A 115,343-nucleotide genomic window follows, 5' to 3' on the forward strand; every position below is an offset into this window, starting at 1 on the left:
AGCCAGCCAAGTCGGCAACAATGCGCCAGCCAAGGATGCTGCCGGCGACCCGGTGGACGTCGTGGAGCGCGATGTGCGCCACCCGGATCCAGCCACTGACAAAGTCGACAAGACGATCACGCCCAAGTCGATCAAGAGCCATGAGCAGGACGCTGAAAAATTGCGCGACAAGGTCGGGCAGGTGGAGAAAAAACTCGGCCGCTGAGTGGCGACTGTCATTCGTCAGAAGCCCGCTTTGCAGCGCTGGAAATTGTCCCATCCGTGTGCCTTACTCCCTGTTCCTTAGGGGGAGGGCAACGGGATGCGACGTAGAAGCGCAGCGTATTGGCTGTGGGTGAACCGTCGGCTGGCGGGGCGCAACCACGAAGAGATCCTGGAGGACGGCACGCAGGTGGAGGTCCAGGCGCGGATCAACCAGCAGAGCGTGACGCAACTTTTCATCTGTGTTTATCGGCCGAACGGATCCGTCTGGGTCGAGGAATTCCATGATCGCGCGTTGCGCGAACCGTTGTGCCAAGCGCTCGAATGGGGCTTGGCCCGGGCCAGGGACATCGTCGCCGGTAGCGGATGTTTCAAGGCGCCCCACAAGATTCAGATGACCCTTGGGCCATTGATCCGGGACGAATGCACCCTGGCCCTGAGGCGCATGGACATGAGCGATGAAGAGCGCCGCAACCTCAAGATCCGGGATGCCTGGACAGAGTACGTCCATGCCAAGGAAGCGATGCTGGCGCTGATGCGTTCGGCCCGGGTCGAGGCCGACGTCTGGGAGACGCAGAAGCGTCGGCTGTGCGAAGCCATCGATCGGCGGGCCTCCCTGGCCCGAGCGTGCCTCGGTAACTGAAACATGGCAGCCTCCGTGGCGAGGGAGCTTGCTCCCGCTGGGGCGCGTAGCGGCCCCCTCCGGTTCCAGCATTTGCCTCGTCGGGGCCGCTGCGCAGCCCAGCGGGAGCAAGCTCCCTCGCCACGGGTCAGTACAGATCCCCAAACTCAACTCGCTCAAAGTCCCGCCCACTCTCGCCATACCCCACCTTCGGCACCCCCGCCAGGCGCCTGTGCAGCACTTGGGTCAGCGAGTTGTCGAGGGCCAGGCTGGCGTCGCCAAAATCCCCGTCCAGTTGCAGCGGATGAACGATCACTTCCAGCGAACCATGCTTCGGTGGCGCCGCGTGATGCAGGTCCGCTGGGGTGCAGACATAATCCGCCGTTGCGCCGCAGAGCCTGCGCAGGCGGCGGTTGAGCAAGGTTTTGAAGATGCGTTTGGCCACGCTCAGGTTCGGTCCCAGGTTACGTGCCAGGCGCATGGGCACGCCTTGCCGGGCGGCGAAGCGAGCCACCAGTTCGCCGACGGGCCAGATATTGTGTACATGCTGATGAGAGTCCAGATGGCTCGGACGCAGGCCACGGTCCAGGCAGTATTGCCACTGCGCCTGGAGTTCCTCTTCCACGGCCGCCAGATCATCCGTCCCCAGCCGCAGGCTGTAGCGCGACAGGTTGAGGTCGAATTCGCCGGTTGCATTGCAGAACGTCTGCCGTGTCCTGATTGCCTGACTCAGCGGCGGTCCGTAACTGAGATTGAAATGCAGGCCGATGCGCCCTTCAAGCAGTGGGTGTCGGGCCAGCTCACACGCCTGGTCAAATCCCGGCATGTTGGCCATGGCCGTAGCGGAGCTGATCACGCCTGCCTCGAAGGCTCGTAGAATCAAGTCGTTTTCATCGAGGCTGAGCCCGAAGTCATCAGCGTTGACGATCACTTGGCGAGGCATGCGTGTCCTCCGATTTTTTGGCAGTGGGCGACGTTGTCGCGGGCGGTTTGGCGCGGCGCTTGCCGAGCCAGGGCTTCAGGCTTTTCCATAGCCGCAGGGCGAACCCCAGGAGCAGGCCATCGGGCCGCCAGGAATAGAAACTCCAGCGCCAGTGCTCAAGTTGGCCGGTCATGCGTTCGTGCAGTTGATGGCTGGAATTCTCCAGACTGACGCGCGATGCATCGATCCACCGCCAGTTCTCGTCCAGCCCCCAGCGGATCCACTCCTCGAGCAAGACCCGGCCGCTGCCCAGGTCGGCGTGCCGCGGCAGGAACGCCAGGTTGTAGTCATACAGCCGTCCCTGGTCGAGCAGGCCGAGGCGATAGCTGATGCACTCGCCGTTCAGCTCCAGCATCACCACCCGCACCAGGCCTTGGGCGGCGAGGGCGGTGAAGGCAAGGTTCATCCATTGCCGGCGCCCGGGGTCGGCGAAGATGCCGACACCTTCCTCGCCTTTCCAACTGGCCGCCTCGACTTCAGCGAGAGCCCGCAGCAGTTGCCCCATGCCGATGGCATCCGGCGTCACCCGACGTATTTCGGCACCGCAAGCGGCGATCCGCTTGCGCGCGCGGCGCAACTTGTAGCGCGGATCGCCGGTGATTTCCTGATGGTCACTGTCGCTGATCAGGTGCACCGGGACCCGGCAACTGAGCCGCCGTTCGCCGGTGGAACTCTGCGCCATCCAGGCACTGAGCACGCTTTGTTCGCCCACCGGCTCGATCACTTCATTCAATTGCAGCAACGCGTGGGGCACCTGCTGGCGGATCTGCATCAGCGCCTGGCCCATGGCTTCGGCATCCAGGCGCACCAACAGGGCGATACGGTCAGCCAGTGGAAACCCCAAGTGATGCAACACCCGAAAGCGCAGCCCGCCGATGCGCTCGCGCCCCGCGACCAGAGGCAGGCACAGGCACAGTGTCTGGTCCTGCCAGCCCAGCAGCACATGGAGTTGCTGGTCGGGCGCGAGGGCGAATTCCGCCGCTTGCAACCAGGCCAGCGTATTGAACGGCGTAGCGTCGACCACCTGGGTCCGCAGCTCTTCATAAGCCGTTGCAGGAAACTCCGCCGCGCTCATGGAGCGACACCACTGGAACCGGATCGCCATGGACGTCAGGCCGCCGCAGCCGATGCAACCGGCCGGGCCGGTTTACGGAAGGCGTCGAGTACCGAGCCGCTGTAGAACGTGTCGCGGAAGAACCGGAAACGCCCGAACAGGCAATACACATGGGTGATCTGGCCGCACTCCTGGAAGTCCATGCGGATGTGCATCTTGATCGCTGGGGTGTTCTGCAAGTCGCAAACATCGACCATTTTTTCGCAGCCCTTGTCCGCCATGACTTTCCACATGTCGGTCTGTACGTCCGCCGACAGCTGGGAGCCCCAGTACGCACGGATCATTTCTCCGCCGAACTGGAAGTATTCGCCAGGCTTGACCGGGAACCAGCAGCCATAGAAATGGCGGTCAAAATAGTCTCGTGTACTGGCCCAGACGAAGCCCACGGTGTCGCCCTTGTCGTCCAGGTACATCAGGCCGGTATAACCTTCGGCGGCCAGCTCGCGCATGGTTTCTACGCGGTCGCCAAAATGCCTGGCAAAAGCGTCGGCGTTTTCGACGGTAATGAACTCGCGACGTACCGGTGGGTAGGGCCTGAGGGTATGCGGCCGCAGCGGGATTCTCACATCGTGTTCCAGCCATACCAGTTGCGAATGGAAAAACACGAAGCGACGTACCAGCAGTTTGAAAACGGAACGCAGGCCTTTTTTCTGAATGCGATCACGCAATTTTTGCAGAGCGTTCATGGAGCCTCCTGACGGATAGCGGGTTGGGGGGGAAGGGTGGCAGTCCAGCGCAGGGCGAATACGGTTTCTCCTGGCAAGAGAAATCCGACCTGGCCGGCCTTGCAGTTGAACGGGGCATTGCGGCCGATGTTGTCCGGGCCGAAATACACCAGGCTGGCGCCGGGCTGCGGGCAGGCCGCGCCCTGCAGGCTGACTTGATGGGCGCGGGTGCTTTTGTTCACGCCCAGCAGGCTGCGCTGCTGCCCGGTGGCCATGGCCAGCGCGTCGACTTCAAACGCGTCGTTGTCCAGGCGCAGCACCTGGTCGAGCCAGTGCTGCTGGATGAATTGCTGGGCCAGGCCCACCGGCTTGAGTTCGAAGCGCTGGTTCTCCAGCACTCGCACCATGCCTTTGGGGTATTGCGGCTCGTCGGCGGACTGGAACCAGTTGAGCATGTCCAGCCAGCCGTCGGCGGAGGCGTTGATCGCCACCGACGCCCACCACAGCGCGGCATAGTGGGTTTCCTGATCGTAGGGGCTGAGGCTCGAGCCGCTGGAGATGTTGGTCTGATCCAGCAGCAAGGCCTTGCGCGGCCGGCCCTGGCTGTCCAGGCCAACCAGGTCGGCGGCCTGGCGGACGCTGTTGCGATAGACCCGGGTCGCCAGCAAGTCGCGGACCATCCATTCATGCCAGGCCAGGGCGTCGATCCGGTCGCCGGAGGTTTCCAGCAGGCGCCGTGCCCAATCGATGCCGCGCCGATCCGCCGCGTTTTCGGCCAGCGGGCCATTGGTGAATCGGGAGCTGGCCGGCATGGCGATGCGCACTCCGGCGCGGGCATTGGCGTCGTTGGCGCGGACCTGGGCGGCCAGGCTTTCGAACATCTGCTGGAAGCTGGCGAAGTCCGGATAGTTGAGGTTTGGCTCGTCGGCGAAACTCAGGTAATGGAGGCCCTTGCCGCCCAGGGTGCGGGTCGTGTCTAGCCAGGCTTGCAAGCCGCTGCTGCTGGTCCGGTCGGCGCGCAGATCGGCCTTGCGTTGGCTGCCGGCCAAGAGGGTAATGTCCCGGGTGATGCCGAAGCGATCATGGTACAGGCGCCGGAACGCATCTTCGTGGTCGGCCTTGGCCGCCGTGACATCGACGAAACTGTAGTAGGTGGCCGCTCGGGGCTTGAGGGTATCGATCACCGCGTAGGCGGACGGTGGCGGCAACACATAGGGCAGGGACATGCCCAGGCTGGGGGTGGGGCCGAGCACATCGTCATGGAGGGTCAGGTGGGTTTGGCCTGGATCCTGGCGCACCGGCTGCAACTGCGCCGGGTCCTGGGCGAACAGGTTGGCGCTACCGTCGAGCCAGAACGCTACCTTGCCGTTGCCTTGCAAGCGCAGGCGCCAGGTTTGCTCGACATCCGCCACCGGCAGGGCGATCTGGTCGAACTGCCAATAGGCGCGATACGGTTTGAGATTCAGCTGGAGCTGTTTGCCGTCGCCGACGCGCTGGGCTTGCAGCGCGTGCACACCGCCATGGAATTTACCCGCCAGCACTGCGCGTTCGCCGGCCGCCACCTTGAAGTACAACTCGTCGCCATCGTGGGCTTCGGCGCTGAAATGCACTTTCGCCGGAGCGAACAGGGCACGGGTGCTCGCGTCGTGCTCTACCGTATAGCGGCGGAAACTGTAGCCGGGAATTTCCAGGCGATAACTGGCGGCACCAGGCCGCAGCGGCCACTGCTGCTCGCCACGGGTCTCTGCCGCCTCGACCAGGTGCTCACCGGCCAGCCGCCCCTGGCCGTCGAGCAGGTAGAGGTGTTCGGTATTGGCATCGGCCTGCCAGGCGGGCACCCAGCGCACGGTCACGGTGCTTGGCTGGTCGGTCTGCAGGTACAGGCTGCCGTCGCGGATGCCGGCCCATTGCATGGACGCGCCATGGGCGGAGGCTGCGAGGGCCAGAAGGCATAGACCGGCGCCGATTTTTCCCATGCCCCCCACTGGCCCCATCGCGAGCAAGCTCGCTCCCACAGGTGATCTGCGGTGAACACAAATACCGAGCCCAACCCCAGCCCCCTGTGGGAGCGAGCCTGCTTGCGAAGAGGCCGTCAGCTTCAACATCCCAGCCAGCTGACCCAACGCTTTCGCGAGCAGGCTCGCTCCCACAGTGGGAATGTGGTGAACACAAATACCCTGCCCAACCGCGCCCCCCTGTGGGAGCGAGCCTGCTCGCGAAGAGGCCGTCGCCTTCAACATCCCAGCCAGCTGACCCAGCGCTTTCGCGAGCGGGCTCGCTCCCACTGGGGAGGTGTAGTGGATATAAATACCGTTGCCAACCCTGGACCCTGTGGGAGCGAGCTTGCTCGCGATGGCGGTCTGGCGGGCGGCGGTGTTCACGCGGATTTCCCCAGCAGCATCTGGCGCATCGGCAGCAAATCGCTGGGCAGGATGATCAGTGTCTGCCACAGCGCCACGCCGCTGAGGCGGCAGTACACCCCCAGCAGCGCCAGCGTTACCCCCAGATAGGCGATCGACGACGCAGCGGCCGCGCCGACGATGCCGTAGCGCGGTATCAGGACCAGGTTGAGCGCCAGGTTCAGCAGCGCGCCGACGCCCATCAGCAGCGACACCGTGCCGGGTCGGTCCTTGCCCAGCAGATCCAGGCGCAGGATGCTCGCGTAGCAGAGCCCGAACAGCCCCGGCAGCAGCGCCAGCAGGGCCGGGTAGGCCGGTTGATAGGCGGCGCCGAACAGCGTGACGATCAACCATTCGCCAATCAGCGCCATGCCCAGGCAGGCACCGAGCATCACCGTGGCGGTCAGGCGCAAGGCCAGCGGGGTCAGGCGCTGCATGTCGCGGTCTTGCTGCAGCAGGCGTTTCATCAGCGGCGTGGTGACCGCTTCCGGCACGATCAGCAGCAGTTCGGCCGCAGCGCTGGCCATGGCGTAATGCCCCAGCGCCGTGCTGCCCAGCAGGGCGCCGATGAACAGGAAATCCGAGCGCAGCACCACTTGCTGGAACAGCAGGTCAGGATGGCTGCGGGCGCCGTAGCGCAACAGCTCGTTCTGGCCGGCACGGTCCCACTGCAGCTCGACCGCATGATCGCGGCGCAACCACATCCAGCCGGCCAGCACCACCAGGCTCAAGCCCGCCAGCCAACTGATCAGCGCCGCCTCCAGCGCCTTGTCTTGCCACATCCAGAACAGCGCCACGAACAACAACAGCGGTGCCAGCGATTCCATCAGCCGCAACGCGTTGAACGCGCCCACGCCGCCCGAGGCATTGTGCAGCGTCAGCAGGCCGCTCTTGAGCACGGTCAGCGGTACGGCCAGCAACAGCAGCCAGGCCAGCAATCCCAATTGCGTGGTGATGTCCAGCTCACCGCCAAATTCCCGCACCAGCGCCACCACCAACAAGGTCAGCAACCCGGCCAACAAACAGCCGAACACCAGCACCTGGCTGAGCAACAAGCCCATCGAGCGCTGCTGCGCCGCCTGGTAACCGACGGCGGAATTCAGGCCACCGCTGGTGGCGGCGCTGATCAGGTCGGGCAGGGTACTGAGCAATGCAAACAGCCCACGCTCGCTGGGCCCGAGGATCCTTGCCAACAACACGTTGCGCAGCAGGCGCAGAGCGATCATCGCCAGGCGCGTGCCCATGCTCAGTGCCAGATGCTTGAGGTAATGGGCTCGGCTCATGAGCGGGCTCCTCGACGGATGCGCCAGGCCAGCAACTCGGGGTGGCAGGCATTGCGCTGGCTGACGCCGAAGCGTGGCAGGTTCAAGGGGTCGCCATCGTGGCGATACAGCCCGGCCTCGGTGCCCAGGGCAAACGGAAAACCGTGGGCCGCCACTTGCTCGCGTACCCGTGCATCATGATCACCGTTGGGGTAGCAATACACCGGCAGGGGTTGCGCGCAGCCATTTTCCAAAGCTATCCAGCTGCGGGTCAGTTCCTCGTGCAAACGCTGGTCGTCCAGCCCGGTCAGGATCGCATGGCTGGCACCGTGGGGGCCGAAGCGGATCAGGCCGGAATCTTCGAGCATGCGCACCTGGGTCCAGTCCAATGCCTGGGGTTGCGAGCCCTGCGGACAGGCCTCGGTGAGATCGCTCAGGGTTCGCGCATCGAGGGTTTTCAGGCTTTGCAGGAAATGCAGCAGCGCCAGGCTGCGGCGCTCGTCGTCGATGTCATCGAGCAGCACCGGCAATGGCCGGCCGACCTGCTGCAAATGCTCGATGAGCGAATGCCGCGCCAGCTGCCCATGGCTGCCCCAGAGGGTTTCGCCGATGCTTTCCCACCAGAAATGCTGGCGGCTGCCAACAAAATCGGTGGACAGGAAAATGCTCGCCGGCACTTGGTACTGGCGCAGCAGGGGAAAGGCATTCATGGCGTTGTCGCGCCAGCCATCATCGAACGTCAGGGCCACCCGCGGACGGTTCGGAACGTTTTCCGGGTCGGCCAGCAGCAAGCTCATCAACGGCACACATTCAAAATGCCGTTGCAGCCAGATCAACAGGTGTTCGAACGCGTCAGGCCCAACGCACAGCTCGTTGCGATGCGGCAGTTCGGCGGCGCGGTCGTTGTTCAACACCCGGTGCAACATCAGGATTACGCCGGCGCCACGCAAGGGATGGCGCCCCATCGACGTGTTCAGGTACAGCCAGCCGCCGGTGCGCTTGAAGACGTGTTTGATCGACATCGGCGTTGCTCCTTAGCGGTTCTGCTCGGGATTCCATTGGCTATAGCGGTGGCCGCGCAGAAACTGCCACAACCCGATGCTCATGCCCGCCAGCGTCACCAGCACGAACGCGGCCAGGCGGAAAGGCCTGGGCAGACGGTGGCCGACGTCCAGCAACCCGATCAAGGCGATGGCGTAACCGAGCAACTGCGCCACCAGGCTCAGGCGATAGAACCCATGCTCGTTCCACAGCCAGGCGTTGCTCAGCAACAGCGGCACCAGCAACACCGGCGCCAGGCGGCGGATCAACTTGTGGCTGATCAAGCCAATGGCGTAGAGCCCATGGCGCAAGGGATTGAGCAGTTCCCGGCGCTGGGCCAGGCTCTGCAACCCACCGACGGTGACCCGCTGGCGCCGGCGGAACTGCTTGTCGGCTTCGTCCACGCCCTGGTCGGTCACTCGGGCGAGCGGTGCGTAGACGATCGCCTTGCCGGCCACCGGCGCACAGGTGCTGAGAAAAAAGTCATCGTTGACTTGCGCCGGTATCGCCTGGAACAACTCCCGGCGCAGGGCCAGCAGAGCACCGTCAGCGGAGACCATGCAGCCGGTGCGGCTCTCGACCCGACGCAGCCAGCCTTCGTAGTGCCGATACAGGCTGTCGCCCAGGCTCAGGCCCTTGCCTGGCACGGGGATTTCCATGTGCCCGGCGCAGGCGCCGACTTCCGGGTCGGCCAGCGGCGCCAACAGGTGGCCGAGGGTATCGTGGGCCCATTGATTGTCGGCGTCGGTGAACACCAGGATTTCGCCGCTGCTATGGGCCACGCCCGTGTTGAGGGCGGCAGCCTTGCCTTGGCGCGGCAGGTCGAGCACGCTGATCCGCGGATCGCTGACCTTGCGTGCGCAGGCCACCGTGTCATCGGTGGAGCCGTCGCTGGCGAGGATGATTTGCAGCGAGCGCGCGCGATAATCCTGAGCCAGCAGCGTGCGCAATTTTTCTTCGATGTGCCGCGCCTCGTTGTGGGCGGCAATCACAATGCTCACGTCCATCGGCACTGCCGTGGTGTAGCGCCGTAGCGGAAACAGCGGCGCCAGCAAGGTCAGCAACAGCGGGTAGCCGAGGTACGCGTACACCGGCAGCAACAGGCAAGACCAATAGAAAAACTCAGCCACGGGCAGGTCTCCTGACGTTCCATTGAAAAAGATTGAGCAGCAGCGCCGCGCCGGTCAGGTGCAGGCGCACCCCATGCAGGGCCCACAATTGCAAGGTCAGGCGCGGGTCGCGCTGGCTCTGGCGCAGGCTCAGAGCCAGGGCCGGCAATGTGCTGATCAACAGCAGCATCAGCCCCAGGCGCGCCTGGCCCTGGAACAGCGCGACCAGCGCCACGAAATCCAGGCCCCAGGCACCGATGGACAAGGCGGGGAAGCGCAACAGCCGCAGGCTCGGCCCGTGGCTGCGCAGCAGCTGCCAGTGACTGCCCTGACGCCACAGTTCCTTGCTCATCCACTCGCGCCAGCTGCCTTCGTAACCCCAGTGCAGGGCAAGGCTTTCGCTCACCAGCAACAACTGCGCTCCGGCCTGGCGCAGGCGCAGGGAAAAATCCTTGTCCTCACCGGTGCGCAGGGTTTCATCGAAGCCACCGACGCGATCGAACCAGGCGCGGCGCATCAGCAGGTTGGCACTGGGCAGCCACTGCACCCGGTGCAGCGGACGCGACCCCGGGCGTTGGCCGCGCCGTTGCCAGGCCCGGGCGAACCACGGCGCCTGCTCGGGCGTATCCAGGTCGAGACCAAGCACATCGCCCTGGCGACCTTCGATTTCGATCAACAACCTGAGCCAGTCGGCGGGCATTTCGATGTCGGCATCGATGAATGCCAGCCAGTCGCCGCTGGCGGCCGCCGCGCCACGATTGCGCAGGGCGCCGATGTGCACGCCGGGCACGATCAGCACCCGTGCGCCCAATTCGTTGGCGATGCGCGGGCCATGGTCGTCCGAGCCGTTGTCGACCACGATCAGCTCGCACTCCAGCTGCGCCTGGCGCGCAGCTTCCTGCGCCGCCAGCAACGTGCGGCCGATGTGCCGGGCCTCGTTGTACATCGGGATCACAATGCTCACGCGTTTCATCAACGGGTCTCCTGCGGCGCGGACCGTTCGGCGTCGTAGCGCAATACGCTGGTCAAGCCCAGCATGATCCACAGCAACTTGTGGTTCGGTGCACTGAGAAACATCAGGAACAACGCCAGCGACAGGAAACTCATGCCCAAGTGCGTCAGCAGGTCCGCCTGCACCCAGTCCCGACGCTGGAGCCAGAGCTGGCGTGCGCGCAGCAGGTTGTAGAGACCCAGGCCGATCATGCCGACAAACATCAACCCGCCGGGAATACCGATCTCGCTGAAGATTTCCAGGTAGGTGTTATGCGCCCGGCGATACAGGTCCCCCAGCTTGCGGTTGGCCGAGAAAGCCTTGGCGTAGCCGGTGGGGGCGTAGTGCAGGGGAAACGTTCCGGGGCCTGAGCCGAGCAGCGGATTTTCGCGAAGCATCTGGCTGCCGACGACGATGTACGAGGCGCGGCGGCCCAGGGATTCGTCCTTGTGCGCGCTGGCACCAGCGCTGAGGATGCTCAGTGACTGGATGCGCGCCACGTAGCCGGCCGGCATCACCGCGATTGCCAGGGGAATCAGCAGCGCCAGCCCGAGCATCGCGAAGCCCAGGTGCCGTGGGCGGATGCGCGGCAGCTGCGCGCGGTAGTGATACAAGCCGATCATCAGGCTGAGCAGCAGCACCACCAGTCCCGAACGCGATTCGGTCTTGGTCATGCCGCCCAGCAGCAGGATGAAGCAGCCACCCCAGAACAACCGGTGCAGCAGGTTCGGACTGCGCACCACCAGCAACAACGCCAGCGGCACGGTGAAGGCGATCAGCAGAGCGAAGGTGTTCGGATCTTCCAACAGGCCGGAAGCGCGGCCCTGATCCTGGTACCGGGCGGAGAACATCGCCAGCACGCAGGTCGTCGTGACGCTCAGGGTGACCAACCGGCAGAACAGGTCCAGGTTCAGCTCGCGGCCGATCAGCAGGGTGATCGCGAACAGCACCAGGCCCACCGCCAGCTCCCGGAAGTGGGTGGTGGAGAGGCCCGGGTTTTCCGATAGCAGCAGGCTCAGGCCATAGAACAGCATGAAGCCGATCAGCGGCTTCCAGATGTTGCTGCGCAGGCGAGTGGCGGGAATCTGGTGCAGGGCCAGTTGCAACGCCAGGATCAGGATCAGCGCCAGCCCGAGGAACTTGCTGCCGGAAAAGGCGTTTTCCTTGAACAGGCCTTCGAACGGCACTAGCGCGGCGATCCCCAGCAAGCCCCAGCCGGGCTTGCGATAGAGCACGGCGACACCGACCAGGCCGAGCACCGCGCCGGGAGCCAGGTACGGATAAGGGCTGGCCAGCAACATCAGGCAAACCAGGCCCAGGAGGCTGACGATCGAGAGCGGGACAATCATGGCCGGGCCTCCCGTGCGGTGCGGATATACAGTTGCGACCAGCGTTCGGCCAGCGTGCGCAGGTCGTAGCGGTCGCGTTGGGTGCGCCGTGCGTTGTCGGCGAGGATCTGCGCCAGCGGTGGTTCGCTGAACAGTGTCTCGATCTGCCGGGCCAACTCGTCGCTGTCGGCGGGCGTGGCGAGCAGGCCGTTATGGCGGTCCTGCACGACATCGGGAATGCCGCCGACGCCGAACGCCACCACCGGCACTCCGGCTTGCATGGCTTCGAGCAGAATCATCGGCGTGCCCTCGGTGCGCGAGCTGATCACCAGTACATCGAGCCGGCTCCACCAGGCATTCATGTCGGTCTGGTAGCCAGGCAATTCGATGCGCGTGGGCAGCCCGGCATCGGTGATGCGCTTGAGCAGGAGCTGGCGTTCCGGGCCGTCGCCGAGCATCACCGCGTGCAGCGAAGCATGGCGCTGGCACAGCGGGATCATGGCGTCGAGAAACAGGTCCGGGCCTTTTTCGCTGCTCAAGCGGCCGACGTAGCCGACCCGCCAGCGCTGCCGGTCATCGCGATGCGGCAGGGGTGTGGCGACCGCCGGCAGACCGTTGGGAATCACGTCGAGTTTGTCCGCCTGCACGCTGGCCTGGCGGTGCAACGCCGCGATGCTTTCGGCCACGCATACCACTCGCTTGACCGAGGCGGTGCGGCACAGCTGCAGGCTCAGCCAGGTATAAAAACGCTGCTTGGTGCTGCGCGGCGTAAAGCCGTGCTGGGTAATCACCAGGGGCAGGCGCAGCAGCGTGGCCGCGGCCCAGCCGAACAACAGGCCTTTGAAGTTGTGCGTGTTGATCAGCGGTCGCTCGGCGCGCCGTTGCCGCAAATGCTGCAGCAGCTCGGCCCAGTTGGCGCAGTGGCGGCAGTCGACCCCGGCCTGGCGAAAGCGCGTGATCAAGGTCGGCGGCGCCGCCAAAAACACCACCTGGTGCTGGCCGGGCGTGGCCAGGCAATGATCGAGCAGCATCCGCTCGGCCCCGTAGAAGCCGCCGCTGTCGAGCAGATGAATGATCGACAGGGGGCTGCTGCGGTGGGACGGGCCGAACGGCGCGTTCAATTTCTCACCCAATGGACAAGGCTGGGCAAGCTCCAGTTGCGATGCGGATTGACCTGCTCGGGTGACTGCTCGTTGATCACCAGCAACACCGGCAGATCCAGTTGCTGGGTGATCTGCGCCGGATGCTTGAAGCGATGGTCGAAGAACTCACGCACATAGACCAGGGCGATGGCCAGCAGCAGGCCGCTGAACAGGCCGAACACAATGATCAACATCGGCTTGGGAAATGCCGCGGCGGTCGGTTCGAAAGGCGGGCTCAGGACCCGGGCGTTGGACAGGTCGTTGTCCAGCGAGCGGGCGGTGCTGGCTTCGGCGAATCGCTGGGCGTAGGTGGAGAACGCCGCATGCAGAGCGTTGATCTCGGTGTCCATCTGCCGCAGCTTGCTCTGGGTTTCCTGCAACTGATGGATGCGCTCCTTGAAGGCCCCGATGCGCGCTTTTTTCTGCTCGATCACCGAGCTGACCACCGCAAGATCGGTGGTGCGTTCCTGGATGCGGTTGTTCACCACTTTCAGGAACTGCTGGCGGGTGCGCACGATCTGCTCCCGGGCCAGCAGCATCGGTTCGCTGCCGGGCTGGAAAATCGCCAGGTCATTCATGTAGCGGCTGACCTGGCCGGTCAGTTGCTCACCCAACTGGCGGATTTCCCGGTCTTCGAAGGCGATGTTGTCCACCGTGGTGGTGAAGGTGAACGGGAAGGTGTAATCGTTGAACCGCGAGCTGGTCGTCGCCGCCAGGCTGCTCTTGAGGTAGTCGAGCCAGCGTTGGCTTTGCAGCAGGCGATCCTGATAGAGGTTCAGCGCCTGCTCTTCGGTATTGATGGCGTTCAGGCGGAAAGTGACTTCTTCCTTCGGATCGGACGAACCGATGCCTTCGAGCAGCCCGAGTCGTTTGTCTTCGAGGCCGTCGAGACGCGTCTGGTATTGGGCTTTTTTCTGCTCGTAGAAGGTCTGCGGCAGTTCGATCGATTGCAGTTCCTGGCGGCCGGTGAGGTAGTTCTTCAGCAGTTGCGCGACGAACCGCGTGCCCTGGGCCGGGTCACCGAAGCTGTAGACGATGGAGATGACATTGGAGCCGGGGAGGGTTTCGATCTTCAGGTTTTCGATGGCCTGGTCGGTCAGCGTATCGAGCATCGTGTCGCGCACCGGATCGACCTCAAGCCCCAGGCCGTCGCGCAACGGGTTGACCACATACTCACGCAGCGGCTGGGTGATGTAGCGCTTGAGCGGCTCGCTGACCCATTTGTTGAGGATACCCGGGCTTGGCGTGTACTCGCCCTGGTCGCGCAGGGTCTGGATGGTCTGGCGAATCAACGCCGGCGAGCGGAGGATATTGCTCTCGGTTTCCATGTCCGCCAGGGACGGCGGGATGAACGTGGCGTTTTCCTGGTTCAGCGACGTGGTGGCGTCGCCCTGGGAGAGTTTTTTCGACTGGACGATCACCTGGGCGGTGATATCGAAGCTCTGCTTGAGCATCAATGGCAGCACCAGGGCGATCACGGCGAAAATCAGGAAGATGCGCTTCACCCACTGCTTGTTGGCAAAGAAGATCCTGAAAAACTCGTGCAGATAATTTTCCTTGGGGTTCATGATCGGTCACCTGAGTTTCAGTTGTCGCTGCCTTTGTTGTCGACGCGGTAGCCGAAGCCGAACCCCACGCCCTGGAACAGCACCACGTCGGCCAATTGGCGGGCCGTTTCGCCGGCTTTGGCCAGCCCGGTCTTGGGCACGAAGAGCATGTCTTCGGGCTGCAGGTAGGCGATTTGCGAGGCGTCGCCGCTCAAGGCTTTTTCGACGTCGTAGTGGCGGGCTTCGACCTGATTGCCGTTGCGGCGCATGATCACCACCGAGTCGAGCCGGGCCTTGACGTTTGCGCCACGGGCCAGGGTCAGGGCTTCCAGTACCGAGATGGGCCGGCGGATCGGATAGGAACCGGGCTGGGCCACTTCACCGAGGACGTAGATTTCATTGCCGGCGGTGGACTTGAGCAGCACATCGACGGTCATGCGTCCGGGCAGATTGGCGTAACGCTCGTTGAGGAAGGTTTCCAGCTGGGTGACGGTCATGCCCTGCAGCGGTACGGCGCCGATTTCCGGAAAGCTGGCGTAACCGTCCCGGCCCACGGTGATTTCCCGGCTCATGCCGGTGCCAGGGTGGGTCAGGGTATTGCGCAGGGTCGTCTCGCCGGCCAGCGGACTGGTCACCAGCACCGTCAACTGGTTGCGATTGGGCTGGAACAGCATCTTCTGGTCATAGGCTCGCTGTACCGCCAGGCGGGCCTCGTCGGTGGTCAGGCCGGCGAGCTTCACCGAGGTGTTGGCGCCCGGCAGTTCGATGCTGCCGTCGGGCATCACCTGTTGCGTGCCGTTGAGCTGGCTGGCGGCGGTAAAGTTCAGCGCTACCTGGTCGCCCGGCTGTACACGATAAGCCTGGGAAGCGGTGGTGCTGATATGAAAAATCACATCCAGCACGTCCTGGGGCCGCAGGGTCTGTTCGACCTTGGGCATGTCGGTGGCCTGGGCGTTGGCCGGCGCGGCCGTGAGGATCTGCACCGGCATCGAGCGGGTATCGGTGGTGCTGGAGCAACCGGCAAGCGGCAGCAACAGCAGGACAAGCATTCTGGCGTTCATCTCGTCATCCTTTTGCAGGCTTACAGGTTGTTGTAGAGCCACTTGGGCATGTAGTACTTGCGGCGATTGAAGACGCTGCCGACCACCTTCGCGCCGGCCTGGGCCAAGCGTTGTCGGGCGGCCTGGGCGACTTCCCAGCGGGTGTCCTCGCCGCGCACCACCAGCACCACGCCGTCCACCTGCGTGCCCATGACCAGGGTGTCGGTGGCCGAATACACCGCGTCGGCGTCGATCACCACGAAGCGGTACTGCGCGGCCAGTTGCCTGAACAGCGGGCGCAGTCGCTCGGGGCTCAGGCGCTCGGCGTTATGGCCCAGGCGACCGTTGGGCAGCACGTCGAAGGGCAGGCTGGAAACCTGCACCACGCAGTCCTGCAACAGCGGCGGAGAAAGGCTGTTGAACAGCAGGTCGCTGAAGCCGCGCTCTTTTTGCAGCGACAGCTGCTGGCTGAGGTTGCGCGGCGACCGGCTGGCGTCCACCAGCAGCACACGGCCGCTGCTCATCTGCGCCAACTGGGCGGCCAGCGCCATGGCGCTGGTGCTCGTGCCGGTGCCGATATTCGCTGCCGTCAGGAGCAGGATCCGCAAGGAAGGGTCGAGCACGGTCGAGGTCAGGTTGGTCTCGCTCGGGCTTGCTATGGTCAGGATATTCGTTGAACCGTCCATTTAACTCGCTCCGTGGCCGCTGAAGACTTTGAAGGGGGTGATGATCAGGATCTTCAAATCCAGCAAAAGGCTCTGCTCGGCGATATAGCTGAGGTCCAGTTCCACGCGCTGGTCGAAGTCGATATTGCTGCGTCCGGAGATCTGCCAGAGGCCGGTGAGGCCGGGGTAGATGCTCAGGCGCACCAAATGGTTGTCCTTGTAGCGGTAGGCGTTGAACGAGGTCGGCCGCGGGCCCACCAGGCGCATGTCGCCGGTCACGACGTTGATCAGGTTCGGCAGTTCATCGAGGCTGCTGCGGCGCAGGAACCGGCCGATGGGGGTGATGCGCGGATCGTTGTCGATCTTGAAGTCGATGGCGTCGGCGCCGTGCTTGTTGAGGTGGCGCAGCGATTCTTTCAAGGCCTCGGCGTCGGCGACCATGGTGCGGAACTTGTACATGCCGAAAACGCGGCCGCGATAGCCGGTGCGTTTCTGCACGAACAGCACCGGGCCAGGGCTGGAGAATCTCACCAGCAGTGCCAGGCCCAGCAGCAGCGGACTGAGCATCAGCAACAGGGCCAAGGCGCCGAGGCAGGCCACCACCCGGTTGGTGCGCGAGACGGTCCAGGGCCGGCCGCCGTCGCGGCCAGTCATCCAGCCACGACCCTGGCGGTGAATAGCCGCGTCCAGGCGCCTGCGGTGCTCGGGGTCGACTCGTTTGTCACGGCCGAGGGTCCGGGTCGGGATGTCTTGCTCATGTCGGGTCATAGACTCCTCCGTTGAGGTTGGGCCGCAAGCGTTCTGTCGCAAGCGGTGCGTGGGCGATGGGCGGTGCGTAGTAATCGAGGAACCAGTCGATGAAACGGCCGAGGCCTTCATCCAGTTCGATGCAAGGCTGGAAACCGGTGGCCCGGGCCAGGTCGCTGGCATCGGCGCAGGTGTTCAGCACATCGCCCGGTTGCAGGGGCAGCAGCTCGACTCGCGCGCTCCGGCCCAAGTGTTTTTCCAGCAGCGCCACGTAGGCCCGCAGCGTCACCGGATGCTGTCCGCCAATGTTGAAGACGCGCCACGGTGCCAGGCTGGTGGCCGGGTCCGGCTGGTGGCGATTCCAGTCCGGGTTTGCATGAGGTGGGCGCTCGATCAGCCGGGCGATGCTCTCGATGATGTCGTCGATGCAGGTGAAGTCGCGCTCGTGCTCGCCATGGTTGAACAGCTTCAGCACCTGGCCTTCGGCAATGGCCCGGGCGAACTGGATCGGCGACATGTCCGGCCGGCCCCAGGGGCCATAGACGGTAAAGAAACGCAGGCCGGTGCAGGGGATGCCGAACAGATGGCTGTAGCTGTGGGCCATCAGTTCATTGGCCTTTTTGGTGGCCGCGTACAACGACAACGGATGGTCGACGCCGTCCTGTACCGAATACGGCGTGCGCTGGTTGGCGCCGTACACCGAACTGGAAGAGGCGTAGATCAGGTGCCTGACCGGATGGTGGCGGCAGCTCTCCAGAATGTTCAGGAACCCGCTGAGATTACTGTCGACATAAGCCCGCGGGTTTTCCAGCGAATAACGCACGCCGGCCTGGGCTGCCAGATGGATCACCACGTCAGGGCGATGGGACTGGAACAGTTGGTCGAGGGCCGATGCGTCGGTCAGGTCGATTCGCGCCAGGTGAAAATCGCCGGCCTGGCCTTTGACCCACGCCACGCGGTCGTGCTTGAGTTGCGGGTCGTAGTAGTCGTTGAAGTTGTCCAGTCCGCACACGTCATGGCCGTCGCGCAGCAGTCGCAGCACGCAATGGGCGCCGATGAAACCGGCCGCGCCGGTCACCAGGATGTTCATGCTCGTGGCCCCTGGACGGGCACGGTGTGGCGCAGCCCGATGCCGCGATACAGCAGTCCGGCGGCGGCCAGGTGTTCCGGGTTGTACAGGTTGCGACCATCGATGATGACCCGCGCGCGCAGCTTGCTGGCAAGCAGGTCGAAATCGACCACGCGAAAATTCTTCCACTCGGTGCAGATCACCAGGGCGTCGGCATCTTCCAGCGTGTCGTCGCGGGTAGCGCAAAGGTTCAGGTCCTTGCGATAGCCATAGAGGCGCCGGCATTCGGACATGGCTTCCGGGTCGTAGGCCTGGACCCGGGCGCCTTCGCGCCAGAGTGCTTCCATCAGGTAGCGGCTGGGCGCTTCGCGCATGTCGTCGGTGTTCGGTTTGAATGCCAGGCCCCAGATGGCAATCGACTTGCCGGCCAGACCGTCGGGGAACTGCAGCGTGAGTTTTTCGAAAAGAATGTGCCGCTGGCTGTCGTTCACATCGGTGACGCTGCGCAGCAGGCGCAGTGGCATGCCGCTTTGTTCGGCGGTGTGCAGCAGGGCGCGCAGGTCCTTGGGAAAGCACGAGCCGCCAAAGCCGCAGCCGGGGTAGATGAAGTGGTAGCCGATGCGCGGGTCCGAGCCGATGCCCTTGCGCACGGCCTCGATGTCGGCGCCCAGGTGTTCGGTGAGATTGGCCAGTTCGTTCATGAAACTGATGCGCGTGGCGAGCATGGCGTTGGCGGCGTACTTGGTCAGTTCCGCGCTGCGGTTGTCCATGAACATCAGCTTTTCGTGGTTACGGCAGAAGGGCGCGTAGAGCTCGCTCATCTGGTCGCGGGCCAGGGCGTCGACGGTGCCGACGATGATCCGGTCCGGGCGCATGCAATCGGCCAGTGCGCTGCCTTCCTTGAGGAACTCCGGGTTGGACACCACGCGCACATTCAGTTGTTGCAGGCCGCGACGGGCCAACGCCTGGCGGGCGCATTCGGCGACCTTGTCAGCCGTGCCGACCGGCACGGTCGACTTGATGATCAGGGTGCGGTCGCTGTCCATGAAGTCGGCGATCTGCCGGGTCACGGCCAGGACATGGCTGAGGTCCGCCGAGCCATCTTCATCGGCGGGCGTGCCCACGGCGATGAAGATCAGCTCGCCATGGTTGACCGCATCACTGGCCTGGCAACTGAACGACAGGCGCCCGGCCTTGATGTTGTCTTCGAGCAACCCGGACAGTCCCGGCTCGCTGATGGGCGGTACCGCCTGTTGCAGTTGCCGGATCTTGTTCGGATCGATATCGACACACAGGACGCGATGTCCGACGTCTGCCAGCGCCGCCGCTTGAATCAGCCCAACGTACCCCGTTCCAAATACGCTCACGTCCATTCTTGGCGCGCCTCGCAGACCCGTTGATGTAACTCGGATGAAACTGTTTAGAGGGGTATAGCGCAGCCTCAGAAAAGCGTGTCAGCAAAATGACAGTTGTCACTGTTGGTAAACTCGAAAGAGTAGGGCTTTTTGATATCAAGTCCTTGACGGAATTGGAAAAGTGCCGTTTTTAAAGGGCTTTAAAGGAGTTTTAGTAGCCGATGAACGGTATTCATCCATAGATTTTTATGTTTTTTGTTGGCTTTAGGTGTCATTTTTGAGCTAACTTTTTTTTGACGCATTGGCCGTTGATCGGCTTTCTTGCGCTTTGCAAACCTGCTGCTAGTGTGCAGAAACCAAGCCGTTTTCAACCTCCTCGTAACGCTGGGAAAAACATGGCGCGATACCTCAAGGAACTGCTACTGCTGCTGTACCTGCTCAGGGCGCATGACTATTACCTCGACCGTCTTGCGGCGTTGGGTTTTGGCTTGGCAACGCTGCTGTTCGGCGCGATGTTCGTTGCGCTGGTGCTGGCTCTGTGGATGACCGCGTACATTCGCCAGGCATTGGTGCGGCATCTGTTTGCCCTGGCGATGTTTGCCTCGGCGGTGTTCTTCGAGGTCTACACGCGCGTAACCGACAGCTACCTGACCTACAGCCAGTTCGTGTCGATGGTCTATTCCGGCGGGTTCATCCAGGAAGCCGCTTATCAGTACCGCGAGGTGATCATCAGTGCGGTTGCCGGGGGCTTGTTGCTGCTGCTGGGGATCGGCCTGAACCCCCGGCGGCGTCTGCCGTTGCCCGGTTACGTCGCGATCACTGCGCCATTGCTCGGCGTGCTGCTGCTCAGTGGCGTGCTGTTCGTACGGGCAGGCGAGGGCGCGCGCGGTTTGCCGATCATGTACACCCCGCTGGCCTATCTGAACCTGTTCATCTATGAAGCCGTGCACAACACCGTGGGCCCACGGGCGCCAGTCAGCCTGGTGCGGCAAACAGCGGCAATCGGGCACGATATCGTGCTGATCATCGACGAAAGCATTGGCGGGAATTATCTTGATATCAACACGCCGTCCGGCGTCTCCACCGGCCTCAAGGCGCCCCCTCCCGGCGTGGAAATCCTCAATTACGGCTACGCCGCCTCGATCGCCAATTGCAGCGTGGATACCAACGTTACCCTGCGCTATGGCGGCACCCGTGGCGACTACATGCGCATCAACAGCACCCAGCCGTCGATCTGGCAGTACGCCCGCAACGCCGGGTTGCGCACCGTCTATATCGACGGGCAGAACACCGGCGGCAAGCGGCAGAACCTGATGACCGAGCTGGAAAAACAGGACATCGACGAATTTGTCCAGTTCGACCAGGTCCGTGTGCGCGACCGTGACATGGCGGCTGCGGCGAAACTGATCGAACTGATGGAAAACGACCGGGCCGAATTGGTGGTGGTCAATAAAGTCGGCGCGCATTTCCCAGTCCACGATAAATACCCCGATGCTTTCATGACTTACCGTCCGGCCTTGCCGCGAGGGCAATTCGAGGAGGTGGCCGAAACCGGCCGGCGCGACGGTTTCAGTGGCGAGGCGGATGATTGGGCGCTGTATCGCAATGCTTACCAGAACACCTTGCTGTGGAGCGTCGGAGAATTTTTCCAACGTCTTTTCCGTCAGGGCAATCTCGATAATGCGGTGCTGATCTACACCTCCGACCATGGCCAGGACCTGCACGAACGTGGCAACCCCGGCCTCAACACCCATTGCGGCGGAGATCCGGTGGAAGAAGAAGGGCTGGTGCCGTTGCTGGTGATCCAGGGAAGCCGGTTGCAGACCCTCGATTGGCGCAGCGCCTGGGCGCAGAACAAGGACCGCTCCAGCCACTACAACATCTTCCCGACGTTGCTGCGGTTGATGGGCTACGAGTCGGCCGGCGTCACGGCGCTGTATGGAAAATCCCTCGACCAGCCGACCGAAGACGACTTCACCTTCAACTACCGGTTTAATGCGCGGCTGGGGGCCAAGCCGGCGTGGAAGCAGATTGACCTGAGCAACATCGTTACGCCGAAACCGGTTCAGGGTGAAATGGCGGTGGGGCATTGATCAGCGGTTGAATGGACAGGCCTCTTCGCGAGCAGGCTCGCTCCCACATTGAATCAGGTTCACTGAAGAACCCTTGTGGGAGCGAGCCTGCTCGCGAAAGCGCAGTATCAATCGCCGAACATTCCGGAAGCGAATAAGCAAACCCGCATCACATGTTTTTGGAACTCTGCGCACAGCGCAACCTCCGCTATCCTGATGCCCTTGTCGATCAGCCGAGTTGCCCATGCTTGAGGTCCGAAACGTCTTCAAAAGCTACACCACGCCCCAAGGCCCCCTGGCGGTGCTGCAAGGTATCGACTTGACGCTGCCTCCCGGCAGCAGCCTGGCGCTGATGGGGGAATCCGGCAGCGGCAAGAGTACCTTGCTGCATCTGGTCGCTGGCCTCGACAAGGTCGATCGGGGCAGCATCCACAGCGCGGGGCACCGGCTCGAAGACATGAGCGAAAGCCAGTTGGCGAACTGGCGGCGCACCGAGATCGGCCTGGTGTTCCAGCAGTTCAATCTCATCAGCAGCCTTGCGGTGGAAGACAATCTCGCGTTCCAGGCGCGCCTTTGCGGTCGGTTCGACGCTACGTGGCAAGCGCATCTGGTGCAGCGGCTCGGGTTGTCGGAGCTGTTGCGGCGTTATCCCGAGCAGCTTTCCGGCGGCCAGCAACAGCGGGTGGCCTTGGGCCGGGCGCTGGCGTCACGTCCGCCGTTGTTGCTGGCGGATGAGCCCACCGGCAGCCTCGACGAAGCCACCAGCGACGAGGTGCTGCAATTGCTCCTGGAATTGCTCGATGGCAGCCCCACCAGCCTGTTGATGGTTACCCACAGCCAGCGGGTGGCGGCGCGCCTGGCACATCGCGTGGTATTGCAAGGCGGGCGCCTGGCGCAAGCGGGCCCGGCGTGATGATCTTTCGCCAGACCCTCAAGGCCCTGCTCAGTCACTGGCGTCGACACCCAGTGCAATTTTTCAGTGTGTTGACCGGGCTTTGGCTGGCCACCAGCCTGCTCACTGGCGTGCAGGCCTTGAACAGCCAGGCCCGGGACAGCTACGCCCGGGCCAGCCAGCTGATTGGCGGCGAACCCCAGGCCAGCCTGAGTGCTCCCGGCGGGGGCTCGTTCCCTCAGCAATGGTTTGTCGACCTGCGGCGCCAGGGCTGGCCCGTATCGCCGGTGTTGCAAGGGCGGCTGACGCTTGCGGGGCACGAAGACCAGCGCCTGCAATTGATGGGCATCGACCCGGTGTCGCTGCCGCCGGGTTCGGCCGTGGCGGGGCAAGCGCGGGAGATTGCCGAGGTGGTGGACTTCTTCACCGGCCCCGGTCGTACCTGGATCGCCCCGCAGACATTGCAAGCCCTCGGGCTGAAGGCTGGCGACCGGCCCCGCAGCGCCGATGGCCAGGCCTTGCCGCCGCTGCACGTACAGCCGGACATGGCGCCAGGCATGCTGCTGATGGACATCGGTTTCGCCCAGCAGCTCCTGGGATTGCCGGAGCAGGTCTCGCGATTGCTGTTGCCCGCCACGTTCACCGCAGCCTTGCCCGAGGCGTTCAACGGCCTGCTGCAATACAAGCACGCGGACGAGGAGAACAACTTGACGCGCCTGACCGAGAGCTTTCATTTGAACCTCGACGCACTCGGGTTCCTGTCATTCGTGGTGGGACTGTTCATCGTTCATGCCGCCATCGGCCTGGCGCTGGAACAACGGCGCAGCCTGCTGCGAACCTTGCGCGCCTGTGGCGTCAGCGCGCGGGTACTGGTCGCCAGCCTGGCGCTGGAGTTGGGCGCGTTGGCCTTGCTTGGCGGGGTTGCCGGGGTGCTCAGCGGTTACTGGCTGGCGAGCCTGCTATTGCCTGATGTCGCGGCGAGCCTGCGCGGTCTGTACGGCGCCGAAGTGCCCGGGCAGTTGCACCTCAGCCTTTGGTGGTGGCTCGGCGGCGTGGGCCTGGGCCTGCTCGGTGCGTTGCTGGCCGGGGGCCAAAGCCTGTTGCGGGCGGCGCGCCTGCCCTTGCTGGCGCTGGCCAATCCTCAGGCCTGGCACCAGGCCCACGCGCGGTGGTTGCGGCGCCAGGGCGGGGTGGCACTGATGGCCGCGCTGATCGCGGTGGCGGCGCTGGTCTGGGGCGACAGCCTGGCGAGCGGTTTTGTCCTGATGACCGCGTTGTTGCTGGGCGCGGCGCTGGCGCTACCGGTGCTGCTCAACGCTGTGTTGAACCGGTTGTTGCGCGGCAACCGTTCCGTGCTCGGCCAATGGTTCCTCGCCGATTGTCGCCAGCAGTTGCCGACGTTGAGCCTGGCGCTGATGGCGTTGTTGCTGGCGCTGGCGGCGAATATCGGCGCTGGCAGCATGACCGCCGGTTTCCGCCAGACCTTCAGCGACTGGCTCGAACAGCGGCTCACCGCCGAGCTGTACATCAACCCACAGACCCCGGCCCAGGCAGGTCAGTTGTACGAATGGCTCAAGCAACAACCGAGTATCAGCGCCGTGCTGCCGAACTGGCAGGTATCGGTCCCTCTGCAAGGCTGGCCGACGGATATCTACGGCATCATCGATCACCCTTCCTATCGCCTGCACTGGCCCTTGCTGGAGTCGGCCGGTGAGCAGGCCTGGGACCAACTGGCCGGCGCCGACACGCTGATGCTCAGCGAACAACTGGCCCGGCGCCTGAAAGTGGATGTCGGCGACCGGTTGACCCTGCCGACCCCACAAGGGCCGTGGACGCCTCGGGTTGTCGGGATTTATGCTGACTACGGCAATCCCAAGGGGCATGTGCTGATCAACGCTGATCATCTGCTGGCGCACTGGCCGCAATTGACGCCGAACCGCTTCAACCTGCGCATCGAGCCGGCCGCCATCGGGCCATTGCTGACGGGGTTGCAAAGCCGCTTCAGCCTGGACGACAGTCGCATCGTCGATCAGGCTCGCCTCAAGGGTTGGTCGACCCAGGTATTCGAACGCACCTTTGCCGCCACCGCCGCGCTGAACAGCCTGACGCTGGCGGTCGCCGGGGTGGCGCTGTTCATCAGCCTGCTGACCCAGAGCCAGAGCCGTCTCGGTCAGTTGGCGCCGTTATGGGCAGTGGGGGTAACGCGTCGGCAACTGATGCTGCTCAACCTCGGCCAGACCTGGCTGCTGGCGCTGCTGACCCTGCTGCTGGCCGTGCCGCTGGGCATCGCCCTGGCCTGGTGCCTGGACGCCGTGATCAACGTGCAGGCTTTTGGCTGGCGCCTGCCGTTGCGGGTATTCCCGCTGCAATTGGCGCAGTTGCTGGGCTTGGCGATGTTCGCCACGTTGCTTGCGTCGGCGTGGCCGCTGTACGCGCTGTACCGCACGCAACCGGCGGATCTGCTCAGGACCTTCGCCCATGAAAATTAGAATCGGCCTGATGCTGCTGGCCTTGCTCGGCGGCTGCGACGACTCGTCGGCGCCGGAAAAAGGTTTCGCCGGCCTCGGCAACCAGGCCGTTGCATTTACGCCTGTGGTGCCGGGGCGCATGTTCAGTTTCCCGGCCGATCATGGTGCCCATGACGGGTTTCGGATCGAGTGGTGGTACGTCACCGCTAATCTCAAGGATGCCGAGGGGCGGGATTTCGGCGTGCAGTGGACGTTGTTCCGCAGCAGCCAGGATGCCGCTCCCCAGGCCAGTGGCTGGCGTAACCAGTCCATCTGGCTCGGTCACGCCGCGGTCACTTCCGCGACCGTCCATCACGCCGCCGAACGTTATGCCCGCGGGGGAGTGGGGCAGGCCGGAGTGCGCACGACCCCGTTCGATGCCTGGATCGACGATTGGCAATTGACCACCCGAAGCGCGGGTACTGATCCCCTGGCGGCGATGCAGCTCAAGGCGCGGGATGCGCGTTTCAGCTATGAGCTGCAGCTCACCTCGACACGCCCCTTGGTCCTGCAAGGCGACCAGGGTTTCAGCCAGAAATCCGCGCAGGGCCAGGCGTCGTATTACTACAGCCAACCCTTCTTCCAGGCCAACGGTCATCTGGAAATCGATGGCCAGCGCTATCAGGTCAGCGGTCCGGCCTGGCTCGACCGTGAATGGAGCAGCCAGCCCCTGACCGAAAACCAGACCGGATGGGACTGGTTTTCCCTGCATCTGGATAATGGCGAACACGTCATGCTCTACCGCATGCGGCACAAGAAAGGCGCGCCGTACCTCACCGGTACCTGGATCGACGCCCAGGGCCAGGCAACGACACTGAGCGCCAGCGAAATCAGCCTCGAGCCGCTGGACACCGCCGAGGTTGCCGGCCGCTCGATGCCGGTGCGCTGGTCGATCAGGATCCCCACCCGGCAGCTCGAAATCACCACTCGGGCGCTGAACCCCGATGCCTGGATGCACCTGCGAATCCCCTATTGGGAAGGGCCGGTACAACTGAGCGGCAATCGTGGCGGCATCGGCTACCTGGAAATGACCGGCTACTGACAATCACCGGAACTCCCGACATTCGTTGCCTCTCATACCTTATGAATGCTTCGCGGGAGCCCCTCATGAGCGATGACCTGAAACCTCCGTCGCTGGCCGACTGGCAGCGGCTGTTCGACGACAAGGCCTACTTCCAGCAGTCGCCCGACGTTCATCTCACCGAGCTGACGCGGCTGGCGGACGACCTGTTCGGCCAGGGAGCCATTGACCTGGAGCGTTGGCAGGAATTGAAGACCAAGGCCGAGGAACTACACCAGCGCTCGCCGGATGCGAATGTGGCGGAGGAAGTGGCCGATCCTGACGCCTGATTCTTCGAGGGCCGCCTTCGCGAGCAGGCTCGCTCCCACAGAAGCGTGAGCAGGCTCTGCCACAGAGAGTGCATCCCAATGTGGGAGCGAGCCTGCTCGCGAAGAAGACAACCCGGTCCTGGAGGCAGCCCTCGCCGCCCTCCAGCCAAACGCCAGCAGATGGCACCACCACCCAAGGAGTCCACCATGAAGCCCGGTCCCGATCAGACCCAACACAACCCCGACGAGCCGGCGTTGCCCGGCGAAGTGGAGCGAGACAACGACGCGCTACGACCGAACGACCCGGCCAAGCGAGAACAGCAAGGCAATGCCGAGGCGCAGGAAACCGATGCGCAAAAAACCGCACGGCGCGATTGAATCCTGGGTGGCGAGAAACAAGGTCCCTCGCCACGCTACGTGAATAATTATTTAAGCGGGCCTCACGGACAGACCCGGCAAGCTCCACTATCATTGTTTTCGTTCGCCCAGTGCCAGGCTCTTTACCAGTGCATGGAATGCCGAGGCCGTCACACTGGGCGAACACCTGCATGACTCAGCCGGCTACCGGGGTGCGCCAGTCATCCGAGCCAGAAGTGCCGCTGACCTCGTGAGTCCAGGTGATTTTTCGGTAGCTGAAATGAACGTCCTGCAGATGGGTAAAGTGGCTGTTGCCCGGGTCTTGGCACGTGAGCATGTAATCTTTCATGTCGACGATGATCGCATCCTCCAGCTTGGTGGTGTAGTAGTGCTCCTGGGTGCCTTGGGCCGACGTGCGGTACCAGTGGATTACAACCTCGGTCATCCGTTCGCCGCTGTTCAGGGCCTGCAGCAGAAGAGGCGAAGCCTTGTCGAAGACCTTGGTGATGACCAAGGGTTTGTGCAGGCGCTGGCCGGTGGGCTGGCCCGATTGAGGGTCGCGGGGGATGGTCATCTCGTGCTGGACGGCCTGCACCATGACCTGGTCTTCATGGCCTTCCTGATAGGTATTGCCAACCGAGTCAGCGCTGAATGCACCGGCAGTGATCAGGCCTTGTTTTTCACCGGTGACGGACATGTAAGCGGGGGTAGCCAATGGATGCTCTCCTTCCTGGATAAACTGAGAAGCCCCGGGACGCGAATCGTCCTGAGGCGGTCTGAGCGTTATCAAGAGCCGTGCCATCGGCAAGAAAATACAGCCAGATCAAGGTGTTAGCTTGTTTTCGGGGCGAGCGTCGGCTCGCGCGCCCGGCAAATCACGCAAACGGCTGCACGCTGCCTCGCATTGATCTGCCCAAGCACGAGGCACCGTGTTGCCGGGAGCAAGGCGCGTAAGTCGAGCGGATGATGCGGTCGGACTTGCGCAACTTGCTGCTTCTCCTTCCTGCGCTGGTTTTCAGAGCCCCAGCGTATGCAGACATTCATCGACGGAGCGCTGCTGCGTCTCGGCATACAGCCCCAGTTCATCGATGGTCGGCCGCTCCAGCGCCGTTTCGAAGGCATGCCGATTGGACTGTCCGGCGTAGTGATTCTGCGCGGCATCGCCCAGGTTCGACTGGAAGATGCCGGCGGCGCTGACCGGAAGGAAATCTTCGTACACCAAGGGTTCGGCGCGCAGGTATTGCTGTTCGAGCAAGTGCTCCAGCGAGCTCGACCGTTCAATCGCGCCCTTGGCGGCCAGCCCCGCTGGCGTCACGAAATAGCGAAAGTACGCGAGTGCTTGTCGGCGCAGTTCGTCGAGGGTGTCAGGGAAGTCGGCGAAGTGTTCAGCCATCAGCGCGTTGTAGCGTTCGGCATTGGCTTCGTTGGGAAACGCGCCCAGGGCGTCCCGCGCCGCGTTCAGCAGTTGATCGTAGAGCGCCCGGCCCTTGGGCGTGAGCGCCGCGCCACGTTGCTCGATTTCGCCAAACCGGGCGCTGTGGCTGCCCTGGGATTGTGGCTGGTCGGTGAACGCGACGGGTTCATCGAGCGCCTTGAAACTGGTCTGGCGCAGCAGGATGGGGCACTGGCGACGGGGCGGGCCTTCGATCACGGCCTTGGGCGTGATGCCATGCACCGGCATTTGGGCCTGGACAATGTCGATGTCCAGGGTGCGCGGCGTCAGATGATTGATATGCGGGCCCTTGAACGCCACCACGTCGGCGATCAGCCGATGCTGGGCGCTCAGTTGACGGTATTGTTCGGCGGTGACGGTGGCGCTGTGGTGCCAGCGAAAGGTTTCCAGCGCTTGCAGCACGAACTCCTCGGCCTGGGGCTCGGTCAGGCCGCCCTGACGTTCGGCCAACTCGATGAGTTCAAGGGCACCGGGGGTAAAGATCTGCCGTTTGCCCAGCACCGATTCGGCAAAGGCCCGAAGCTCGGCGTTTTCAATCAGCTCCAGGCGCAACAGCGAAGTGAACACGCGAAAGGGGCTGACTTGCAGTGCGGCCTCATGCACGGCGCGAAACGCTGTGGAGTGCACCGGCACCCCGGCTGGCGTGAGATCGTAATAGCCCACCGGCTGCATGCCCATGACCGCGAACAGCCGACCCAGCATCGCCAGCTCGGCGGCGGTGCCGACGCGGATCGCGCCATGCCGTTCCAGGTCCAGGCGCTGCAGTTCGCCGGTGTTGCGCAGGTGTTCGGCCAGTTGCGGATCGTTTCCCAACACCCGGGCGTTGGTTTGCTCCACCAGGTTCATCAACGCGCCGTACAGCGGTACTTCGTCGCGGTACATGTCGGACATCGCCTTGGAGAAGCGTTGGCGGATCAGGTCGGGGCTGACGAAGCTCATCGTGGGAATTCCTGGCGAGGGCTGTGGGAAAGATGGACAAAAGATCGCAGCCTTCGCCAGTGCCGGCAAACGAAGAATCTTCACGACTTCATTCTGCCAGGGACTGATCCACCAGCTCGATCCAGTGCCGCACGGGCGTGCGACCGGCACCGTCAAGGTGGCTCTGGCAGCCGACATTGGCGGTGACGATCAGCTCCGGCCGGCCGCTTTCCAGCGCGTTGAGACGGTTGTCCCGCAATTGTCGCGCCAGCGCCGGCTGGGTCAGCGAATAGGCCCCGGCCGAGCCGCAGCACAGGTGGCCGTCGGGCACCTCGGTGAGGTTGAAGCCCAGCCTTGTGAGCAGGGCTTCGACGGCGCCACCGAGTTTCTGCGCGTGCTGCAAGGTGCAGGGGCAATGGACGGCGATGCGTTGATCCCTGGCGGCGCAGATTGCTTCCAGCGGTTCGTTGCCGAGTACCTGCACCAGGTCCAGCGCGCGTTCGCTGACGTGTTTCGCCTTGGCGGCATAGGCGGGATCGTGTTCCAACAGATGCCCGTAATCCTTGATAAACGCGCCGCAGCCGCTGGCGGTCTGGACGATCGCCTCGGCGCCGTCCTGCAGGTGCGGCCACCAGGCATCGATGTTGCGTCGGGCGCGGTCCAACCCGGTGGGTTGAGCGTCGAGATGATAATCCAACGCGCCGCAACAGCCGGCTTCAGGGCTGGCAACGACGCTGATGCCGAGCCGGTCCAGCACCCGGGCGGCGGCCGCGTTGGTGTTGGGCGACAGGCCCGGCTGCACGCAGCCTTCGAGCATCAGCACGCGGCGCGAATGCCGCACGGCCGGGCGCGTGCCGGGGGACGCCGCCGACCGTGGCAACTTGGCCTCCAGGTTCGCCGGCAGCAGCGGGCGGAATAGCGTTCCCAGGCGCAGCAGATTCTTGAATCGTTCGGGACTCGTGGCCAGGCCCCGCAAGCCGAGACGCAGGGCCCGTTGGCCGGCGGGGCGGGGTACGGCCGCGTCGACCACGGCCCGGCCGATGTCCAGCAGGTTGTGATAATCGACGCCGGACGGACAGGTGGTTTCGCAGTTGCGGCACGACAGGCAGCGATCGAGGTGCAGTTGGGTGCTGGCGGTTGGCGGCTGGCCTTCGAGCACCTGCTTGATCAGGTAGATGCGTCCGCGCGGGCCGTCCAGTTCATCGCCGAGCAACTGGTAAGTGGGGCAGGTGGCGTTGCAGAAGCCGCAATGCACGCAACTGCGCAGGATCCGTTCGGCCTCTTCGGCGCGAGGCAGGCGTTGGCTTGTTTCACTGAACCGGGTCTGCATCTAGAACTCCGCGTACATTCGGCCAGGATTGAACAGGCCCTGGGGATCAAGCTTCGCCTTGAGTTGACGGTGGTAGCGCAGCAGCGCCGGGGCCAACGGTTGGAACGGCGTTGCGGTTGCGCCAGGACGATAGCAGACGGCATGGCCGCCCCATTCCCGCGCCAGGGCCTGGACCGTATCGGCGTCGGTTTTCAGCCAGCGCTGCGCGCCCGCCCAATCGATCAGTTGCGCACCGGGCAAGTCGAGCGGGCCGGTAGCGTTGGGCAGCGACAGGCGCCACAGCGGCAGGTCTTCAGCGAAGAATGGCGAGCGGTGTTCGTTCAGCTCGGTCCAGTATTGATCGTCGATGGCTTCGCCGCCCAGGCGCTGATGGGCCGCGCTGACCGAACCCTCGCCGCCTTCCAGGCGCAGGCGCAGACAATCGCCGTCGTGGCTGGCGGCGCTGATGGGCAAGGGTTGGCGGCCCCATTCGGCGAGTTTTTCCAGGGCTTCGCGGCTGTCCATTTCCAGGCGGATGCTCAAGCCGTGGCGGGGCTTGGGCAGCACTTTCAAGGACACTTCGGTGATCACCCCCAGGCAACCGAAACTGCCCGCCAGCAGGCGCGACAGGTCGTAGCCGGCGACGTTTTTCATCACCTCGCCGCCAAAGCGCAACAGGTGGCCGTGGCCGCTGATCATCCGCGTGCCGAGCACATAGTCGCGCACCGAGCCGGCCCACGGACGGCGCGGCCCCGACAATCCGGCGGCGACCATGCCGCCCACCGTGGCGTCCGCGCCGAACGCCGGCGGCTCGCAGGGCAGCCGCTGCCCGGCGGCGTCCAGCGCGGCCAACAGTTCCCGCAGCGGGGTGCCGGCGCGGGCGGTGATGACCAGCTCCGTGGGGTCGTAGTCAACGATCCCGCGATGCGCACGGGTGTCCAGCACCTCGCCGGCCACCTGGCGTCCCAGGAAAGCCTTGCTGTTGGAGCCCTGGATGCGCAGCGGCGTATCGCTCGCGCGGGCGCGGTTGACCTGCTCCAGCAGCAGCTCGCTGGCGTCGCGGTCGACTTGCGCGGTCATCAGAATCGCTCCAGTTCAGCAAATGGCAATTGCCCGCCATGGATATGCATCGCGCCGAATTCAGCGCAGCGGTTCAGGGTCGGTATGTTCTTGCCGGGGTTGAGCAGGCCAAGCGGATCGAACGCGGCTTTCACCGCGTGGAACAGCAGCAGTTCGTCGCTGTTGAATTGGCTGCACATCTGGTTGATTTTTTCGCGGCCGACGCCGTGTTCACCGGTGATGCTGCCGCCCACCTGGACGCACAGTTCGAGGATCTTCCCACCCAGGGTTTCGGCGCGCTCCAGCTCGCCCGGCTGGTTGGCGTCGAACAGGATCAGCGGGTGCATGTTGCCGTCGCCGGCATGGAACACGTTGGCGACCCGCAGGCCGTGTTCGCTGCCCAGGCTGGCGATGCGCTGCAAGACTTCTGGCAATGCCCGCCGGGGGATGGTCCCGTCCATGCAGTAATAGTCCGGCGCCAGGCGGCCTACCGCCGGAAACGCATTCTTGCGTCCGGCCCAGAACCGCAGGCGTTCGGCCTCGTCCCGGGCCAGGCGCACCTCGGTGGCGCCGGCCCGTTGCAGCACTTGGCGGACCCGTTCGCAGTCATCGTGGACATCGGCCTCGACGCCATCGAGCTCGCACAGCAGGATCGCTTCGGCGTCGACCGGATAGCCGGCGTGGATGAAATCCTCGGCGGCGCGGATCGCCAGGTTGTCCATCATTTCCAGGCCGCCGGGGATGATCCCGGCTGCGATGATCTCGGCCACCGCTCGTCCGGCCTTGTCCACCGAATCAAAACTGGCCAGCAACACCCTGGCAACCTGGGGACGGGGCAACAGCTTGACGGTGACTTCGGTGATGATCCCCAGCAGGCCTTCGGAGCCGGTGAACAATGCCAGCAGGTCCAGGCCTGGCGAGTCCAGGGCCTCGCTGCCCAGCACCAGGCGTTCGCCTTCGATGGTGAGGATTTCCAGCTTCAGCAGGTTGTGCACCGTCAGGCCGTATTTCAGGCAATGCACGCCACCGGCGTTCTCTGCGACGTTGCCGCCGATGGAGCAGGCGATCTGCGAGGAAGGGTCCGGCGCGTAGTACAACCCGAACGGCGCGGCCGCCTGGGATATCGCCAGGTTGCGCACCCCTGGTTGCAGGCGCGCGGTGCGGGCGTCGGGGTCGATGTGCAGGATCTGGTTGAAGCGCGCCATGACCAGCAACACGCCGCTTTGCAGGGGCAGGGCGCCACCGGACAGGCCGGTCCCGGCGCCCCTGGCCACCACCGGTACATTCTGTTCATGGCACAGCGTGAGCAAGGCCTGCACCTGCTCGACCCGCCGCGGCAGCACGACCAGCAGGGGCGTGGTCCGGTAGGCAGACAGCCCATCGCATTCGTAGGGCCTGAGGTCTTCGTCGCGGTGCAGGATATCCAGGTCCGGAATGCGTGCCTGCATGGCGTCGAGCAGGGCCTGCTTGGGCACTTTCGGCAGCGGGCCGTCGAGCTGCTCGTCGTAGAGGATGTTCATCGGATGATTGCCTCAACCTGTGGCGAGGGAGCTTGCTCCCGCTGGGCTGCGAAGCGGCCCCAAAATTTTGTGTAAAAACAAAAAACCTGGGCCTGCTGCGCAGTCCAGCGGGAGCGAGCTCCCTCGCCACGGTACTTCAACCCGGCTGACTTCACTGCCCCAACCCCTTCAAAAAATCCCGGTATAACGCCGCAGTCTTGCCCGGTTTTTCAACCATCGGCATATGCCCGACCCCGTCCCAGATTTCCACCCTGAGGTCGGTGATGCCCTTGCTCCATACCGGTACGCTGCTGACGTCGATCAACCGGTCCTTGCGCCCCCAGAGTAGCAACGAAGGGGCGCGGATGTCGGCCAGGCGCGGTTCCATGGGTGGGCTGGCGCGTAAATCGACGAAGATCTCCGCCAATTCCTCCCGGCGCTGTTCATAACGCTCGGCCAGCGCCGCCAGCACTACACTGGGCAGCCAGGGCGGCGAGGCCATGGTCATGGCGTAGAACGGCGCGAAATCGTCTCGAGAATCAACCAGGAACGGGTTGTGACCGGCGGCCAAGTGGCGTTCCATGTCGCTGGGTTCGGGGGCGGTGACACCGGCCGGATCGATCAGCGCCAGGGTCAGCACCCGCTCAGGCGACGTCGCCGCCAGCCAGGCTGCGAGGTAACCACCCATGGAGTTGCCGATCACATGGACCTTGTCCAGGCCACAGGCATCGAGCAACTCGATCACTCGCCGCGCCTGGGTCGGGATGTCATAACCGCCGCCGGCCTTGAAGCCGGTTTCGCCATGGCCTGCCAGGTCGGGAATCACCACCCGGTAATCGCCAACGAAATACCGGGCGAAGCGCAACCAGAGGTTCTTGTCGGCGCTGTAGCCATGCAGCATCAGCACGCTGCCGGACGCTTCATAGGGCCCGCCCTGCCAGGTCGACACCGTCATTTCGCTGATGGGCACGGTAATTTTGTGCAGCCGGTAGAGACGCGCCTCCAGCGCCATGCCCAGGTCATACAGCACATGGCCGATGCCCGGATACGTCAACCAGCTCCAGGCGATGAACACCGCAAGGACCACCCACAACACCAGCATGTTGTTGCCTCCATATCAGGACAAGGCGATCGAGACCCTGTACCAACGAATTTCCCTTTTTCATGTATAGCCAAAATCCGCGGGGAACCACGCTGGTCGGTCGGAATAAATACCCCTGCATCGATAGTGGCTATTTGACCTCGCCCTGATAGACTGCCCAAAACCTATCCCGGCCCCGGGAGACCGGTGGTGCAGAGGCCTCTATGCATAAAACGGGAAAAAAGGGACTGTCGCTGGCCAGGAGGCTCTACACATCCCGAATCCTCGGCCTGGCGCTGGGGTTGCTGGTGGTGAGCGCCGCGCTCTATCCCCTCGACCCGGCGCCCTGGGTCTGGGGCTTCATGCTGTTCAACGGGTTGCTCTGGCCGCACGTGTCCTACCAATGGGCCCGTCGTTCGACGGTGCCGTACCATGCCGAGCACCGCAACCTGGTGATCGACGCCTTCCTCGGTGGCTTCTGGGTCGCCGCGATGCAATTCAACCCGCTGCCCACCGCCGTGACGCTGGCGATGATGGCAATGAACAACGTGGCCATCGGCGGCCTGCGTTTCCTGTTGGTCGGGGCTGTGGCCCAGGTTGCCGGTATCACCGTCGGGATATTCATGTTCCCCTTTGCCAGCGTGCCCATGACCAGCCCGGCGCAGCTATACGCCTGCTTGCCGTTGCTGTGCCTGTACCCGCTGGCGCTGGGCTGGATCTGCTTTCGCCAGGCGCACACCCTGGGCCGACAGAAACGCGAATTGCTGGCCCTGAGCCGTACCGACAGCCTGACCGGCCTGCTCAACCATGGCGCCTGGAAGGACCGGCTCAACGAGGCATTCCAGCATTGCCGACGCCAGTCACCGGGCGGGGCAGGGCATGGCGTGATCGCGCTGATCGATATCGACCACTTCAAAGCCATCAATGACACCTACGGCCATGGCGCCGGAGATGTCGTGCTGCGTCAGCTCGGTAAGCTGCTGGGGCAGAACCTGCGGGCCACGGACATCGTCGGGCGCTATGGCGGCGACGAGTTCGGGGTGATTCTGCCGGACCTGACGCTGCTCAGCGCGGTGCAGGCGATGGAGGGGCTACGCGAACGCTTCACCGCGCAGGACTACGAACGTGACCCGGCGCTGAAAGTGAGCCTGAGTATCGGCCTGGCGGCCTTCACGGCGGATTATGCCGATGCGACCGCCTGGCTCGACGACGCCGACCAGATGCTCTATGAAGCCAAGACCAGCGGACGCAACCGGGTTGTCTGTCAGCGACATCGGCCGGTGCTGGAGGCGTCCGCGGTCTAGAGCCTTGGCGCATTGTCGGGTAGGGTGCTGGTTGACCTTCCCGATGATGCTTTCCAGATGAAACAAGGATGAACTCATGACCGTTATCGTTCGTCGCTCCCGTCTCGCCGTCAGCCTCGGCCTGAGCCTGGCACTCGGCGCCTTCGCCCCAGCGGCCCTGGCGCAGCCCCATCAACAGGTGCTGGCCGATGCCGAGCAGTACAAGGGCGAGGCGCTGAAACTGCTTGAACGCCTGGTGAACATCGACTCCGGTTCCGGCTATGTGCCGGGGCTGACCCAGGTCGGCGACATCGCCATCGACGAGTTGCAGAAGCTCGGCGCCACCATCGAAAAGGTGCCCAATTCGGACGGCACCCACCATGTCCTGGCGACCTTCAAGGGCACCGGCAAGGCGAAAATCCTGCTGATGGCCCATATGGACACGGTGTTCAAGGAAGGCTCGGCGGCCGAACGTCCCTTCCATATCAAGGATGGCCGCGCCTACGGGCCGGGGGTGATGGATGACAAGGGCGGCATCGTCGCGGGCATCTATGCGCTGAAGGTGCTGAAGAACCTGGATTTCAAGAATTACGCGCAGATCACGTTCCTGCTCGATGCCAGCGAAGAGACCGGTTCGGACGTCGCCACCGACCTGATCAAGAAAACCGCCAAGGCCCATGACGTGACCCTCAACCTTGAACCGGGGCGCCCGGCCGACGGCCTGGTGGTGTGGCGCAAGGGCAGCGCAACCGCGCTGGTGGAGGTCAGGGGCAAGGCGGCCCACGCCGGCGTCGCACCGGAACTGGGGCGTAACGCGGCAATGGAAGCGGCGCATCAGATACTGCAACTGGGCAAGCTGGGCGACGCGGAAAAGAAGACCACCATCAACTTCACCGTGCTCAAGGCCGGTGACCGGACCAACGTGATTCCCGACCAGGCCAGCGCCAAGGCCGATGTGCGCGCAGCGGTGCCGGAAGAATTCGACCGCATCGAAAAAGACCTGGCCCGGGTCTCGAAGGACAAGCTGATCGCCGACACCGAAGTCACCACCAGCCTGCAGCGCGGCTTGCCGCCCATGCCACAGACCGCCGAGTCGGACCGGTTGATGGCCATGGCCCAGGGCATCTATGGCGAGCTGGGCCGCAAACTGACCGAGGAAGGCAGCGGCGGCGCGGCGGACGCCAGCCTGTCCGCCGGCGTTGGTACACCGACGCTGGACGGCTTTGGCATCGTCGGCGGCAATATCCATACGCCCGAGGAATATGCCGAGGTCGAGAGCGTGGTACCGAGGATTTATCTGCTGACGCGAATGATCATGGAGTTGGCGGCACGGTAGCAGCCCGCGGAAGAAAGGCTTTTCGTGGCGAGGGAGCTTGCTCCCGCTGGACTGCGCAGCAGGCCCGGGTTTTTTGTTTCTAAACGGGGTGGATCAACACCTAGAAACCCTGTGGGAGCGAGCTTGCTCGCGATAGCGATCTGTCTGTCCAGCAGATGTTGACTGACCTACCGCTATCGCGAGCAAGCTCGCTCCCACAAGGGGATGTGTTGAAGCGGCTAGCGTGGGTCGACGTTGTCCAGCGCGCGGTTTGCCAGGAGTGCGCCCAGTTCGATCAGTTGCTGGATGCCCAGGGCAATGTGGCGTCGTGAATCTTCCAGGTCGAAGGCCAGGTAACCGACCATGGCGTTGGCCGAGGCGAGGGTTTCGCTGAGGTTGGCGAGCAGGGATTCGGTGTCGATGCCGTTGATGACGGTGAAGAGTTGACCGGGATCGGTTTCTCTTGGATCGGCGGTGGCTGGATCGGTGTCCGGTGGGTTGGGTGTTGCTTTGAACATGATGAAACTCCTTGGTAATTGGAGCCGCAACCCTTCTGCTACCAAACATCAGGTGGCGGCTATACGCAGGTTGGTAGACCGGGTACCAAGGCAAACCCGGCGCGCCACGAGGGCGCCCCACGCACAGCCGCCATTACAAATATGCCGGAGCTGTGCGCCTTAGTTTTACCCGGGCTACCAAACCCGATCGCTGATTTTTCAACGACCGGGCCACAGTAAAGCCCAACCCCAAGGCGCACAAGCCGGCGGATTCTGGCGTAGTTGTAGGCAAAGGCGCAAGACGCGGCGGTTCGGTCCTACACGCAGGCCAACCCAATAAACCCCGAGGCTTTTCGTGGCGAGGGAGCTTGCTCCCGCTGGGCCGCGAAGCGGCCCCAAGGATTTTGTGTTGAAACAAAAAACCTGGGCCTGCTTCGCAGTCCAGCGGGAGCAAGCTCCCTCGCCACAACAGGGTTGTGCTTGGCTAGCGTAGGTCGACGTTGTCCAGCGCGCGGTTTGCCAGGAGTGCGCCCAGTTCGATCAGTTGCTGGATGCCCAAGGCAATATGGCGTCGTGAGTCTTCCAGGTCGAAGGCCAGGTAACCGACCATGGCGTTGGCCGAGGCGAGGGTTTCGCTGAGGTTGGCGAGCAGGGATTCGGTGTCGATGCCGTTGATGACGGTGAAGAGTTGACCGGGATCGGTTTCTCTTGGATCGGCGGTGGCTGGATCAGTGTGCGGTGGGTTGGGTGTTGGTTTGAACATGGTGAATCTCCGTGAACGGGTTGAGCCGCCACGACCTATCGCTAAACAAGTAAGGTGGCGGCTGTACGCAGGTTAGCGATCCGGGTCACAGAAACCCCGGGTAGACCAGAAGGTCTCCCGCGCACAGCCACCATGACGCAAATTGCAGACTTGAAAAAAACTGCAATCGAGACTGGGCTTGTAGCTTCTGTGTCTGGAGCCGGATCGCTAAACCCGATCGCTGATCTTTCAACGACCGGGCCACAGTAAAGCCCAACCCCAAGGCGCACAAGCCGGCGGATTCTGGCGTAGTTGTAGGCAAAGGCGCAAGACGCGGGAGTTCGGTCCTACACGCAGGCCAACCCAATAAACCCCGAGGCTTTTCGTGGCGAGGGAGCAAGCTCCCTCGCCACAACAGGGTTGTGCTTGGCTAGCGTGGGTCGACGTTGTCCAGCGCGCGGTTTGCCAGGAGTGCGCCCAGTTCGATCAGTTGCTGGATGCCCAGGGCAATGTGGCGTCGTGAATCTTCCAGGTCGAAGGCCAGGTAACCGACCATGGCGTTGGCCGAGGCGAGGGTTTCGCTGAGGTTGGCGAGCAGGGATTCGGTGTCGATGCCGTTGATGACGGTGAAGAGTTGGCCGGGATCGGTTTCTCTTGGAGCGGCGGTGGCTGGATCGGTGTCCGGTGGGTTGGGTGTTGGTTTGAACATGGTGAATCTCCGATGCGTCTGAAGGAGCCGTAACCCTCTCGCTACCAAACGAAGGGTGGTGGCCATACGAAGGTTGGTAGACCGGGCATCGGAAGCCGGCGTCTCCGGAGAGACCCTGCGCAGGGCCACCATAAAGCGAAGCGCATGATTGCACTCACAAGAGGTGACGCTATGCACCGAAAGCCCGGGCTACCAAACCCGATCGCTGATTTTTCAACGACCAGACAACAGTAAAGCCCAACCCCAAGGCGCACAAGCCGGCGGATTCTGGCGTAGTTGTAGGCAAAGGCGCAAGACGCGGGAGTTCGGTCCTACACAGAGGCCCACGCGGTAAACCCCGAGGCTTTTCGTGGCGAGGGAGCTTGCTCCCGCTCGGCTGCGCAGCAGCCGTCAAAATGATTGGAGAGGTTCGCCTGACTTGCAGGAATTCAATCGCTGTCGACACTGGTGTCGCTGGCTGCATCCTCGCCATATATCTCCTTTCTTCTTGTTCTGCTGGCTTCCTTCCTGATCCGTTCGCGATGGATGCGAAAGTCTCTTAGTTCCCCGTCGGGTAGTTCCTGGCCCTTGGCGATGGCTGCATAGTGTCTGTCTCCAATGACCTGGGCGGGGAGATAGCCTTGCTTCTTGCCAAAGGAAATGTCTGATAATCGTTGTGCCTGATCGACTGTCCCTGGCTCGGTATTTCCCAATATTTTTTTCATGGGGAGGCGACTGTTCTTTACGTCGCTGTACATTTTTGAGGACGTCATGGCCAAGGATTTGACGTCGTTACCATTGAGGTAACCCAGTACGTTTCTTAACGGTACGTCAGGCATTCGCTCCAACTTGAACAGCGCTCGGCTTTTCCATTTCCTCAAGGCGCTTGTAAGTTTCACACTCATATAAAAGGAAAAATGGCCGCCGGGGTCATTTTTATTCACCGGATCTCCGTCGAACGCCGCATAGGCATTTATGCCGCCCCTGCCGAAAGGGCTCCAACTGTCGGGGCTGTTAAATCGCATCAAGACAGGGTTGTAGGCTCTATAGCCATTGCCTAGCAGATAGTGCCCGGTCACGAAATCAGGCCGTTCACCCTTGAAACCGAGCAGGTTCGCCCGGGATCTTTCCGGAGGAAGATAGCCATAGGGTGCAAAGGCGGGCGGTTGAGGCGATCCGGCGCCGAGACTGTTCAATAATGAGCGTTGCTCATCTGTGACCAATAGTCGGGCGTTGATTTTTTGGTCTTCGTGTAGAAGCAACGCCAGTAGACGATCACCGTCCTGTACGACACTGATGTGCCCCGTCCCCTGAGATTCAGTCACCAGTCGGTCTTTTTTATAAAACCGCAGAGCGCCCGGATTCTCATAAGGCGTGACTTGCCCCAAGCGATCCAACGGGTCGTAGTGGTACAGGCACAAAACGGTTGCAGCAGACGGGTCAGGCACTGGCCGTTACTCGAAGTGAAGTTGGCTTCAGGCTCAGCGATTCTTCGACATTTGGCTACTATCAGAACTGTCAGTAGTTCCGGCGTAATCAGGCACGCCGCCAGGCTTTATTGCATTGTGCTGGCCGAGTTTCAGTAAACCCAAACCTCCACCCGCCGATTGCGCACCCGGCCTTCGTCTTCATTGTTGGCCGCCACCGGCATCAGTGCGCCGAACCCGCGGACCTCGCGCAACGTCACGCCGTATTTGACCAATTCCCGCCGCACCGCCATGGCGCGCAGTTTGGACAGCAGGTCGGCTCGCGCCGGGTCGTCCTTGAGGTCGCCAAAACCCACCAGGGTCACGCGCCGATCGAGTTTTCCGTGTTGCCTTATATAGTCGAGTACCCGGCCGAGGTCTTGGTGGGCCTTGTTGTCCAGGCTGGCGCTGCCTTCCTCGAAGCGGAAATTCACGGTCAGGCGCTGGGCATGGCGGCTCAAGGCCTGGTAACCCTCCGGCATCAGCGCGTTGGGCGTGACGGACATGGCCTGGATGGTCTGGGCGATGAATCCGTTGGCCGCGACGATGGCCTGGCCTTGTTCACTTTGGCTGAAGTCGACCAGGGCTTCGGCCCAAGGGTTGGTTTGCGCTGGCGGCAAGTAGAAGAACAAGCGCCGGGACAAGGGATAATCCTCGGTGGCGATCAGGTTGTTCAGCGGCAACATGGGCTGCGAGGCGCCGTCAACGAGCGCCAGGGGTTTTGCCTGACGTACATAGGGCAAGCCGATGAAGCCGATGCCTTGCGGATCCTGGCTGACCGCATCGGACAATTGCTCACTGGATTCGAAGCGCTGGGCCGCAGGATCGAGCTTTTTTCCTTGTCGGTTGAGTACCAGTTCCTTGAAGGTATCGTAGGTGCCGGACTGTTCGTCCCGCGCGTATAAATGAATGGCCCCGCCGACGCTGCCCACCGCTTCCCAGGTCTTTGCCTCACCGCTGAAAATGCGCGCCAGTTGCACGGTGTCGAGCTGACGCAACGGGTTTTGCGGATGCAGAATAATCGCCAGGCCGTCGATGGCGATGACCTGCTCGGCCATCGGGCTTTTCAAGTCGCCGAGGGCCGACAGGTCCTTCAGTTCACCGTCCTTGATCGGTCGGGAAGAGGCTGCCAGATCAGCGCTGGCTTGCTTGAGAGCGGCGAATCCGGTGCTGGAACCGTGGGCCGCGATGTCGATCTGGACGCGTTTGCCTTCGGCGGTCCAGCCAACGATCCGTTGCTCATTGTCCCGGCCGGTTATTTCGCTGCTGACCCTGAGCAGCCCCTGGCCTTGCATCAGGCCCTTGACCAGGGCCGGCCCCAGTGCCGCGCCGATGGTGTTGGAGCCCTGGATGCGCAGGGCCGGGCCGTGTTCGGGAACGGGCAAGGCGCCGGCCCATGCCATGAGCGGCAGCCAGAAGCTCATGAAAAACACAACGCACAGCCGCATGCCGGCACCTTTTTGAACCAGGGAGGTGCCGGAAGATTAAGTCAGTCAGGTTGCTGAAAGATGACAGGGTTGCGACGCGGAGCGTATGACCGACCCGGTCGAATGTGGGAGCGAGCCTGCTCGCGAAAGCGCTGGGTCAGGCGCCATTATTGCGACAGGAATACCGCTTCGCGAGCAGGCTCGCTCCCACAGGGGACGAAATGGAAGGCTGGTATTCAGCTCAGTTCCAGCCAGATCGGCGCGTGGTCCGAGGGTTTTTCCATGCCGCGCAATTCATAATCCACGCCGGCGTCCTTGACCCGTGGCAGTAGGCCTTGGGACGCGAGGATCAAATCGATGCGCAGGCCGCGCTTGGGCTCGTCCTCGAAACCGCGGCTGCGGTAGTCGAACCAGCTGAAGCGGTCACTGACGTCCGGGTTCAGGTGACGGAAGCTGTCCACCAGACCCCAATTCTTCAGGCGCGCCATCCATTCGCGTTCTTCCGGCAGGAAGCTGCATTTGCCGGTCTTCAGCCAGCGCTTCATGTTGTCCGGGCCGATACCGATGTCGCAGTCTTCCGGGGAAATGTTCACATCGCCCATCACCACCACCGGCTGGTCGTTGCTGAAGCGGGTTTCCAGCAGTTGCTGCAAATCGCTGTAGAAGCGCTGCTTGGCCGGGAACTTGGTCGGATGGTCGCGGCTTTCACCTTGGGGGAAATAGCCGTTCATGATGGTCACCGGCACGCCATTGGCATCGGCGAAGGTGCCCCAGATGAAACGCCGCTGGGCGTCTTCGTCGTCAGTCTCGAAACCTTTGTGCAGGGTCAGCGGCGCCTGGCGCGAGAGCAGGGCGACGCCGTAATGGCCTTTCTGTCCGTGGTAATGCACGTGATAACCCAAGGCTTGCACCTCGGCCAGGGGAAATTGTTCGTCGTGAACCTTGGTTTCCTGCAACCCGATGACGTCCGGCTGGTGCTTGTCGATCAGTGCCGCCAACTGATGGGGACGGGCGCGCAGCCCGTTGATGTTGAAGGAGACGATCTTCATGGTCGGCTGTCCTGGCAAAACTGCGATGCTAGCTGACATGTCGGAAGGGAGCCAGCGTGGCGGTAGGACAAATGCACTGCTAATGTCCTCTGGCATGTAGGAACGATCACAGCCCTGACGGGTTCGTAGTCAATAAGAGCAGGGCCTCACCGAGCCTCGCCCAGGAGATCCACCACCATGCCTGACGCCATTACCGCTGATATCCACATGCTCGACAGCGGCTATTCCCGCGAAGCGCGTTCATTGCTGTACCAGGCCTACCGCCATGAGCCGACCTTCAGCTACCTGTTCGAATCCGAGCGTCCCGGTTACGAACAGCGGGTGCGGGCGACGGTGCGTGAACTGGTCAAGCAGCATTTCTTCCAGGACCTGCCAGCGATCGGCCTGTTGGTCAACGACCGCCTGATTGGCATCGCCCTGATTGCCCCGCCGCAGCGGCGCCTGGGCATTACCGAAAGCTGGGCCTGGCGCCTGCGCATGGTCTTGAGCACGGGGTTTCGCTGCACCCGGCGTTATCTGGAATATCACGCCGCGGTGCTGGCCTGCCTGCCATCGGACGCGGTCCATGTGCTGCCACTGCTGGGGGTTCATCCGCAGTTCCAGGGCCAGCATTACGGCGAGCAGTTGCTTGAGGCAGTCCATAACTGGTGCGCGGTGGACGAGCATTCCCAAGGCGTCGTGCTCGATACCGGCAACCCGCGCTACCTGGAATTTTATAAACGCCAGGGTTATGAGGAAATCGGCGAAATCGCGGTAGGACCGGTCCGCGAGCATGTGTTCTTTCACGCCAACCCGCAGGTTTTACACAGCGCGACGGCATAATCGGACGAACTTTTGCGAAGCGTCCGGCTCTATCAGGCTCCCAAGCTCGTGATAGCATCCGCGCCATGAATTTCCCAGGACGAATGACCAGTGGCGCGCTCTTGCTGTCCCTCAGCTGCGCCGCGCTGGCACAAAGTGTATTGGATGTACGGGTCAAACCGTCCAATGACGAGCTCAAGGCCAATGTAGAGGGCTATATCGGTGGCCTCGGTGAGCGTGACGAAGAGGCACTGCTGCGTTTCAGTCGCGGCGCCGAGGAGCAGGCGCGCAAGGCGGCCCAGGCGCTCGGCTATTACCAGCCGCAGATCGACAGCGAGGTCAAGGCTGGCAAGGACCCGCGCCTGATCCTGACCATCGACCCCGGCGAGCCGGTGCACCTGCGCAATGTCACGATCCGCATCGACGGCCCGGCGGCCTCGCTGAAGAGTTTCCGGGTGCCGGACAACGCCGGTCTCAAACCGGGTGCGGTGCTCAATCACGGACGCTATGAAGACGCCAAGCGGACGATCCAGAACCAGGCCTCGCGTTATGGTTTTTTCAGCGGAAAGTTTGTCAGCCAGACGTTGCGCGTTGATCCCAAGGCTGGCGTTGCCGATGTCGAGCTGATCTACGACAGCGGCCCGCGTTACGCCCTGGGACCGGTCAGTTTCGAGGGCGATACGCCGTTCGACGAGGACCTGCTGCAGCGCATGGTGCCGTTCAAGGCTGGCGCGCCCTACGATTCCGAATTGATTGCCGAACTCAACCAGGCCTTGCAGTCGAGCGGTTATTTCGAAGGCGTGCGCGTTGATGCGGCGCCCACCGCGGCCACCGACAATGTGATCCCGGTGGCGGTCAGGCTCGACACCCGCAAGCCGCGCACCATGGGCCTGGGCCTGGGGTTTTCCACTGACGTCGGCCCGCGCGCCAAGGCCAACTGGACGCGTCACTGGGTCAATCCCCAAGGCCACAGCTATGGCTGGGAAGCGGAAATATCGGCGCCCCGGCAAAACGTCGGCCTCTGGTACGACGTGCCGCTCGACCCGCCACTGACTGACAAGCTGCGCTACGCCGGCGGCTATCAATATGAAGAACTGGCCGGCACCGACACTCTCAGCAAACTGCTGACCGTGGGCCCCGAGTGGCACAGCAAGCTGCCCAGCGGCTGGCAGCGAGTGGTGTCGCTCAAGTGGCAGCGCGAGGAATATCGCCTCGGCGACGATTCGGGCCTGAGCACCTTGCTGATGCCCGGCGTCAGCTATTCGTACCTGCGCAGCGACAACCGCATCGACCCGCACAACGGCTATCGCCTGCAATTCGATACCAAGGTCGCCAAGGAAGGGTTGGGTTCGGACAACAACCTCTTGTATGGCACGGCCATGGTCAAGGGCCTGACCACGGTATTCGACAAGCATCGCCTGTTGGCCCGGGCCCAGGTGGGCGGCAGCGCCACCAACGGCTACAAGTCGATCCCGCCGTCCCTGCGCTTTTTCGCCGGTGGCGACCAGAGCGTGCGTGGCTACGACTACCAGAGCCTGTCGCCGGAGAACTCCGAGGGCGATCGTATCGGCGGCCGCTACATGGTGGCCGCCAGCGTCGAGTATCAATATTCGGTCGCGGAGAAATGGCGCGTTGCGACCTTCGTCGACCAGGGCAACTCCTTCAACAGCCTTGAGCTGCCAAGCCTCAAGACCGGCGTCGGCGTCGGCGTGCGCTGGGTCTCGCCGGTCGGCCCGATCCGTCTCGACCTGGCCCATGCGATGGACGACGACGGCGGCATTCGACTGCACTTTTCCATGGGGCCCGAGTTGTGAATCGCGGTTTGAAATTAACGCTCCTGGCGCTCGCCGGGTTACTGCTGACGGTCGTCCTGGCCTTGAGCATGGTGTTGGGCACGGCCTTTGGCAGCCGTTGGGCTCTCGGCCTGGTGCCGGGCCTGAGCGTGGAGAATTTCCAGGGGCGGCTGGGCGGGCGGTGGAGCGCCGATCGGGTGCTGTGGCAGCAAGATACCCGCCGGGTGGCGCTGGAGCGACCGAACTTCGCCTGGTCGCCGGCGTGCCTGCTGCGCATGACCCTGTGCATCGAACAGCTCAAGGCCGACACCATCGCCGTGCAGTTGCCAGCCACCGCCGATGAACCGAGCAGCGGCCCGATCAGCCTGCCGGACCTGGACTTGCCGCTGGCGATCGAACTGGGCGATGTGCAGGTGGGCAGCCTGTCGTTCAACGGCAGTGAGCAGCTCAAGGGGCTGCAACTGGTGGCGCACTGGACCGCCGAGGGTTTGCAGATCGACTCGGTGCAGTTGCAGCGCGACGAACTGAGCCTGAAATTATCCGGCCTGCTGCAACCGCACGGCGACTGGCCGCTGGACGCGACGGGCCAGCTGACCCTGCCAGCGCCGGGCGCGACGCCTTGGGCGCTGGACCTGAAAGTCGCTGGCGACCTGCTCAAGACCCTCAATCTCACGGCCGACAGCAGTGGTTATCTGCAAGGCCGCCTGACGGGCGAACTGCAACCGCTGGCGGATAACCTGCCGGCCAAGGTGCGCATCACCGCCGACGACTTCAAGGCCAGCGCCGATCTGCCGGACACGCTGCTGCTCAACCAACTGGAACTGACCGGCGAAGGCGACCTGAAGAACGGTTATCAACTGCTCGGCAAGGCGACACTGCCCGCCGAGAAGGGGCCGGTGGCGTTGCTGCTGCAAGGCCAGGTGGACGCCAATGGCGCGCAAATCGCCGGGCTGGATCTCGACGCCGGCAACCAGCAGACCCTCAAGCTCACCGGACAGCTGGATTGGCGTGAAGGGCTGAACGCCGAAGCAAAAGTCGCCTGGCTGGATTTCCCCTGGCATCGCCTTTATCCGCTGATCGACGAGCCGCAAGTCACGCTGCGCAGTTTTAACGGCGAAGTCTCGTACACCGACGGCCAGTACCTGGGCAATTTCCAGGCGGCGCTGGACGGCCCCGCCGGGGCGTTCAGCCTGGACAGCCCGTTCAGCGGCAACCTGACGCAAATCCACTTGCCTGAACTCAAGCTTGCCGCCGGACAGGGCAAGGCCGAAGGGCACCTGGACCTGCAATTTGCCGACGGCATCGCCTGGGACACCGCGCTGCAACTGTCATCGGTCAACCCGGCGTACTGGCTCGCCGAACTGCCCGGCACGCTGGCTGGGCCGTTGCGCAGTAAAGGCTCGATGAAAAACCAGCGCATGGAACTCGACGCGGACGTGGACCTCAAGGGCAAGCTGCGCGGCCAGCCGGCGCTGTTCCAGGCCAAGGCCAGCGGCGCCGGCGAGCAATGGAACCTCGGCGCATTGGATATCCGCCTCGGCGACAACCGCATCAACGGTACGGGCAGCCTGCAACAGCAGCTGACCGGCCAGATCGGCATCAAGCTCTCGCGCCTGGCCCAGCTCTGGCCGCAGTTGCGCGGTCAGGTCAGCGGGCGTGTCGACGTGGCCGGCACGCTCAAGGCCCCCCAAGGCAAGCTCGACTTGCAAGGCGCGCAACTGGCGTTTCAGGACAATCATCTGCAAAGCCTGAACCTGGACGCGACGCTCGACGGCGCGCAACGGGGCAAAGTCGATCTCAAGGCCAGCGGTATCCGCAGCGGCGAAACTTCCCTTGGCGTCCTGACGCTGAGCGGGCAGGGCGATATCAAGCAACAGCAACTGCAGGTCGACCTGCAAGGGCCCCAGTTGAAAACCAGCCTGGCCCTTGATGGCACGCTGGATCAGGGCAGCTGGCGTGGACGCCTGGCCAGTGGCGACCTGCGGGTCGGCGGTCAGGACTGGCGCCTGCAAGCGCCGGCGAAGCTGGAACGGCTGGCCAACGGTACGCTGAACTTCGGTGCCCACTGCTGTCGCTCCGGCCAGGCCAGCCTGTGCGGCGAAGACCAACGGCTGATGCCGGAGCCGAAGCTGCGCTATCACCTCAAGCAATTCCCCATCGAAAGCCTGGCCCAGTGGATGCCCAAGGATTTTGCCTGGCGAGGCCGGCTCAACGCCGACCTGCAACTGGACCTGCCGGCCAGCGGCCCGAATGGCCGGGTGCTGGTGGATGCCAGCGGCGGCACGTTGCGGATTCGGGATAAAGAACAGTGGCTGGACTTCCCCTACCAGACCCTGACGCTCGACAGCCGCCTGACACCCACGCGCATCGATACCGATCTGAATTTCGTCGGCGCCAGGCTCGGCGAACTGATGGTCCAGGCGCGGATCAATCCGTTGCCAGCAAGCAAGCCGCTGAGCGGTTCGTTCCGCCTGAGTGGCCTGGACCTGTCCGTCGCCCGTCCGTTCGTGCCGATGGTGGAAACCCTCACGGGTCACTTGAACGGCAGTGGCACGCTTTCCGGCGGGCTGCTCGCGCCCCAGGTCAACGGCAACCTGGTGCTCAGCGATGGCGAAGTGTCCGGCCCGGAACTGCCGGTCAGCCTCGAAGCCTTGCAACTGCGGGCGATGATCGCCGGTGAAACGGTGCGTCTGGATGGCGATTGGAAGAGCGGCAAGGGCGGGCAGGGCCGCCTGACCGGGAACATCGGTTGGGGCGAGGCGCTGACCATGGACCTGGCTCTCAAGGGCTCGCAACTGCCGGTGACCGTCGAGCCCTACGCGGTGCTGGACGTGGCGCCGGACTTGAAAATCACGCTGCAGGGCGAGCGGCTGGCGATTGCCGGCAAGGTCCTGGTGCCGAAGGGCGAGATCACCATTCGCGAACTGCCGCCGTCGACCGTCAAGGTTTCGGACGACACGGTGATCGTCGGCCACCAGACCGAAGAGGGCAAGGCACCGATGGCCATGGCAATGGACATCGACGTGCTCGTCGGCCAGGAGAAGCTTGCCTTTTCGGGATTCGGGCTCACCGCCAACGTCCAGGGGCAGGTGCATATTGGCGATAACATGGACACTCGCGGCGAACTCTGGCTCAACGACGGCCGCTATCGGGCCTATGGGCAGCGGTTGACGGTGCGCCGGGCGCGCTTGTTGTTCGCCGGGCCTATCGATCAGCCGTACCTGGACATCGAAGCGATCCGCCAGACCGACGATGTGATTGCCGGCATCCGCTTGAGCGGCAGCGCCGAGCAACCCACCACGCAAATCTTCTCGGAACCGGCCATGAGCCAGGAGCAGGCATTGTCCTACCTGGTGCTGGGCCGGCCGCTGAGTACCACTGGCGAAGATAACAACATGCTCGCCCAGGCCGCACTGGGCCTGGGCTTGATGGGCAGTTCCGGCGTGACCACCAGCCTGGCCAACAACCTGGGAATCGAGGATTTCCAACTCGACACCCAGGGCAGCGGCAACGAAACCAGCGTGGTCGCCAGCGGCAACCTGTCGGAAAAACTCAGCCTGCGCTACGGCGTCGGAGTATTCGAACCGGCCAATACCATTGCCCTGCGCTACAAGCTGAGCAAGAAGGTCTACCTCGAAGCCGCCAGCGGCGTCGCCAGCTCGCTGGATATCTTCTACAAGCGCGATTTCTGACCTTTCCCCCAGGTCCCTTGTGGGAGCGAGCTCGCTCGCGATAGCGGTATCACATTCAACCTGTTCGCAGGCTGACAGACCGCTATCGCGAGCAAGCTCGCTCCCACATGGTTTTCTCATTTCCGTTGTTTATGCATAGCTAACTAACTATTTGTTTGACATTTGCTGCCTAAGCAGTAACATCTCGACATACATTCACTGCCTAGGCAGCTAACGGTAGCCCAGATGAAGCATTTCACCCCGGACGAATTCCACAATTGCCATCTCGGCATGCTCCTTGGCCGCGCCGCGGCGCTCAAGGACCGGATCATCGACACCCACATGGAGCCTGTCGGCATCACCGCCGCGCAGTTCAAGGTGTTGATCATCATGGCCCAGCACGGCATCGATACGCCGGTCGAGCTGTGCCGGTACCTGTCGCTGGACAGCGGCTCGATGACCCGCATGCTCGACCGCCTGGAGCAGAAGGGCTTTCTGGTTCGCCAGCGCTCGGCACAGGATCGTCGCCAGGTCCGTCTGGTGCTGACCGACGCCGGCCAGGCCCTCGCCGATCGCCTGCCGTTCATCGGCGCCGACGCCATGAATCAACTGGCCGGCGCCATCAGCCGCGAGGAGCTGCAAACCCTCGAAGACATCCTCAAGAAAATACTGCTCGCCGCCGGTGACCCCATCACCGTCCTGCGATTGGGGGCCAAATGAAATATCAAACCTTGCGTACCCGCCTGAGCCTAGTGTTGTTGGCCATGAGCCTCGCCGGTTGTGCCAGCTACAGCGGCCTGAAGACCGAGGGCGTCAGCCTGGAGGCCAAGAGCCTGCAGGCTGGACAATCGCTGACCGGGGTCAAACTGTCGCCCGCGGCGTGGCCGAAAAACGACTGGTGGAAAAGCCTTGGCGACCCGCAACTCGACGGTCTGATCCGTGAAGCGCTGCGCGACAGCCCGGACATGCAGATCGCCAGCGCGCGGGTGCACCAGGCCAGTGCCGCTGCCTATGCCGCGAATGCCGCGCGCCTGCCGACCCTCGACGCCAGCGGCAGCGTCAGCCGTTCGCGCCTGGCCCGTGACCAGGATCCGCAAGGGCAGGGCGGCGCCTATAGCACCCTGCGTTCGCTGAGCGTGGATTTCAATTACAACTTCGACCTCTGGGGCGGCCAACGTGCCGCCTGGGAAGCGGCCCTGGGCCAGGCCCGCGCCGCCGAGATCGATCGCCAGGCCGCGCAACTGACCCTCGCCGCCGACGTGGCCCGGGCCTACAGCGACCTGGGCCAGGCCCACATCATTTATGATCTGGCCAATGAAGACCTCAAGCGCACGCGGCAGATGCTCGACCTGGGCAAACGCCGTCTCGGTGCCGGGATCGACAGCGAATACCAGTTCCAGCAGACCGAAAGCCTCGAAGCCAGCGCCGATGCGACGCTGATCGACGCGGAAAAACGCCTGCAAAGCGCAAAGATCGCCTTGGCGGTGCTGCTGGGCAAAGGTCCCGACCGGGGCAACGACATCGCCCGGCCCAACGTGCTGCAGGCCAGCGCGGTGGCCCTGCCGTCGAATCTGCCGGCCGAGTTGCTCGGTCGCCGTCCCGACCTGGTCGCGGCGCGGTGGCGGGTCGAGGCGGCGAGCAAGAACATCGAGGCCGGCAAGACCAACTTCTACCCCAATCTCAACCTGAGCGCGGCGGCGGGGGTGCAATCGCTGCTGGGTGACGCGATGTTCGGCGCGCCCAGTCGTTTCTTCAACGTGGCGCCGACCGTGTCGTTGCCGATCTTCGATGGCGGCCGCCTGCGGGCGGACCTGGATGCCCGGGACGCCGATTACGACCTGGCGGTGGCGCAATACAACAAGAGCCTGGTCGCGGCTCTTGGCGACGTCAGCGACACCATCAACCAGTTGCGCGACATCGGTCGGCAGCTCGGCGCCCAGCAACACGCGGTGGATATCGCCCGGAACTCCTACGACACCGTGGTCCAGCGCTACGGTTCCGGCATCGGCAATTACCTGGACGTGTTGAGCATCGAGCAACAACTGCTCCAGGCCCAGCGTCAACTGGCGACCCTCAATGCCGAGCAGATCGATCTGTCGATCCAACTGATGCAGGCCCTGGGCGGTGGTTTCGATACCCAAACCATCGCTTCGGCCACTCCGGCCGCCACCGCGCCGACTCACTGATTCGAGGTACTTGTCATGGCAACTGCCGAAACTACCCAGGAAACCCAACAGGACAGCGGCAACCCGCGCAAGCGCAAGGTGTTGCTGCTGGCCCTGGCCCTGATCGTCATTCTCGCCGGCGTCGGTGTCTGGGCCTGGCATGAACTGTATGGACGCTGGAGCGAAAGCACCGACGACGCCTACGTGAACGGCAACGTGGTGGAAATCACCCCGCAAGTCACCGGCACCGTGGTGAGCATTGGTGCCGATGACGGTGACCTGGTGCGCGAAGGCCAGGTACTGGTGCAGTTCGACCCGAACGACGCCGAAGTTGCCTTGCAAAGTGCCCAGGCCAACCTGGCCCATACCGTGCGCCAGGTGCGTGGTTTGTACAGCAATGTCGACGGCATGAAAGCGCAGGTGCATGCGCAGGAAGCGGAAGTGCAGAAGGCTCGGGAAAACTACAACCGACGCAAGAACCTGGCGGCCGGCGGGGCGATTTCCCAGGAAGAACTGTCCCACGCCCGGGACGATCTGACCTCGGCGCAGAACGCCCTGGCCAACGCCCGGCAACAACTCATGACGACCAGCGCGCTGGTGGATGACACCGTGGTGTCGAACCATCCCGACGTACAGGCGGCGGCCGCGCAATTGCGCCAGGCTTACCTGAGCAATGCTCGCAGCACCTTGATTGCGCCGGTGACCGGTTACGTCGCCAAGCGCACCGTTCAGCTCGGGCAACGCGTGCAGCCGGGCACGGCGCTGATGGCGGTGATCCCGCTGGACCAGTTGTGGATCGACGCCAACTTCAAGGAAACCCAGCTACGCGACATGCGCATCGGCCAGCCGGTGGACATCGAGACCGACCTTTATGGCAGCGACGTGAAGTACAGCGGCACGGTGGACAGCCTGGGCGCCGGTACCGGCAGCGCGTTTGCCTTGCTGCCAGCGCAGAACGCCACCGGTAACTGGATCAAGATCGTCCAGCGGGTGCCGGTGCGCATTCATATCAATGCCGAGGAGCTGGCCAGGCATCCGCTGCGGGTCGGCCTGTCGACCCAGGTCAACGTCAATCTCCGCGACCAGAGCGGCCCGGTACTGGCCCAGCAGCCACCGCAAAAAGCCTCGTTCAGCACTCAGGTCTACGCCCGCCAGCTGGCCGATGCCGACGCGATGATCACTCGGCTGATTCATGAGAACAGCGCGGCGGCGAGCAAGACCGCGCAGCGCTGAAGCAGCCCCGTCGAACCCTGTGGCGAGGGAGCTTGCTCCCGCTCGGCTGCGAAGCAGTCGTAAACCGGCGGGTGCGGTGTGTCTGGTGCTTCCCGTTCAGCAGGTTTTGGGGCCGCTTCGCGACCCAGCGGGAGCAAGCTCCCTCGCCACGTGTCTGGCGCAGACTCAAGTGACAGCATTCAGGTCCTGGCGGTCTTGCTCCAATTTTGTCACCTCCGCTTCATAGGATTCTCGCAATGAGCAATAACGCGTCCTTCACGCCGCCCAGCCTGTTGCTCAGCACCATCGGGTTGTCGCTGGCGACGTTCATGCAGGTGCTCGACACGACCATCGCCAACGTCGCCTTGCCGACCATTTCCGGCAACCTGGGCGTCAGTTCGGAGCAGGGCACCTGGGTCATTACCTCGTTTGCGGTGAGCAATGCGATCGCGCTGCCGCTGACCGGTTGGCTGAGCCGCCGGTTTGGCGAGGTGAAACTGTTTTTGTGGGCAACGATGCTGTTCGTCCTGGCCTCGTTCCTCTGCGGGATTTCCACGTCGATGCCCGAGCTGATCGGTTTTCGTGTGGTTCAGGGCCTGGTGGCCGGGCCTCTGTATCCGATGACCCAGACCTTGCTGATTGCCGTGTACCCGCCGGCCAGGCGCGGGATGGCCTTGGCCTTGCTGGCGATGGTCACCGTGGTGGCGCCGATCGCCGGGCCGATCCTGGGCGGCTGGATCACCGACAGTTACAGCTGGCCATGGATTTTCTTCATCAACGTGCCGATCGGGATATTCGCGGTGCTGGTGGTGCGTCAGCAGCTCAAGGCGCGGCCGGTGGTCACCAGTCGCCAGCCGATGGATTACGTCGGGTTGATCACCCTGATCATCGGTGTCGGGGCGTTGCAGGTGATCCTCGACAAGGGCAACGACCTGGATTGGTTCGAGTCGAACTTCATCATCGTCGGCGCGCTGATTTCGATCGTTGCGCTGGCGGTGTTCGTGATCTGGGAAATGACCGACCGCCATCCGGTGGTCAACCTGCGGCTGTTTGCCTATCGCAACTTTCGCATCGGGACGATTGTGCTGGTGGGCGGTTATGCCGGATTTTTCGGCATCAACCTGATCCTGCCGCAGTGGTTGCAGACCCAGATGGGTTATACCGCCACCTGGGCCGGCCTGGCGGTGGCGCCCATCGGGATCCTGCCGGTGCTGATGTCACCTTTCGTTGGCAAATACGCCCACAAATTCGACCTGCGCCTGCTGGCCGGGCTGGCGTTCCTGGCGATCGGTTTGAGTTGCTTCATGCGCGCCGGGTTTACCAACGAGGTGGATTTCCAGCACATCGCCCTGGTGCAACTGTTCATGGGCATTGGCGTGGCGCTGTTCTTCATGCCGACCCTGAGCATCCTGATGTCGGACCTGCCGCCCCAGCAGATCGCCGACGGCGCGGGGCTGGCGACGTTCCTGCGGACCCTGGGCGGCAGTTTTGCCGCGTCGCTGACCACCTGGATCTGGATCCGCCGCGCCGACCAGCACCATGCCTACCTGAGCGAAAGCATCAGCACTTTCGAACCGGCCACGCGCGAGACGATCAACCAGCTCGGCGGGGCGAGTACGCCGGTGTACGCCCAGCTCGACCAGATCCTCACCAGCCAGGCGTACATGCTCTCCACCGTGGATTATTTCACGCTGCTGGGCTGGGCGTTCATGGGGTTGATCCTGCTGGTGTGGCTGGCGAAACCGCCGTTTGCGGCGAAGGCGGGGCCTGCCGCCAGCGGTCATTGATGGCGGGCGCAGTCCAACCTGTGGGAGCGAGCCTGCTCGCGAATGCGGATTATCAGTCACTAATGTTTGACTGACACAGCGCTTTCGCGAGCAGGCTCGCTCCCACAGAGGATCTATATGTAGTCGGGGATTGTGTCGGGTGCCGGCAGTTGTGGCGGCGGCGCAAACTCGAACGGCGCCAGCGAAAAGCCCTGCTCATCCACCTGCAACGCCCAGCCCTGCTTGTCCCAATCTCCCAGCACGATGCGCCGGGCGGCATGTTCGCCCAGTTGCAGCTTGTGGATGGCGGGGCGGTGGGTGTGGCCGTGGACCAAGGTTTTCACGCCATAGTGCTGCATGACGCGCGGGACCTCTTCTGGCGTGACGTCAACGATGTCGTTGGCTTTCATCCTCACCTGCGTGCGGCTTTCGCTGCGCAGCTTGCGCGCCAATTTCTGACGGCTGCCCAAGGGCAGGTGGCGCAGGATGAACAACGTGACCGGGTTGCGTAGCCAGCGCCGCAGTTTCATGTAGCCGACGTCCCGCGTGCACAGGCTGTCGCCGTGCATCAGCAGCACCGGCTCGTCGTTGAATTGCACGACGGTCGGGTCCTTGAGCAGGGTGCAGCCGGCCGCTCTGCAGAAGGCCTGCCCGAGCATGAAGTCGCGGTTGCCGTGCATCAGGAAAATCGCCGTGCCGCTGTCGCTCAATTCGCGCAGGGCCTGGCAGATGGAACGCTGGAACGGCGTCATGGCATCGTCGCCGATCCAGGCTTCGAAGAAGTCGCCCAGAATGTATAACGCTTGCGCCGAGCGGGCGCGTGTGGCGAGTAAATCCAGAAACGCCCGGGTGATGTCCGGGCGCTCCTCTTCCAGATGCAGATCTGAAATCAGCAATATCACTCAATGATCTCGGCTTTCTCGATGATCACGTCTTCTGCCGGGACGTCCTGGTGGCCAGCCTTGGAAGTGGTGGAGACGCCTTTGATCTTGTCGACCACGTCAGTGCCTTCGACCACTTTGCCGAATACAGCATAGCCCCAGCCCTGGGTGGTCTTGCTGCTGTGGTTCAGGAAGCTGTTGTCCGCCACGTTGATGAAAAACTGCGCGGAAGCCGAATGCGGCTCCATGGTACGGGCCATGGCGACGCTGTATTTTTCGTTCGGCAGGCCATTGTCGGCTTCGTTCTGGATGCTTGGACGCTTGTCTTTCTTTTCCTTCATGCCTGGCTCGAAACCGCCGCCCTGGATCATGAAGTTACCGATGACACGGTGGAAAACGGTGTTTTCGTAATGGCCGGCCTTGACGTACTCGACGAAGTTGGCAACGGTCAGCGGTGCCTTTTCGGCGTTCAGCTCCAGGACGATCTCGCCATGGTTGGTGGTCAGTTTGACTTGGGTCATGATCACTACTCTTTCAAGGAATTCGTGGGTTTCGGGGGCGCAGACGCCCGCAACCGGTCTGGCTGTAATCGGCCAGGCTGGGCAGTTTAGCGCGCCATGCGCGAATTTCGAGGCTGTTTTTCATCTGGCTGTCGAATAAATTCAATCGTTTGCCGGCCTGGCCTGTCAGGTGCTTGACAGCATCGGCTATGATACGGGCTTTGATTTATCAGGCCGCACCTGGCCGCGCACTTGTATGTTCAAGGATCCTATGAGCAAGCCCACTGTCGACCCTACCTCGAATTCCAAGACCGGCCCGGCCGTGCCGGTCAATTTCCTGCGCCCGATCATCCAGGCGGACCTGGATTCGGGTAAGCACACGCAGATCGTCACCCGTTTTCCGCCGGAGCCCAACGGCTACCTGCACATCGGTCACGCCAAGTCCATTTGCGTGAACTTCGGCCTGGCCGAGGAGTTCGGTGGCGTCACGCACCTGCGTTTCGATGACACCAACCCGGCCAAGGAAGACCAGGAATACATCGACGCGATCAAGAGCGACGTCAAGTGGCTGGGCTTCGAATGGGCCGGCGAAGTGCGCTACGCCTCGCAGTATTTCGACCAGCTGCACGACTGGGCGGTGGAGCTGATCAAGTCCGGCAACGCCTACGTGTGTGACCTGACGCCGGAGCAGGCCAAGGAATATCGCGGCAGCCTGACCGAGCCGGGCAGGAACAGCCCGTTCCGTGACCGCAGCGTGGAGGAGAACCTCGACCTGTTCGCCCGCATGCGCGCCGGCGAGTTCCCGGACGGCGCCCGTGTGCTGCGCGCGAAGATCGACATGGCCTCGCCGAACATGAACCTGCGCGACCCGATCATGTACCGCATCCGTCACGCTCATCACCACCAGACCGGCGACAAATGGTGCATCTACCCGAACTATGACTTCACCCATGGCCAGTCGGACGCCATCGAAGGCATCACGCATTCGATCTGCACCCTGGAATTCGAAAGCCATCGTCCGCTGTACGAGTGGTTCCTCGAGCATCTGCCGGTGCCGGCCAACCCGCGCCAGTATGAATTCAGCCGCCTGAACCTGAACTACACGATCACCAGCAAGCGCAAGCTCAAGCAACTGGTGGACGAGAAGCACGTCAACGGCTGGGATGACCCACGCATGTCGACGCTGTCGGGTTTCCGCCGTCGTGGCTACACGCCGAAGTCGATCCGCAATTTCTGCGAGATGGTCGGCACCAACCGTTCCGACGGCGTGGTCGATTTCGGCATGCTGGAATTCAGCATTCGCGAGGACCTCGACCACAGCGCGCCGCGCGCCATGTGCGTGTTGCGGCCGCTGAAAGTCGTCATCACCAATTACCCGGAAGGCCAGGTCGAGAACCTCGAACTGCCGTGCCACCCGAAAGAAGACATGGGCGTGCGCGTCCTGCCGTTCGCCCGGGAAATCTACATCGACCGTGACGACTTCATGGAAGAGCCACCAAAAGGCTACAAGCGCCTGGAGCCTGCCGGCGAAGTGCGCTTGCGCGGCAGCTACGTGATCCGCGCCGACGAGGCGATCAAGGACGCCGACGGCAACATCGTCGAGCTGCGTTGCTCGTACGATCCCGACACCCTGGGCAAGAACCCGGAAGGCCGCAAGGTCAAGGGCGTGATCCACTGGGTGCCGGCCGCCGCCAGCGTCGAGTGCGAAGTGCGCCTGTACGATCGCCTGTTCCGTTCGCCGAACCCGGAGAAGGCCGAGGACAGCGCCAGTTTCCTGGACAACATCAACCCTGACTCCCTGCAAGTACTCACGGGTTGTCGTGCCGAGCCTTCGCTGGGCAACGCACAGCCGGAAGACCGTTTCCAGTTCGAGCGCGAAGGCTACTTCTGCGCGGATATCAAGGACTCGAAACCCGGTGCTCCGGTGTTCAACCGTACCGTGACCTTGCGCGACTCCTGGGGTCAGTGATCAAGTCTTAAGGGAAACCCCGTGCTTACGATCTACAACACGCTCACCAAGAGCAAAGAAGTCTTCAAGCCGCTGGATGGCAACAAGGTCCGCATGTACGTCTGCGGCATGACCGTGTACGACTATTGCCACCTCGGCCATGGCCGCAGCATGGTTGCCTTCGACCTGGTGACCCGTTGGTTGCGCTTCAGCGGTTATGACCTGACCTATGTACGCAACATCACCGACATCGACGACAAGATCATCAATCGGGCCAATGAGAACGGTGAAGCGTTCGATGCGCTGACCGAGCGCATGATCAAGGCCATGCACGAGGACGAGGCGCGCCTCAACATCCAGAAGCCGGACCTGGAGCCGCGGGCCACGGACCACATCCCGGGCATGCTGGCGATGATCCAGACCCTGATCGACAAGGGCTACGCCTACGCCCCGGGCAATGGCGACGTGTACTACCGCGTCGCCAAGTTCATGGGCTACGGCAAGCTGTCGCGCAAGAAAATCGAAGACTTGCGCATCGGCGCACGCATCGAGGTCGACGAGTCGAAAGAAGACCCGCTGGACTTCGTGCTGTGGAAAGGCGCCAAGCCGGGCGAGCCGAGCTGGGATTCACCGTGGGGCGCCGGGCGTCCGGGCTGGCACATCGAATGCTCGGTGATGTCGACCTGCTGCCTGGGCGAGACCTTCGACATTCATGGCGGCGGCAGCGACCTGGAGTTCCCGCACCACGAAAACGAGATCGCCCAGAGCGAAGCGGCCACCGGCAAGACCTACGCCAATGCCTGGATGCATTGCGGCATGATCCGCATCAATGGCGAGAAGATGTCCAAGTCCTTGAACAACTTCTTCACCATCCGCGACGTGCTCGACAAGTATCACCCGGAAGTTGTGCGTTACCTGCTGGTGTCCAGCCACTACCGCAGCGCCATCAACTATTCGGAAGACAACCTCAAGGACGCCAAGGGTGCCCTGGAGCGTTTCTACCATGCGTTGAAAGGCCTGCCAAACGTGGCGCCTGCCGGTGGCGAAGCGTTCGTGGCGCGGTTCACCGAAGTGATGAACGACGACTTCGGCACGCCGGAAGCCTGCGCGGTGCTGTTCGAGATGGTGCGTGAGATCAACCGCCTGCGCGAGAGCGATTTCGATGCGTCGGCAGGCCTGGCAGCGCGGCTGAAGGAACTGGCCAGCGTGTTGGGCGTGTTGCAGCTTGAAGCCGACGACTTCCTGCAAGCCGGCGCCGAAGGCCGGGTGGACGCCGCCGAGGTCGAGGCCTTGATCCAGGCGCGCCTGACCGCGCGGGCCAACAAGGACTGGGCCGAATCCGACCGCATCCGCGATCAGCTCACCGCCATGAGCGTGGTGCTCGAAGACGGCAAGGGCGGGACGACCTGGCGATTGGCGGACTGAGACCTTCCGGTCCTCGCAATACCCCTGTGGGAGCGAGCCTGCTCGCGAAAGCGCAATATCAGCCAACAATGGTTTGACTGGTATACCGCATTCGCGAGCAGGCTCGCTCCCACAGTTCTTTTTGCATTGCCAAGCTGAACAGGTCGCTTCGACCTTCGCGCTGACAGCAGTCCCCATGCCGGAACCGGTCACGAACGCCTGCTTCGTCGCCATTAAAACGAAACGTCTGACAGCCATGCTGTGAGACATGCCAGTAGTATCGGTTTTAACGGAACGTCAGAGGCGGGATAGAGCAGGGTGAGGCTCGGTCGGCCTGATCTTTAGCCAGCCACTGCGCTGCTGCAAACGGGCTGGCTGCGGATTGCGGCAGGGGCTCAGGGCGTTTGTGGCTTGTCAGGAGCAGTCAGGCCGGCCTGGATACGCTGATAGATTTCTTCTCGATGCACCGCAACGTTTTTCGGGGCGTTGATGCCGATCCGGACTTGTTGGCCGCTTACGCCCAGAATGGTGATCGTGATGTCGTCACCAATGTTTATGCTTTCACCGACTTTGCGGGTGAGTATCAGCATGGTGTTCTCCTTGATTGCTTTATAGGGCACCTGATTCAGACAGTGCAGATGTCGGTACTGCTTATAGATTAGTGCTAAGTGTCACAATATGGGTGCCTCTTTCTGACGTGCAGATGCTGCATTAATTCCCAGGGTGCGACTATACAGAGACGCCGGAGAGGTTTCTCGTGTTTTGAGCTCCGTTTGCGGCGTTTTTGGCGACAGTGAGTGCTAAAATTCCCGCCTCATGTCTTTCGGGGGAATCGTTGTGCGTAAATTGGCTTGGGTATTGGTGGTAGTGGCGCTGGCGGGATGCGGTGAAGGGCGTGACGTCGCGGCACCCAAGCCCAAGCCCAAGCCCGTGGCGAGCGCCACGCCGGCCGCCGCTGCCGCACCGCAGTGGGCCGTCGAGGTTCGAGGCCAGACGCCCCAGGCCGTCAGCGATCTGACCGGATGGCTGATCGAGCACAGCTTCATGTCCACTGTCGTCAGGGAAAACGGCAAGGACCGCGTCCTGGTAGGGCCGTTAAGCTCCAAGGCTGAAGCCGAAGCGAAGCAGGAGCAGATCACCGCTGCCCTGGTCCGTGCGAAGAAACGCAACATCGAGGCCTTGGTGGTGGACTTCCCGCCAGCTCAATAATCAGTCAATACAGAACCTGTGGGAGCGAGCTTGCTCGCGATAGCGGTATATCAGTCGACAAACCTGTTGTTTGTCACTCCGCTATCGCGAGCAAGCTCGCTCCCACATTGTTTTGTGCTGTTAACGAATGCCAGGTCAGCCGCAGGCCTTCAGGTCCACCGGGCCGACGAATTCGTTCCCGCGACCCATGACACACGCCACGCTCTGGTTGCGCTGGCGTTCCCAGGCCTGCACCGGGTAGGTCTTGTCCCAGGCCTCATACAGGCGCCGGTCCTGTTTGGAGAGGCGCAAACCGTATTGTTTGCTCATGTAGAAATAGGTCCTGGCGATCATCCCCCGAATGGACGGGCGCGGCATGACCTTCTTGGCCTTGAAATCCACCTGGGTCAGGCATGAGCCGTACTGGCCTTTCTGCACCGGCAACCAGCCGAAGCTGAAGTTGCTGCGATCACCGTTCACCTCGCCAATGCTCGGCACCAGGTTATGCAGATCCGCCTCGGCCCTTTGATAGACCGGGTCGTAGCGGGTGCACTGCTTGCGCCCGCCCTGTTGCCAGCATTGGCGCTGATGGCCGATCTGCCAGGCCGGGACAATATGCTCCCACTCGATCCGGGCGGCGCGATTGGCGTTCTTGCGCGGTACATAACCGCAGGCCGCGAGGTTCACCCGGTTGCCGGTGTATTTGCACCCGCAGTAGAACTCGGTGGATTGCGGCGCATAGAGTTTCCAGGCGACTTTCTTGGCTTCGTTGAAGGTGCGCGGCGCACCAGCCTGTGCACCCGTGGCAACGAAGACGAACAATAAAGCTAAACAGCGAACAATCATCGGGCTCAATCTTCCTTCGGCACAACCCAGAAAACCTGCACACCGCCATCGTCGCGATAAGCGAGGGTGACGTTGTCGTTCTCGTCGATTTCTTCGAGCAGGCGTTCCCACTCGTCGATCGGCTCGTCGGGCAGGCGGAAGATCAGCGCGGCCTTGGCCTTTTGCGCGGTGGGCGAATTGATGATTTTCGAGACGCGCAGGGCGAGTCGTGTGTAGGAATCTAAGGGGGTAGTTGCAGCGAGAGGCGTTGCCACAGGATTATCCTTATTAAGCTGTACGGGCATACAGTATTTAACCGTAGGCAATTACGCAACTGCTTAAAATTCAAGAAAATCGTCTGACAACACTTTTCCGACTTTGGTGTAGGAGAAATACGTTTTTTTAGCGGGCGTGTAGGCGAAGCGTCACCTGCTCGTAGGAAGCAGGTGGCGAAGCAGCCCGACCGGAAACGGCCGGGCGTGAGTATCAGTATTCCCAGAATATCCGCTGCAATTCCTTGCTGTCCTGAGTCTTGGTCAGGGCGACCATGGCCAGGATGCGCGCCTTCTGCGGATTCAGGTCGTGGGCCACGACCCAGTCGTATTTGTCGTCAGGCTGTTCGGCGTTGCGCAGCACGAAACCGCCGGCGTTGGCGTGGGACGAACGAATGATCTGCACGCCTTCCTTGCGCAAGGCCTGCAACGAAGGCACAACCCGCGACGACACCGAACCGTTGCCGGTACCGGCATGAATGATCGCCTTGGCGCCGGACTGGGCGAGGGCCTTGTAAGCCGTGTCGCTGACGTTGCCGTAGGAGTAGGCGATTTCCACGTCCGGCAGGCTCTTGATGGTCTTGATATCGAATTCCGAGTCCAGGGTGTGACGCTTGGCCGGCAGGCGGAACCAGTAGGATTTGCCTTCTACTACCATGCCCAGCGGACCCCATGGGCTCTTGAAGGCTTCGGTCTTGATGTTGATCATCTTGCTGACATCGCGACCGGACTGGATTTCATCGTTCATGGTCACCAGCACGCCCTTGCCCCGTGCTTCCTTGCTGCTGGCCACGGCCACGGCATTGTAGAGATTGAGCATGCCATCGGCTGACATCGCAGTGCCGGGACGCATCGAGCCGACGACGATGATCGGTTTTTCGGTCTTTTCCACCAAGTTGAGGAAGTACGCGGTTTCTTCCAGCGTGTCGGTGCCATGGGTGATGACAATGCCATCGACGTCATTGCTGTCGGCGAGCTCGGAGACGCGCCGGCCCAGTTGCAGCAGATTGTCGTTGGTGATGCTTTCCGAGGCGATTTGCATGACCTGTTCGCCACGCACATTGGCCAGTCGGCTGAGCTCGGGCACGCCGGCGATCAGTTGTTCGATGCCCACCTTCGCCGCCTGGTAAGTGGCGCTGTTGGCCGAGCTGGCGCCGGCGCCGGCGATGGTGCCGCCGGTGGCGAGGATGACGACGTTGGCGAGCTTTTGCTCAGTTTGGGTTTCTTTTGCCTGGAGCGCGCCGGGCAGCAGGAGCAGAAGGGCCAAGGCGCCCGGAACAAGAGTCTTGAAAGCAGATGTCATTATTTTTCTCTCTAGTCATGAGGAATCTAGTCATGAGGATTCATCTAGATGTTCCGGCAGACCTGAATGCCGGGAACACAGCTGGAGGAGCATGATCCGTACCAGCCCGGTCGGCGCCGCTGATCAGCGTCTAAGACGTTGATATCCATAACGATATGTATTAAGTGAGGGGCCCGAGCAAGCAGTCTGGGGACGGGTTTCCGAATGTCGCCAGTGTTTACTGTTCGGTTACCCGAAAGGGAAAGGGCTGAAAGAAAGGTCTGAAGCGCTAAAGAAAATGCTCCGGCGGACGATGCCTTTGTAGGAATTCATCACGGAGCGAGACATGTCCTTTTCCATCGGCTTTCCCAATGCCGCGACCATCACCATCGGTGGTAGATCCATCTCCACGCTGAATGCCCTGAGGGAGGCGAGCGCCGACGCGGCTGACGAGGCGCTGGGCGAAACGCAGGAAACCGGCACGGTCCGTGCGAACCTGGCGACCGAAGCCGAGGGCAAGACCGAGAAAAGTGGCAGCACGCAAAGTATCGCTATGCAAGTGCTGCTCAAGCGAATGCAGGAACTCCAGCAGCAATTGCGGGAGCAGCAGCAACAACTTGCCGCTGCACAGACGCGTGCCTATTCAACGCCCGAAGCCAAGACGACCGCTATCATGGCAATCCAAGGGCAAATCGCCGATACCACCGGCGCGCTGCAACAGGTCACCGGCAACCTGATCAAGGAACTGGCCAAGGATTCGGGTTCGGGGGCGCTGGTAAATACCACCGCTTGACGTTTCAACGTTGCGGATGAAACCGCAACGTTGACAAAAGCCTGATGCTTTACCATAGTTCATTCCACGCAAACGTTTGCGCGGCTGTCGTGCGACGATTTTGCTCACAATAATCATAAAATCGGAGTGAACCCATGAAGCTGCCATTCGCTGGACGCCTTCTCGCCGTCGCCATGCTCGCGGCCGCATCCGCAGCGCTGCCATTCTCCTCGGCGCTCGCCCAGACCACCGAAAAACCCAAGGTCGCCCTGGTCATGAAATCCCTGGCCAACGAATTCTTCCTGACCATGGAAGATGGCGCCAAGGCTTATCAGAAGGAACACTCCGCCGAGTTCGACCTGATCTCCAACGGCATCAAGGATGAAACCGACACCGCCAACCAGATTCGCATCGTCGAGCAGATGATCGTGTCCAAGGTCGATGCGCTGATCATCGCGCCGGCCGACTCCAAGGCCATGGTGCCGGTTATCAAGAAAGCCGTGGATGCCGGCATCACTGTGATCAACATCGATAACCAGCTCGATCCGGCCGTGGTCAAGAGCAAGAACATCAACGTGCCGTTCGTAGGCCCGGACAACCGCAAGGGCGCCCGCCTGGTGGGTGAATACCTGGCCAAGCAGCTCAAGGCCGGTGACGAGGTCGGCATCATCGAAGGCGTGTCGACCACCACCAACGCCCAGGCGCGCACCGCAGGCTTCAAGGATGCGATGGAAGCGGCGCAGATCAAGGTCGTCTCCCTGCAATCCGGTGACTGGGAAATCAACAAGGGCAACCAGGTTGCCGCGTCGATGCTCAGCGAATATCCGAACATCAAGGCATTGCTGGCCGGCAACGACAGCATGGCGGTCGGTGCGGTCTCGGCCGTGCGCGCCGCTGGCAAGGCGGGCAAGGTGCAAGTGGTCGGCTACGACAACATCAACGCCATCAAGCCGATGCTCAAGGACGGTCGCGTCCTGGCGACAGCCGACCAGTTCGCTGCCAGGCAGGCAGTGTTCGGCATCGAAACCGCGCTGAAGATGCTCAAGGGCGAAAAAGTCGACAGCGGCACCAACGGCGTCATCGAAACTCCGGTCGAGCTGGTGACCAAGCCGTAACCCTGGCGACACAACGGCGCTCGCCCGTCCGGGCGGGCGCATTGGAGAGTTTGTTATGTCCGTTCGTGATCCGAACGCTGTCCTTTGCGTCAGCGGTATCGGCAAGACCTATGCGCAGCCGGTACTGAGCGATATCACCCTGACGTTGATGCGCGGTGAAGTGCTGGCGCTGACCGGCGAAAATGGCGCCGGCAAAAGTACCTTGTCCAAGATCATCGGCGGGCTGGTCACGCCGACAACCGGGCAGATGCAATTCCAGGGGCAGGATTACCGTCCCGGCAGCCGGACCCAGGCTGAATCGTTGGGCGTGCGCATGGTGATGCAGGAGCTCAACCTGCTGCCGACCCTTTCCGTGGCTGAAAACCTGTTCCTCGACAACCTGCCCAGCCACGCTGGCTGGATCAGCCGCAAGCAATTGCGCAAGGCGGCAGTCGAGGCCATGGCCCAGGTGGGGCTGGATGCCATCGATCCTGACACGCTGGTCGGTGAGCTGGGGATCGGTCACCAACAGATGGTCGAGATCGCCCGCAACCTGATCGGCGATTGCCATGTGCTGATCCTCGACGAACCGACCGCCATGCTGACGGCCCGTGAAGTCGAGATGCTTTTCGAACAGATCACCCGTCTGCAAGCCCGCGGCGTGTCGATCATCTACATTTCCCATCGCCTCGAAGAACTGGCGCGGGTGGCCCAGCGCATTGCGGTCCTGCGCGACGGCAACCTGGTCTGTGTCGAGCCGATGGCCAACTACAACAGCGAGCAACTGGTGACGCTGATGGTCGGTCGCGAGCTGGGCGAGCACATCGACCTGGGCCCGCGCCAGATCGGCGCACCGGCACTGACGGTCGAGGGCCTGAGCCGTTCCGACAAGGTTCGCGATGTGTCCTTTGAAGTTCGCAGTGGCGAAATCTTCGGTATTTCCGGCCTGATCGGGGCAGGGCGCACCGAGCTGCTTCGGCTGATATTCGGCGCCGATGCGGCCGACAGCGGCACGGTGGCGCTGGGTTCACCGGCGCAGGTGGTGAGCATTCGCTCGCCGTCCGACGCGGTAGCTCATGGCATCGCCTTGATTACCGAGGATCGCAAGGGCGAAGGCTTGCTGCTGACCCAATCCATCGCGGCCAATATTGCCTTGGGCAACATGCCGGAGATTTCCAGTGGCGGTTTCGTCAACGGCAGCGAGGAACTCTCGCTGGCGCAGCGGCAGATCGATGCCATGCGCATCCGCAGCTCCAGCCCGACGCAGTTGGTGTCGGAGCTGTCCGGCGGTAACCAGCAGAAGGTCGTGATCGGCCGCTGGCTCGAACGCGATTGCTCGGTATTGCTGTTCGACGAGCCGACCCGGGGCATCGACGTCGGCGCCAAATTCGACATTTATGCGCTGCTCGGTGAGTTGACTCGCCAGGGCAAGGCGCTGGTCGTGGTGTCCAGTGACCTGCGGGAACTGATGCTGATCTGCGACCGGATCGGCGTGCTGTCCGCCGGGCGCCTGATCGACACCTTCGAGCGCGACAGCTGGACCCAGGATGACTTGCTTGCCGCCGCGTTCGCCGGCTACCAGAAACGTGATGCGTTGCTCAACGAAGCAGCGCCTAGGGAACTCTCATGAAAACCGCTCCTGCCGTCGGCAAATCGAATGGCAACTTTTATGGCCTTGGCACCTACCTGGGCCTGGCCGGCGCCTTGCTGGCCATGGTCGCGCTGTTCTCGGTCCTGAGCAGCCATTTCCTTTCCTACGACACCTTCAGCACCCTTGCCAACCAGATTCCGGACCTGATGGTACTGGCGGTCGGCATGACGTTCATCCTGATCATCGGCGGCATCGACCTGTCGGTGGGCTCGGTGCTGGCGCTGGCGGCCTCGACCGTCAGCGTCGCGGTGCTCGGCTGGGGCTGGAGCGTCTGGCCGTCGGCCTTGCTCGGCATGGCCGTGGCGGCGCTGGCCGGGACGGTGACCGGTTCGATTACCGTGGCGTGGCGCATCCCGTCGTTCATCGTCTCGCTGGGCGTGCTGGAAATGGCCCGTGGCCTGGCGTACCAGATGACCGGCTCGCGGACCGCCTATATCGGCGACTCCTTCGCCTGGCTGTCCAACCCGATCGCCTTCGGTATTTCCCCTTCGTTCATCATTGCCTTGCTGGTGATTTTCATTGCCCAGGCCGTGCTGACCCGTACCGTGTTCGGTCGCTACCTGATCGGCATCGGCACCAACGAAGAGGCTGTGCGCCTGGCCGGCATCAATCCCAAACCCTACAAGATCCTGGTGTTCAGCCTGATGGGGCTGCTCGCCGGTGTCGCCGCGCTGTTCCAGATTTCGCGCCTGGAGGCGGCCGATCCCAACGCCGGTTCAGGGCTTGAGCTGCAAGTCATCGCCGCGGTGGTCATCGGCGGTACGAGCCTGATGGGCGGGCGCGGCTCGGTCATCAGTACCTTCTTCGGCGTGCTGATCATTTCGGTGCTGGCGGCGGGCCTGGCCCAGATCGGCGCGACCGAGCCGACCAAAAGGATCATTACCGGTGCGGTGATCGTGGTGGCGGTGGTGCTCGATACGTACCGCAGCCAGCGCGCCAGTCGGCGGGCTTGAAGCATGGCAACGATCAAGGATGTGGCGGCGCTCGCGGGGATCTCCTACACGACGGTGTCCCACGTGGTGAACAAGACGCGGCCGGTCAGTGACGAGGTGCGACGCAAAGTCGAGGCGGCCATCGAGCGATTGGACTACGTGCCCAGCGCGGTGGCGCGTTCACTCAAGGCCAAGACCACAGCGACCATCGGCCTGCTGGTGCCCAACAGCCTCAACCCGTACTTCGCCGAACTGGCTCGCGGGATCGAGGATTACTGCGAGCGCAATGGCTATTGCGTGATCCTGTGCAATTCCGACGACAACCCGGACAAGCAGCGCAGTTACCTGCGGGTGCTGCTGGAAAAACGCATCGACGGCTTGATCGTGGCGTCGGCCGGCGGCGATGTCGGCCTGGCCGAGGGCTTGGCCAACGTGCGCACGCCCATGGTGATCGTCGACCGCGGGCTCGATGGGGTGGACGCCGACCTGGTGCGTATCGACCACGAATATGGCGCGTACCTGGCGACCCGGCACCTGCTGGAGCTGGGGCACCGCGACATTGCCTTTATCGGTGGGCCGGCGGACACCAGTGTGGCGCAGATGCGCCTGGCGGGTTACTGCCGTGCGCTGAAAGAGGCGGGGATCGAATTGCCCGTAGAGCGCATGCTCGAAAGCGATTTCACCAGTACCGGTGGCTATCGCGCGGCGGCGCAACTGCTTGAGCAGCAGCCGCCCAGCGCGATCTTCGCCGCCAACGATATGATCGGCATCGGTGCGCTGCGCGCCGCCGCCGAACGCAACGTGCGGGTGCCCGGCGAGCTGTCGATCATCGGCTTCGACGACATCCAGATGAGCCGTTACGTCTACCCGGCGCTGACCACGGTGGGGCAGTCGATCCTGCAGCTCGGCGAGATGGCGGCCGAAGTGCTGCTACGCCGGATCGCCACGCCGACGCTTGCCACCGACCAGCGGATCGTGACGCCCAGCATTGTCTTGCGAGAATCGACTGCACCGCTGTCCGGTACATTCGCCCAATACCGCTGAACCGAATTGACGAGTAATGATGTATGCCAGCAAAAGTAGTGGTAATAGGCAGCCTGAACATGGACCTGGTGACGCGTGCGCCCCGTCTGCCCCGTGGCGGTGAAACGCTGATCGGGGAATCGTTTTCGACCATCCCCGGCGGCAAGGGCGCCAACCAGGCGGTGGCTGCCGCGCGCCTCGGGGCGCAAGTGTCCATGGTCGGTTGCGTGGGCAGTGACGCCTACGGTCAGCAATTGCGCGGTGCGCTGGTGGCCGAAGGCATTGATTGCCAGGCCGTCAGCGTCGTCGAGGGTTCCAGCGGCGTGGCGCTGATCGTGGTCGATGACAACAGCCAGAATGCGATCGTGATCGTCGCCGGCGCCAACGGTGAGCTGACGCCGGCTGTGCTCGACAGTTTCGACGCGGTGCTGCAAAGCGCCGAGGTCATCATCTGCCAGCTCGAAGTGCCGGATGCGACAGTGGGCCATGCGCTCAAGCGTGGTCGTGAACTTGGCAAGACCGTCATCCTCAATCCGGCGCCCGCTTCTCGGGCATTGCCCGCCGACTGGTATGCCTGCGTCGATTACCTGATTCCCAACGAAAGTGAAGCGGCGATCCTCAGCGGCCTGGCGGTGGAGTCCCTGGAAAACGCCGAAGCCGCCGCGATCCAGTTGATCGGCGCCGGTGCCGGCAAGGTGATCGTGACCCTGGGGGCCCAAGGGCTGATGTTCGCCAACGGTTCGAGCTTCGAACATTTCCCGGCGCCGCGGGTCAAGGCGGTGGACACCACGGCAGCGGGCGACACGTTTGTCGGCGGGTTTGCCGCGGCCCTGGCCAGCGGCAAGAATGAGGTCGAGGCTATTCGTTTCGGCCAGGTCGCCGCTGCACTGTCGGTCACCCGCGCGGGTGCTCAGCCTTCTATTCCAACCCTGCAGGAAGTACAGGCGTTCGAAGCATGAAAAAAACTCCTCTGTTGAACATCGCCCTGTCGCGATTGATCGCCTCCCTCGGTCATGGCGACAAGGTGGTCATCGGTGACGCCGGCCTGCCGGTGCCGCCCCACGTCGAGTTGATCGACCTGGCGCTGACCCATGGGGTTCCGGATTTCGTCAGTACCTTGAAAGTGGTGCTCAGCGAAATGCAGGTCGAGCGCCATGTGCTGGCTCAGGAAATCCTCGATAAACAACCGTCGGCCCTGGCCACGTTGCAGGCGCTGCATGCCGAAGGCGCGCTGGGTACGCGGGAGCTGGTCAGCCACGAGCAATTCAAGACGCTCAGCCGCGAGGCGAGGGCAATCATTCGCACAGGAGAATGTTCTCCATACTGCAACGTGGTGCTGATCGCCGGCGTCACGTTCTAGGTTTTCCCACCAGCACAAGGAGTGCGCCATGCACCGCTATGCTCAGAAAATGCATCAACTGTTGCGGAGTCTGCTGCTTTTGTCATTGCTCACGGCTACAAGCGCCCAGGCGGCGGAAAAAATCGACCTGATCATCGACACCGATCCGGGCGCCGATGATGTGGTTGCGCTGTTGTTTGCCCTGGCATCCCCCGAAGAGCTGCATATCCGGGCGTTGACCACCGTCGCTGGTAACGTGCGTCTGGACAAGACATCCCGCAACGCGCGCCTGGCTCGCGAGTGGGCCGGGCGTGAAGAGGTTCCGGTGTACGCCGGTGCCCCGAAGCCGTTGATGCGCACGCCGATCTACGCCGAAAACATCCACGGCAAGGAGGGTTTGTCCGGTGTCGAGGTGCATGAGCCGAAGAAAGGACTGGCCGAGGGCAATGCTGTCAACTACCTGATCGACACGCTCAAGGCCGCCAAGCCACACAGCATCACCATTGCGATGCTGGGCCCGCAGACCAACCTGGCCCTGGCGCTCGTCCAGGAGCCCGACATCGTCCAGGGCATCAAGGAAGTGGTGATCATGGGCGGCGCGCATTTCAACGGCGGCAATATCACGCCGGTGGCGGAGTTCAACCTGTACGCCGATCCCCAGGCGGCAGAGATAGTCGCCAAAAGCGGGCTGAAGCTGACGTATCTGCCACTGGACGTGACCCACAAGATCCTCACCAGCGAGGCACGCCTCAAGCAGATCGCCGCGCTGAACAACAACGCCAGCAAGCTGGTCGGCAATATTCTCAATGAGTACGTCAAGGGCGATATGGAGCACTACGGCATGACCGGCGGGCCGGTGCATGATGCGACCGTGATCGCCTATCTGCTCAAGCCGCAGTTGTTTACCGGGCGTTCGGTCAATCTGGTAGTGGACAGTCGTGAAGGCCCGACGTTCGGGCAGACGGTCGTCGATTGGTACGACGGCCTCAAGGCGCCCAAGAATGCCTTCTGGGTGAAGGACGGCGATGCCCAGGGGTTCTTCGATCTGTTGACCGAGCGGCTGGCCCGCCTCAAGTAGACCTTCTCGCAGCGACCCCGCAGGCGCCGGCCCGCGGTGGTCTAGTCAACCGTCTCGATAATGCTCGGGTAGCGTTCGAACGCCTGCTGAATGAAGTTCTGAGCGCCTTGCGTCCCGAGTTCTTTCACCAACAACTCGATGCCGATGATTGCCAATTCCTCAGGGCTGCCCGGGCTGTATGAGCTGTGGCCCTGGGCCCATTTGGCATTGATGGTGGCTTCGATGCTGACGGTGCTCATGGTCGGGCTCGCAGGTTGGGAGATCAGTAGGCTGAGTTAAGCATTTTTGCTTCGGGTTTGGCAGTGCGACTTAGGCATCAGAAGTGCGGTATGCGACACTTGGCGTTTGATTTTTTCGAGGAGCCCTGGCATGCAGATCGACCTGAACAAACCAGATGGACTTACCCTCGACTCGGTTCGCCAATTGCTGGCTTCCGCCAGTGATGACGAGCATACCCAACTGCGAGTGACCAAGGACGGCATCGCCTATCTGTCCTCGGGCATTGTGGGTGGTGCTGAAATCGATGGCCTGCGGTTCCGGCTCGAGACATGGGCGAAAGGGTCAGGCTACGTTGGCCGGGTCGCGGCAAGCGACGAGGTCTGGGTCATGCAGATCTATAACGCGCTGAAGGACAACTGGCCGAACCCACCCTTCGATTACATCGATATTTATTGAGCACTGTTCATATTCAGTCACGATTCAGCTCTGGACTGGCGGTCGTGCTCGGGCAAACTGCCGGTTTTTTCCAGTGAGGGCGCAATGATAGCGCCGGTGTTGAAACCAAGCGTCATCCCGGCTGTCGCACGCTCACTACTATCCACCGAAAAAAGGAGGCTTCATGCCTTGGAAGCTCGTGTCATTGAATATTCTGTTGGTCGCCACGTTCTTGAGCGGATGCAGTAGCACGTCGGAGTCGACGCCTGATCCTGTGGCAGCCGAGGCCGGTCATACCCGCTGCGATGCCAAGGCCGCCGAGTTTGCCGTCGGCAAGCAGGCTTCGCCGCAATTGCTGGAGCAAGCGCGCGCTCGATCCGGCGCGCAGAATGCCCGGATTCTCAAACCCAACGACATGATCACGCTTGAGTACCGCTCCGATCGCCTCAACCTCAACACCGATGCCAAGCTGGTGGTCAATCGGGTGAACTGCGGCTGACGGGCGGTTACAGCAGGGCATAAAAAACCCCGTCACATGGACGGGGTTTTTTTAGTACGCGGAGAAATTACTCTGCGCGAACCTGTGCAGCTTGCATACCCTTTTGGCCTTTCTCAGCCACGAAGGAAACGGTCTGGCCTTCTTTCAGGCTTTTGAAACCGTCGCTTTCGATAGCTTTGAAGTGTACGAACAGGTCGTCACCGCCACCTGTAGGAGTGATGAAGCCGAAGCCTTTTTCATCGTTGAACCATTTAACGGTGCCGGTTTGGCGATTAGACATGGTGTATCTCCAAGAAACATATATTTTCAGTGTACTGTGCTGCTCAGGCCAACTGGGCACACCGGGGTATCATAGTCGAAATGTTCGATTTGGGAGCCCCCCGGACGAGCTGTTTGCCAATCAGTCGTGTTTCCTTTACCCCCTGAACCGGCTGGAAGGCCCGGTTTCAAAGGCTTTCAGCCGAACGTAAAGACGATAAAAAAAGCTGTAAAACCTGACTAAATCCTGAAAAAAGCCGCTTATCCAAGCCTTTTCAGCTGTTTCGAGCCGTCTCTGGAGGCTCGATCACTCATTTTTTTGCGGGTGGATTGGCCTTGCATTTGGCGATCTGACCGAGCGCTTTCTGCTGCAGTTCAGGGGTGGCCTTATTGTCCATCAGCGCCTGGATATCGCTCGCCGGGTAGGATTTGATCGCGTCCGCGCCACAAGCGCAGTGGGCCTTGGCCGCCGCTGCGCCAATCTGCGGGGTCGCCGCTTGAGTGCACTGCGCCATGTATTTCTCACGCTCGCCCTTGGGCCATTCGGCGTGGGCACTCAGCGGAAGCAGCAGGGCGAGGGGGGCGACTACTGCCAATAGGGTGTTCAGACGCATGCGGGGATGCTCCTTTGTGGGTCGATGTCTTGTTATCTGAGGCGTAGCAGACGCTTCGGTTCAGCACTCTGGCATAAAAATCGTCAGTTTACGCCGGCTTCGATCCAGGCGCGGCGATGACCGTTCATCTGTGCTAGGATGCCGGGCTCGGGTATTTCTCAGGCTCCGGAGGCAACAGGCCCCGGCGGCGGTAAATGTTCGATCAACCCTGATTTGAATCCCAGTCACTCTGGTTCGGTTTCCCGGTTGGCCGCAAGGCTCCTGCCGCTGTAAGGCAGGCGTTCTTCATTGAACGGCCTGGACTGGATCTTGTACTGGCTCATCCCAACCCACGTGACCTTTGGTAGGGGTCACCACTAGGAGAGGAGGCGCCATGCCAACTATTACTCTTCCCGACGGCAGTCAACGTTCATTCGACCACCCGGTTTCCGTAGCCGAGGTCGCCGCATCCATCGGCGCGGGCCTGGCCAAGGCCACCCTGGCCGGCAAGGTCAACGGCAAGCTGGTCGACGCCAGCGATGTCATCGACAGCGATGCCACGCTGCAAATCATCACGCCCAAGGACGAAGAGGGGCTGGAGATCATTCGCCACTCTTGCGCGCACCTGGTTGGCCATGCGGTCAAGCAGCTGTATCCGAGCGCGAAAATGGTCATCGGTCCGGTCATCGACGAAGGCTTTTATTACGACATCGCCTTCGAGCGTCCTTTTACCCCGGACGACATGGCTGCCATCGAACAGCGCATGCAGCAGCTGATCGAGAAAGACTACGACGTCATCAAGAAAGTCACCCCGCGCGCGGAAGTCATCGAAGTCTTCAAGGCCCGTGGCGAGGACTACAAGCTGCGTCTGGTGGAAGACATGCCGGGCGAGCAGGCCATGGGCCTGTACTACCACGAAGAATACGTCGACATGTGCCGCGGTCCGCACGTGCCGAACACCCGCTTCCTGAAATCCTTCAAGCTGACCAAGCTGTCCGGCGCCTACTGGCGTGGCGATGCGAAGAACGAACAGCTGCAGCGCGTCTACGGCACCGCTTGGGCCGACAAGAAGCAGCTGGCGGCCTACATCCAGCGCATCGAGGAAGCGGAAAAACGCGACCACCGCAAGATCGGCAAGCGCCTCGGCCTGTTCCACACCCAGGAAGAATCCCCGGGCATGGTGTTCTGGCACCCGAATGGCTGGACGCTGTATCAGGTGCTTGAGCAATACATGCGCCAGGTCCAGCGCGAAAATGGCTACCTGGAGATCAAGACGCCACAAGTGGTTGACCGTAGCCTGTGGGAGAAATCCGGGCACTGGGCCAACTACGCCGACAACATGTTCACCACCCAGTCGGAAAACCGCGACTACGCCATCAAGCCGATGAACTGCCCGTGCCACGTGCAGGTGTTCAACCAGGGTCTGAAAAGCTACCGTGAGTTGCCGATGCGCCTGGCCGAGTTCGGTGCCTGCCACCGCAACGAGCCATCGGGTGCGCTGCACGGCATCATGCGCGTGCGGGCCTTTACCCAGGACGACGCCCACATCTTCTGCACCGAAGAGCAGATGCAGGCCGAATCCGCCGCGTTCATCAAGCTGACCATGGACGTCTACCGGGACTTCGGCTTCACCGAAGTCGAGATGAAGCTGTCCACTCGTCCGGAAAAACGCGTCGGCTCCGACGAACTGTGGGATCGCGCCGAAGCAGCCCTGGCCGCTGCGCTCGACAGCGCGGGCCTTGCGTACGATCTGCAGCCGGGCGAGGGCGCTTTCTACGGTCCGAAGATCGAATTCTCGCTGAAAGATTGCCTTGGTCGCGTCTGGCAGTGTGGTACCCTGCAGCTCGATTTTAACCTGCCGATCCGTCTGGGCGCTGAATATGTGTCCGAAGACAACAGCCGCAAGCACCCGGTCATGCTTCACCGCGCGATCCTCGGCTCCTTCGAGCGTTTCGTCGGTATCCTGATCGAACACTACGAGGGTGCGTTCCCCGCGTGGCTGGCTCCGACCCAGGCAGTGATCATGAATATCACTGATAAACAGGCAGATTTTGCCGCTGAAGTCGAAAAAACTCTCAACCAAAGCGGATTTCGTGCCAAGTCCGACTTGAGAAATGAAAAGATCGGCTTTAAAATCCGCGAGCATACTTTGCTCAAGGTTCCCTTTCTCTTGGTTATTGGAGATCGGGAGGTCGAGATGCAGACTGTCGCTGTGCGTACTCGTGAAGGTGCTGACCTGGGCTCGATGCCCGTCGCCGAATTCGCTGAGTTTCTCGCGCAAGCGGTTTCCCGGCGTGGTCGCCCAGATTCGGAGTAATTATTATTAAGCGTGAAATGAGACAAGATAAACGAGCTGCACCGAAAGCCCCGATCAACGAGAATATCTCGGCACGCGAGGTTCGGTTAATTGGCGCTGATGGCGAGCAGATTGGCATCGTCTCGATTGATGAAGCGCTTCGTATTGCTGAAGAAGCCAAGCTTGATCTGGTGGAAATTTCCGCGGACGCAGTCCCACCCGTTTGCCGGGTGATGGACTACGGCAAGTCGATCTTCGAAAAGAAGAAGCAGATTGCCGCGGCGAAGAAAAACCAGAAGCAGATTCAGGTAAAAGAAATCAAGTTTCGTCCAGGGACGGAGGAAGGGGATTACCAGGTAAAACTGCGCAACCTGGTACGTTTCCTGAGTGATGGGGACAGGGCCAAGGTATCCTTGCGATTCCGCGGCCGTGAGATGGCCCACCAGGAGCTGGGGATGGAACTCCTCAAGCGGGTTGAACAAGACCTGCTCGAGTACGGTTCGGTCGAACAGCATCCTAAGATGGAAGGACGCCAGCTGATCATGGTCATCGCCCCGAAAAAGAAGAAGTAATCAACAGGGCACGGCAGGCCTTGCGATTATGTTTATCAACTGAATGCGGAGTATCCGAACATGCCAAAGATGAAGACTAAAAGTGGTGCTGCTAAGCGGTTTCTGAAAACTGCTAACGGTATCAAGCACAAGCACGCTTTCAAGAGCCACATCCTGACCAAAATGTCGACCAAGCGTAAGCGTCAACTGCGCGGTAGCAGCTTGCTGCATCCGTCTGACGTGGCAAAAGTCGAGCGCATGCTGCGCCTTCGTTAATTTTTGGATCAAGAATAGAGGAAGTAACTCATGGCTCGTGTAAAGCGTGGCGTCATTGCCCGTAAGCGTCACAAAAAAATTCTGAAACTTGCTAAAGGCTACTACGGCGCGCGTTCCCGCGTATTCCGTGTTGCCAAGCAAGCGGTAATCAAGGCAGGCCAATACGCCTACCGTGACCGTCGTCAGAAAAAACGTCAGTTCCGCGCTCTGTGGATCGCTCGTATCAATGCTGGTGCTCGTGTTAACGGTCTGTCCTACAGCCGTTTCATCGCTGGCCTGAAAAAAGCGTCCATCGAGATCGACCGCAAGGTTCTGGCTGATCTGGCAGTGAACGAAAAAGCGGCGTTTGCTGCGATTGTCGAGAAAGCTAAAGCCACCTTGGCTTAAGTACCCCCGGCAGTCACCGGGGCTCACCTTTGTGGGCCCAGGTGTCAAACGTCTTAAATAGGGGAAGAGCCTTAAAGCTCTTCCCCTATTTTGTATCTGGAGTCTGTACATGGAAAACCTGGACGCGCTGGTCGCTCAAGCACTAGAGGCTGTGCAAAGCGCTGAAGATATCAATGCCCTGGAGCAAATCCGGGTTCACTACCTCGGCAAGAAAGGCGAGTTGACTCAGGTGATGAAGACCCTGGGGAACCTGCCGGCTGAAGAGCGTCCGCAGGTCGGTGCGCTGATCAACGTCGCCAAGGAACGTGTCACAGAGGTCCTCAATGCGCGCAAGGCGTTGTTCGAGGAGGCGGATCTGGCTGCCAAACTCGCCGCCGAGTCCATCGACGTGACCCTGCCTGGCCGTGGCCAGACTTCCGGTGGCTTGCATCCGGTGACCCGTACCCTGGAGCGCATCGAGCAGTTCTTCACCCATATCGGCTATGGCATCGCCGAAGGCCCCGAGGTCGAAGACGACTACCACAACTTCGAAGCGCTCAACATCCCAGGCCATCACCCGGCCCGGTCGATGCATGACACCTTCTATTTCAATGCGAACATGCTGTTGCGCACCCATACCTCGCCGGTACAGGTCCGCACCATGGAATCGCAACAACCGCCGATCCGCATCGTCTGCCCGGGCCGTGTGTACCGCAGCGACTCCGATATCACCCACTCGCCGATGTTCCATCAGGTTGAAGGCCTGCTGGTGGATCGCGACATCAATTTCGCCGACCTGAAAGGCACTATCGAAGAGTTCCTGCGGGTGTTCTTCGAAAAAGAACTGGCCGTGCGTTTCCGCCCTTCGTACTTCCCGTTCACCGAGCCATCGGCGGAAGTCGACATGGAATGCGTGATGTGCAGCGGCAAAGGCTGCCGTGTCTGCAAACAGACCGGCTGGCTGGAAGTCATGGGCTGCGGCATGGTTCATCCGAACGTGCTGCGCATGTCCGGGATCGATCCGGAAGAATTCTCCGGCTTTGCCTTCGGCATGGGCGTCGAACGCCTGGCCATGCTGCGTTACGGTGTGAATGACTTGCGCCTGTTCTTCGACAACGACTTGCGATTCCTTGCGCAATTTCGCTAGGTCGCAGTCGGTAACGAATTTATTAAGGGGAGCAGGATGAAATTCAGTGAACAATGGCTGCGCGGCTGGGTAAGCCCGCAGGTAAGCCAGGACGAGCTGGTCGCTCGCCTGTCGATGGCCGGCCTTGAGGTCGATAGCGTGACGCCGGCCGCCGGTGAGTTCAGCGGTGTGGTCGTGGGCGAGGTGCTGAGCACCGAGCAGCACCCGGACGCCGACAAGCTGCGGGTTTGCCAGGTCAACAATGGCACGGAGACCTTCCAGGTCGTCTGCGGCGCGCCCAACGTGCGCCCGGGCCTGAAGATCCCGTTCGCCATGATCGGCGCCGAACTGCCGGGCGACTTCAAGATCAAGAAAGCCAAGCTGCGCGGCGTCGAATCCAACGGCATGTTGTGCTCCCAGGCCGAACTGCAGATCGGCGAAGGCAATGACGGCCTGATGGAACTGCCAGCCGACGCCCCGGTTGGCCAGGACATTCGTGAATACCTGGGCCTGGACGATGCCAGCATCGAAGTCGACCTGACGCCGAACCGTGGCGACTGCCTGTCCCTCGCCGGTCTGGCGCGCGAAGTGGGCGCCTTGTATGACGCTCCGGTCACCCGCCCCGCGGTCGCGGTCGTTCCGGCGGTGCATGATGAAGTCCGCTCGGTTGAAGTTCTCGCGCCGGCCGCATGCCCGCGTTACCTGGGTCGTGTGATCCGTAACGTCGACCTGTCGAAGCCGACCCCGCTGTGGATGGTCGAGCGCCTGCGGCGCGCCGACGTGCGCAGCATCGACGCGGCCGTCGACATCACCAACTATGTGATGCTCGAACTGGGCCAGCCGCTGCACGCGTTCGACCTGGCTGAAATCAACGGCGGCATCCGCGTGCGCATGGCCGACGAAGGCGAGAAGCTGGTGCTGCTCGACGGCCAGGAAGTGACCCTGCGCAGCGACACACTGGTGGTTGCCGACCACACCCGCGCCCTGGCGATTGCCGGCGTGATGGGCGGCGAGCACAGTGGCGTCTCGAAGACGACCCGTGATGTGTTCCTCGAGAGCGCGTTCTTCGACCAGATCGCCGTCGCTGGCAAGGCGCGTTCCTACGGCCTGCACACCGACGCCTCGCACCGCTACGAGCGTGGCGTGGACTGGCAGCTGGCCCGTGAAGCCATGGAGCGCGCCACTGGCCTGCTGCTGGAAATCACCGGTGGCGAAGCTGGCCCGATCATCGAGACGGTCAGCGAGCAGCATTTGCCGAAGATTGCGCCGGTGACCCTGCGTGCCCAACGCATCACCCAGATGCTGGGCATGGAAATGGACTCGGCCGAAGTCGAGCGCCTGCTTAGCGCCCTGGGCCTGGGCATCCGCGCCGATGGGCAAGGGCAGTGGCAGGTTGAAGTGCCAAGCCATCGCTTCGATATCAGTCTGGAAGTCGACCTGATCGAAGAACTGGCCCGCCTGTACGGCTACAACCGTCTGCCGGTTCGCTACCCGCAAGCCCGTCTGGCTCCACAGGCCAAGGCTGAGGCGCGTAGCGAGCTGCCGGAACTGCGCCGCCTGCTGGTGGCGCGTGGTTATCAGGAAGCGATCACCTACAGCTTCATCGATCCGCGCCAGTTCGAGCTGTTCAGCCCGGGTGTCGAGCCGCTGCTGCTGGCCAACCCGATCTCCAACGACATGGCGGCCATGCGTTCGTCCTTGTGGCCGGGCCTGGTCAAGTCGTTGCAGCACAACCTGAACCGCCAGCAGGACCGCGTGCGTCTGTTCGAAAGTGGTCTGCGCTTCGTTGGGCAACTGGACGGCTTGAAACAAGAGCCGATGCTGGCCGGTGTCGTCTGTGGCAGCCGCCTGCCGGAAGGCTGGGCGCAAGGTCGCGATGTCGTCGACTTCTTCGACGTCAAGGCTGACGTGGAAGCGGTGCTGGGCTTCGCCGGCGCGCTTGACGCGTTCACCTTTGTACCGGGCAAGCATCCGGCGCTGCACCCGGGCCAAACCGCGCGCATCGAGCGAGACGGGCGCGAAGTCGGTTATGTCGGGGCGATTCACCCTGAATTGTCGAAGACCCTGGGCCTCGATCGTCCGGTCTTCGTTTTCGAGCTGGTGCTGGCCGAAGTCGCTCAAGGAAAAATGCCGAAATTCCAGGAGTTGTCGCGCTTTCCTGAAGTGCGTCGTGACCTTGCCCTGGTGGCCGATGTCAGCGTCGCATCCAGCGACGTACTGGCAGTAATCCGTGAAAATGCAGGCGAATGGCTGACGGACCTCAGGCTATTTGACGTGTATCAGGGTAAAGGCATTGATCCGCATAGAAAAAGCCTTGCAGTCGGCTTGACCTGGCAGCATCCATCGCGCACTCTTAACGACGATGAGGTGAATACCGCAACGCAGAATATCCTCACCTCGCTCGAACACAGGTTGAACGCCACGTTAAGGAAGTGACGTATGGGGGCTCTGACGAAAGCTGAGATGGCGGAACGTCTGTATGAGGAGTTGGGCCTGAATAAACGGGAGGCCAAAGAATTGGTCGAACTGTTTTTCGAAGAAATCAGGCACGCTCTCGAAGACAACGAACAGGTCAAATTGTCCGGTTTCGGCAATTTCGACCTTCGGGACAAACGCCAGCGGCCTGGCCGCAATCCGAAAACGGGAGAAGAAATCCCGATCACGGCTCGCCGTGTGGTCACCTTTCGTCCAGGGCAGAAGTTGAAGGCCCGAGTTGAGGCTTATGCTGGAACCAAGTCATAACGACGAGCTACCCGTCATCCCGGGCAAACGCTACTTCACCATCGGTGAAGTCAGCGAGCTGTGTGCGGTAAAACCACATGTGCTGCGCTATTGGGAGCAGGAGTTTCCTCAACTCAACCCGGTCAAGCGCCGCGGAAACCGCCGGTATTATCAGCGCCAGGACGTGTTGATGATCCGCCAGATCCGCGCGCTGCTGTATGATCAGGGGTTCACCATCGGCGGCGCGCGCCTGCGCCTCTCCGGTGATGAGGCCAAAGACGACACAACCCAGTACAAACAAATGATCCGCCAGATGATCGCCGAGCTTGAAGATGTGCTGGTGGTGCTCAAGAAATAAATTTCTGCTTTTAAATACTTCCAGTTTTCAAAAGCTTGCGATATATTCCTGAGCGTTCCGTTGAGAAGCGGAACAAGATTCACGCCTAGTCGGGGCGTAGCGCAGTCCGGTAGCGCACTAGCATGGGGTGCTAGGGGTCGAGTGTTCGAATCACTCCGTCCCGACCATATTTCCTGAGTAAAATCAGACAGTTGAGCCGATCAGTTAGATCGGCTTTTTTGTGCCTGCGCAAAACTAGTACTTTTCGTACAGAGCCTGACCTCTGTATAGGCGGCCACCTGTCAACTCTGACAGTATCGCGTAAAAAAAAACCTGTGCCTAATTCGCTCAAGGCCTCAGTGGCCGCGCAGAGCGATGGGAAGTGTTGCGTAGTGCCCGGTGTTATCGACCTGCCAGACAAACTTGATGGCCATTGACATTTCAATGGCTAAAACGGTGCTGATGGGAGAGCGACAACATGACAAGTACAGATGCCAAACTCAAACGGCGGGAGGCACACAGTGCGTATCAGAAAATGCGAACCGAATATCGGGCGCGGCTTGCCGAAAAACCGATAGAAATCAAACCGGAGGATTTCGCCGACGCCACGGACAATCTTCTGAAAGGCCCTAACCTCAATAACGGGCTGAACGTGTATATCCCGAAGTGGGATAACTTGGCGCCGCCGGGCGATCCGGAAAAAATAGAGGTACTTTTCGACCGCGGGAACGACAGTTTTGTCGTAGTGGCGAGTCATGAGTTTGTAGTACCGATTGGCGGGACCGATTTGCCAGAGGCCTTCCCGTTCGAGATGGTCATCAAGGCCAACGAACTTCCACAGAACGCTACGTGTCAGCTGAAGTATCGCCACTACACCTACCAGGAAGAAGAATTTGACTCTCCGGTAATGCAGGTCATTTGCGACCGCCTGCCGCCCTATTCAGGCGCCGCCCCAGCATTGAAGTTTGCCACGGACTACGTCGATGATACGACGCTGCCCCAGCCCAACAGCACAGTTGCCGCTACGATTCCCGGTTATGCCGACTGGCAAGCTACTGACAAAATCGCCATCTATTGGGTTGACTCTGCCAACGCGCCTGAGGACCCGACGGCAAATCCCCCGGTTTTCTACGACTTGGTGCCCGCGCCTGGCATCACTGATACAACGGTGCAAATTCCAGGATCGAAAATTCGGGCCATTGGTGATGCCGAATGTTTTATCGCCTATGCCTTGATCGACAGGGCGTTGAACCCGGCGGTGTCGCTCTACCAGAAAATGAGCGTTACCTTCGGGCCGCTGCCGACCAATCTGCAACCGCCAGAAGTTCCTCAGGCTGATCCAGGGCCGTTGGTGGTTGAGCATGCCCTGGCAGGCGTGGACGTCTGGATTTCCAAATATGACAATCCCAAGCCCAATGACCACATTCGGTTGAAATGGGGTAGCACCACTCTGCCGGACGACTATCCAGTTGGCCCCAATCCGCCTGCAAGGATTGTGGTTCCCGTAGTGCCTATTGCGACATTGGTCAATGAGTACGGAAAGGACACGACCGGAAACAAGCCAACAAACGTCAGCTATCAAGTCATTCGCAGTGGCCGAGTATTCGGGCCTGAAGCTACTGATATCGAGGTCAACCTGGAGGTCGCCATTCCCTGGGACCCCTGGCCGCCTGTCGATTGGCCGAAGCCGATTCATCCAAGTTTACTGGAGGGCGAAGTCAAGAGTTCCGATGGAATCAGAACCAATCAGCTGACGCGGGCTGATAAGGGGCAGGACGCGAAGTTTACTTTCACCTGGTACGACGAGGCGGTTAATGGCCACATCGTCGACTTCTTCTGGAATGGCGCCCGTGTCGTCGAGGCTCAGATTACCTTTGACGATACGAACACCGGACATGTACCTGGCGGATCGCAAACCGTTGACATTCCTTGGCAGTACATCAAGGGCGGAGGTAACGGGACTGAAGTGCCTGTGCACTACCAGGTTGGCCGAGCCGATCTTCCGAATGATCTGAATTCAGCGCCTGCTCTGGTTGATGTCAATGCGATCGCTATTGAACTGCCGTCTGCGAGTTTTCCCACCATTGATACCCCTTACCCGGGATGTAAGGACTTGGAGGCTGATGGCTCGCTCCAAGTCGCCATACCTGATCTTTCAACACTGCTGAAGAACGGAAACACGATAAGGGTCGTGTTCACGCCGATGAGGGGGGAGGATTTAAACGATGCGGAAGATCCGATTCCAGGCGCGGAATTCGAGCAGACGTTTGAGCTAGGTCCTGATTGGGACATCACCGGCTTCATCTTCCTGGTGCAGCCCTATGACAAACATATCCTGCCTCTTTATAACGAAAACCCGAGCCGAAGAGGGCGCGCGAAAATCCAGTACTTCTTTAATGACGGCACGGAAGAGATTGAATCGACGCATTTTACCACCCGCACCGCGTTTCACCTACCGAATGGTCCGTGCGAGATCCCAAGGCCTTAGCCCATTCTCCAGGGCCAGCACACGGGCGTTTGTCGTCCGTGTGTCCGCACTGATGCTGACATACCACGGCAGACTTGCATCAATGTTCGTGCGACAGCGTAGAACAAAATCGCTGCCACAAAAGGATAAGTCCTACATATTTTGAGGAGGAGGTTGCTTAGGATTGCCGCCCTTGCACGTTCAGGCCAGGCTATAAGGCGTCGGGCAGAACGGATTGCGAAACAACCTGTTTACCAAGGAGCCATCCATGCCCGTCCGCCCGTCATTTTCTGTCACTCCGCTCGTACGTCTTCTCAAACTTGCCATGCTCACACCGTTGTTGGTCAGCCCGGACGGACTGGCACAGACCTTGATAGATGGCACCTCCAGGACCATCAATGAATCCACTGCGCTTGACGATTACCTGATAGAAAACACTGGCAGCCTGACGGCCAACGGCGCCACTACCTCCCAGATCCGTGCGACCACAGGCTCGAGTGTCGTGCTTGACGGCACCGAGGTCACTGCCTTGGGTACCAGTAATGGAGTCGATCTCTCCGCCAGTGAAACGACCATTTCCAATAAAAGCACTATCGTCAGCAATCGCACCGGGTTGCGTCTGGCGCAAACGGTCAATGGTGGTTCCACTGCACTGGTTCGCGACAGTGAGATTACCGGCGGCGAGGTTGGCGCGAGCCTCAGCGCCAAAAGCCAACTTACACTCGAAGCCGGCTCCAAAGTAACCGGCAGCAACGCCGACGGCATCGGTATCCGCAGCTTCGGCGGGAAAATTTCCGCCACTGACAGCACCATTGTGGGCGGGCTCAATGGCGTGAGCTTGCGGGCCGACCTCAATCTGTCTGCCGACAACGCGCTGATCCTGAATAACACCCGCGTCGAAGGATTGGCCGGCTCGGCGATCAGCGTCAATGGGCTGACCCAGACCAACGCCGAACGCGTGAATATTGAGGTCAACAACGGCTCAACCCTGGTGGCCGGCAACGGCACATTGCTGGAAGTCATCAATGACGCTTCGGCGAACTTCAAGGCCGATAACAGCCAACTGTTCGGCGATATCGTCGTGGCGGCTGGCAGCAGCGCCGATGTCGTACTCGACAATTCCGCCACGCTGACCGGCCGCCTGGAGAATGTTCAGAGTCTGGCGGTCAACAACGATGCCCGGTGGGTGATGGTCGGTAACGGCGAGGTCGCGAACCTTGCCATGAACGGCGGTGGCGTTCAGTTCGGCAGCCTTGGCGAGTTCTACAAATTGTCAGTCGGCAATCTGTCGGGCAATGGCACATTCATTATGGGCGCGGACTTTTCCACCGGCCAGGTCGACACCCTTGACGTAACCGGCACTGCCACCGGTAATCACACGGTTTTGATCAGCAGCAGCGGCGCCGACCCAACCGGTGCAGGCGCGATACCGCTCATTCACATCGCTGCCGGCGATGCCCGGTTTTCGCTGTTGGACGGCCCGGTGGATCTGGGGACTTACTCCTATGACCTGATCAAACAGGGCACCAACGACTGGTATCTCAATATTGCCTCCCGCGTCATCAGCCCTGGCACACAATCGGTACTGGCCTTGTTCAATACTGCCCCGACCGTCTGGTATGGCGAGCTCAGCACCTTGCGTAGCCGCATGGGCGAAGTGCGCATGGACGAAGGCAAGGCGGGTGGCTGGATGCGTGCCTATGGCAACAAGTTCGATGTCAGCGCCAGTTCCGGCGTGGCTTACCAACAAACCCAGCAGGGCCTGTCGTTCGGTGCCGACGCACCGTTGCCGATCGGTGACGGGCAATGGCTAGTCGGCTTGTTGGGTGGTTACAGCAAGTCCGATCTGGACCTGAGTCACGGCACAAGCGGCACGGTCAACAGCTATTACGTCGGTGCGTACACCACTTGGCTGGATGACGAAAGCGGCTACTACTTCGACGGTGTGCTCAAGTTCAACCGTTTCCGGAACGAATCCAAAGTACAGCTAAGCGACGGCAAGCAGGCCAAGGGCAGCTACAACAACAACGGTGTGGGAGCGTCCCTGGAATTCGGTCGTCACATCACGCTGGACGACGGTTATTTCGTCGAGCCGTTCACCCAACTGTCGGGTGTCATCATTCAGGGCAAGGATTACGCTCTGGATAATGGCCTGTCCGCCGAAGGCGACCGCACTCGCTCGTTGCTGGGCAAGGTCGGTGCGACTGCCGGGCGCAACTTCAACCTGGGCGAAGGACAAGTGGTGCAGCCGTATCTTCGTGCCGCTTACGTACACGAGTTCGCCAAAAACAACGAAGTGCAGGTCAACAACAGTGTGTTCAACAACGACCTCTCGGGCTCCCGTGGCGAGCTGGGTGCGGGTGTGGCCATGACGCTGACCGACAAGGTTTCGGTCCACGCTGATTTCGATTACAGCAACGGCGACAAGATCACGCAGCCGTGGGGAGCCAACATCGGTGTGCGTTATAGCTGGTAATTCAGTGATTTGAGGCGGCTGCGCGGGGGAAAGGCGCTGTACTGCGGGTTCAATGTACTTTATTGACGCGAGGGACAAGGCTGCGGCCATTGTTGCTCGCTTTACCAAGGAGTCTTGTTCATGAGCGAGCCAAAAAACTCCCAGTCTTCCAGCAGCCCCGGACTTTTACCTGAGCCTCGTGTGGATGGAGTTCTTGACAATGTTCCAGGCGGTGAGCCCAATCTGCTCCCGGAAGCCAAAACACACGACGACCTGAAAGTCTGGTTTGAACTATGGGAGCATTCCGATCCGAGGTTGGGTGAAGAGTCGGTTGAACTGTTCTTTGACGACGTATCGGTAGATATTCGTTCTTGGCGTGGTGCGCCTATCGAGGCGCCAGACCAGTTTGTTACATTGCCCAAGCAGCGGCTACGAGGCAATGACGGACAACATGGGTTGTCTTACAAAGTGACTGCTTATAATGACGAGACGGATGTTTCCTCGGAGCTGGTGATCACTCTCGATACAATCGCTCCACTTCTTGCGCCTTCCAGCCAATTGCAATTCCCTTCCGAAGTCCTCCCTCCCAACCAACTCACTGCAGGGTACCTGGAACGGGACGATCAGGTGCAGGCCAAACTCCCGGCGTACACCGATCCCAAGCCGGGAGACCATATCGTTTGGTATTGGGGAGGAAGACCGGGTGATTTGAATCAAGGAGATGTTATAGATCTGGACCACCTGAATTATCTCGACCCGGTGATCATCACTGTTTCTGGTGAACTGATTCGTGACCGTGGCGATGGCTGGCGATATGTGAGCTATAAGGTTTGGGACCGCGCGGGCAATCCAAGCGTGCAATCCGAGTTCGTTGAGCTGGACGTCGCTGCCACCCCTATCCCACGCGAATTGCCTTGGCCTTCCGTCGAGAACGCCTCGGGGACCGGAGGACAGCAGACGCTGTGCCCACTGCAGTTTACGTCCGGGGCGGTTGTAGAGATACCGGACACCGCAGTCATTCATCCGGGCGAGAAGGTCTGGGTGCAGTGGGGTGATCCCGACAGCGTGGGGGAATACCGCACTACCCCAGCGATCCCCCTGGTGTCGCGCCGTTATCCGATTCCGATGAAATCGATTGCCGCGTATATCGGCAAGACCCTGCCGGTGTCTTATGGTGTCATCGACGCGCAGGATCAGGAATGGCCGTCCGCGATTCTCAGCCTGACGGTTCAACCCATACCAAGTGGGAAATTCCCGACAGTCCAGTGCGATGGGCTTTCCGGCGGGCGACTGAGTGTACGTTCCGTTGCGGCTGAAGGGGCTAAATTAACGATGGGTACATGGTCCTTAATGACGACTGATCATTGGATCATGATCCGAATGACCGGAATCGGCTCCCCCGATACATTCGTGGCGATCCGTGAGCGTGCGGTCACTGAGCAGGAAGTCATCCGGGGTATTGGTGTGGGAGGAACGGTGCGGGTAAGTAAAGCGTTCTTGAATTCACTGCGGCGTAACGAGTCTTTAACGGGAAAAGTCTACGTGAGTTTTGACGGCGGGCAGACATGGCCGCCACTTGTTGCCCCCAATTTTCCGCAACTGCAGTTGACACTAGTCGACTGACCGGGCATGTGTGGCGGACAGCCCTGACCATTTTTAGCGAGGGCCGGGCTTTTCTAGTTATACGTGAGGGTGAAACTCAAAGCGCCTTTGGCAGTGCCAGGAACGAGATCCCTGCTCGCCCCGGTCTGGTAAAAGCGCGCCGTGAAATCCAGAACGGTATCGCCAACGGTAATCGGTTGTAGCGCAACTTCAGTATTGAGTTCGACGGGGGTCGACCCATCGGCCCGCAATATCTGGATCCCCACGCCTTCGGCTTCGGAGTCGGGCGTCAGGCTGAAGACCCCGGGGATCGGCGGAGCGACCGGTACTGAGCCGTTGGCGCCCTCGAAGCGAATATTGACGGTGGCAATGTTGATGTCCCTGTCATCGGCTACACAGGAGCTGAGGATAATATTGAACGGGACCGCGGTCGTGGCATGGCCCGGACCTGTAAAGTCCGAGATGTCCCAATTACCTAGCGGCACGGGATCGGCGCTCACCCTGTTACTGCCGCAATGGGCTTGAATTACCGTGCCGGTCAACCCAAGCCCGAAGGCCGTGCCGGCGATGCCTGAGAAAGAGCCGTTGAACAATTCTTGTCCATTTAGAGTCTGTGGCCCGGGCGCGATGTCACCTGTCTTTACCAGCGTGATAGAGCCTTCCAATCGTGAAAAATTTAACAGCGCCGATCCCATTGGTCTTTCGTGGTGAGCTGTGAAAGGTACCGTGGAGTCGCCTGCATCCGGGATGAATGCATTGGTCGCCGAATTATCAAATGGGAAACCCAGCACGATCTTGGCACCGACACCGGGGATGTTGGTTTGCAGGACCGTATCAGGTGCAATTTGGGCGCCCATGGCGGGCAATGAACCTTGAACGAATGGCACACTCGCCTGCGCATTGAACGTCAGCCGCACACGGCCATCGTTGTCGCAGAGTATGGATGCTCCTTCGTTATTTCTCGGGTTAAGCCGCAGGCTGGAACCAATGATGCTCCCGGCAGGCGCATCCCGAGGGACGAAAACTGTCCCGATGTCCTGGCTGAATGTTATGGGGCCGGACGTTATCCGCCACGTGCAGGTATTGGGGGCTGCCATGACCAGATGACTCTGGCAACTGGCAGCCAGACCCAGTAGGCCCGTGATCCAGCGTCTAGATGTTTTCATGTTGTCGTTCCTGAGTGGGCAGGGTGAGTAAAAAATGTCCTTATCCCTGTCGAGCGGTTGCAAGGCGACGGTTAGTAGCACGACAATTCTTGCAATCGATAGCCTTGTGCCTGCTCCATATTCTGCGGATCGATGCTCAGCCGACACTGCGGATCGGTTTGATCGCCCCAGCGTACGTCGAGTCGCTGCGGTTCGGCGCTGGTCGACAGCATGACCTGACCGGCCTGGCCGACGACGCCGATCACCTCTCCCAGGGCGTTGGCCACCTGAGCCCCGAACGGCAGCGGCCGACCGTTGCTGGTTCGGGCAGTGATAACCAGGCGAGTGACCGAGCGGGCAGCAAAGGTGGCTTTGACCACCGCACCGCGTCTGGGTACGACTTGGGCGGTGCCGTTATCGATTTCTACCTCCGGACCCAGCTGGTCGGTTTGCAGCACCACATGATTAACCCGATACGGGCGCAGGTAAGGCACCAGGGCATAGCCCCTCTCATTGGTCTTCACCCCGGTGGCATTCAACACGCCGACTCCAGCGACGTCCGGAACCTCCACCAGCGCTGAGGTTTCGCCCAGATAAGGCCCCAGTTCGACGCCGTCCGCGTGAAGCAGCACCGCACCACTGGCATTAAGTGAAACGTTGCGATAGTCGCTGCCTTGGGTGAGGCCCGCGCCGACGCTACCAAAAGGTGCCTGATAGCCGAGCGAGAGCGCTGCGGACTGTTGGTGGTTTTCATTGTTGCCGAGGGATGCCCGGTAGTTGAGCCGGTTCTGGTCGGCACTGCCTCCCAGGCTGGCACGCTGGCTATAACGGTCGCCGTTATTCTGCACATCGAAAGTCGCGCTGGTCGAATGACCAAAATTTAATGGCAACGTCACACTCAGACCAATCTGGCGGTCGTTGTCGCGGGTGTCGCTTAGTGATTGTGACGCATATAAATTGTAGCCAACCCCCCTGTAATGGGTGTTGACGTTGAACTGGAACTGGCGTTGTACATAGGCCCTTTGCCAATAATCCTGCTGTGACAATGTCAGGCTCAGCGAGCTGCGTGCGCCGATGTTCTGATAGACCGAAGCCTCCAGCCGACTGCGACGGCTGCCGCGCCAGGTTGAACTGCGGCTACGTTGGCGCACGGCTTCGTCGAAATCCCGATAGCCTTCGGTCGAATAGCGGTAGCCGGCGAAGCGCAGATTGGTTTTGGTCGCAAAGGATTTGCCGTATTTCACGGCATAACTCAAACCCTGGACATTCTGCGAATCCAGGGTGTGAATATCGGCGCTCGAATGAGTGAGGTCAAAGGCCAGCGCGCCGAACGAACCCAGATCCCTGGATACTCCGAGGGTGCCGGCCCGGTAGAAATCACTGACCATCAGGCCGCCATACAGCGTTGAGTTCCACACCGTGCCCATGGCCAGAGTGCCTTGCCAGAGTAATGGCTCATCGAGGTCGCTTGTACCGTGGTAGCGGCCCAGCGCACTGCCATAGCGCCATACACCTTCACGCAACAGGTTACTGAGCGTCGCGTAGGGCTGAGTAAAACGGCGGACCTGACCATCGGCCTCAGTCAGGACGATTTCCAGTTCCCCGCTACCGCCACTGGTGCTGAGGTCGTCGATTTCATACGGGCCGGGGCTGACATAAGTGGAGTAGATCGGATAACCGTTCTGCAGAATCTCGAGCTTGGCGCGAGTTTGCGCTACGCCGCGGATGATCGGTGCATAACCTTGCAGGACATCAGGCAGCATCCCCAGGTCCGACCCGATGAGTATTCCTTTGATCGGCAGGCTTTTGAACACATCGCCGCTGGTAAAGGTTTCACCCAGGGTCAGATTCGCATGGGTGCCAGGCAAGTCGCGCTGTGCATAGGTGTAGGCTCTGGTCCATTCACGCTTGCCATCTTCGTTCTGGCGCAGCGACTGGTTGCTGCGCAAGCGCCAGGGGCCAAGGTTAAGGCCGCTGTTGAGGTACAGATCATCACTGTTTTGGTGGCCGCGATAGCGACTCGTGCCCTGCTGCGCCGATACCTGGTAGCTGACAAAGGCGGCATTGATGCCATGGTCCCAACGCTTGGGGTCGACCTGGCCCAGCACGTCGCGGCGCATAGCGATTTGCGGGATGGAAATGGCCAGCAGCAGCTTGCTGCCATCGAAGTCGATCTCGGCACCTGGGATCAGCGCTGACAGATCGACGCAAGGGGCTTGCAGCAAAGCGGGGTCGGCCAGGCTGTCGAGCCGCACGCCCAGTTGACCCAGCAGTTCGGGCGACAGGCAAGGCAGCAGGCGATCACCCTCGGGGCTGAAGAGGAACTCGATTTCTCGCTGGCCGAAATAACCCAGGTTGACCTGAATGTCGACCCAGTAGCGCCCCGGGCCCAGATCGTGACTGTTGGCCAGAGCGCTGAGAGCCAACGCTCCGGCGTCGCTGGCATGCTCCGGGCTTTGGCGCATGAAGCTGGATTGGAATTCAATGGCGGGTGTCGCCAGCGCGGGCCTTGCCTCGAACAGGATGGCGCCGCCGCTGCCGATAACGAACAGATGAACAAGGCGCAGGCGGTAACGCGCGCGTCGGCATCCGGGTGATAGTGTCATGATCGTATTCCAGGCAGTGAGCGCGATATGCACTGCCTCAAGGGGTCAACTGAATCGGTAAGGTCAACGGTTTGCTGTAGCCGCCGTAGTCATTGATTGCCGAGAACACCACCTGCAAACCGGGCCCGGGTCTGACGCTGTCCAGGGCATAGGCCTGGCTGGAGAGTGGCCCGACCATCGCGACGTTTTGAAAGGTCTGGTGCTGGCCGTTTCCGTTCACTTCAAGGCGAATAAAGGACACGTGGAAAGGCGTCGGGTTATTCACCACCAACTGCGGTTTACCGCCCGGATGCTTGATCGACCATTGCAAGTCCTTCAGGCGGCTGATTGGGTTTTCCTTGAGCTGGCTGGGGCGATAAAACAGTTTTATGCGGGTGCGCAGGGCGATATTCAGAACATTGATTTCGTCGGGGGTGGCCTGGGGGATTTCCTGAACATTAAAATAGAACAGCGACTCTCGATCGGTTGGCAGCGTATTGGGCAAACCATTGATCTGGACTTGCTGTTCCTTGCCCGGGTTGAGTCGGAACAACGGAGGAGAAGGGATGAACGGCACCGCTGTGGTGGCGTCATCGTCGGCCGTATTGACCCAGGTTTGTACCGCAAAGGTCCTGTTGCTGGGGTTGGCGACGATCAACGAAGCACTGCGCTGGTCACTGCCGAATACCACGCGGGTACCGTTGAGCGTCAAGGCCGCCTGGCCGACGGGAATATGTGACGCCAGCATGAAAGCAGTCATGCAAACGCCAAGAGCCGGCCGGCTAGTGGCCACCTGCTTGATTAAGCCGAACATAGGTCAGTACCTTTTATCCAGGCGAGTACGGGTGCCCGGACAGCGTTGAGAGGCCCCTTGGCCATGACGCGCAACCAAGGGGCAAGAGCGGGTATCAGTTGATGGCGACGACAAACTGGACATCGGCCGAGGCCGCGCCAGGTTCCACTGGCATGGCGATCGACCGGTAATAGGCGTTGAACACCATGTCGGTTGGGCCGCTATCGTTCAGGTCGTAATCAGCAGAGGCTGCACCGGGAGCGATCGCCGTGCCGCTTTTATCCTTGAGCACGATGGCCACACCCTTGGCGCCATCAGCGGTGGGGGTGACCGCGAAATACGAACCGGATGGATCGGCGGTGCCGTTGAACGTGACGTTGGCGGTGCTACCAGCTGTTACGTTGCAACCAGGGCCGCCGGTCACGCGTAAGGCAAAGCTCTTGCCGCTGTATTCCTGGCCCGAACCGGTAAAGCGGCTGGCGTCAATGCTGCCCATTTTTACCTGGTTGCCGATGGAGCCATCTTCCGGATTGACGACTTCAATCGGACACGTACTGCTGGTGATCCTGCCTTCGAAGTTGATAGTGCCGGTATTGGCGAAAACCGGAGTGCCCGCCAGGCCGGCAGCCAGGCCGAGGGAAAGTACGAGTAGAGACTTTTTCAAACGGTAAATCCTTTTATCGAAACAGTGCGCGGCGGTAATTAAGGTCGAGACAGTGCCGTTGTTGCACTGCAAGGTGGGAGGGAAGTCAGGGATGTTGCGTTGTCTCGATGGGAGGCGATTCTATGAAGGGGGAGCGGTTGGGGATATGAGAGAACTCTCAGTTTTGCGGGGCTGTTGTAACAGCAGGTACTTGGCGACGTGAACCGGGGACGCATTCAACGCTGCAAACGCCCTTGACTACGGGTGGCGAGGATACCTCCAGTAGTCAAGGGCTTGGGCGCGCCGATTATTAGCTTGTCAAGAAGCGGTCAGTAGAGGCAGATGTATTGTTTCTGATGTGTACCCTGTCCAGTTCCAATTACCGTCGCTCCCTCTTTTGTATCCGCCAAGAGAGAGATGTGTTCCTGTATTAGGGGGGTTAACCGCTCTGATTCCATTAGAATCTGGAGATGTTGGGGAAGGGGCTGATTTCGCTGTTCCCTTTGAACCAGGGGCTCCCTGAGGCCCAGGGGCTCCCTGAGGTCCAGCAGGGCCCTGAGGTCCAGCGGGGCCCCGGGGTCCAGCGACTCCCTGGGGTCCAGCGACTCCCTGAGGCCCAGCGACGCCCCGAGGCCCAGCTCCAGCTCCGGCAGGTCCAACAGTTCTAGGCGCTCTGGCAGATGCGGCCAGTCCACGCATATTCATCCCTCCCTTCGCCAGAGACGCAACCGCCCCCCCATTCTTGGCTATGCTGGCGGCCGCAGCTTTCGCGGAAGCCCTGACTGCCAGTTTCGCTGCTACTTTCGTCACGACTCCGGATGCGACGGATCCGACAGCCCCGGCAATCGACAGCCACGTGGCGGCGGTCATTGCATCCTCGTCCTCTGCAACAGTGGCATAGATACCGACTCCGACCGCTACGCCGCTGAGCGCAACTCCGGCTGCGCCGATAACGAGGCCCAGAGACAGGCCGCCTGTGAAGGGGGTGAACGCGATTGCGACGACAAAACCGATAATCAGACCTGCAACTGGAAGCCATTTCTGCCAAAAACTCTGTTTCGGTTCTTCGACGGGGTCTATATACCAAGGGCTTTCGGGACGATTGGGTCGATGGCCGCTTGGATCACGAAAGGCGATTGGATTGCCCAGACAATACACGTAAGGGTTGACCCCACCGGCACCGAACGGGCTGAGTGAGTCCGGGCTGTGAAAACGCATCAGTCTTGGATTGTAGGCCCGATAGCCACGGCCCAGCAGGTACCAGCCATGGGTCTCTTCGCGCACTTCACCATTGAAGGCCAGCAGGCTCTGTAGTTCATCATTAGCACTGCGTTCGCCGTAGGCATTGTAAACGGCCGTGCGCAGTCCGTTCTGCAGACTTTCGCCTATGACACTCGGGCTGGCGTCGGTCAAGTGCAGCAAGGTGCGATTATGGTCATTGAGCTGTTGCTCCCCCAGTGGCAGATCCCCATGGCGGAAGTACTGAATGTGCTTATCGTCCTGAATGGTGTGGCTCAGGTTATAGCCATGATAGAACCGCAAGGTTTCGCTCTGATCACCCTGACGTATTGCGATCAGATGGTTGTGCCCGTCATAGCGATAGGTGCCGAGCGTCTGTTGCTCGTCAGCGGTTTTGACCGTGAGCAGGCGCCCTTGGCTGTCATAGCTCAGACGCTGGCCCTGCTCATCATTGAGCATGCGCCCATCAGCGTCGTACTCGAATGTCTGGCTGGCTGTGTAGCCGCCTTCAGTGTAGGTATGGGTAAGTTTCAGCAACTGGCATGGATCGTCCTCCGAGTAAGTGAAGCGCGCGACATCGGGCTTTTCCACGCCCGCGAATGACGTTATACAGCGTTGAATGTTGTCCAGTGCATCGAATGAGAAGACCTGTTTCTCGATTGCATTGCCGTAGGCATCTTTGGGCAGGGTCGCGCCCGAACAAATGTGCTGTATCAGTCGATTGCGCAGATCGTAGGAAAATTCTTCCTTGAGCAGGCTGCGTCCATCCATTTCCAGATGCCGACCCTGTAACTGATCATCGGCCAGCCAGGTCTGGGTGATAGTGCGTGGCGGTTGGTCGGTCAGGCTCAGGGTACGCTTGGTTTCCCGGCCCAGGGTATCGTATTCAATGTCAGTCACCAGCTTATTGTCGGTGTCCAGGTTCCGTGTGGTGGTGCGGCTCGGGCGGCCCAGAGCGTTGTACTCGAATTCGGCTTGCAGTGTGCCTTGAGTGACGTTCTTCACCCGCCCGTAGTCGTCATACGCATAGAAGGTTTCCGCTCCACCGGTATGGCCGCGACTTAGTTGCCGCCCTTGCAAGGATGTGACGTAGTGGGTTTCCTTGGCACCCTCAGTATCGGTCCAGCTTTCCTTAAGCAGGTGACCGGCGGCGTTGTATTGGTACTGACGACTCCCCTGGTCATTTTCCGCTTTGGTGATACTGGCGCTTTTATGATCGTAGATGTAGGACGCGTTGTCCTCGGATGTGTTGATGACTACGGGCTGCTCTGTCAGGCTCAACGTGTATTCGTAATCGAACGTTCTGTTGGCCGGTGTGACTCGCTGACAGATTTGCATCTGGCCGCCAGCGTAGCTGTAGCGTTCCACTCGTGGGCCGACAGTGAGTTGGGTCAGCCGCAACAGACCGTCGAACGTTTGCTGGCCAACGATGACGGACGGTTGGTCCGGGTTTGCAGACGTTACCTCCAAGGCGACGGGTAACTCGCCCGAGCAATGCTCGGCAAAGGTACGGCTGACGCACGTTTTGTCGGGAAGCGTTGTGCACAGCATCCGCCCCCAGGCATCGTATTCGTAGCCTGTCGTACGTTCCAGGTCATCCAGCAGTTCGATTTGCTGGATGCAACTGCCATGACCATCATAGGCATAGCGAATCGACCCGACTGTTGGCAATTCTGCGTTCAGCAGCAAGGCATCGAGGGATTGAACCACGCTGGGCCTGTCACCCTGACTTTGAACCGTTCGGAGCTGATTATTCAGCTGTTGAGCGTCGAGTCGCTGGACTGAATCCAGTTTGGCGAAGCGGTTGTACTCGCTCACGCTCAGGTTACTCACCGTGGGCGGTTGCTCGTTACTTTCCTGCCAGTGGCGCTCTATCGGGCCGCTTTCTCCGAAAGGCGATACATCGCTGATGGTTGTGACGCCGTCCGGGCCGATAACACTGCGCTGCATGCCCCAGTTGTCGTAGTCGAATCGGCTGGTCAGCCCTAACGATTCGTCGCCAAGCCAGTCGAAGCTGGATTCCCGAGCCAGGTTGCCCAATGTATCGTAGGCAGCTGCGTAAGTCTGGCGGTATGCCTCGGCGCCAATGCTGCTGTCGACGTCCCGGCGTTCTTCGTAGATCGTCCGGTTGAGCCCGTCGAACCGTGTGCGGGTACTCACGCCTTTGACATCGGTGAGCACTTGTTCGGCTTGTTGTCCGTCCAGGGAAGTCAGGGTGTACTCATAATATCGAGTGGCTTCGAAATCCGCTTCTCCGGGCGCTACGGTTTCGCTCGTCACCCGACCCAAAGCATCGTAGCGAAAAAGCGTCTGCACATCGTTGACGTCAGGCATCAGTACCGGCTGACCGACGAGCAGCGAATGCTGGAAGGTCATCACCTTCTGAACTTCATGGGTGCCCGCCACATGGTCAAAACCGGTCAGGGTCTCGACAGTCTGTAGCACCGTTTCTCCAGCCAGCAAGCTGTCGGGTTTGCTGTATTGGTAGTCGGTGATGGTGCTGTTGTCTGGGGTGATTTTACTGGGCAGAGTTACCCGCTGACTTTGGGGACGCCCGTGCAGGAAGGCATTGTCGGGTTCGACAAAGCAACTGCGCAGGATTTGCTGTAATTGCGCTTCTGTCTCACCTTCGTCGCCGTTCTCTATTTGCAGCAAGGTCTCGCTATCCACCACCAACCAGTCCTTTAACTGGCTGCCCGCCAACGGTGCCAGCGCACTGTAGCGATAACGGGTGCGCAGGGTCGGCGCCTCACCGTTGCCCATTGGCGATGGCACGACGGTGGTGTCCTTCAGGTTGCGCACGAAACCTTCCGGGTCGGGCGGGCAGCCGTCGGCGCCCTCCCTGGGATAATAGGTATAAACGGTTTTGATGCCGTCGGGTTCGACCTGTTCGGTCAGGTTGCCAGACGTGTCGTAAGCGGTCTGCGCGACCTCGTAGCGGTATTTGGTCGCATCGTTGTCCATCTCCCAACTGGTCTTGACTGCCTTGGGCAACTGGAACTGGGCAACCTGCTCCTCGAACGGCTTGTCCTCGGCGTAATAGGTCGTCGAGACCCTCTTTACGCAATGGTCCTGGGTGGTTTTTTCTTCAGTCAGCAAATGAAAGCGGTTGAAGGTGCGATCAACCCGGCGCACCGCCTTGCCGTCGGCCATGAGCGTGGCACTGGTGCCGTACTCATAGGTGTGGGTGACGGTGTAGAGATTGTCCAGACCTTCGACCCAGCTGAGAACGGCGCCGTTGCCGAGGAAGTTATGGCCATTGTTGAGAGGGTCATAACTGTAGAGCACTTCCATCATCGGCTGGCCGAAACCCGGATCAGTGCGATGGCGGGTCACCCGTGGCAGGTTAGGGCGCTGGGCGCTGCCAGGATAGGGATGGCCCTGGTCCTGGTAGTCGATGGTTTCGTGGCCGCCGACGGGCGTCTTGACGTCCTTGATGCAAAGGACGCCGCGGATCGGCTCATAGAGGAAGCGCCAGGAGGCCTTCTCGTCAGTCGGTAACACAATCTCATCGACCCAGCCGTTGGTCAGTTTGAGCTCATAGCGCGCCAGTGGACCGCCATCAGGGCCGTCATAGGGGCGCAGGAGTATTTCGACCGATGTATCGCTGGGGCGGTTGATCCGCAACAGTTCGCCCTGGGCATCGCTGATGGTTTCCAGGCGCTGACCACCCCGAAAAGCGGCGTAGGACAAGCTGACCATGTGGCCGGCGGGCGAATAGAGCCTGGCCGGCAGGGCCACCTTGTCGGCGCCGCTGCCGCCGGTTTCAAGCACCTCGATCAGCCCGGATTTGTGCAGCACGCGATAGGTGCCGTCGCCGTTGTTTTCGAAGTGGAAACTGTCGAGTTTTTTTTCCTTGATATCCGGTTTATCGCCGCTGCCGGTGACCTTGTAGGTTTCCCCGGTACTCAAGGCCAGGATGCTGTCGTTTGGGGTGAACTGAGAAAGGTTGAGGTTCCAGCCGAGGCCGAAACCGGAGTCCAGAACGTTGATCGGGTTGAAGGCCAGGCCCAGTGGGACGACCGGGCCGCAAAGTTCGTTGCACTTGATCTCGGGAAAGTTGATGGACACGGTGTATTGGCCGGTACGCGGGTCGACACCGTTTTGCAGGAAACTCATGAAGTTGAAGGCTTGGGAGTGCGCCGCAGTTGAACTGGTCATTTGATAAGTCTCGTGAATAAAAAAAACGAGCGGAGGCCGGCGTGACAGAAGTGAGGTTCAAGGCTGGGCGGGTGGGGCGGCTGATGTCGTGATTTTTACACACCCTAATCGATCGCGGATCGGCTCTCCTGGATCATGAAATTTTCCGAGGAGTTGCAATCCCGACTCGATAATCTGGCCGGGTGAAAAAATATCGAGCTCTTCAATCGGGATGATTTCGCTGAACGTGTTCTTTTTTATCGTTTTGATTTCCTGCCAGAAAGATTGGTCCGGAGTGTCCTTACTGCAGCTGTTCCCGTCGGTCATCAAAATAACAGTGGCGGAAGGGAAATCCGCGAACTGCACTGTTCGAGCCCAGTCACTTTTACAAGGTTTATCCCCGGTAAAATCATACACCACTGTTTTGCCCGGTTCGGGGGCTGTTAGCGAACACGAAGCGTTTTCTATGTCCCTCAATATAATTGTTCCTCGCGCGCTGGGAGTTACTGCATCTGCCAGGGTAGATTCGGGATATACAATGTGGCTGGCAAGTAATAGCCCGAAAACAGCCGCTTTGACGTGATTCATGGGTGTGTGCCTCATTTCAAGTTGAGCTTGGGGTAGCGAACGCTGAGCTGTTTCTGCGCGTCTAATACTGTCGCGCCATAACTTGTGACACGCGCCCGCTAAAACCATGGGTCCGCTGACACATCAACAATATCAACGATTCAGGGTTTGGCCACCTAGTAGTTCTGTTAGTGGTCAGGCGAGCGGCAGAGGCGTAAAAAGAGCCACATCCAAAAGTTAAATATGATCGAGACCCGGCAGATTAAGGAATTAAACTAATGGCGGAATTATTGCAGCCCCCGACAATACCCGATTTACGGAGCGGCGACTGGATTGATCTCGAGCAACTGGGGGACGATCCACTGCTGACCTATATCAAATATGACGCCATTGCGATTAACGACGTGCTTTGGCCCAATTGGGCAACTGGAACTGGGCAACCTGCTCCTCGAACGGCTTGTCCTCGGCGTAATAGGTCGTCGAGACCCTCTTTACGCAATGGTCTTGGGTGGTTTTTTCTTCAGCCAGCAAATGAAAGCGGTTGAAGGTGCGATCAACCCGGCGCACCGCTTGCCGTCGGCCATGAGCGTGGCACGGGTGCCGTATTCATAGGTGTGGGTGACAACGGCGCCGTTGCCGAGGAAGTTGTGGCCATTGTTGAGAAGGTCATAACTGGGCTGCCGGTGACCTTGTAGGTTTCCCCGGTACTCAAGGCCAGGATGCTGTCGTTTGGGGTGAACTGCGACAGGTTGAGGTTCCAGCCGAGGCCGAAACCGGAGTCCAGGACGTTGATCGGGTTGAAGGCCAGGCCCAGTGGGACGACCGGGCCGCAAAGTTCGTTGCACTTGATCTCGGGAAAGTTGATGGACACGGTGTATTGGCCGGTACGCGGGTCGACACCGTTTTGCAGGAAACTCATGAAATTGAAGGCTTGGGAGTGCGCCGCAGTTGAACTGGTCATTTGATAAGTCTCGTGAATAAAAAAACGAGCGGAGGCCGGCGTGACAGAAGTGAGGTTCAAGGCTGGGCGGGTGGGGCGGCTGATGTCGTGATTTTTACACACCCTAACCGATCGCGGATCGGCTCTCCTGGATCATGAAATTTTCCGAGGAGTTGCAATCCCGACTCGATAATCTGGCCGGGTGAAAAAATATCGAGCTCTTCAATCGGGATGACTTCGCTGAACGTGTTCTTTTTTATCGTTTTGATTTCCAGCCAGAAAGATTGGTCCGGAGTGTCCTTACTGCAGCTGTTCCCGTCGGTCATCAAAATAACAGTGGCGGAAGGGAAATCCGCGAACTGCACTGTTCGAGTCCAGTCACTTTTACAAGGTTTATCCCCGGTAAAATCATACACCACTGTTTTGCCCGGTTCGGGGGCTGTTAGCGAACAGGAAGCGTTTTCTTTGTCCCTCAATATAATTGTTCCTCGCGCGCTGGGAGTTACTGCATCTGCCAGGGTAGATTCGGGATAGACAATGTGGCTGGCAAGTAATAGCCCGAAAACAGCCGCTTTGACGTGATTCATGGGTGTGTGCCTCATTTCAAGTTGAGCTTGGGGTAGCGAACGCTGAGCTGTTTCTGCGCGTCGAATACTGTCGCGCCAATAACTTGTGACACGCGCCCGCTAAAATCATGGGTCCGCTGACACATCAACAATATCAACGATTCAGGGTTTGGCCACCTAGTAGTTCTGTTAGTGGTCAGGCGAGCGGCAGAGGCGTAAAAAGAGCCACATCCAAAAGTTGAATATGATCGAGACCCGGCAGATTAAGGAATTAAACTAATGGCGGAATTATTGCAGCCCCCGACAATACCCGATTTACGGAGCGGCGACTGGATCGATCTCGAGCAACTGGGGGACGATCCACTGCTGACCTATATCAAATATGACGCCATTGCGATTAACGACGTGCTTTGGCCCAATTGGCGAGGGTGCAGTGCGCAAGGCGAAGTGGCTGATTTTGCCAACTCACGAGTGGACGTGACGACTGAGGACGGCTACACACCTGAACTCGGGATGCCCGTGCTTGTTCCCAATGATGTGCTTAAGCATCTGGATCAAGGTTGGGCGTTTTATTCCTACTCCGTGGGCCTTGCGAGCGACCGGCCGGAATCGCGGCGAATTTTCTGTTATGTCGGCGAGCGGCCAGTGAAAGGAGCGCAACTCGCCGTCCCGCAAATCAAAGAGTCCCATGGGCTTGCGCTTGATCCAGATCTCATAGGTTCTGCCGGGGCCACAGCCGTCGTGCCGCCTTATCAGGCCATGACGGTTGGGGATAAAGTGACGTTTACCTGGCAAGGATATTATGAAGGGGTGCCTGAGAATCCCTATAAGGAAAGCAAGGAACTGGCAGCCGAGCACCTTGGCCGGCCTTTGATATTCAATGTACCCCTCTCTGAAGTGATCGGCATTCCCGACCAGTATGCCGAGATCAGCTACAGCATCGAATATGCCAATGGGCTGGGCCGGCCAAGCGATTCCCCCATGCAAACCATTCAGATCGTCCCGCCCGGCTCAGCGCTGCTGCCTGTGATTACCATAAAAGACTACGCGGGAGGCCCGATTACCCCCGGGGACGAAGGGCTCACACTGCAAATCATACCTGTCTATGGGGCTATTCAGGACGGTGACGTGGTGTTGATGTATTGGAAAGGTAATCGGGACGCCAACAGTGTGATCAAGTCGTTGCGAGTCGATTTATCGACTCTCGACAGTGGCATCCTTGAGTTCTATCTCGAGCCCCAATGGGTGTCGGCCAACAGCGGATCGCAGGTGACGGTGAGCTATCAATATGCACGCGTCGATGCCGCGGAGTCTGGCGAGCCACTGCTATTGGATATAAGCGTGCCTCTGGATTTGCCGCCGCCGATTGTGGAAAACGCCACTGCGGAGGGCGAACACAGGGGCTGGCTGGCGGCCGACCCCAACGGTGCCTATGTCAACGTACCTGAAGGGGCGACGATTGGCCCGGGCGCGCAGGTCGAGATGCACTGGGACGGCCACCCCAACGGTGGCCGGTACGTAGCGACAGACCCCGTTGGAGGCTCAGGCAAGCGGTTTTTTATTCCTGGCACCGCGATTGCGGCCAATATGTCGACGGAAGAAAACAAGCGCTTTGAGGTCTTCTATCGAGTGACCCCGCCAGGCCAGCCTTCCGGATCATTCAACCTGCGTATCGAGCCCCTGGCCTCGACAAGATATCCGGACATTCAGTGCACCCAGGCGCAAGGCACGCTGACCCTGTCCTTGACCAGCGTGCCACTTGAGGGCGCGGATCTTGTTATCGGCAAACCGCCATCCATGGCTTGGCCGTTCATGGCCATAGATCAGAAACTCACAATTGAAGCCAGCGGTGTAAAGGCAGGCGGCGGTTCGACGCGAATCATTGTGCGTAATGCGGTGCCGGTCACAGCGGAGGAGTTTGGCAAGAAAGTAATAAAAGAAAAATTGAATCGTGCATTTTTGCAATCATTAAAGCTGAATGAAAAGTTTACGCTCAAGGCAAAAGTCAGTTTCGATGGGGGCGAAACCCAGGTGCCGTTCAACGATACAAACCTTAACTTAACCCGTTGAGTTGGCTTTGACTAACTGTTGATTCAGTCGGTCAACTCGAAAGTCGATGAGGATTTAATCATGAAAAACAATTCAGTCGAAACGCTGTTGGAGTGGCTAAAGGAAGAACCGCGAACGCTCGGTTGGGACGCCATTGTCGCCTACGACCGGACCAAGACCAATACTGTACTGTTGCAGGAATACATAGGTCGGTTCAGTACGTCAGATTATATGAAGCCGATTACCGAAGAGATCGCCGACAACGCGACGCCTACCCAAAAAGAATTTATTTCCAACTATCTGATGGACAGTCCGCGCCTATCGTTTATCAATTCGAATTTGCTCGACTCAAAAGCACAGTTGAGCATGACAGTCATAGGTGGCGCTCACCTGACATTTGAAAAACCGCTGGGTGCACAGCAATGGAACGTCACCAAAATTGCTCAGGAAGATGCCCTGGATGGGCCGAAACTGCTGGCGGAAATCGAGCTGAAGGCAACCGAAGGCACAGTGGATGGAGCCGGGACTGTGAAACTGGATTTGGCCGAGGGCACTGAATATCGATTGACGTACGCCGAAACCGAGCACCTGCGCAAGGTTGCCGGTGCACGCTTCAAGCAGCGATTTATCGGCATGCCTGAGGCGCAACGGACCTTTGTGTTGAACGAGGTGAAGTTTAAGCCTGATCAGTTTTTAAAGCCTTCGAAATTTTTTATTCGCACCCATGCCAAGCCAGGAGCGAACCCCGAGGACGATCAAGGAGAGGGTGCCGTACTGCTTTTTGTCACGATGGAGGGCGGGAAGAACGGGACATACCCTGCGGAGTCTACCGACCTGGAATATTTGCTGCCGGAGGGGTATTCGGCGTCGGTACTACTTGGCCATGAGATGGTAGTGAGCAAAATATGTGCTGAAGCAGTCAAGCGAATACACACTCATGAGGATCCATTTCGGGCAGTTCTGGAGCAGAAAGGCAATTATACTGAGATGTCTTGTGGAGGGGGGCGCGGGAGCTATGCTCATGTTTTTAGTTATGAGGGTTTCAAGTTCGAGGTGGTTTCATTAATTGTAAATTTTAGTGACGATACTGGTGGTACTGATAACCCTACACCTGGTAATGCGAGCTTTAGGCTCCGTCTCTTACCAGATGGCGGACGGGGGCCAGGGACTCAGGGGGGGATTGATATTGAGTGGAGGGGGGATAAAGAACAGCCGTGTAAAACTGATGGTCTCGGCTTTTTGTATAACATAACATCTGGTTGGATGGGCGTTTGGGTGTTTAATTTTATTATGGAGGGGCCTGGGGTTGTTGGCGTAAAAAAAGGAGATACATTAGTCAATGCGGGTGTTGGAATTGGATATTATGAAGGTGACGATCGGGTGGAGGCACACTTCAATGACATAAGATCTAAAACCAACGAAAGACTTCTGGGCCATCTAGATTCAATTGTGGAGGAATTCAGCGCTGCAGCAGCCGATATCAACGTCTTCTCGCTAAACAGCTTGTTGTTCCGTGGCGACAACGCTGTACGGTTCGAGCGCGTCGATTGCACCGGCGACTTGGCGCTGTTCGGTCAGGTTGGCCCTACGCAAACCGCTTTCAGCATCGTTCCATTGGAGCCGGTGATCAGTCACACCACTGACTATCCGTTCACAACCGAGCCTCCCCGCGAGGGCCTGACCTGGACAGTGGAAAACATTCTCGGCAGCACTGCCTATCCAGGGGCCTTCAAAGACCCGGCGTCGGGGTTTTACACCCCACCAACCGTTGCTGAGATCGAGGGTAACCAGACCCGCGTGAAGGTCACGGCTACGGACGGTATCCATACCAGTTCGGCACTGGTCAGCGTGCTGCCGCGTCCCCTTTCCGTCAACCCGTTGATTCAGATCTGCGGTGCCGCAGATTCATTGGGGCGTGAAATGTCGGCCGGTGCGTTGAATGGGGACGGACTGGAATGGTCCGTAGAAGATCCGAGTTCGGGCGCGACGGTGCGCCCAAGCGATAAAGAGGAGGGGGATCACACCTACTATCCCGGTCCTCAAAACAAAGAGCGGTTATTCAGTGTAGATAATATTGTCGTTAAAAACACACGGACTGGAATAACCGAGAAAGCCAAGGTACTGGTCCTGCATGGAGTGCCCTCCATCACCGTGAGGTTTGATGAATCGGCCGCTTTACAGTCGGATCAGGTTCAATTGAAAGCGTATTGGGGCAACGACGAGCCTGTAGATCCTACAGAAGAGCTCAAATGGGCACTGTTGGAAGGCTCAGGTCAGGTCAATCCAGCAACAGGCGTTTATACCATCGATCCTGAGGGGCAACACAGGTTTGCCGTTGTCACCGCCTACGTCCCGCCGCTCCGTGGGCGGCCCGCGGATGAGGGCTTCATCCTTTTGCCTGTGCCGTTGTTCAGCGTGCCGGAAACTATTCGAATGCTAAGCACCGATAGTCAATGAGTACCCTTGTCAATTTGATCGGAGAATGATCATGTCGGTTAATTCGCTGGAAAGTTTATTAAGCCATATGAACGGGGTCTCGGTGTGTCACGGCTGGGGAGCGATCGCGGTATTCGGTCGTGCCCAACTCAATCGTTTATTGGAAACACAGTACCTCGCCTGGTTGAATGAGTCCCGACAACTACCGCCGCTCAGCGGTGAATTCGATGTGACGGATGACGGGACCGAGTCCGTGACATTGGACTCTCTCGTTCTGGGCAAACCGGTTTTATCGTTCGAATCGGCATCGCTCAATTCTCACCGCGTCACGTTGACCATGAATATCATCGCCGGTACCTACTCGGCCATGAGCCGGCCGGTACTGGGAGTCCCCGGATTGATGTCCAGCTTCAGTATTTCTGAAGACCTGGGCTTCAAGGTCGAGATGAAAATTGACCTGGATCAGCTCGAGGGCGAAGTCGATAAAAAGGGCCGGATCACACTGGATCTGGCCTCAGACCCTGAGATGACCTGCAATCTGGGGAGTCTGCCGGGCGTCCAGAAGAAAATCGGCGCATTCATTCAGGGGCTCCTGGCTGTGCAGCCAGTGGATAAACGGACTTTTGAACTGGGCCTGTTCAATTTCAGTGGTTATAACCCCTTGAGCCCGACGGGTTACTACCTTAGTACGCAAAAGGCCCCCGGTGCCGAAAATCCTTTGGCGCCCAACCATGGCGACGGCGCCGTGGTGGTTTTCATCCGGCTGAAAGTCAGCGATGAAAATGGAAGCATTCCGGGGGAAGGCAGTGGTTTCCCGTACTTGATACCGGATGATCAGGTGGACGGCGAAGACCTGTATTCGGCTTCGCTGGTGCTGAACCATGACTGGATTGATCTGCTCAATGAGACGCAACTGGACGTGCTCAAAAACCTGTTGTTCCCCGGCGAGAACGTCTTTATCGAGAGCACCGACGGCAAGCATGAACCGCACGACTTTCTGGTGCTGGGCAATATCAAGCCAACACCCGAGAGCATGACGATTGAGCCGCCGTTTATCAGCCTCAGGGGCGAAAAAACTCAACAGTTCACCGCCCGTGCGGGTGACGGCAGCGTCATCAATGATGTTCAGTGGAGTGTGAGCAACCCGATCAGTCCACTGTCGGTGGGCACTATTACCCAAGAAGGCGGTGTGTATACGTCGCTCAGTCAATCAAAGATGGGCAAGGAGCAGCTGCCCACAGTGGTAACTGCCGGCTATTCCATGGAAGATCGGAAGCGCATCAGTTCGGCGTTGGTACTGTCGGTTTTCGAAAGCATGAGTATCTCCCCGAGAGTATGCACCAGCGGCATCGGTACCGGCGCCACGCCGATTCAGCTGTCGGCGACCACGCTGAGCGGCGGGGATTTGGTCTGGCCCACACTCACGCCTGCGGAAGGTCTCTTGACGGTCATGGATAACAATCATGCTGTTTATAAGCCTCCCATCTCGCTGGCGGAACCACTGGTGGTTCAGAAAATCAGGGTGCTGGACAAAAGTACCCGTGAGACTATCGAGGCAACGATAGTATTACTCAAGTCACAGCAAACGTTGGCAATTGACCCGCCGTTTGTGCCCTCGATCAGCCTTTCGGAGACGGTTCAATTGCGGGCCGATTGGGAGTGGCCGGAAGATTGTGTCTGGAGCGTCATTGGTGAGGGGGAAGTGAGCCAGGAGGGTGTTTTTACTCCCCCCGCGCAAATGACGTCGCTCTTCACTGTAGTGAAGTGCACTGCCCCTCGAGGGCGTAGCGGCTACAGCATCATCCAACTGTCCGAAAGACAAGAAGCGGAACCACGATGGTCGGAACTCGACGAGTTTTCAATTATCGCTAACGGTGGACAGGACCAATGCTATTCTAATGGTTTGCAGCAAATTCCCGTCATCATCACAATAAAGACCAAGTCGATCAACATGGGTGGCGAGGAGATCTATATTCCCGTCAGCGACGTGGAGCTGTCAACATTAAGGCTGGTTGACAAGTTGACGGGTGCCGAAGTTCCCTTTACCCGCCTCGCCCAGGAAGGGATTGAGTACGACAGTGGCATTCAATGGGCGGTTAATAAAAAAAGAAACCGCTTCAAATATTATTCCCCTGCCGGCATTGGGCAAACGCCCGCATTAGCGCCACCTGTAGCAAAAAACAATGGTGTACGCTTCAGGGAGTTTTATATTCACCTTGCCACTGCGGAGAGCCGTACTTTTTTTGCTCGGTTCCAAGCCGCTGATGGTTCAACTCATAATTCGACTGACAATTCAAACGAAAACTATGAAATTACCGTAAAGGGGATCAGACCTACCCCGCCGACGATTCGTGATTATGAGTTTGTGCGCGATCGTGCGTTCCAGGACAGTGCCGGTCATGATGAGCCCGGCAACCCGGAACCGGACTATTTCAGCTACTATCTAAAGTCCACTGATTACTGGCGGCTGAGCTATCGTCGCCAAGGCATTTACCCTGTTGGTTTTGCGACGCTGCTCATCGAGAAAAACATTTCGACGATCCAGTGGGAAAGCGAACTGCTCGATGAAATGTTTTTTAGTTATACCGGTTATGCGTTTCGTCCTGCGAACTATGATAACAGCGACAGTCTCGCGCCGGATGGGCTGTCGTTCGATCTTTATTTCTGGAGATTGACAAGGGGATATGCAAAAACGCTCAAAACTTCATTCGAAGGCGATAAACAACCTGCGCCGGGTGAGCTGATTGTCAGTTTGCACCGTACGGACGATATGAAGTATTGGCATGACGGTATGGCGAATGGTGATGAGCACAAATTTTATCGGAAATTATTGGATTTGGGCGTTATATTTGTCTTGTTGGATGAAGACGGTAATCGGCATAAGGTGAAGATTTCCTTTGAAGCGTCCTCGCGCACTGACAGCCGAAATATACTCATTCTTTCGTTAGTGTAAGACGTCCGATAAAAAGTTTCCCGGCGTCGCGCCAGGCGCCGTGTGACTTGCGGTCGTCTGGTTGATTTACTCTATAGACAGAATAGGTACATGAAAGATGACCAGTTCCAGCGCTGTCCACTCCCAAGCCTTCAACTTCATGAGTTTCCTGCAAAACGGTGTCGACCCGCGTACCGGCCAATACACCGTGTCCATCAACTTTCCCGAGATCAAGTGCAACGAACTTTGCGGCCCGGTCGTCCCACTGGGCCTGGCCTTCAACCCGATCAACGTCCTGGACTCCGGTTTCGGCCTCGGCTGGAACCTCAACCTGTCGCAGTTCACCCCAAACGACAGCATCCTGGCCTTGAGTACCGGGGAAACCTACAAGGTCACCGGCAGCGGCGATAAACCGGATATCAAGGAAAAAAAGCTCGACAGTTTCCACTTCGAAAACAACGGCGACGGCACCTATCGCGTGCTGCACAAATCCGGGCTGATCGAGGTGCTTGAAACCGGCGGCAGCGGCGCCGACAAGGTGGCCCTGCCGGCCAGGCTTTATTCGCCCGCCGGCCACATGGTCAGCTTGTCCTACGCCGCTTTTCGGGGTGGTCAGCGCCTGGAAACCATCAGCGATGCCCAGGGCGAACTGTTGCGGATCAACCGCCCCAGCGATACATCGGTCGAAATACTCCTGCGCCCCTATGACGGCCCTGACGGCGGTCCACTGGCGCGCTATGAGCTCAAACTGACCAACGGCTGGGTCGATGAGATTGTGTTACCGACCGACGAGAAGGCCTCCTGGCGCTTCCTCTATGAGCCGATCCGCGGCATCCTTTGCATCAGGGACGTCAAGACGCCCGTCGGCGGCCATGAAACCATCGACTACCAGGACCAGGGCCATCCCTATCCTGGCAGCGCCCAGCGCCCTAACCTGCCACGGGTGACCCGCCATCGCACTGATCCGGGTTTCGGCCAGCCGATGATGGAAGTGCTCTACAGTTATGACCCTCTCAACAATGGCCATAACTTCCTCGGCAACGGCGCCGTTCTCAGCTGGGTCGAAGGTCTGGACAATCTCTACACCGTCACCCACACCTATGAATACGGCACCAGTGCCACGCTCATGGCCGACGGCAAGGCGGTGCGCCGGGTTGATCGCACCTTCAACCGCTTTCATTTGCTGACTGAAGAAAAAACCACCCAGGACCATTGCGTAAAGAGGGGCTCGACGACCTATTACGCCGAGGACAAGCCGTTCGAGGAGCAGGTTGCCCAGTTCCAGTTGCCCAAGGCAGTCAAGACCAGTTGGGAGATGGACAACGATGCGACCAAATACCGCTACGAGGTCGCGCAGACCGCTTACGACACGTCTGGCAACCTGACCGAACAGGTCGAACCCGACGGCATCAAAACCGTTTATACCTATTACCCCAGGGAGGGCGCCGACGGCTGCCCGCCCGACCCGGAAGGTTTCGTGCGCAACCTGAAGGACAGCACCGTCGTGCCATCGCCAATGGGCAACGGTGAGGCGCCGACCCTGCGCACCCGTTATCGCTACAGTGCGCTGGCGCCGTTGGCGGGCAGCCAGTTAAAGGACTGGTTGGTGGTGGATAGCGAGACCCTGCTGCAAATAGAGAACGGCGACGAAGGTGAGACAGAAGCGCAATTACAGCAAATCCTGCGCAGTTGTTTTGTCGAACCCGACAATGCCTTCCTGCACGGGCGCCCCCAAAGTCAGCGGGTAACTCTGCCCAGTAAAATCACCCCAGACAACAGCACCATCACCGACTACCAATACAGCAAACCCGACAGCTTGCTGGCTGGAGAAACGGTGCTACAGACTGTCGAAACCCTGACCGGTTTTGACCACGTGGCGGGCACCCATGAAGTCCAGAAGGTGCTGACCTTGCAGGATTCATTGCTGCATGGTGAGCCGCTGCTTAACCGTGACGACAACGATGTAAAAATCCGCTACACCTACGACGCTCTCACCCGGGTGACGAGCGAAACCGTAGCGCCCGGAGAAGCGGAGTTCGAAGCCACTCGGTATTATAAGTACACCCTGACTTCCGTGGACGGGCAACAAGCCGAACAAGTGGCCATCGATGTCAAAGGCGTGAGTACCCGCACACGGTTCGACGGGCTCAACCGGGCGATCTACGAGGAACGTCAGAATGCCGACAGTAATCTGCGCGCCGAGGATTTTCGTCAGACCTACGCTAGCATCTACGACGCGCTAGGCAACCTGATCAAGGAAATCGACTACGACTGGGAGGGCGAGCAGCCGGTACCGCTGACCAGCCTTTTTGAATACGACGCCTGGGGGGCGCAGCGTTGCGTGACGGGTCCGGACGGGGTCAAAGAGTATGAGGAACACGACCCGATCGGCACGGCTGAGTCGAAAGGGCCGATTCAGCGCAGTTGGCGGCAAGGTAGTGGCGCAGAGCCGATGATCAGCGGTGTGACCGTGGCCTGGCTCAACCTGTTCGAAAAGCCAGCCCGGAGCATGCGCTTCGAGAACTTCGATCCCAAGGCAACGCCCATCAGTCTGCATCAGTACAGCTATGACGGACTTGGGCGTACCAGCGAAGAAATCGATGCCCGCGACGCCGTTACGCAGTACAGCTACGATGCTTTCGGCCGGATGCTCACCAACACTCTGCCGGGAGGCGCCGTGGTTCAGCGCTGCTATGCCGCACACAGCACCGGGGATTTACCGACCAGAATCAGTGTTGACAATATCGTGCTTGGCGAGCAGGAGTTCGACGGCCTGGACCGCATGACCCGCTCCATCACCGGCGGGCGCGAGCAAACCTTCACCTACAAGCCCGGCCAGACCCAGCCAACGACGGTTACCACCGCCAGCAAACAGCTGATCCACTATGCCTATCAGCCGCAGTTGGGCGAGGAGCCTCGCCAGCGAAAGCTGCCTGATGATGTCACCGCCGATTATGTGTACGACGGTAAAAATGCTCGCCTCGTCAGTTGCAAGGAGCAAGCCTTGGAACTGACTCGTGAGTATTTCACCACGGGTGAGCTGAAAAACGAACAGCGCCTGCAGGGCGATGAATCCTACAGCATGCAATACAGCTATAGCCGACACGGTCGATTGTTGAGCTACACCGATGTGCTCGGGCAGACTCAGCAGTGCCACTACGATTTGGCAGGGCGGCTGGAGCGTACTGAGCTGGGCACAACCACCTCGAGCTTCACCTACGATAACCTGGGCCAGACGGCGACTATTCATACCCAGGACAGCGCCAGTGATCAAAGCCTGAAAATCACTCTGGAGTACGATGCATTCGGTCGCGAAACCAAACGCACCTTCGACCTCGACGGAACCGAGCAGCAACTTACTCAGGTCTATAACGAAGTTGATGCACTGATCCAGCGGACGTTGTGCGAAGGCGCAACACTGTTACGCGACGAAACGTATGAATACGATCCACGCGGTCGTCTAGTGCTCTATGAATGCAAGGGAAGCCAGCCACCGGTGGACCCTTACGGCAAAGCCATTACGAGGCAGGTATTCGCATTTGATGCGCTGGACAACCTGACCCGAGTAATCACCACTTCTACCACCGGCAGCAACCGAGCCACCTATACCTACGGTGCAACCGACCCGGTGCAGTTGTGCAAAGTGACCAATACCGGCGATTCGGCGTATCCAGCCGAGATCCTGCTGGACTACGATGCGGACGGTAACCTTATCCATGACGAAGAAAACCGCAGCCTCGAATACGACGCCCTTGGGCGCTTGACCAAGGTGAGCGGCCTGCCGGAGTCTCAGCGCGGGTAGTGGTGAAGAGTAACGCTTCTACCAAGGCGGCGAATTGGCCACCCGATTCCAGGGTGGCCAACGCAATATTTATGCGCGCTGATGGGAACCTGCTCACTGAACTCACTTCCCCCCAGTCACATCAAGAAACGTCCCCGTCACAAACGAGGCCTCTCCACCCGCCAGCCACAGAATCGCCCGTGCCACTTCCTCCGGTTGGCCGCCCCGACCCATGGGAATCGAATCCTTCACCCGATCAACCCGCCCCGGCTCGCCGCCGCTGGCGTGCATTTCGGTGTAGATGTGTCCGGGGCGAATGCAGTTGACGCGTATGCCTTCCCGGGCCACTTCTTTGGCGAGGCCGATGGTGAAGGTCTCCAAGGCGCCTTTTGACGCCGCGTAGTCGACGTATTCATTGGGGCTGCCCAGGCGCGCCGATGCCGAAGAGACGTTGATGATCACGCCGCCCGGGCCGTTATGCCGGTATGACATGCGCTTGACTGCGTGCTGGGCGCAGAGAATCGGGCCGATGGAGTTGACCGCGAAGATGCGCTGCATGCGCTCGAAGCCAAGGTCTTCCAGGCGTGACTGAGCCGACAGTATCCCCGCGTTATTGACCAGGACGTCGATGCGCCCGAACGAGCGGTCGATGGCCGCGAACAGATCGGCGACCTGTTCGGGGTCGGCACTGTCGGCGCGCATGGCCAGCGCGCGGCGTCCGAGTGCCTCTACATCCGCCGCCACTGCCAGCGCTGCGGGCTCGTTGGCAACGTAGCTGATCGCGACGTCGTAGCCTTGTGCGGCGGCCAGCCGCGCGGTGGCGGCGCCCACTCCGCGACCTCCGCCGGTTATCAGGATCAGCGGTGCCTGCGAGTCGTTGACCATGGTGAATAGCCCTCCTGAGCAGTTGGTGTGTCAGCCGATGATGATGGTGCCGCTGACGATCACTACGCACGCCAGGATCCGGCGGGCGGTGAGTGTCTCGCCGAGGAAGATGGCGCCGATCAGCGCCGCAAACAGCACGCTGGTTTCGCGCAATGCCGATACCGCCCCCAGGGGCGCTTCGTTCATGGCGTAGATGACGATTCCATAGGCCAGCAAGGAGACCAGCCCGCCGGCCGCGGCGCTTAATGTTCCGGGGCGGACAGAGAACAGGCTGCGTGCGTCGCGCAGGCCGATGTAGACCATCGGCATCATCACGCCCCACAAGGCGCACATCCAGACGGTATAGGCGAGCGGCGCGCCGGAGAGCCTGGCACCGATGCCGTCGACGACGCTATAGGCGGCGATGAAACAGCCGGTGCCCAGCGCGTAGGGCAGGCTGGGCACCGACAGTTTGCGGCCCCTGAAGGCCAGGGAAATGATCCCGCCGGACACCAGCGCAATCCCCAGCAGGACGCCGGGGGCGATGCTTTCTCCGGCGAAGACGGCGGCGCCGAGGGCGATCAGTGCCGGTGATGAGCCACGGGAAATTGGATAGACCTGTCCCAGGTCGCCGACCCGGTAGCTGCGCACCAGGAACAGGTTGTAGCCGACGTGCAGTACGGCTGAAAGCACCGCATAACCCCAACTGGCGGCAGCCGGTGGGACCATGAATGCTGCGGCGACGACGCAGGTCACGGCGATGGCGATGCACATGATCGTCATTGACCACAGCCGATCGGCACCGCCGCGCAGCAAGGCGTTCCAGCTGGCATGCAGGAGCGCGGCGAAAAGAACCAGTGAGATGATATGGATAGGCATGCGCCATTCTAGGCGGCGCAGATGCCTGTACTACAGCGAAGTCTCCTCATCGTTTCATGAGTAAAAGCTCATGCATTTTCATAAGCGCGTTGGACGGTCGATGCCTCGCCGATCAACCATTGGCGGAAGCTGACGATATGCGGCTGCGATTCGATGCCCTTGGGACAGACAAAATAGTAGGCCAGCGGTGACGGGAATGGCACGTCGAACAGCCGCACCAGGCGGCCATCGCTGATTTCGCTTTCGACATGCCCGCTGCGCACCAAGGCAACGCCCTGGCCGAGCAGGGCTGCCTCGACTGTCATGTTGGTGTCGCCGAACCTGACGCTTTCCTTGAGTGGCAAGAATTCCAGGCCGACCTTCTCAAACCACATCTCCCATTTCGGCACCAGCTCGGCGCCATCCCGGGTCAGCAACGGGTAGTGCAACAGTTCGGCAGGGCTGCGTGGCGTCCCGAAGCGCTGCAGCAGATCGGGACTCGCCACCGGAAAAACCTGCTCGCCGAAGAGAAATTCCGAATACAGGCCGGGGTAGTTGCCCTTGCCGAGCCGGATTGCCACGTCGGCCTGGGCACTGGAGAAGTGGATGATCTTGTCGGTGGTGTCCAGCGAGACCAATAATTCCGGGTGCAGGCGGGAGAGATTCGGCAAACGGGGCAGCAGCCATTTCAGTGCGAAGGAATAGGTGGTGCTGACTTCGAGTCGAACCCTGCCTTTCTGCTCGCGCAGATCGCCCAGGGTCGCTTCAAGGCTCATGAAAAACTCGCGCACGATGGGCGCCAGGGTAGCTCCCGCGGCGGTGAGGCGCAGTGACTTGCCACGTTCGAACAGTTGCAATCCCCAAAGGGACTCCAGGTGCTTGAGCTGGTGACTGACCGCGCTTTGGGTGACGTGCAGCTCTTGCGCGGCAGCGGTAAAGGTCGCATGGCGGGTGGCGACTTCAAAGGCTCGTAATGTAGCGGTCGGCGGCAGGTCTCTCATGTGAAGGGTATCCGGCGATTTGAGGATGCGCGTCATGAGCGCTGGCTCATGATAGAACATCGCCGGCGGCTATGAATGGGGCGGCTCACGAAGGGATTGCTGATAATGCGCTTCATCGACCTCGGTCAGGCTCGCATAACCGTCGTAGTGGTAGATTCGGTGCTTGTCTCGGGCATGACGCTCCGTCAGGAACTCCAAGGTGCTCAGGTCGATACGCTTGGCACTCAGTGGCCGCCGATGGCAGAACAGTTTGCGTGTACCCAATTGCAGGAAATCGGGATGCGGCACGCGAACTTCGTCAGGCTCGAAAGCCACATCCAGCCACTTGCCTTCCGAGAAGATCAGCGTGGGGCTAACGGCATAGGTACCGAGAATGCGAGTGTCGCAAGGATGCAGCTTTTTTTTCGCCTCGCCGTAGTAATAAACCGCGTCCCGATCCTTGGCCCAACCGTGCCCGCGAGACTCGAAGGTGGCCACTTGGGCCTTACGGATCGGTTCGGGAGGATGATAGAAAACCCGGTGGCAGAACACGGTTTTGCCGTCGGTGAGATAGGGGCCGCCGAGTGAGCGGAAGTGCTCAACCGGCTCCTGGGAAAACCGTTCGGGCACTTGCGTCTCGGCGTTATGAAACGGAATCAGATAAAGCCCCCGGGCATCGCCGCACAGGTGCGTGTCGAGCAATTTGAAACTTGCTGCGTCCAGCCCGTTGATAACGCGGCCATGAAAATACACCTGGCGACCGACTTCGAAACCGAGGCCGATGGCTTCTAACGGCGGCGTTTCTGCTTGCGCTTCTGCAGCTTCAGGCGGCGCTTGCAAACGATGCCACCAGTAACCCTGCAATTGCGGATGAGCCTCGAAGTAGGGCGCCCATGCCTGTTGCATGGCCGCATCGATGATTCCGCCAGAACCCAGCGGCCCCTTCCTGTCGCCTGCGAGCACAGGCGAGTAGTCCAGATCATCGCCACAGAGCTGAGTCACGACGAAGCTTTCCACGTCGACATCCAGGCGTTTCTGGCGTTTGTAGACGTGCCGATGATCGCGATAATAATCGAACCCCAAGTGGCGGAAACTTGGGCCATGGGCATCACGCAGACGCGTCCCGGCGGCATAGACGTACAGGTCGTCCACGGCGAAATACTCATCCTCGCTTTCGCTGCTGCCGACCACGCGGCCGCACTCGTCGAACGCCGGGTGGCAGTTCTTCAGTAGCCGAAAATCACCAACGTAGCGCAGGGTCTTGCCGGTCAGGTAATAGGCGCGTTGCTGTTCCTTGGCGTAACGTTCGTTAAGCACGGTGAAGGTCGCCAGGTCGGCATTGTCGATGCGATAGAAGTACTCATAGGCAATGCTCGAACCTTGCTGCGCCTGCACGATGATCGACTGCCCATCGGTTCCCCAGCGTTCGGCGAGCATCCGGAAGTCGTCCGGATTGCTGATTGGCAATGGGGTGCTGTCCTTCTGATGCAGGGGTTTGAAACCCTTGTAGACCTGGCCGTCAATCACTCGATAGGAAGGGTGGTTGCAATAACGCACCCGCGCCGTCGCGCTGGCGATGAATTTGCCTTGAAGAAAGATACTCACCCCGTCGCTGAACAGGGCAGAGGCTGCAGTCACCGAGGCTGGCGACGATGGCACCGGGGCCAGGCTGTCGGGCTTTGCCTGAAGGATTTCGGTGATTGCGTATTCGCCGAACCAATAGGCGCCGGACGCATCGCGCCAATATTGGTGCCCAAGGTTTTCCAGGGCTTTGTCGAACCGAAACGCCAGGCTCTGGAGCGCGTGATAACCGTAGCGCTGTGGGTAGGCGGGAAGCAGGTAATAGTCGCGCAAGGCGTCACGCAAAACCCGGGGGTTGCGTCGATGCCGCCAGACCGGCTGGCCGGCAACCAGAGGCGAGGGCGGATAACGCCCGTCACTGGCGGCTTTCGCTATCGCGTCGGGGTGTGCGCCTTCAGGACTGAGCAGGATGTACACGTCCGGCACTTGCCCGTCGCCCAGCAGCACACCTTCCAGGAAGGCGAAACCCTGATGCCATTCGAGATCAAGCGGCTCCCACTCAGCAATAGCCGTCTCTACGTCTGTCATGTTGTTGCGACCTGAGCGTTCGATGGTTGGCCAATGATCACGGTTTTACATGCCAGAAGCACACCGTTCAGTTATGAATCGGCAGGCTCACCCGGAAAAGTACGAAAAAACCGCCGCAGACTTTATTGAATCGACGCCCGGTTCGGGCCAGCCAGGGCCTGACCCGGTGCGCTGCGCTGGCTACACCGAACTCGACGATAAACTCGACAACCGCGTAAGTCAGCGCGATGGCCAACGTCAGCGCGATAATGTAGAAACCCGGGCGGCTTTTCATGGTGAAGAGTTGACCGGACGGATCCGTCTGGGTGTCGCCGAGGACGAACCCCCCAGCACCGGAGCACTTTCGCGGTGAAACGTCAGGCTTTGTAGCGCTCGGCAACCGTCGATTGCTTGATCTGCGACAGCAGTCCCTGCCGCGCCGCCTGCAACGCATCCCAGCGCGCGCCGTCCTGCAAGGGTGGAATGGTCACGCCTTCGCGGCGATCGAAGCCGACCAGCGCGGCGTCAACCAGGTCGCTCACTTCCATGATTTCGCTCAGCGAATTGATGTCGATGCCGGCGCGCTCCCAGATTTCGGTACGGGTGGCTGCCGGCAGCACGGCTTGGACATAGACGCCTTTGGGCGAAAGCTCGAGGCTCAGCCCTTGGGAGAGGAACAGCACGAAGGCCTTGGTTGCGCCGTAGACCGACATGCCA

Annotated in this window: 94 protein-coding genes, 1 tRNA gene and 2 pseudogenes (2 of these 97 cut by a window edge); 46 read left to right on the plus strand and 51 right to left on the minus strand. The window is 60.6% G+C overall.

What is annotated here, in order from left to right; genetic code table 11:
- Together M1E16_RS08965 and M1E16_RS08970 are read left to right on the plus strand one after the other, a co-directional pair.
- Positions 1-205, plus strand: partial view of a hypothetical protein gene (locus M1E16_RS08965; RefSeq protein ID WP_434603518.1) — the 3' portion only. The gene continues 23 nt to the left of window position 1, outside the view; 205 of the gene's 228 nt are visible here — the last part of the coding sequence; its start codon lies off the left edge, out of view; it ends in the stop codon at positions 203-205.
- 96 nt (positions 206-301) lie between these two features.
- A complete protein-coding gene (locus M1E16_RS08970) occupies positions 302-844 on the plus strand; it encodes a hypothetical protein (protein ID WP_458129675.1) in 543 nt (180 codons plus the stop codon).
- Between the two features lie 127 nt (positions 845-971).
- Here the strand turns inward: M1E16_RS08970 and M1E16_RS08975 are convergent, their stop codons facing one another.
- From M1E16_RS08975 to M1E16_RS09050, 16 genes are all read right to left on the minus strand, one after another.
- On the minus strand, positions 972-1,766 hold the full coding sequence (locus tag M1E16_RS08975; protein WP_458129676.1) for a ChbG/HpnK family deacetylase: 795 nt from the start codon (positions 1,764-1,766) through the stop codon (positions 972-974).
- Positions 1,738-2,910 carry a GNAT family N-acetyltransferase gene (locus M1E16_RS08980; RefSeq protein ID WP_458129677.1) on the minus strand — a complete coding sequence of 391 codons (1,173 nt, stop codon included), beginning with the start codon at positions 2,908-2,910 and terminating at the stop codon, positions 1,738-1,740. Before M1E16_RS08980 ends, M1E16_RS08975 begins: the two co-directional genes overlap by 29 nt.
- A 5-nt stretch (positions 2,911-2,915) precedes the next feature.
- Complete coding sequence (locus M1E16_RS08985) at positions 2,916-3,605, minus strand: GNAT family N-acetyltransferase (RefSeq protein ID WP_434624865.1); 690 nt, start codon at positions 3,603-3,605, stop codon at positions 2,916-2,918.
- Positions 3,602-5,578 carry a hypothetical protein gene (locus tag M1E16_RS08990; protein WP_458130299.1) on the minus strand — a complete coding sequence of 659 codons (1,977 nt, stop codon included), beginning with the start codon at positions 5,576-5,578 and terminating at the stop codon, positions 3,602-3,604. Before M1E16_RS08990 ends, M1E16_RS08985 begins: the two co-directional genes overlap by 4 nt.
- 383 nt (positions 5,579-5,961) lie before the next feature.
- A complete protein-coding gene (locus M1E16_RS08995; protein WP_434569126.1) occupies positions 5,962-7,266 on the minus strand; it encodes a lipopolysaccharide biosynthesis protein in 1,305 nt (434 codons plus the stop codon).
- Positions 7,263-8,267: a polysaccharide deacetylase family protein gene (locus M1E16_RS09000; RefSeq protein WP_458129678.1), complete on the minus strand. Its 1,005-nt coding sequence runs from the start codon at positions 8,265-8,267 to the stop codon at positions 7,263-7,265. The genes M1E16_RS08995 and M1E16_RS09000 overlap by 4 nt, the downstream gene beginning before the upstream one ends.
- A 12-nt stretch (positions 8,268-8,279) precedes the next feature.
- Positions 8,280-9,416, minus strand: a complete 1,137-nt coding sequence (locus M1E16_RS09005; protein WP_434624860.1) for a glycosyltransferase — start codon at positions 9,414-9,416, stop codon at positions 8,280-8,282.
- Complete coding sequence (locus M1E16_RS09010; protein WP_458129679.1) at positions 9,409-10,368, minus strand: glycosyltransferase; 960 nt, start codon at positions 10,366-10,368, stop codon at positions 9,409-9,411. The genes M1E16_RS09005 and M1E16_RS09010 overlap by 8 nt, the downstream gene beginning before the upstream one ends.
- Positions 10,368-11,735 (minus strand): O-antigen ligase family protein, encoded by a 1,368-nt coding sequence (locus tag M1E16_RS09015; protein WP_458129680.1) that lies wholly within the window; start codon positions 11,733-11,735, stop codon positions 10,368-10,370. Before M1E16_RS09015 ends, M1E16_RS09010 begins: the two co-directional genes overlap by 1 nt.
- Entirely contained in the window at positions 11,732-12,835 is a 1,104-nt protein-coding gene (locus tag M1E16_RS09020) for a glycosyltransferase family 4 protein (protein WP_434624854.1), read from the minus strand. The genes M1E16_RS09015 and M1E16_RS09020 overlap by 4 nt, the downstream gene beginning before the upstream one ends.
- Positions 12,832-14,424 (minus strand): GumC family protein, encoded by a 1,593-nt coding sequence (locus tag M1E16_RS09025; protein ID WP_434569120.1) that lies wholly within the window; start codon positions 14,422-14,424, stop codon positions 12,832-12,834. Before M1E16_RS09025 ends, M1E16_RS09020 begins: the two co-directional genes overlap by 4 nt.
- Before the next feature lie 17 nt (positions 14,425-14,441).
- Positions 14,442-15,464 (minus strand): polysaccharide biosynthesis/export family protein, encoded by a 1,023-nt coding sequence (locus tag M1E16_RS09030; RefSeq protein ID WP_434603537.1) that lies wholly within the window; start codon positions 15,462-15,464, stop codon positions 14,442-14,444.
- A 20-nt stretch (positions 15,465-15,484) separates the two neighbouring features.
- Complete coding sequence (locus tag M1E16_RS09035; protein WP_434569118.1) at positions 15,485-16,129, minus strand: CpsD/CapB family tyrosine-protein kinase; 645 nt, start codon at positions 16,127-16,129, stop codon at positions 15,485-15,487.
- On the minus strand, positions 16,130-16,876 hold the full coding sequence (locus tag M1E16_RS09040; RefSeq protein ID WP_434624851.1) for a sugar transferase: 747 nt from the start codon (positions 16,874-16,876) through the stop codon (positions 16,130-16,132).
- Positions 16,863-17,945, minus strand: a complete 1,083-nt coding sequence (locus tag M1E16_RS09045; RefSeq protein WP_458129681.1) for an NAD-dependent epimerase — start codon at positions 17,943-17,945, stop codon at positions 16,863-16,865. Before M1E16_RS09045 ends, M1E16_RS09040 begins: the two co-directional genes overlap by 14 nt.
- A complete protein-coding gene (locus M1E16_RS09050; protein ID WP_434695259.1) occupies positions 17,942-19,297 on the minus strand; it encodes a UDP-glucose dehydrogenase family protein in 1,356 nt (451 codons plus the stop codon). Before M1E16_RS09050 ends, M1E16_RS09045 begins: the two co-directional genes overlap by 4 nt.
- A 377-nt stretch (positions 19,298-19,674) precedes the next feature.
- Between M1E16_RS09050 and M1E16_RS09055 the strand changes: the two genes are divergently transcribed.
- The 6 genes from M1E16_RS09055 (at position 19,675) to M1E16_RS09080 (ending at position 26,457) form a co-directional block, all read left to right on the plus strand.
- Positions 19,675-21,372, plus strand: coding sequence for a sulfatase-like hydrolase/transferase (locus M1E16_RS09055; RefSeq protein ID WP_458129682.1), 1,698 nt, complete (start codon positions 19,675-19,677; stop codon positions 21,370-21,372).
- A gap of 223 nt (positions 21,373-21,595) precedes the next feature.
- Positions 21,596-22,264 carry an ABC transporter ATP-binding protein gene (locus M1E16_RS09060; RefSeq protein WP_305495727.1) on the plus strand — a complete coding sequence of 223 codons (669 nt, stop codon included), beginning with the start codon at positions 21,596-21,598 and terminating at the stop codon, positions 22,262-22,264.
- On the plus strand, positions 22,261-24,732 hold the full coding sequence (locus M1E16_RS09065) for an FtsX-like permease family protein (RefSeq protein ID WP_458129683.1): 2,472 nt from the start codon (positions 22,261-22,263) through the stop codon (positions 24,730-24,732). Before M1E16_RS09060 ends, M1E16_RS09065 begins: the two co-directional genes overlap by 4 nt.
- Entirely contained in the window at positions 24,722-25,792 is a 1,071-nt protein-coding gene (locus M1E16_RS09070) for a lipocalin-like domain-containing protein (protein ID WP_458129684.1), read from the plus strand. The genes M1E16_RS09065 and M1E16_RS09070 overlap by 11 nt, the downstream gene beginning before the upstream one ends.
- A gap of 65 nt (positions 25,793-25,857) precedes the next feature.
- Positions 25,858-26,100, plus strand: coding sequence for a hypothetical protein (locus M1E16_RS09075; RefSeq protein ID WP_458129685.1), 243 nt, complete (start codon positions 25,858-25,860; stop codon positions 26,098-26,100).
- 186 nt (positions 26,101-26,286) lie between these two features.
- Positions 26,287-26,457 carry a hypothetical protein gene (locus tag M1E16_RS09080; protein WP_434569109.1) on the plus strand — a complete coding sequence of 57 codons (171 nt, stop codon included), beginning with the start codon at positions 26,287-26,289 and terminating at the stop codon, positions 26,455-26,457.
- Between the two features lie 175 nt (positions 26,458-26,632).
- On the opposite strand, the gene M1E16_RS09085 is transcribed toward M1E16_RS09080, so the two are convergent.
- The 6 genes from M1E16_RS09085 to M1E16_RS09110 form a co-directional block, all read right to left on the minus strand.
- The gene (locus M1E16_RS09085; RefSeq protein ID WP_458129686.1) at positions 26,633-27,151 is read right to left on the minus strand and encodes an Hcp family type VI secretion system effector; all 519 of its coding nucleotides are present in this window, start codon (positions 27,149-27,151) and stop codon (positions 26,633-26,635) included.
- 300 nt (positions 27,152-27,451) lie between these two features.
- Entirely contained in the window at positions 27,452-28,828 is a 1,377-nt protein-coding gene (hglS, locus tag M1E16_RS09090; protein ID WP_458129687.1) for a 2-oxoadipate dioxygenase/decarboxylase HglS, read from the minus strand.
- An 88-nt stretch (positions 28,829-28,916) separates the two neighbouring features.
- A complete protein-coding gene (gene glcF / locus M1E16_RS09095) occupies positions 28,917-30,137 on the minus strand; it encodes a glycolate oxidase subunit GlcF (RefSeq protein ID WP_458129688.1) in 1,221 nt (406 codons plus the stop codon).
- The gene (gene glcE / locus M1E16_RS09100) at positions 30,138-31,196 is read right to left on the minus strand and encodes a glycolate oxidase subunit GlcE (RefSeq protein WP_458129689.1); all 1,059 of its coding nucleotides are present in this window, start codon (positions 31,194-31,196) and stop codon (positions 30,138-30,140) included. It lies immediately after the preceding gene.
- Positions 31,196-32,695 (minus strand): glycolate oxidase subunit GlcD, encoded by a 1,500-nt coding sequence (gene glcD / locus M1E16_RS09105; protein WP_458129690.1) that lies wholly within the window; start codon positions 32,693-32,695, stop codon positions 31,196-31,198. Before glcD ends, glcE begins: the two co-directional genes overlap by 1 nt.
- A gap of 151 nt (positions 32,696-32,846) precedes the next feature.
- Positions 32,847-33,776 (minus strand): alpha/beta fold hydrolase, encoded by a 930-nt coding sequence (locus M1E16_RS09110; RefSeq protein ID WP_434695249.1) that lies wholly within the window; start codon positions 33,774-33,776, stop codon positions 32,847-32,849.
- Positions 33,777-33,979: 203 nt separating this feature from the next.
- Here M1E16_RS09110 and M1E16_RS09115 point away from each other — a divergent pair, with 203 nt between their 5' ends.
- Together M1E16_RS09115 and M1E16_RS09120 are read left to right on the plus strand one after the other, a co-directional pair.
- On the plus strand, positions 33,980-35,059 hold the full coding sequence (locus M1E16_RS09115; RefSeq protein ID WP_458129691.1) for a diguanylate cyclase: 1,080 nt from the start codon (positions 33,980-33,982) through the stop codon (positions 35,057-35,059).
- Between the two features lie 76 nt (positions 35,060-35,135).
- Positions 35,136-36,374, plus strand: a complete 1,239-nt coding sequence (locus M1E16_RS09120) for a M20/M25/M40 family metallo-hydrolase (protein ID WP_434695247.1) — start codon at positions 35,136-35,138, stop codon at positions 36,372-36,374.
- Between the two features lie 218 nt (positions 36,375-36,592).
- Here the strand turns inward: M1E16_RS09120 and M1E16_RS09125 are convergent, their stop codons facing one another.
- The 6 genes from M1E16_RS09125 to xthA form a co-directional block, all read right to left on the minus strand.
- Positions 36,593-36,871, minus strand: coding sequence for a DUF6124 family protein (locus tag M1E16_RS09125; RefSeq protein WP_458129692.1), 279 nt, complete (start codon positions 36,869-36,871; stop codon positions 36,593-36,595).
- Positions 36,872-37,334: 463 nt separating this feature from the next.
- A complete protein-coding gene (locus M1E16_RS09130; RefSeq protein ID WP_458129693.1) occupies positions 37,335-37,613 on the minus strand; it encodes a DUF6124 family protein in 279 nt (92 codons plus the stop codon).
- Positions 37,614-38,022: 409 nt separating this feature from the next.
- Positions 38,023-38,301: a DUF6124 family protein gene (locus M1E16_RS09135; RefSeq protein ID WP_305495705.1), complete on the minus strand. Its 279-nt coding sequence runs from the start codon at positions 38,299-38,301 to the stop codon at positions 38,023-38,025.
- A 428-nt stretch (positions 38,302-38,729) separates the two neighbouring features.
- Entirely contained in the window at positions 38,730-39,605 is an 876-nt protein-coding gene (locus M1E16_RS09140) for an RHS repeat-associated core domain-containing protein (RefSeq protein WP_458129694.1), read from the minus strand.
- A gap of 254 nt (positions 39,606-39,859) precedes the next feature.
- Positions 39,860-41,194, minus strand: a complete 1,335-nt coding sequence (locus M1E16_RS09145) for a substrate-binding domain-containing protein (RefSeq protein ID WP_434624818.1) — start codon at positions 41,192-41,194, stop codon at positions 39,860-39,862.
- A gap of 215 nt (positions 41,195-41,409) precedes the next feature.
- On the minus strand, positions 41,410-42,222 hold the full coding sequence (gene xthA, locus M1E16_RS09150) for an exodeoxyribonuclease III (protein WP_434603567.1): 813 nt from the start codon (positions 42,220-42,222) through the stop codon (positions 41,410-41,412).
- Between the two features lie 177 nt (positions 42,223-42,399).
- Between xthA and M1E16_RS09155 the strand changes: the two genes are divergently transcribed.
- The 7 genes from M1E16_RS09155 to M1E16_RS09185 all read left to right on the plus strand — a co-directional run bounded on the left by M1E16_RS09155 (position 42,400) and on the right by M1E16_RS09185 (position 53,651).
- Positions 42,400-43,044, plus strand: a complete 645-nt coding sequence (locus tag M1E16_RS09155; protein ID WP_434569098.1) for a GNAT family N-acetyltransferase — start codon at positions 42,400-42,402, stop codon at positions 43,042-43,044.
- A gap of 65 nt (positions 43,045-43,109) precedes the next feature.
- Positions 43,110-44,837, plus strand: a complete 1,728-nt coding sequence (locus M1E16_RS09160; RefSeq protein ID WP_458129695.1) for an autotransporter assembly complex protein TamA — start codon at positions 43,110-43,112, stop codon at positions 44,835-44,837.
- Positions 44,834-48,508 (plus strand): translocation/assembly module TamB domain-containing protein, encoded by a 3,675-nt coding sequence (locus M1E16_RS09165; protein WP_458129696.1) that lies wholly within the window; start codon positions 44,834-44,836, stop codon positions 48,506-48,508. Before M1E16_RS09160 ends, M1E16_RS09165 begins: the two co-directional genes overlap by 4 nt.
- A gap of 225 nt (positions 48,509-48,733) precedes the next feature.
- Positions 48,734-49,207 carry a MarR family winged helix-turn-helix transcriptional regulator gene (locus M1E16_RS09170; protein WP_305495695.1) on the plus strand — a complete coding sequence of 158 codons (474 nt, stop codon included), beginning with the start codon at positions 48,734-48,736 and terminating at the stop codon, positions 49,205-49,207.
- Complete coding sequence (locus M1E16_RS09175) at positions 49,204-50,673, plus strand: efflux transporter outer membrane subunit (RefSeq protein WP_458129697.1); 1,470 nt, start codon at positions 49,204-49,206, stop codon at positions 50,671-50,673. Before M1E16_RS09170 ends, M1E16_RS09175 begins: the two co-directional genes overlap by 4 nt.
- A 15-nt stretch (positions 50,674-50,688) precedes the next feature.
- Positions 50,689-51,885, plus strand: coding sequence for an efflux RND transporter periplasmic adaptor subunit (locus M1E16_RS09180; protein ID WP_458129698.1), 1,197 nt, complete (start codon positions 50,689-50,691; stop codon positions 51,883-51,885).
- A gap of 236 nt (positions 51,886-52,121) precedes the next feature.
- Positions 52,122-53,651, plus strand: coding sequence for a DHA2 family efflux MFS transporter permease subunit (locus M1E16_RS09185; RefSeq protein WP_458129699.1), 1,530 nt, complete (start codon positions 52,122-52,124; stop codon positions 53,649-53,651).
- A gap of 113 nt (positions 53,652-53,764) precedes the next feature.
- On the opposite strand, the gene M1E16_RS09190 is transcribed toward M1E16_RS09185, so the two are convergent.
- On the minus strand, positions 53,765-54,532 hold the full coding sequence (locus tag M1E16_RS09190; RefSeq protein WP_458129700.1) for a UDP-2,3-diacylglucosamine diphosphatase: 768 nt from the start codon (positions 54,530-54,532) through the stop codon (positions 53,765-53,767).
- A complete protein-coding gene (locus tag M1E16_RS09195) occupies positions 54,529-55,032 on the minus strand; it encodes a peptidylprolyl isomerase (protein ID WP_434624802.1) in 504 nt (167 codons plus the stop codon). The genes M1E16_RS09190 and M1E16_RS09195 overlap by 4 nt, the downstream gene beginning before the upstream one ends.
- A 250-nt stretch (positions 55,033-55,282) precedes the next feature.
- Between M1E16_RS09195 and M1E16_RS09200 the strand changes: the two genes are divergently transcribed.
- Complete coding sequence (locus M1E16_RS09200) at positions 55,283-56,980, plus strand: glutamine--tRNA ligase/YqeY domain fusion protein (protein WP_434673983.1); 1,698 nt, start codon at positions 55,283-55,285, stop codon at positions 56,978-56,980.
- A 21-nt stretch (positions 56,981-57,001) separates the two neighbouring features.
- A complete protein-coding gene (gene cysS, locus M1E16_RS09205) occupies positions 57,002-58,384 on the plus strand; it encodes a cysteine--tRNA ligase (RefSeq protein ID WP_458129701.1) in 1,383 nt (460 codons plus the stop codon).
- Between the two features lie 374 nt (positions 58,385-58,758).
- Here the strand turns inward: cysS and csrA are convergent, their stop codons facing one another.
- Positions 58,759-58,953, minus strand: coding sequence for a carbon storage regulator CsrA (csrA, locus tag M1E16_RS09210; protein WP_003179932.1), 195 nt, complete (start codon positions 58,951-58,953; stop codon positions 58,759-58,761).
- Positions 58,954-59,200: 247 nt separating this feature from the next.
- On the opposite strand from csrA, the gene M1E16_RS09215 reads away from it, so the two are divergent.
- Positions 59,201-59,572 (plus strand): SPOR domain-containing protein, encoded by a 372-nt coding sequence (locus tag M1E16_RS09215; RefSeq protein WP_458129702.1) that lies wholly within the window; start codon positions 59,201-59,203, stop codon positions 59,570-59,572.
- A 135-nt stretch (positions 59,573-59,707) separates the two neighbouring features.
- On the opposite strand, the gene M1E16_RS09220 is transcribed toward M1E16_RS09215, so the two are convergent.
- The 3 genes from M1E16_RS09220 to M1E16_RS09230 all read right to left on the minus strand — a co-directional run bounded on the left by M1E16_RS09220 (position 59,708) and on the right by M1E16_RS09230 (position 61,951).
- Complete coding sequence (locus tag M1E16_RS09220; protein WP_458129703.1) at positions 59,708-60,397, minus strand: endonuclease; 690 nt, start codon at positions 60,395-60,397, stop codon at positions 59,708-59,710.
- A gap of 5 nt (positions 60,398-60,402) precedes the next feature.
- On the minus strand, positions 60,403-60,702 hold the full coding sequence (locus M1E16_RS09225) for a DUF1654 domain-containing protein (RefSeq protein ID WP_458129704.1): 300 nt from the start codon (positions 60,700-60,702) through the stop codon (positions 60,403-60,405).
- Between the two features lie 160 nt (positions 60,703-60,862).
- Entirely contained in the window at positions 60,863-61,951 is a 1,089-nt protein-coding gene (locus tag M1E16_RS09230; RefSeq protein WP_458129705.1) for an asparaginase, read from the minus strand.
- A gap of 325 nt (positions 61,952-62,276) precedes the next feature.
- Here M1E16_RS09230 and M1E16_RS09235 point away from each other — a divergent pair, with 325 nt between their 5' ends.
- The 8 genes from M1E16_RS09235 (at position 62,277) to M1E16_RS09270 (ending at position 69,819) form a co-directional block, all read left to right on the plus strand.
- Positions 62,277-62,723, plus strand: a complete 447-nt coding sequence (locus M1E16_RS09235; protein WP_434624792.1) for a hypothetical protein — start codon at positions 62,277-62,279, stop codon at positions 62,721-62,723.
- A gap of 134 nt (positions 62,724-62,857) precedes the next feature.
- Positions 62,858-63,817 (plus strand): sugar ABC transporter substrate-binding protein, encoded by a 960-nt coding sequence (locus M1E16_RS09240; protein WP_434569083.1) that lies wholly within the window; start codon positions 62,858-62,860, stop codon positions 63,815-63,817.
- 55 nt (positions 63,818-63,872) lie between these two features.
- Positions 63,873-65,426, plus strand: coding sequence for a sugar ABC transporter ATP-binding protein (locus M1E16_RS09245; RefSeq protein ID WP_434695230.1), 1,554 nt, complete (start codon positions 63,873-63,875; stop codon positions 65,424-65,426).
- Entirely contained in the window at positions 65,423-66,400 is a 978-nt protein-coding gene (locus M1E16_RS09250; RefSeq protein ID WP_305495674.1) for an ABC transporter permease, read from the plus strand. Before M1E16_RS09245 ends, M1E16_RS09250 begins: the two co-directional genes overlap by 4 nt.
- Before the next feature lie 3 nt (positions 66,401-66,403).
- Entirely contained in the window at positions 66,404-67,423 is a 1,020-nt protein-coding gene (locus tag M1E16_RS09255) for a LacI family DNA-binding transcriptional regulator (protein WP_305495672.1), read from the plus strand.
- A 23-nt stretch (positions 67,424-67,446) separates the two neighbouring features.
- Entirely contained in the window at positions 67,447-68,361 is a 915-nt protein-coding gene (gene rbsK / locus M1E16_RS09260; protein ID WP_458129706.1) for a ribokinase, read from the plus strand.
- A complete protein-coding gene (gene rbsD, locus M1E16_RS09265; RefSeq protein WP_434569080.1) occupies positions 68,358-68,762 on the plus strand; it encodes a D-ribose pyranase in 405 nt (134 codons plus the stop codon). Before rbsK ends, rbsD begins: the two co-directional genes overlap by 4 nt.
- Before the next feature lie 28 nt (positions 68,763-68,790).
- Positions 68,791-69,819, plus strand: coding sequence for a nucleoside hydrolase (locus M1E16_RS09270; protein WP_434603602.1), 1,029 nt, complete (start codon positions 68,791-68,793; stop codon positions 69,817-69,819).
- A gap of 41 nt (positions 69,820-69,860) precedes the next feature.
- Here the strand turns inward: M1E16_RS09270 and M1E16_RS09275 are convergent, their stop codons facing one another.
- On the minus strand, positions 69,861-70,058 hold the full coding sequence (locus M1E16_RS09275; RefSeq protein WP_305495666.1) for a hypothetical protein: 198 nt from the start codon (positions 70,056-70,058) through the stop codon (positions 69,861-69,863).
- A gap of 130 nt (positions 70,059-70,188) precedes the next feature.
- Between M1E16_RS09275 and M1E16_RS09280 the strand changes: the two genes are divergently transcribed.
- Positions 70,189-70,494, plus strand: a complete 306-nt coding sequence (locus M1E16_RS09280) for a hypothetical protein (RefSeq protein ID WP_434569077.1) — start codon at positions 70,189-70,191, stop codon at positions 70,492-70,494.
- 163 nt (positions 70,495-70,657) lie between these two features.
- On the plus strand, positions 70,658-70,972 hold the full coding sequence (locus M1E16_RS09285; RefSeq protein WP_458129707.1) for an I78 family peptidase inhibitor: 315 nt from the start codon (positions 70,658-70,660) through the stop codon (positions 70,970-70,972).
- Positions 70,973-71,039: 67 nt separating this feature from the next.
- On the opposite strand, the gene M1E16_RS09290 is transcribed toward M1E16_RS09285, so the two are convergent.
- Positions 71,040-71,252, minus strand: coding sequence for a cold-shock protein (locus M1E16_RS09290; RefSeq protein ID WP_458129708.1), 213 nt, complete (start codon positions 71,250-71,252; stop codon positions 71,040-71,042).
- A 289-nt stretch (positions 71,253-71,541) separates the two neighbouring features.
- Positions 71,542-71,844, minus strand: coding sequence for a hypothetical protein (locus tag M1E16_RS09295; protein WP_305495662.1), 303 nt, complete (start codon positions 71,842-71,844; stop codon positions 71,542-71,544).
- A 373-nt stretch (positions 71,845-72,217) separates the two neighbouring features.
- Here M1E16_RS09295 and thrS point away from each other — a divergent pair, with 373 nt between their 5' ends.
- The 12 genes from thrS (at position 72,218) to M1E16_RS09355 (ending at position 86,041) form a co-directional block, all read left to right on the plus strand.
- Complete coding sequence (gene thrS, locus M1E16_RS09300; RefSeq protein ID WP_458129709.1) at positions 72,218-74,140, plus strand: threonine--tRNA ligase; 1,923 nt, start codon at positions 72,218-72,220, stop codon at positions 74,138-74,140.
- Positions 74,140-74,691: a translation initiation factor IF-3 gene (gene infC / locus M1E16_RS09305; protein WP_169432615.1), complete on the plus strand. Its 552-nt coding sequence runs from the start codon at positions 74,140-74,142 to the stop codon at positions 74,689-74,691. The genes thrS and infC overlap by 1 nt, the downstream gene beginning before the upstream one ends.
- A 60-nt stretch (positions 74,692-74,751) precedes the next feature.
- Entirely contained in the window at positions 74,752-74,946 is a 195-nt protein-coding gene (gene rpmI / locus M1E16_RS09310; RefSeq protein ID WP_002553160.1) for a 50S ribosomal protein L35, read from the plus strand.
- 30 nt (positions 74,947-74,976) lie between these two features.
- On the plus strand, positions 74,977-75,333 hold the full coding sequence (gene rplT, locus M1E16_RS09315) for a 50S ribosomal protein L20 (protein WP_002553161.1): 357 nt from the start codon (positions 74,977-74,979) through the stop codon (positions 75,331-75,333).
- A gap of 109 nt (positions 75,334-75,442) precedes the next feature.
- Entirely contained in the window at positions 75,443-76,459 is a 1,017-nt protein-coding gene (gene pheS / locus M1E16_RS09320) for a phenylalanine--tRNA ligase subunit alpha (RefSeq protein ID WP_003203624.1), read from the plus strand.
- 36 nt (positions 76,460-76,495) lie between these two features.
- Positions 76,496-78,874, plus strand: a complete 2,379-nt coding sequence (pheT, locus tag M1E16_RS09325) for a phenylalanine--tRNA ligase subunit beta (protein ID WP_458129710.1) — start codon at positions 76,496-76,498, stop codon at positions 78,872-78,874.
- Positions 78,875-78,877: 3 nt separating this feature from the next.
- Entirely contained in the window at positions 78,878-79,180 is a 303-nt protein-coding gene (gene ihfA, locus M1E16_RS09330) for an integration host factor subunit alpha (RefSeq protein WP_002553164.1), read from the plus strand.
- The gene (locus M1E16_RS09335; protein WP_003179985.1) at positions 79,161-79,517 is read left to right on the plus strand and encodes a MerR family transcriptional regulator; all 357 of its coding nucleotides are present in this window, start codon (positions 79,161-79,163) and stop codon (positions 79,515-79,517) included. The genes ihfA and M1E16_RS09335 overlap by 20 nt, the downstream gene beginning before the upstream one ends.
- A gap of 90 nt (positions 79,518-79,607) precedes the next feature.
- Positions 79,608-79,684: transfer RNA gene (locus tag M1E16_RS09340), tRNA-Pro, on the plus strand.
- Positions 79,685-79,974: 290 nt separating this feature from the next.
- Positions 79,975-81,984, plus strand: a complete 2,010-nt coding sequence (locus M1E16_RS09345) for a hypothetical protein (RefSeq protein ID WP_458129711.1) — start codon at positions 79,975-79,977, stop codon at positions 81,982-81,984.
- A 247-nt stretch (positions 81,985-82,231) separates the two neighbouring features.
- Positions 82,232-84,439 carry an autotransporter outer membrane beta-barrel domain-containing protein gene (locus M1E16_RS09350; RefSeq protein ID WP_458129712.1) on the plus strand — a complete coding sequence of 736 codons (2,208 nt, stop codon included), beginning with the start codon at positions 82,232-82,234 and terminating at the stop codon, positions 84,437-84,439.
- Between the two features lie 120 nt (positions 84,440-84,559).
- Positions 84,560-86,041 carry a hypothetical protein gene (locus M1E16_RS09355; RefSeq protein WP_458129713.1) on the plus strand — a complete coding sequence of 494 codons (1,482 nt, stop codon included), beginning with the start codon at positions 84,560-84,562 and terminating at the stop codon, positions 86,039-86,041.
- Between the two features lie 53 nt (positions 86,042-86,094).
- Here M1E16_RS09355 and M1E16_RS09360 read toward each other — a convergent pair whose 3' ends face one another.
- The 8 genes and pseudogenes from M1E16_RS09360 to M1E16_RS09395 form a co-directional block, all read right to left on the minus strand.
- The gene (locus tag M1E16_RS09360) at positions 86,095-87,186 is read right to left on the minus strand and encodes a fimbrial protein (protein WP_458129714.1); all 1,092 of its coding nucleotides are present in this window, start codon (positions 87,184-87,186) and stop codon (positions 86,095-86,097) included.
- 71 nt (positions 87,187-87,257) lie between these two features.
- Positions 87,258-89,771 carry a fimbria/pilus outer membrane usher protein gene (locus M1E16_RS09365; RefSeq protein WP_458129715.1) on the minus strand — a complete coding sequence of 838 codons (2,514 nt, stop codon included), beginning with the start codon at positions 89,769-89,771 and terminating at the stop codon, positions 87,258-87,260.
- Between the two features lie 37 nt (positions 89,772-89,808).
- Positions 89,809-90,564, minus strand: coding sequence for a fimbrial biogenesis chaperone (locus tag M1E16_RS09370; protein ID WP_458129716.1), 756 nt, complete (start codon positions 90,562-90,564; stop codon positions 89,809-89,811).
- A 94-nt stretch (positions 90,565-90,658) separates the two neighbouring features.
- Positions 90,659-91,207 (minus strand): fimbrial protein, encoded by a 549-nt coding sequence (locus tag M1E16_RS09375; protein ID WP_458129717.1) that lies wholly within the window; start codon positions 91,205-91,207, stop codon positions 90,659-90,661.
- Positions 91,208-91,504: 297 nt separating this feature from the next.
- Entirely contained in the window at positions 91,505-96,586 is a 5,082-nt protein-coding gene (locus tag M1E16_RS09380; RefSeq protein ID WP_458129718.1) for an RHS repeat-associated core domain-containing protein, read from the minus strand.
- 57 nt (positions 96,587-96,643) lie between these two features.
- A complete protein-coding gene (locus M1E16_RS09385) occupies positions 96,644-97,153 on the minus strand; it encodes a hypothetical protein (protein WP_458129719.1) in 510 nt (169 codons plus the stop codon).
- Positions 97,154-97,811: 658 nt separating this feature from the next.
- A pseudogene (locus M1E16_RS09390) lies at positions 97,812-98,093 on the minus strand (hypothetical protein); the annotation flags it as partial.
- A gap of 56 nt (positions 98,094-98,149) precedes the next feature.
- Positions 98,150-98,659 (minus strand): hypothetical protein, encoded by a 510-nt coding sequence (locus tag M1E16_RS09395; RefSeq protein ID WP_458129720.1) that lies wholly within the window; start codon positions 98,657-98,659, stop codon positions 98,150-98,152.
- Between the two features lie 258 nt (positions 98,660-98,917).
- On the opposite strand from M1E16_RS09395, the gene M1E16_RS09400 reads away from it, so the two are divergent.
- The 4 genes from M1E16_RS09400 (at position 98,918) to M1E16_RS09415 (ending at position 109,857) form a co-directional block, all read left to right on the plus strand.
- Positions 98,918-100,708, plus strand: coding sequence for a hypothetical protein (locus M1E16_RS09400; protein ID WP_458129721.1), 1,791 nt, complete (start codon positions 98,918-98,920; stop codon positions 100,706-100,708).
- 60 nt (positions 100,709-100,768) lie between these two features.
- Positions 100,769-103,144: a hypothetical protein gene (locus M1E16_RS09405; RefSeq protein ID WP_458129722.1), complete on the plus strand. Its 2,376-nt coding sequence runs from the start codon at positions 100,769-100,771 to the stop codon at positions 103,142-103,144.
- A gap of 31 nt (positions 103,145-103,175) precedes the next feature.
- Positions 103,176-106,076 carry a hypothetical protein gene (locus M1E16_RS09410; protein ID WP_458129723.1) on the plus strand — a complete coding sequence of 967 codons (2,901 nt, stop codon included), beginning with the start codon at positions 103,176-103,178 and terminating at the stop codon, positions 106,074-106,076.
- A 97-nt stretch (positions 106,077-106,173) separates the two neighbouring features.
- Positions 106,174-109,857 carry an RHS repeat domain-containing protein gene (locus M1E16_RS09415; protein WP_458129724.1) on the plus strand — a complete coding sequence of 1,228 codons (3,684 nt, stop codon included), beginning with the start codon at positions 106,174-106,176 and terminating at the stop codon, positions 109,855-109,857.
- Between the two features lie 102 nt (positions 109,858-109,959).
- On the opposite strand, the gene M1E16_RS09420 is transcribed toward M1E16_RS09415, so the two are convergent.
- The 6 genes and pseudogenes from M1E16_RS09420 to M1E16_RS09445 all read right to left on the minus strand — a co-directional run.
- Positions 109,960-110,721, minus strand: coding sequence for an SDR family oxidoreductase (locus M1E16_RS09420; RefSeq protein WP_458129725.1), 762 nt, complete (start codon positions 110,719-110,721; stop codon positions 109,960-109,962).
- A 30-nt stretch (positions 110,722-110,751) separates the two neighbouring features.
- Entirely contained in the window at positions 110,752-111,579 is an 828-nt protein-coding gene (locus tag M1E16_RS09425) for an EamA family transporter (protein ID WP_458129726.1), read from the minus strand.
- A gap of 68 nt (positions 111,580-111,647) precedes the next feature.
- Complete coding sequence (gcvA, locus tag M1E16_RS09430) at positions 111,648-112,559, minus strand: transcriptional regulator GcvA (protein WP_305495621.1); 912 nt, start codon at positions 112,557-112,559, stop codon at positions 111,648-111,650.
- A gap of 69 nt (positions 112,560-112,628) precedes the next feature.
- Positions 112,629-114,647 carry a DKNYY domain-containing protein gene (locus M1E16_RS09435; protein ID WP_458129727.1) on the minus strand — a complete coding sequence of 673 codons (2,019 nt, stop codon included), beginning with the start codon at positions 114,645-114,647 and terminating at the stop codon, positions 112,629-112,631.
- A gap of 67 nt (positions 114,648-114,714) precedes the next feature.
- Positions 114,715-114,897: pseudogene (locus M1E16_RS09440) on the minus strand (LysE family translocator); the annotation flags it as partial.
- 106 nt (positions 114,898-115,003) lie between these two features.
- Positions 115,004-115,343, minus strand: partial view of an SDR family NAD(P)-dependent oxidoreductase gene (locus tag M1E16_RS09445; RefSeq protein ID WP_434652866.1) — the 3' end only. Its footprint extends 443 nt past the window's final position; only the last 340 of its 783 coding nucleotides appear in the window; the start codon falls outside the window, past its right edge; it ends in the stop codon at positions 115,004-115,006.

The organism is Pseudomonas sp. Z2-11 (assembly GCF_054161305.1).

Excerpts from the sequence above, each read along its gene's own strand:
- M1E16_RS09280 (WP_434569077.1), top strand. The coding sequence starts at position 70,189 with ATGCAGATCGACCTGAACAAACCAGATGGACTTACCCTCGACTCGGTT.
- M1E16_RS09420 (WP_458129725.1), bottom strand. The coding sequence starts at position 110,721 with ATGGTCAACGACTCGCAGGCACCGCTGATCCTGATAACCGGCGGAGGT.
- M1E16_RS08980 (WP_458129677.1), bottom strand. The coding sequence starts at position 2,910 with ATGGCGATCCGGTTCCAGTGGTGTCGCTCCATGAGCGCGGCGGAGTTT.
- gcvA (WP_305495621.1), bottom strand. The coding sequence starts at position 112,559 with ATGAGAGACCTGCCGCCGACCGCTACATTACGAGCCTTTGAAGTCGCC.
- M1E16_RS09040 (WP_434624851.1), bottom strand. The coding sequence starts at position 16,876 with ATGACCCGACATGAGCAAGACATCCCGACCCGGACCCTCGGCCGTGAC.
- M1E16_RS09070 (WP_458129684.1), top strand. The coding sequence starts at position 24,722 with ATGAAAATTAGAATCGGCCTGATGCTGCTGGCCTTGCTCGGCGGCTGC.
- M1E16_RS09410 (WP_458129723.1), top strand. The coding sequence starts at position 103,176 with ATGTCGGTTAATTCGCTGGAAAGTTTATTAAGCCATATGAACGGGGTC.
- M1E16_RS09055 (WP_458129682.1), top strand. The coding sequence starts at position 19,675 with ATGGCGCGATACCTCAAGGAACTGCTACTGCTGCTGTACCTGCTCAGG.
- M1E16_RS09035 (WP_434569118.1), bottom strand. The coding sequence starts at position 16,129 with ATGGACGGTTCAACGAATATCCTGACCATAGCAAGCCCGAGCGAGACC.
- M1E16_RS09380 (WP_458129718.1), bottom strand. The coding sequence starts at position 96,586 with ATGACCAGTTCAACTGCGGCGCACTCCCAAGCCTTCAACTTCATGAGT.
- M1E16_RS09220 (WP_458129703.1), bottom strand. The coding sequence starts at position 60,397 with ATGATTGTTCGCTGTTTAGCTTTATTGTTCGTCTTCGTTGCCACGGGT.
- M1E16_RS09350 (WP_458129712.1), top strand. The coding sequence starts at position 82,232 with ATGCCCGTCCGCCCGTCATTTTCTGTCACTCCGCTCGTACGTCTTCTC.
- M1E16_RS09230 (WP_458129705.1), bottom strand. The coding sequence starts at position 61,951 with ATGACATCTGCTTTCAAGACTCTTGTTCCGGGCGCCTTGGCCCTTCTG.
- M1E16_RS09185 (WP_458129699.1), top strand. The coding sequence starts at position 52,122 with ATGAGCAATAACGCGTCCTTCACGCCGCCCAGCCTGTTGCTCAGCACC.
- M1E16_RS09195 (WP_434624802.1), bottom strand. The coding sequence starts at position 55,032 with ATGACCCAAGTCAAACTGACCACCAACCATGGCGAGATCGTCCTGGAG.
- M1E16_RS09295 (WP_305495662.1), bottom strand. The coding sequence starts at position 71,844 with ATGCGTCTGAACACCCTATTGGCAGTAGTCGCCCCCCTCGCCCTGCTG.
- rbsK (WP_458129706.1), top strand. The coding sequence starts at position 67,447 with ATGCCAGCAAAAGTAGTGGTAATAGGCAGCCTGAACATGGACCTGGTG.
- M1E16_RS09400 (WP_458129721.1), top strand. The coding sequence starts at position 98,918 with ATGGCGGAATTATTGCAGCCCCCGACAATACCCGATTTACGGAGCGGC.
- M1E16_RS08975 (WP_458129676.1), bottom strand. The coding sequence starts at position 1,766 with ATGCCTCGCCAAGTGATCGTCAACGCTGATGACTTCGGGCTCAGCCTC.
- M1E16_RS09000 (WP_458129678.1), bottom strand. The coding sequence starts at position 8,267 with ATGTCGATCAAACACGTCTTCAAGCGCACCGGCGGCTGGCTGTACCTG.
- M1E16_RS09110 (WP_434695249.1), bottom strand. The coding sequence starts at position 33,776 with ATGCTGGTGTTGTGGGTGGTCCTTGCGGTGTTCATCGCCTGGAGCTGG.
- xthA (WP_434603567.1), bottom strand. The coding sequence starts at position 42,222 with ATGAAGATCGTCTCCTTCAACATCAACGGGCTGCGCGCCCGTCCCCAT.
- M1E16_RS09395 (WP_458129720.1), bottom strand. The coding sequence starts at position 98,659 with ATGAATCACGTCAAAGCGGCTGTTTTCGGGCTATTACTTGCCAGCCAC.
- M1E16_RS09435 (WP_458129727.1), bottom strand. The coding sequence starts at position 114,647 with ATGACAGACGTAGAGACGGCTATTGCTGAGTGGGAGCCGCTTGATCTC.
- M1E16_RS09015 (WP_458129680.1), bottom strand. The coding sequence starts at position 11,735 with ATGATTGTCCCGCTCTCGATCGTCAGCCTCCTGGGCCTGGTTTGCCTG.
- M1E16_RS08970 (WP_458129675.1), top strand. The coding sequence starts at position 302 with ATGCGACGTAGAAGCGCAGCGTATTGGCTGTGGGTGAACCGTCGGCTG.
- M1E16_RS09385 (WP_458129719.1), bottom strand. The coding sequence starts at position 97,153 with ATGAATCACGTCAAAGCGGCTGTTTTCGGGCTATTACTTGCCAGCCAC.
- M1E16_RS09250 (WP_305495674.1), top strand. The coding sequence starts at position 65,423 with ATGAAAACCGCTCCTGCCGTCGGCAAATCGAATGGCAACTTTTATGGC.
- M1E16_RS09120 (WP_434695247.1), top strand. The coding sequence starts at position 35,136 with ATGACCGTTATCGTTCGTCGCTCCCGTCTCGCCGTCAGCCTCGGCCTG.
- M1E16_RS09160 (WP_458129695.1), top strand. The coding sequence starts at position 43,110 with ATGAATTTCCCAGGACGAATGACCAGTGGCGCGCTCTTGCTGTCCCTC.
- M1E16_RS09235 (WP_434624792.1), top strand. The coding sequence starts at position 62,277 with ATGTCCTTTTCCATCGGCTTTCCCAATGCCGCGACCATCACCATCGGT.
- ihfA (WP_002553164.1), top strand. The coding sequence starts at position 78,878 with ATGGGGGCTCTGACGAAAGCTGAGATGGCGGAACGTCTGTATGAGGAG.
- M1E16_RS09010 (WP_458129679.1), bottom strand. The coding sequence starts at position 10,368 with ATGAAACGCGTGAGCATTGTGATCCCGATGTACAACGAGGCCCGGCAC.
- M1E16_RS09080 (WP_434569109.1), top strand. The coding sequence starts at position 26,287 with ATGAAGCCCGGTCCCGATCAGACCCAACACAACCCCGACGAGCCGGCG.
- M1E16_RS09360 (WP_458129714.1), bottom strand. The coding sequence starts at position 87,186 with ATGAAAACATCTAGACGCTGGATCACGGGCCTACTGGGTCTGGCTGCC.
- M1E16_RS09255 (WP_305495672.1), top strand. The coding sequence starts at position 66,404 with ATGGCAACGATCAAGGATGTGGCGGCGCTCGCGGGGATCTCCTACACG.
- M1E16_RS09425 (WP_458129726.1), bottom strand. The coding sequence starts at position 111,579 with ATGCCTATCCATATCATCTCACTGGTTCTTTTCGCCGCGCTCCTGCAT.
- M1E16_RS09345 (WP_458129711.1), top strand. The coding sequence starts at position 79,975 with ATGACAAGTACAGATGCCAAACTCAAACGGCGGGAGGCACACAGTGCG.
- M1E16_RS09115 (WP_458129691.1), top strand. The coding sequence starts at position 33,980 with ATGCATAAAACGGGAAAAAAGGGACTGTCGCTGGCCAGGAGGCTCTAC.
- hglS (WP_458129687.1), bottom strand. The coding sequence starts at position 28,828 with ATGAGCTTCGTCAGCCCCGACCTGATCCGCCAACGCTTCTCCAAGGCG.
- glcF (WP_458129688.1), bottom strand. The coding sequence starts at position 30,137 with ATGCAGACCCGGTTCAGTGAAACAAGCCAACGCCTGCCTCGCGCCGAA.
- M1E16_RS09405 (WP_458129722.1), top strand. The coding sequence starts at position 100,769 with ATGAAAAACAATTCAGTCGAAACGCTGTTGGAGTGGCTAAAGGAAGAA.
- M1E16_RS09285 (WP_458129707.1), top strand. The coding sequence starts at position 70,658 with ATGCCTTGGAAGCTCGTGTCATTGAATATTCTGTTGGTCGCCACGTTC.
- M1E16_RS09415 (WP_458129724.1), top strand. The coding sequence starts at position 106,174 with ATGACCAGTTCCAGCGCTGTCCACTCCCAAGCCTTCAACTTCATGAGT.
- glcD (WP_458129690.1), bottom strand. The coding sequence starts at position 32,695 with ATGAACATCCTCTACGACGAGCAGCTCGACGGCCCGCTGCCGAAAGTG.
- rplT (WP_002553161.1), top strand. The coding sequence starts at position 74,977 with ATGGCTCGTGTAAAGCGTGGCGTCATTGCCCGTAAGCGTCACAAAAAA.
- M1E16_RS09155 (WP_434569098.1), top strand. The coding sequence starts at position 42,400 with ATGCCTGACGCCATTACCGCTGATATCCACATGCTCGACAGCGGCTAT.
- M1E16_RS09365 (WP_458129715.1), bottom strand. The coding sequence starts at position 89,771 with ATGACACTATCACCCGGATGCCGACGCGCGCGTTACCGCCTGCGCCTT.
- M1E16_RS09175 (WP_458129697.1), top strand. The coding sequence starts at position 49,204 with ATGAAATATCAAACCTTGCGTACCCGCCTGAGCCTAGTGTTGTTGGCC.
- M1E16_RS09200 (WP_434673983.1), top strand. The coding sequence starts at position 55,283 with ATGAGCAAGCCCACTGTCGACCCTACCTCGAATTCCAAGACCGGCCCG.
- M1E16_RS09180 (WP_458129698.1), top strand. The coding sequence starts at position 50,689 with ATGGCAACTGCCGAAACTACCCAGGAAACCCAACAGGACAGCGGCAAC.
- M1E16_RS09290 (WP_458129708.1), bottom strand. The coding sequence starts at position 71,252 with ATGTCTAATCGCCAAACCGGCACCGTTAAATGGTTCAACGATGAAAAA.
- M1E16_RS09030 (WP_434603537.1), bottom strand. The coding sequence starts at position 15,464 with ATGAACGCCAGAATGCTTGTCCTGCTGTTGCTGCCGCTTGCCGGTTGC.
- M1E16_RS09145 (WP_434624818.1), bottom strand. The coding sequence starts at position 41,194 with ATGCGGCTGTGCGTTGTGTTTTTCATGAGCTTCTGGCTGCCGCTCATG.
- M1E16_RS09270 (WP_434603602.1), top strand. The coding sequence starts at position 68,791 with ATGCACCGCTATGCTCAGAAAATGCATCAACTGTTGCGGAGTCTGCTG.
- M1E16_RS09130 (WP_458129693.1), bottom strand. The coding sequence starts at position 37,613 with ATGTTCAAACCAACACCCAACCCACCGCACACTGATCCAGCCACCGCC.
- pheS (WP_003203624.1), top strand. The coding sequence starts at position 75,443 with ATGGAAAACCTGGACGCGCTGGTCGCTCAAGCACTAGAGGCTGTGCAA.
- M1E16_RS09355 (WP_458129713.1), top strand. The coding sequence starts at position 84,560 with ATGAGCGAGCCAAAAAACTCCCAGTCTTCCAGCAGCCCCGGACTTTTA.
- thrS (WP_458129709.1), top strand. The coding sequence starts at position 72,218 with ATGCCAACTATTACTCTTCCCGACGGCAGTCAACGTTCATTCGACCAC.
- M1E16_RS09245 (WP_434695230.1), top strand. The coding sequence starts at position 63,873 with ATGTCCGTTCGTGATCCGAACGCTGTCCTTTGCGTCAGCGGTATCGGC.
- M1E16_RS08990 (WP_458130299.1), bottom strand. The coding sequence starts at position 5,578 with ATGGGGCCAGTGGGGGGCATGGGAAAAATCGGCGCCGGTCTATGCCTT.
- M1E16_RS09050 (WP_434695259.1), bottom strand. The coding sequence starts at position 19,297 with ATGGACGTGAGCGTATTTGGAACGGGGTACGTTGGGCTGATTCAAGCG.
- csrA (WP_003179932.1), bottom strand. The coding sequence starts at position 58,953 with ATGCTGATACTCACCCGCAAAGTCGGTGAAAGCATAAACATTGGTGAC.
- M1E16_RS09370 (WP_458129716.1), bottom strand. The coding sequence starts at position 90,564 with ATGTTCGGCTTAATCAAGCAGGTGGCCACTAGCCGGCCGGCTCTTGGC.
- M1E16_RS08985 (WP_434624865.1), bottom strand. The coding sequence starts at position 3,605 with ATGAACGCTCTGCAAAAATTGCGTGATCGCATTCAGAAAAAAGGCCTG.
- M1E16_RS09060 (WP_305495727.1), top strand. The coding sequence starts at position 21,596 with ATGCTTGAGGTCCGAAACGTCTTCAAAAGCTACACCACGCCCCAAGGC.
- rpmI (WP_002553160.1), top strand. The coding sequence starts at position 74,752 with ATGCCAAAGATGAAGACTAAAAGTGGTGCTGCTAAGCGGTTTCTGAAA.
- rbsD (WP_434569080.1), top strand. The coding sequence starts at position 68,358 with ATGAAAAAAACTCCTCTGTTGAACATCGCCCTGTCGCGATTGATCGCC.
- M1E16_RS08995 (WP_434569126.1), bottom strand. The coding sequence starts at position 7,266 with ATGAGCCGAGCCCATTACCTCAAGCATCTGGCACTGAGCATGGGCACG.
- M1E16_RS09240 (WP_434569083.1), top strand. The coding sequence starts at position 62,858 with ATGAAGCTGCCATTCGCTGGACGCCTTCTCGCCGTCGCCATGCTCGCG.
- pheT (WP_458129710.1), top strand. The coding sequence starts at position 76,496 with ATGAAATTCAGTGAACAATGGCTGCGCGGCTGGGTAAGCCCGCAGGTA.
- M1E16_RS09170 (WP_305495695.1), top strand. The coding sequence starts at position 48,734 with ATGAAGCATTTCACCCCGGACGAATTCCACAATTGCCATCTCGGCATG.
- M1E16_RS09125 (WP_458129692.1), bottom strand. The coding sequence starts at position 36,871 with ATGTTCAAAGCAACACCCAACCCACCGGACACCGATCCAGCCACCGCC.
- M1E16_RS09075 (WP_458129685.1), top strand. The coding sequence starts at position 25,858 with ATGAGCGATGACCTGAAACCTCCGTCGCTGGCCGACTGGCAGCGGCTG.
- M1E16_RS09045 (WP_458129681.1), bottom strand. The coding sequence starts at position 17,945 with ATGAACATCCTGGTGACCGGCGCGGCCGGTTTCATCGGCGCCCATTGC.
- M1E16_RS09275 (WP_305495666.1), bottom strand. The coding sequence starts at position 70,058 with ATGAGCACCGTCAGCATCGAAGCCACCATCAATGCCAAATGGGCCCAG.
- M1E16_RS09025 (WP_434569120.1), bottom strand. The coding sequence starts at position 14,424 with ATGAACCCCAAGGAAAATTATCTGCACGAGTTTTTCAGGATCTTCTTT.
- glcE (WP_458129689.1), bottom strand. The coding sequence starts at position 31,196 with ATGACCGCGCAAGTCGACCGCGACGCCAGCGAGCTGCTGCTGGAGCAG.
- M1E16_RS09335 (WP_003179985.1), top strand. The coding sequence starts at position 79,161 with ATGCTGGAACCAAGTCATAACGACGAGCTACCCGTCATCCCGGGCAAA.
- M1E16_RS09135 (WP_305495705.1), bottom strand. The coding sequence starts at position 38,301 with ATGTTCAAACCAACACCCAACCCACCGGACACCGATCCAGCCACCGCC.